Source organism: Aurantiacibacter flavus (genome assembly GCF_039710615.1).
Lineage (GTDB): Bacteria > Pseudomonadota > Alphaproteobacteria > Sphingomonadales > Sphingomonadaceae > Alteraurantiacibacter > Alteraurantiacibacter flavus.
Genome location: NZ_JBDLBR010000001.1, coordinates 284,673 through 397,511 on the forward strand (window position 1 = coordinate 284,673; position 112,839 = coordinate 397,511).

A 112,839-nucleotide genomic window follows, 5' to 3' on the forward strand; every position below is an offset into this window, starting at 1 on the left:
GCCACAAGAAATTCGCGATCTTGCCAAGGTGCGCATGGTTGCGGCCAACTTCGATAACATGGAGCCGCAGGCAGTTATCGACCAGCTTGGCCCGCTCGCCACGGCGGAAAGCCCGTGGTTCGGCAGTGCCGGTGAACTGGTGGCCTTTGCCTACCTCGCGCAGGACAAGCCCGATCAGGCGGGGCCGCTGCTCGTGGCGATCGCCAAGGACGAGAACGTGCCGGAAAGCCTGCGCTCGCGTACGCGGCAGCTCGCCGGCCTGCTCGGCAACGACGCAATCGACGATGTCGATGCGATGATGGAAGAACTCGGCGCGGCAGAACCGCAGCAGGCTGGAGGCGCGCAATGACCCGTAACGTCGGACTTTTGGCTGCTCCCGTGCTCGCGCTGGCGCTGGCCGGTTGCGGAATGTTCAGCGGCAAGGAAGATCCGCGCACTCCCACCCACGGTGAGCGTACCCCGATCCTCTCGCGCATTGCGACCACGATCGAGGCCGATCCGGCTCTTGCCTCCACCTCGGTGATCGTGCCGCCCGCGCGCGTCAACGACAGCTGGCCGCAGGCGGGCGGCAATGCCGCCAAGGTGCCCGGCCACGTCGCGCTGGCGGCGAACCCCGCTCGTGCGTGGACCGCCAGCATTGCCGGAAGCACCAAGACGCGCCGCCTCGCCGCTGCGCCGGTGGTGGCAGACGGAATGCTTTTCGCCGTCGATAGTTCGGCCGTGATCCACGCCTTCGATGCGCAGACCGGCGCGAAGCGTTGGGAACACCAGATTGTCGTTTCGGGCGACCTTGAAGATGCGACCTTCGGCGGCGGCGCAGCCTATGACAACGGCCGGATCTACGCCACCAACGGCGTTGGCGATGTCGTTGCGCTCAACGCGGCTGACGGCACCGAGATCTGGCGCGTGAAGCCCTCGGGCCCGCTGCGCGGCGCGCCGACCGTGGCGTTCAACTCCGTCTTCGTGATGACGCAGGACAACCAGATCTTTGCCCTCGCAAGTGCCGATGGTGCCGTGGAATGGCAGGATTCGGCGGCGACCGGGCAGGCAGGCGTGTTCGGAGTGGCGGCTCCGGCAGCTGGGCAGGGCACGGTCGTTGCGGGCTATTCGTCGGGCGAGCTGATCGCCTATCGTTATGAGAATGGCCGCAACCTGTGGTCCGACGCTCTGGCGCGCACCTCAATCTCGACGCAGGTCGGCACGCTGACCGACGTCGATGCCGATCCCATTATCGACGGGGGCAGGGTCTATGCGCTCGGGCAGGGCGGCCGCATGGCGGCCTACGAGCTGACCACTGGCCAGCGCATCTGGGAACTGACGCTGGCGGGGATTTCCACCCCTAGCGTGGTCGGCGAATGGGTCTTCACCCTGACCGACGATTCGCGCCTGTTTGCAATCCAGCGCAGTTCGGGCCGTATCCGCTGGATGAACCAGCTCGACCGCTGGCGCAAACCGAAGGACCGTGAAGGCCCGATCTTCTGGACCGGCCCGGTGCTTGCCAGCAACAAGCTATGGATTGCCAGCTCGCAGGGCGAAGTGCGCACGGTCGATGTAATGAGCGGCGAAGACACGCTGTTCACCGATTTGAAGGAAAGCGTGTCGCTGCCGCCGGTGGTGGCCAACCAGACGCTCTATATCCTCGACGACAGTGGCCGGATCACCGCCTTCCGCTAGGCCGGGATGGCGTGACCCGGGCGTATTTATTGGGCCGTTAACCCTCGTTCTCCTATGGCGGCGGCATGAGCACAGTCGCCAAGTCGCCCGCCCGTCGGCCTGTCAGTGATGTTTCCACCGGCGTCGGGCTGGTCGGCCTCTTCACGCTGACCGTTTGTATCCTGATTGCGCGGGCCTGGCCCACTATCGGGCCGATCGTGGGCATTGGCGCGGACCGCGGCCCTTTGTCGGGGCCCAACGCTGCGCTGCTGGCCATGGTGTTGACCGGCCTTGCCATGGCGACATGGTCGGTTGTGGTGGATAAGGTCCACCGTCGCCCCTCCACCGGCATCGACTGGGCCAACAAGCGCCCGCTCGAAGAGACCATCGACATCTCCGTCACCAAGCTGGCGGGCCTCTGGGCGACCTGGGCGGTGATCGGCTTCGTCTACTATCTCGGTCGCTGGTACTGGGAGGGGCAATACGTCTTTGCCATGGAGGTGATCGGCTTTGCCATCGTCCCGATGTTTGTGCTCTCGGTGCCCTATGTGCTGATGCTCGACCGGGTGATGGTCAATCCGCGTGACCATGCCTGGCACTTCGGCGCCATGCTGATTGGGCGCGAAAAGTTCGATATGCGCGAGGTGAAGAAGCACTGGCGCGCCTGGGCGATCAAGGGCTTCTTCTCGGCCTTCATGATCTCGATCCTGCCGTTCGGCTTTGCCCATGTGGTTGAGGCGAATATCGGTGAGGCCGTGCGCGATCCGGTTCGTCTGGGCCTGTTGATGTTCGAGTTTCTGTTCGTGGTCGATGTGCAGATCGGCACCGTGGGCTATTTGCTGACGATGCGCCCGCTCGATGCGCACATCCGTTCGGGCAATCCGTTTCTCGCAGGCTGGCTGGCGGCGCTGATGTGCTATCCGCCATTCGTCTACGGCCTGATGGGCGCTGGCGGGGCGATCCAGTATGAATACAACACGTCGGGCTGGGGCCATTGGCTCGCTGGGCATACGGCGCTGCTGTGGGTCTGGGCGTTCTGGCTGGCCTTCCTCACGGCGGTCTATGCCTGGGCGACGGTTGCTTTCGGCATTCGCTTTTCGAACCTCACCTATCGCGGCGTGCTCACCCATGGGCCTTATCGCTTCACGCGCCACCCGGCCTATCTTTCGAAGAATGCGTTCTGGTGGTGCTCGGTGATGCCGTTCCTGGTGACGAGCAATTCGTTGGTCGATGCGGTGCGCAACACCGTATTTCTCGGGCTGGTAAGCGGGATCTACTACTGGCGCGCGAAGACCGAAGAGGCGCATCTGCTGGGCGAAGATCCCAAGTATCGCGAATACCATGCATGGATGAGCGAACACGGCCTGATTACAGCGCCACTTACGCGGCTGCTCCGGCGGCTTAATCCCGCACGGCGTGTGGCCGAGTAAAGCCACAAAGCAATCCGCTCGCCCTGAGCTTGTCGAAGGGCTGCATTTACTTCGGGTCTCGGGCCAAGGTCCGAAACAAGGACAATCCTTCGACAAGCTCAGGATGAGCGGGTCTTTTGCGGAAACTAAGCGTTGCCCACCACAAAGCAGGCCAAGGCCAGCAGCAGCCCCGCAAACCGGTTCGAGCGAAAACGCACCAGCGGATTGGCCCCATCGCTCGGGTCCAGACTAAGCGCCTGCCAGCCCAGATGCGCCGCCACCGGCACCAGCGCGAGCAGGGCCACCCAGTCGGGCCGCAGCAGCCAGAAGGCAAGGCCCCACAGCGCCACCGCGCCAGCATAGAACCCGATCACTCCGGCCTTGACCCTGCTCCCCAAGGTCAGCGCGGAGCTTCGGATGCCGACCAGCGCATCGTCCTCGCGGTCTTGCAGGGCGTAGATCGTGTCGTAGCCGATGCACCACAGCATGGCCCCGGCGTAGAGTGCAGCCAGAACTTCCAGCCCGTCGCTGCGCAGCGCCACCCAGCCAGTTGGTGCGCCCCATGTGAACACCAGCCCCAGCCACGCCTGCGGCCAGCCGGTGATCCGCTTCATGAACGGATAGGCCGCCACCAATGCGAGGCTGCCCAGCGCCACCAGCTGCGCTTGCCAGCGCAGTTGCAGCAGCACCACCAGCCCGACCGCAGCCAGCACCAGCAACCAGACCCATGCCGCACGTTTGCTCACCCGGCCAGAGGCCACGGGGCGGCTTGCAGTGCGCGCTACCTGCCGATCAAGGTCGGCATCGACGATATCGTTGTAAACGCAACCCGCCCCGCGCATCGCGATCGCGCCGAGCAGCGTCCACAGCAGCAGCGGCCATTGCATCGACCATGGGGCGCCGGTGAGCAGCAGCCCCCAGGCGCAGGGCCAGTAGAGCAGCCACCATCCGATCGGGCGGTCAAACCTTGCCAGCAGCGCATAGTCGCGCGCGGCGGCGGGTAGCAGTGCGACGAGGCCGCGATGCTCGCTGTCGGGGGTGAGGGGATCGCCAGTCGCGGTGTCATCGGCCATGGCGCTGGCGCTACACCCTTCCTATAGGGTGAGACAATGGCCGATCAGCATTCCCCCAAAACCCCCGCCTGGCCGCCCAAAAGCGCGCCGCGCCTGTTCGTCACGCAAGAGCTGGGCGAGGGCGCGCAGGTGACCATCGAGGGGGCGCAGGCGCACTACCTCGGGCGGGTAATGCGTGTGAGCGTGGGCGACGCGGTGATCCTGTGTGACGATGTGACCGGCGAATGGGCCACGCGGGTCGAGTCTGCGGGCAAGCGCGAGGTTGTGCTTGTGGCCGAACAGATGCTGCGCCCGCGCGAACAGGTGCCCGATTTCTGGCTTTGCCCCGCGCTGCTCAAGAAAGACCGCTTCGACACAGTGCTCGAAAAGGCCAGCGAACTGGGCGCCGCGAAGGTGCAACCGGTAATCATGCGCCGCTGCGTTGCCGACAAGCTCAACCCCGAGCGTGCCCGCACGATCCTTGTCGAAGCCGCCGAGCAATGCGCGCGCACCGCGCTGCCCGAGCTTGCCGCGCCGGTGAAGCTCGATGCGCTGCTGCGCGATTGGCCCGCCGAGCGCACGCTGTTCTTCGCCGATGAAATGGGCGGCCCCCCCGCCGCTGAGGCCTTCCAAAAACACCAAGGCCCTGCTGCCTTGCTGATCGGGCCGGAGGGCGGATTTGACGAGGCCGAGCGCGCGGCGGTCCTTGCTCTGCCACAAACTCGCCCCATCTCGCTCGGGCCGCGCATCCTGCGGGGCGAGACTGCCGCGATCGCGGCCAGCGCCCTGTTCATGGGGCTTGCGGGGGATTGGACATAATGGGTCGGATCGAATTGAGCGCTGGCACGGCGCGACTTTTGCGCTAGGGGCCGGATCATGAGCACGCGAAAGGCCTCTGAAGGAGAAGAGCCGCGGATCGAAAGCCGCGCTCAGTTGATTGCGCCGATGCAGGCAGGCGAGAAGCCCGCCGCGCGCTGGCGGATCGGGACCGAGCACGAAAAGCTCGTTTATCGTCGCAGCGACAAGGCCGCGCCGAGCTATCACGAGCCGGGCGGTATCCGCGATATCCTCCTCGCGATGCAGGAATTCGGCTGGGAGCCGGTGATCGAGGAAGGCCCCGACGGCACCCCCGACGTGATCGCGATGTCGGGCTCCGACGGTACGATCAGCCTCGAACCGGCGGGCCAGCTTGAATTATCGGGTGCGCCGCTGGAAAGCCTGCACCAGACCTGCGCCGAAACCGGGCGCCATCTCGACCAGTGCCGCGCGGTGGGCGAGAAGTTCGGGGTCGGCTTCCTCGGCCTCGGCATGTGGCCCGACAAGACGCGGGACGAACTGCCGATCATGCCCAAGCAGCGCTACGAGATCATGAAGCGGCACATGCCGCGTGTGGGCAATCTCGGGCTCGACATGATGCTGCGGACCTGCACCATCCAGGTGAACCTCGACTATTCGAGCGAGGCCGACATGGCACAGAAGTTCCGCACGGGCCTCGCTTTGCAGCCGGTCGCCACGGCACTGTTCGCCAATTCGCCCTTCACCGAGGGCAAGCCCAACGGCTTCCTTTCCTACCGCAGCCACATCTGGACCGACACCGACCCCCAGCGCACCGGCATGCTGCCCTTCGTGTTCGACGAGGGCTTTGGCTACGAACGCTATGTCGACTACATGCTCGACGTGCCGATGTACTTCGTCTTCCGCGAAGGCCGCTATATCGATGCGGCGGGCCAGTCGTTCCGCGACTTCCTCAAGGGCGAGCTGCCCGCGCTGCCGGGCGAACTGCCGACCGAGTCCGACTGGGAAGACCACCTCAGCACGGCCTTCCCCGAAGTGCGCCTGAAGAGCTTTCTCGAAATGCGCGGTGCCGATGGCGGGCCGTGGAACCGCATCTGCGCGCTGCCCGCCCTTTGGGTCGGCCTGCTCTACGATCAGACTGCGCTTGATGCGGCGTGGGATCTGGTCAAGCACTGGACCATGGAAGAGCGCGAGTCGCTGCGTGACACGGTTCCGGCGCAAGGGCTTGCGGCCCCGGTGCCGGGCGGGCGCACACTGCGCGAGCTGTCACGCGAGGTGCTCGATATTGCCCACGCCGGGCTGGTCGCGCGTGGGCGCAGCAACTCGATGGGTGACAACGAAAGCGGCTTCCTCGATCCGCTGCGCGAGATCGTTGAGCGCGGCAAGGTTCCGGCCGAGGTGCTGCTGGAGAAGTTCGCGGGCGAATGGGGTGGCGACCTCAACCGGCTCTACGAAGCCAAGAGCTTCTGATAGCGACCACAAAAAAGGCGGTGGATAACCCGAATCAAAGCCGTGGATAATGCGAGTCGCTCAGTTGACTGAATCGCATTATCAGGCCGTCCCATTGTGGGATTCAGGCTCTGATTTTGAAGAAAAAACGTTCTTATTCAATTGGGTGTATGGTTACGAATCGGGTCTTGCTGTGAGTCGCGCTTGAAGTTAACTTTAGCTACGTAACGATTCGACAAGAGGTCTCGTAAGTGGCGACTGCAGCACAAGACGTAACACCGGCCTTGCGGCTGGATCGGCATGTCACCAAGAACGACATAATCTCGATCGGCCAACTGGCCGCCCGCACCGGTGTTGCCGTTTCCGCTTTGCGATTTTACGAGGACAAGGGCCTCATCCGTTCGATCCGCACCAATGGCAACCAGCGACGCTTCCTGCGCTCGGACATCCGCCGCGTCAGCTTCGTGCTGATTGCCCAGAAGCTGGGCCTCTCGCTTACCGAGATCGAGGAGCAACTCGCCGCTTTGCCACAGGGGCGCACTCCTTCGGTGCTCGACTGGCGGCAGCTCTCGCAGCGGATGCGCGCGGCTATCGATGAAAAGATCACGCTCCTCACCCGCACGCGAGCCAAGCTTGACGATTGCATCGGCTGTGGCTGCATGAGCCTCGACAAGTGCCAGCTCTACAACAAGGACGACCGCATGGGCATGACGGGCACCGGCCCGCGCATGGTGCTCGACTAGGTCTGCTCGCTTGAGCAAGCTCGACAAGGATGACTACAAGCACGCGGTCAAGCAAATGAGCCGCGAGCTGGTCGATCTCGCCCGCTGGGTGGCAGATAGCGGCGCACGGATCGTGGTGGTTTTTGAAGGTCGGGACAGCGCGGGCAAAGGCGGAGTGATTGCCGCCATTCGCCGTCATCTCAACCCGCGCCATGTCCGCACCGTGGCGCTGGGCAAGCCCACCGAGCGCGAGGCCGGGCAGTGGTATTTCCAGCGCTATGTCGAGCATCTGCCGACCAAGGGCGAAATCGTGCTGTTCGACCGCTCGTGGTACAACCGCGCGGGTGTCGAACAGGTGATGGGCTTTGCCGACAAGGGCGAGGTGGATGCCTTTCTCCATGCCACGCCGACCTTCGAGAAGCTGCTCACCGACGATGGCATCATCCTCATCAAATACTGGCTTACGACTGATCAGGCCAAGCAGGAGGAACGCTTTGCCGAGCGGCGCGACGATCCGCTCAAGGGCTGGAAGCTCTCGCCGATCGACGTCGCCAGCCGCGCGCAATACGACGCTTATACCGAGGCGCGTGAGGCCATGTTGCGCGCCACGCACACGCAGAATGCGCCCTGGACGCTGGTGGACTTCAACGACCAGAAACAGGGCCGCCTTACGCTAATCCGCAATCTGATCGACCGCATCCCCGAATCCAAGGTTCCGCGCCCGGTGATCGACCTGCCACCGCTCGAAGGGGAGCCAAGCGAGGAAAGCTACGCGGTGATCGACCCATTGCCCGATTGGGTGCCACCCGAAGCCAAGTAGTTCTGCGTAGATGTCTCCCAAGCAAGTTTCTCCTCTCATCGCCTATGCAGTGGCGCGCAATGTAGGAGGAAATGCAGGGTGATTAAGCATTTGCAGGCTGCACTTGTGGCCAGTTCGATGGTCGTGTCCTCGCCGGCCCTGGCGTCCGAATGGACCTATGAGGGCGAACACGGCGCCGAGCACTGGGGCGATCTGGACCCGGCCTTTGCCACCTGCGCGCGCGGCAAGATGCAGTCGCCAGTCGACCTTGGCGAGGCCAACACCATCGGGGCAGTGAGCGTGTCGGCCAGTTATCACGCTGCACCGCTTGCGATCCTCAACAATGGGCACACCGTTCAGGCAAACGTGCCGGGCGGTTCGACCATGCAGAGCGGCACCAAGACATTCCGCCTGATGCAGGTGCATTTCCATGCCCTGTCCGAACACACTCTGAACCGCCGCCATTTCCCGCTTGAGGCGCACTTCGTCCACGCCAGCGACACCGGAGAACTGGCCGTGCTTGGCGTGCTCTTTACCTGGGGCGCGGTCAATGCCGAGTTGCAGAAGCTGATCGACGCGGCTCCTCGTGCGGAGAGCGGGCCGGTCGAGCAGGCCGATGTGGTGTTCGACCCCGCAAAGCTGCTCCCGCAGGGCGAGCCCGGAATCTCCGTCTATCGCTATATGGGTTCGTTGACGACGCCGCCATGCACCGAAGGGGTGAACTGGCACGTAGCGGTGAAGCCGGTCGAGGCGAGCGAGGCGCAGATGGCGCAGTTGCGCGCGATCATGCACGACAATGCGCGCCCGGTGCAGCCGCTCAATGGCCGCCTGCTGGTAGCATCGCGTTAGGCTCTGGCCAAAGGGCGCGAAGCGGGGCTAGGGCGGGGCGATGATCCCGCTCGAACACCTCGATACCGCGCAAGTGCCCGGCGGCGCCGAACTGCGCCTGATGCGCCGTGGCGCCGATTTCATGATCCAGCTCGACCGCAACGAGCTGATGAACAGCCGCATGTCCGGCTCCGAGGAAGCGCTGGCGACCGTCACCGCCGAGCGGCTCAAGGGGCGTCCAAACCAGCAATGGCTGATCGGCGGCTACGGTATGGGCTTTACGCTGCGCGCGGCTTTGAAGGCCCTGGGCAAGGATGCGCGGGTGGCCGTCGCCGAGCTTGTGCCCGAGATTATCGCCTGGGCGAAAGGCCCGATGGCCGAGCTGACTGCTGGCTGTCTCGATGACCCGCGCGTGATGCTGCACATGGCCGACGTAGCCGAGGCCATAGCGGGCATTCGCCCGAACAGCTGCGACGCAATTCTGCTCGATGTCGACAATGGACCGGACGGGCTGGTGCGCGACGACAACGGTCGGCTTTATTCGCGCGAAGGCTTGCAGATCGCGAAGCGCGCGTTGAAGCCGGGCGGGGTGCTGGCGATCTGGTCCGCCGCGCCCGATCCGGCCTTCACCGCACGGCTGCGGCGGGCAAGGTTCGAAGTGGACGAACAGGTCGTGCGGGCAAGGAGCAACGGCAAGGGGCCGCGGCATGTGATCTGGTTTGCGACGAAGTAGGGACTTTAGTTTGCAGGTCGCACGGCATGCCAACCGTGGATCATAAAGGCTTGGAAGAATGGGATTGGCAGGGATAAGCCCGCTTCCTTCCACAAAGCCGAAGTATCTTGGGGTGACACCACGCCGAGCACCTCGCGCAGCATGGCCTCCAGTTTTGTCAGAGACTCTTCGGTCGCTCCCATTTGCCGTTGGACCTGTTTCCAGTCTTCCAGCATCGATGGGAACTCAGGAGCATCGAAATCGGCGCTGATTTCGGCACTGACAAAGGCGGCCTCGCGTTTAAGACGATCGTAGATTGCGCGGTAGAAGGCGGGGCGCGCCTTGCGCTCGATAAAGTGGGCGACCAGCAAGCTGAGCACGACATCGAACTCATCTTCGGCCACATCGTCCACATAACCGTGAACGAGCTTGCATCGCCCGATCACGCCAGCGCCTGCCAAACGAGCCTTAGCGACCTCGAGCATCTCAGTGGAGGGGTCTACGCCGACAAATTGCCAACCCGGCCTGAGCTGCGCGAGAGACAACACCTCGGCACCTATGCCCACACCCACGCACAAAATCCGTGCCTGTTCGGGCACTCGCGTCAGGGCGAGATGCATCAGGAAATGCAGGCAGTCGGATATTGGCCTTAGGCCGCTATTACGCTGGTCGTAGCCCTCGGCCATTTGCTGTGTGAAGAAGTTGGAAGGCAGCGAAGTAGTCTTTTTGGTCATTGTGATAATGTAACATCGATGATGCGGGAGGTCGATGATGATCTTCGCGGCCTTGTTGAAACCTCTATGGGGCTATTCCGCCGCCAACCGTTCCGCCTCGCCCAGATCGACGCTGACCAGTCGCGATACCCCGCGCTCCACCATGGTTACGCCGAACAGGCGGTGCATGCGGCTCATTGTTACCGCATTGTGAGTCACGATCAGGTAGCGGGTGGCGGTTTCTCTCGTCATCGAATCGAGCAGGTCGCAGAAGCGGTCGATGTTGGCGTCGTCCAATGGTGCATCGACCTCGTCGAGCACGCAGATCGGTGCTGGATTGGTTAGGAATAGCCCGAAAATAAGTGCCGTTGCGGTTAGGGCCTGCTCGCCGCCCGAAAGCAGGCTCAACGATTGGAGCCGCTTGCCCGGCGGCTGGGCATAGATTTCTAGTCCCGCCTCCAGCACATCATCCGAATCGATCAGCGCGAGGTGCGCTTTGCCGCCTTCGAACAGCCGGGTGAACAGCCGCTGGAAGTGCTCGTTGACCTCCTCGAATGCAGCGCGCAGGCGCTCGCGGCCCTCGCGGTTGAGGTTGCCGATCGAAGCGCGCAGGCGGTACACCGCTTCGGCCAGTTCAGCCTGCTCCTTGGCACTGGTGCCGTGTTCGGCCTCGATCCGCTCCAGTTCGTCAGCGGCGACGAGGTTGACCGGTCCGATCCGCTCGCGGCTTGCCACCAGCCTCTCCATCTCCTCGGTTTCCTGCGAGGCATTGCGGGCCGCCGCAGTGTCGAACCCGAACTTTCCGGGCAGCAGCGGCGGCGGGCACTGGAAGCGCTCGCCCGACTGGCGCGCCATTTCCTCGCGGCGGCTTTCCTCGTTTTCCGCCCGCGCGGCAGCCCCGGCGCGCTGTTCACGCGCGGCGGCGAGCGCTTCGGTCGCTTCGCGTAAGCGGGCGTCGGCGGCACGGGCCTGCTGGTCAGCGGCGACCACGGCTTCTTCGGCCTTGGCGAGCTCGGCACCGAGCCGCTCGCGCACCGCTTCACCGCTTTCGATCTCGCGCATCAGCCCTGCGGGCTTGGCCGCGACGATCGCGCGCTCCTCGGCGATTTCCTCGAACCGCGCTTCCATTCCGGCGAGCCGCTGCGCCGCATCGCCCGCGCGCACTTGCCAGCTCTTCATGTCCGCGCGCTGCGACGAGACCCGCTCGCGTCCCACGGCGAGCGCCTGATCGTGCGCGGCCAGCGCGGCCAGCGCGGCCTGCTGCGCGTCGCGTGCAGCCTCGTTCTTGGTTCGCGCGGTTTCGAGCGCCGCGCGGCCCTCTGCCGGATCGGGCAATTGGTTGAGCCGCTCCTCCGCCGATGCCACCTCGCTTTTGGCTTGCGCTGCGCGATCAGCCAGTTCGTCACTCGCTTCGGCCAATTCGGCGCGCCGGATGGCGAGCCGCTCGCGCCGCGCCTCGGCCTGATCCTGCGCGCGCAGGGCCGAGCGCTCGGCTTCGGCGGCCTCATTGACCGTGCGTTCCATCGCAACCAGTTCGCGCTGGAGCGCTGCGAGTGCCTGCTGCGTCTCGGCCTGCGCGGCTTCAGCACGTTCCGCCGCTTCGCGCAGCGAGGGGACTTTCGCATCGAGTTCGGTAAAGCGGTTGTCTGCTTCCAGCCGTGCGGCCTCGGCAGCCCCTTCGCCGCGCGCGACAAAGCCATCCCACCGGCGCAATGCCCCGTCGCGGGTGACCAGCCATTCGCCGGGGTTGAGGCTGCGCCCGTCGTCGCTCACGGCAAAGTGCACCAGCGCGAGCCGGGCGGCGAGCTGCTCGGGAACTTCGCCAAGGTGATGGACGATCGACTCGGCCACCGGGGTAGGGGGCGGGGAGCCACCCCAGAACCGGCCTTCGACCTTGCCCTCGGGTGCGCCGAGCGGGGCCTTGGCGTCGCGCCCCAGCACGGCGGCCAGCGCGCGTTCGTACCCCGGCTTTGCCGATACCCGATCCAGCGCGGCAGGCAGCCCCTTTCGGCCCGCCTGCTGCTTCGCGCGCGCCTCGCGGTCGCGCTTCAGCGCCTGCCATTCACGCTCCACGCCGGCCAGTTCGGCTCGCGCCGACGACAGCGCGGATGCCGCCTCATCGCGCGCTTTCGCCAGATCGTCCTTGCGCGCTTGTGCGGCAGTGAGCGCCTCGCGCCGCTGCTCTAGCGCCTTGCCTGCCTCCTCGGCGTGCGCCTTCGCTGCGGCCAGCTCTGCCTCCGGATCGCTCTCCCCGGCGAGCGCGGCGCGTTGCTGTTCTAGCCGCGCGACCTCTGCCTGCAACCGCTCGGTCCGCCCGCGCGCCTGCGCCAGTTCGGCCTCCGCCACGCGCCATTCGGCCTCGACCCCGGCGTTGTCGGCGGTCGCCTTGGCCAGCGCGAGTTCGGCGGCGCGCCCGGCGCTTTCGGTCCGCTCGACATCGCGTGCGAACGCAGGGCGGCGCTCTTCATCGGCCGCGAGCGCCTTCTCGCCCGCCGCCAGCTCGGCCTCGAGACGCTTCAATGCCTCGGCAGCGTCGCGCGTCATGCGGTCGGCGTCAAAGCGGTCTTCCTCCAGCCGCTGGTGCTGGCGGTCGAGATCCTTGAGCCGCTGCTCTGCGGCTTCGAGCTGGGTCGATAGCGCGGCCATGCGGTGCCCGTGGGCGCTGGCATCGTCGCGGCGGTCGGCCAATTCGTCGCGCAGTTCGACCAGCCTTTCGGCCAGTTCGCGCTGGTGCTTCTCCGCTTCGGCTGTCGCGGCCTGCGTCTCGCGCACTCGGTCGTCGGCGGCGCTTGCTTCTTTGCGAGCGGCCTCGGCAGCGGAAGCGGCATCGCGCCAGCGGGCATAGAGCAACCGCGCCTCGGCCACGCGGATCTGGTCGCTCAGCTCGCGATAGCGTTCGGCCTGACGGGCCTGTCGGCGTAGGCTGGCAATCTGGCTATCGAGCCCGGCCATGAGATCTGTCAGGCGTTCGAGGTTCTTCTCCGTTGCGCGAAGCTTGTTCTCGGCATCGCGCCGCCGCACGTGGAGGCCCGCGATCCCCGCCGCTTCCTCTAGCATCATGCGCCGTTCGGCTGGCTTGGCCGCGATTACCTGTGCGATCTTGCCTTGTGAGACGAGCGCGGGCGAATGCGCTCCGGTGGCGGCATCGGCGAAGACCAGCGCCACGTCTTTCGCGCGAACGTCGCGCCCGTTCACGCGGTAGGCGCTACCCGCGCCGCGCTCGATCCGGCGGGTGACGACCAGCTCCTCGCCCGCATCGTCACGGGCATCGAGCACCACTTCGGCAAAGTCGCGCGGCGGGCGCGCTTCGGTGCCGGCGAAGATAACGTCTTCCATCCCGCCCGAGCGCATGGATTTGGGCGAATTCTCGCCCATCACCCAGCGGATCGCTTCAAGCAGGTTGGATTTGCCGCAGCCGTTGGGGCCGACGACACCCGTCAGCCCCGGCTCTACGCGCAGTTCGGCAGGCTCGACGAAGCTCTTGAAACCGCTCAGCCTGAGCTTGCGGATTTCCATGCCCGCCGCGCCTGCGCCCCCGCGCTTACTGGTCGCGGGCGCCGGCGCGTTGCAGCGCAGGCTCCACGCTCACCCAGTTGCGGTCTTGCAGCTCCTGCCCGTTGAGGAAGAAGGTCGGGGTGGAATTGACGTTATCTTCGGTGGCGGCCGCCTGCGTGCTTTCGGCCAGCGCCTCGATCGCGGCGGAATCGGCCATGCAGGCCTGTGTCTGTTCGGTGCTGATCCCGCGCGCGGCGAAGAAATCGGTCACGCCGCTGGCCTGGGCCATGGCAACGTAGCGCTGCTCGTCAGGCAGGTTCATCGCCTGTTCGAGTGCGGCCTGGTTGTTCTGGAAGCCCGCCAGCACACCATCGAGATTTGCCCACACCTGATCGGCTAGCGGCACGGCAGCTTCCTTCGGCGCGCATTCGAGCATGCGCGTGAGCAGCAGGTCGGCAATGCCGTGGATCAGCACTGAGCGGAATTCGTAGCTGACGCGACCGCTTTCGATATATTTCTCGTGCAGCTGGGCCGAGCCGTCGACCGAGAAGGCGGCGCAGGCCGGGCAGGTGAGCGAACCATATTCGACCAGCTTGATCGGCGCTTCGGGGTTGCCGACCTGCCAGCCACCCTTGTCGGTGCGGGCAACGGTCTGGTTCCAGCTGGCACCATCGGGTGCCTCGACAGCCGCGACAGGCTCACCTTCGAGCGCGCTGGCATCGGTCGCCTCATCGCCGCAGGAGGCAAGCGCCAGGGCGAGGGGCAGCGCCAGCGCGGCGCGGAGAAATAGGCTCGGTTTGGTCATCGAATTGGGTTCCCGTTTCGGATGCAAGAAAGGAGGCTAATGCCCGAGGGCGGACTGTCAAACCGCTAGTCTGCGCAGATTAGCGCGGCAACGCGGTTTTTGCACAGGGTTGTCCACTGCTGGGCGTGGTTGTTACTCGGCAACGAGCTTGGGCTTGAGCGCCGCCCATGAATAGACGCCGTCAAGCAGCGTGCCGTTGACCGCGAAGCTGGGCGTGCCGGTGTATGGGTACTCGGTCTGATTTGCCACCGAATTGTTCACGATGGTCTCCGCGCGGGCCTCATTGATGAGGCAGGCGTCAAGCTCGCCCTTGGTGTAGCCGCGCGCTTCCATCAGCTCGTAAAAGCCAAGGTCGCTGGCAATCGCCTTCAGCCGCTCGCCGATGGTGGCGTTCTGCCAGCGCTCCTGCTGCTCAGGCGTGATCTCGCGGGCCTTGCCGAGCCATTCGCTCTGCGTGGCAAAGAAGGCCTCGTGATTGCCGAGGAATCGGTCGGTCGGTCCACAGGTCGTAAGCAGGGTGGCCGACAGATCGAGGATGTTGCGGATGGCCGAGCGCACTTCGACCGAGGTGCCCCCGTCGTCTATATAGTCGGCCTTCAGCTCGGCCTCGGACTGCTGTTCGAAATTCCGGCAGGCGGGGCAGCTATAGCTGACAAAGGTGATGAGCTTGACCGGTGCCTCGGGATTGCCGACCAGATAGCCGCGCTCGGTTGGGGTGACCTCGGCGGTCCAGTCCTGCGCTGCGGCGGGAGCGCTCGCCACCATGGCGCTCGCCACGATCATGGGCGCAATCAGAGCATGTTTCATCACTTTGTCTCGTCCTCTTCCGATCCGAAGCTGCGTGCCAGCGATTCGAGCACGGTGCGCAATTCAGGGTCGCCGATATCGCGCAGGCTGTCGCCCAATTCCATCGGAATCGGCTTGAGCGATGGCGGCCCTCCGCGCGCGGCCTGAGCAGAAGGCGGCTGAACCTTGCCTTGCCGCATCTTCACCCGCGCCACCGCACGATAACCAAAGAAGCGGTTCACCCGTTCGATGATTTCGGGGATCACATGCTGGATCAGCGGCGCATGGCCGGGTGCGACCACGAGGTTGAGCATCCCCTCGGCCTTTTCTCCGGGCGGGAACCGGATGCTCTCGGGCGCGCAGACCTTGGCGTGATGTTCGCCCACGATCTCGTGCCAGCGCGTCACCACCGAGCTTTGTACGAAGCCGAAACGGCGGAAGGCGGCGCGGCCGATCTGCGGCACGAGGTCCGAAACCTGGCGCGGCGGGCCGCCACGCGGGCGGTGATACGCGCGCGGGGGGTGCTTCTTGCCGCCCTTGCCAGGTGTTTTGCCCGAGATTTTGCCGGGTTTGGGAGGATCGTCGCGTTCCATGATTGCGCCGGTCATGCCATAGCATGGCCATGTGCGATAGGGCTGCCGACCTCCTTCTCGACTGGTATGACCGCCACGCCCGCGATCTGCCGTGGCGCGCGCGGCCCGGCGCGCCTTTGCCCGATCCCTATCACGTGTGGCTGTCCGAAGTGATGTTGCAGCAGACCACCGTTGCCGCCGTGATCCCCTATTTCGAGAAGTTCACCACACGCTGGCCAGATGTGGCCGCACTTGCCGCCGCGCCCGAGGACGAGGTGATGGCGGCCTGGGCCGGGCTGGGCTACTATTCGCGGGCGCGCAATCTGGTGAAGGCGGCGCGTGAAGTGTCGCGCGCGGGCGGTTTCCCCACCACCGAGGCCGAGCTGCTCAAGCTGCCGGGGCTGGGCGACTATACCGCCGCCGCCGTCGCCGCGATTGCCTTCGAGCGCCGCGCGCTGGTGGTCGACGCCAATGTCGAGCGGGTGATCGCCCGGCTGTTCGCGATCGAGGAACCTTTGCCCGGCGGGAAGAAAGCGATACGGGCGGCGCTCGATACGATTACGCCAGAGCGGCGCGCGGGCGACTTTGCGCAAGCCATGATGGACCTCGGCAGTTCGCTATGCCGGGCGCGCGAGGCGCAGTGTCTGCTGTGCCCGTGGCAGGCGATCTGCGCTGGGCGCGAGGCGGGCGATCCCACGCGACTGCCTGTGAAGGCGCCGAAGAAGGCCAAGCCAACGCGTACGGGCACGGCTTTCTGGGTTGAGCGCGACGAGGCGGTGTGGCTGGTCAAGCGTCCCGGCAAGGGGATGCTCGGCGGAATGCGCGCGCTGCCCGACGACGGCTGGTCGGCACGCGGAGATGGTTCGGGCGTGGCGCCTGTGGCAGGCGCCTGGCGAGCGGGCGGTATGGTGCGCCACAGCTTTACGCACTTCCATCTCGAACTGGGCCTCGCGGTCCATGCGGACACCGATCCCGCCCCTGACGGAGAAGGGGAATGGTGGCCGCTCGACCGCCTTGATGATGCAGGTTTGCCGACGCTGTTCGCGAAGGCGGCCGCTTTGGCGCTGGCCGAACGCTAGATCACGCCGCCGCCCAGCATCAGCCGGACGACCGCTACGCCGAAAATGATCAGGCAGAAGTTGCGCCCGCCATTGGTGCTCGACAGCGCACCGAAGGCGATGCCGACCACCACCAGCGGCAGAGCCACCCAGTTGCCCCAGCCGAGCAGCGGGATCTGGGAGGGAATGACGATGACCAGCGAAACGAGGCCGATCAGGATCGAAATCAGGTTGAACATGTGTCTTAGATAGCTAACACACTGCTATGGTGCAAGCCCTGCGGTCTTCGCGCTTGCCGCCTGCGTTGGCTCGGCTTACCCATCGCGCAGAACTCGCCTGTAAGAGGAGCCGTGCCATGGTCCGGGCAGCCGCAGAATTCGATATTTCCCGCCGTTCGCTGCTGCGTGGAGGTGCCATGCTGGGTGCAGGCGCGCTCGCTGGCGGCGTTCCCTTCACGCAGGCCGCCTTGGCGCAGGGCACCAGTGGGCAATGGCCGCGTGTGGCCCGGCTGGTGAGCGATTTCGTGGCCCGCGGCTGGTCTCCCAACGCGGTTGTAGCGCTCGGTTGGGGGCAGAACCCGCCGGAGTATCTGGGGCAGGGCGACACCACGTTCACCAGCGGTATCCGCGCCGATGCCGACAGTCTTTTCCGCATCTACTCGATGACCAAGCCGATCACCGGCATGGCCGCGATGATGCTGATCGAGGAAGGCCTGCTGTCGCTTGACCAGCCGGTGGCCGACATCCTGCCCGCCTTTGCGGAGATGAAGGTGCAGAAGGTTTACGACGGGCCGATCACCGAGGACAATCTCGAGCCCGCCGTGCGCCCGATCACCATTCGCCACCTGCTCACGCATACGGCGGGGCTCGGCTATTCGATTGTGCAGCAGGGGCCGCTCGCGCAGGCCTATGCCGAGAATGGGCTCAACCCGGCGCAGGTTTCGCGGCTGGAGGTGCCGGGCGGGCTCAACTCGCCGCCTGCGCCGAGCCTCGAAGTGTTTGCCGACCGGCTCGCCACGATGCCGCTAGTCTATCAGCCGGGCACGCACTGGTCCTATTCAGTGGCCCTCGACCTGATGGGCCGGGTGATCGAAGTCGCCAGCGGGCTAAGCTTCGATGCTTTCTTGCAGGAGCGCATCTTCGACCCTTGCGACATGTCGAGCACATGGTTCCGCGTGCCGGAAAGCGAAAAGGCGCGGCTGACCGCGAACTACTTCCTGCTGGATGGCCAGCCGCTGCCGATCGACCTGCCCGCCAATTCGGTCTATCTCGATCAACCGGCTTTCCCCTTCGGCGGGGCCGGGCTGGTATCTTCGCCACGCGATTATGATCGATTCCTGATGATGCTGGCGGGCTTCGGGCATATCGAGGGTCGCCGGGTGATGAGCGAGCCTGCCGTACGGCTCGGCACCAGCAACCTGTTTCCCGACACGCTGGCGCCCGACGGTGGCTTTACCAGCGGCGGTCGCACCTTCGGGTTCGGCGCTGGTGGGCTGGTCGGTATGGACGAGGCAGCGGGCCTGTTCGGCTGGTTCGGCGCGGCGGGCACGGCCGGGCTCGTCAATATGAAGACGGGATTGCGGCAGACGTTCATGACCCAGTACATGCCTGCCGACATGGAAATGCAGAACGCCTTCCCCCAGGCCGTGGCGGCGGATGCGGTGGCCATGGAGCGATGAGCCTCGCCTTTTGCGAGCATGGCCTGAACCGCGACGACCACGCCCGCGCCAATCCGGAGCGGCTTGCCGACCTACGCGCGTCGCCGCTGGCGCGCTTGCTGGCGATGGAAGGCTTGAGCCCCGTACTTGGCGCCGACAACGGGCTGACATGGGGGGAACTGGGTGAAGTTGCCGAAGTAGTCTTCCTTGGGCTTGATGGCGACGCGCCTCTGTTCGCCGCCGTGCCCGAGGCAGGCGACACCCGGCCTGCCTACCAGCAACGTCCAGCCTGGGATGCGCTGTCGCTGCTGCCTGCCAGGGATCTGGCCATTTACGGCGGCGCGCGCAGTCTGGTCGACTGGCACGCGCGGCACCGCTTCTGCGCCAATTGCGGCGCGCCGACGCAGATCGCCAAGGGCGGCTGGCAGCGCAATTGTACCTCTTGCTCCGCCCAGCACTTCCCGCGCACCGATCCGGTGGCGATCATGCTGGTGGAGCACGATGGCGACCTGCTGCTGGGGCGTGGGCTGAATTTTCCCGAGCGGCGCTATTCGGCGTTGGCGGGCTTTGTCGAGCCGGGCGAGGGCGTCGAACAAGCGGTGGCGCGTGAGGTGCTGGAAGAGGTTGGCGTTTCTGTTACCCAGGTAAGCTATGTCGCCAGTCAACCCTGGCCGTTCCCGAGCCAGTTGATGCTCGGCTGCCACGGCATGGCGCGCGGGCGCGAGCTCACGATCGACGAAACCGAGATCGCCGAAGCGCGCTGGTTTACCCGCGCCGAGGTGGCCACGGCGATGGACCGGGGCGTGCCCGACGAGGACAGGCCTTTCCTTCCCCCGCCGCCAACGGCTATTGCCCGGCACCTTCTTAACTGGTGGCTGGAGCGAGGCTGATGGCAGACGAGATCGAGGTGGATGTGTGGTCTGACGTTGTGTGCCCGTGGTGCGCCATCGGCACCGCGCAGTTTCTGAGCGCGGTGGAGAGCCTCAAGGGCGAGGTCGATGTGACGATCCGCTTTATGCCCTTCGAGCTAAACCCGGACATGGCCCCTGAAGGTCACAACCAGATAGATCTGCTCGCCAAGGCCTACAACAAGAGCCCGGCCGATGTGTTGCAAATGCGCCGCCACGTCGAACAGGCGGGGCAAGAGGCGGGCTTTCCCATGAGCTGGCAGGGCGATGGCGAAGAGCCGGTGCTGATGGTCTGGAACAGCCATGATGCACATAAGCTGCTGCGCTGGGCGCTGACCGTAGCCGAACCGGCCCGACAGGTGGCACTGAAGCAGGCGCTGTTCCGGGCCTATTTCCAGTTGCGCCAGAATATCTCTGATCGCGCGGTGCTGCTCGATATTGCTGAGGCGCAGGGTTTCGACCGGGCCGCTGCTGCCGAGGCGCTGGACGACCCGGCACTGTCAGAGGCGGTGCGGATGGAAGAGCAGCGTGCGGCGCAAAATCAGATCACCTCGGTTCCGACCATGGTGGTGGCGGGCAAGTATATCCTTCAAGGCGCAGCACCGCCCGAGCAATACCGCCAGGCGCTGGTAAAAATTGCCAGCATGGAGGCGATGGCCTGAGCAGCGCCGCTACAGGCGAGGTGTCGCTTAGCTCTCGTTGCGTTCCTGCTGGATTTCGTGACGGGTCTTCGGACCCTTCTTCGCATCTTCGCTCGGGTTGTCCTGCCCGGTGGCCGGCTCGCGGTTATCGGGATCGGTCGCGCGGGCCAGTTCGTCGCGCGTGCCCACACGGCGGTTGACCTCGCCGCCGCTGCGGCTGCCCTGCGAAGGCGTGTCGCCTTCCTGCATGGCGTCGATAAGGTCGTTGTCGGGGTGAAGCGATTGCCGCTTGGTCATGAACTTTCTCCTTTCCCTATCAATGGATGGGGGAGGGGAGATGTTCCGTAATCAAACCAGACCCAGCTTGCTCAATTCGCTGACCAGCTTGCCGGGTAACACATCACCTGTAACCTCGCCCTCGACAAGATCCTTCGGCGCATCCTCGTCAGCGAGATAGCGCCAGCCCTGATGCGCGCGCTTGGCCTTGGGATGGACCATGTGGAGCCGGTTTTCGAGCACGATGTCCCAATGCCCGTCGGGCCGCTCCTCGAAGCCGAGAATGGCCGCGCGGGCGACCATCGCATGGTCGTAAATCCAGAAGAGCGAGCCGCCCTGCATTTCCTCGTGCCGTTTGGGCAGATAGCGGGTGCGCAGGCGCCGCTCGGGGGATGAGCCGTCGAACCAGTCCTGCAACTCGCGCAGCGACGAGGCACGATAGGCGATTTTGGTCATGTGCAGCGGCATGGGGGGGAGATAGGCAATGGTTGGCGAGGATGCGAGAGGCTTGGTCCTTCGAGATGGGCATTCAGCCTCTGGCTTCACGCCCTCCTCAGTACGAACGGGTTTGCCAGGATAGTCCGTTCGTCCTGAGGAGCCGAAGCCGCAGGCAGAGGCGTCTCGAAGGACCAGCAGTCCCTCAGCCTGCCAGGCCCGCCGCCACGGCCAGCCCAAGGAAGGCGAAGAACCCCATCGAATCGGTGATCATCGTTACGAATACACTCGAGGCCACCGCCGGATCCTGATTAAGCCGTTCGAACATCACCGGCACCAGCACACCCGCCAGCCCCGCGGTGACGATGTTGATGATCACCGACGCGCAGATCACCGCGCCGAGTTGCGGCGTGAAGATCAGCGCGGTCGCGATCCCGATCAGCGCCGCCACGGTCGCACCGTTCAGTAACGCCACCCGCGTTTCGCGCCACAGGATACGCGCGGTGTTCGATTGGGTCAGCTGGTTGGTGGCAATGGCGCGCACGGTAACCGCCATCGTCTGCGTGCCCGCATTGCCGCCGATCGAGGCGACGATCGGCATCAGCACGGCCAGCGCCACCAGCCTCTCGATAGCAGCACCGAAAGCGGCGATGATAAGGCTGGCGATCAGCGCAGTGCCAAGGTTCGCGATCAGCCAGCGCACGCGCGCGGAATAGGCATCGCGGATCGGCTCGTTGATGTCGCCTTCGCCCGCACCGCTCATCAGAAGCGCGTCTTCGCCAGCCTCTTCCTGAATGATGTGGACCACGTCGTCGACCGTCATCTGGCCGACCAGTCGCCCGCCTTCATCCACCACCGCGGCGGAGATAAGCGCATACTTCTGGAACCTTAGCGCGACCTCTTCCTGGTCCATATCAACCGGGATCAGCGTCTGGTCGCGCTTCATCACATCGGTCAGCGGGATGTGGCGGGGGGTGCGCAAAATCCACGAGAGCTGGCAGGTGCCCAAAGGCCGCATCCGGTGATCGACCACGAACACTTCCCAGAACTCGGTCGGCAAGTCCTCGTTGTCGCGCATGTAGTCGATCAGGTCGCCAACCGTCAGGTGCTCGGGCACGGCGACCAGCTCGCGCTGCATCAGACGGCCTGCGGTCTCACCCTCGTAGGCCAGCGCGCTTTCGATAGCGGCGCGGCCTTCCGGGGCCATCTCGGCGAGAATGGCTTGCTGATCGGCGTCGTTGAGGTCTTCGATCAGCTGCACCGCATCGTCGGTGTCGAGCTGATCGGCGATATTGGCGACGGCGGCGGCGGTCAGTGCCTCGACCATGTCGTCGCGGACGTAGTCGTTGAGTTCGGCCACCACTTCGACCGTCATCAGGTCGGTAATGGCGCTGGCGAGCGCGCGGCGCTCTTCGGGCGCAAGCAGTTCGAGCAGGTCGGCGATGTCGGCCGGGTGCAGCGGCTCGACCAGTTCGTAGGCAGCGGATTCGTCCTCTGCCGCCAACGCGTCGCGAACATCGCGCACGAACTCGGGCTTCAGGCGGTTGTCCTCGTCGAACTGCTCGCCTTCTTCGCGCGCGGGCGCGGTGTCTTCGGGGTCGAGGAGTTCGGAATCGGCCATCGCGGCCGGTCTATTGCAGCGCAGCGCAAAAGCAAGCACGCCTTCGCGCTAATGCGGAGCGCTTGGGCAGACTCCGGGTGACATTGCGAGCAGCGACCCTATATCGGCGGCCAAGTTCCACGAGGAGATATCTGCATGTCCGAAGAAACGCTCACCTTCACGCTCGATTGCGGCGATGGCAAAGGCGGCGACGTCAAGATCAAGCTGCGCAGCGACCTTGCGCCCAACCACGTTGCCCGCATCACCGAGCTGGCCAAGGAAGGCTTCTACGATGGCGTGGTGTTCCACCGCGTGATCCCGAACTTCATGGCGCAGGGCGGCGATCCGACCGGCACCGGCATGTCGGGCTCCGACAAGCCCAACCTTGAGCAGGAATTCTCCGACGCTCCGCACAAGCGCGGCGTGTGCTCGATGGCGCGGACCAACGACCCGAATTCGGCCAACTCGCAGTTCTTTATCTGCAACGACGATGCCCGGTTCCTTGATCGCCAATACACTGTCTGGGGCGAAGTGATCGAAGGCATGGAGCATGTCGACGTGCTGCCTGTGGGCGAACCGCCGCGCGAGCCCGGAGTGATCGTGAAGGCGACCGTCGCCTGATCGGACCGCTACAAGCGGCATGACCAAAAAAGGGGCGCCTCGCGGGGCGCCCCTTTGTTTTTGTGCTGAGTGCCTTTCGCTCAGTCCGTTTCCGCATCAGGGGCAACATTGCGGCTCTCGATCAGCCACGTGTCGCCCTGCTTCACGACTTCGTCACGGCCCCAGCCTTGCGCCAGCATCTCAGGGCGCGGGCCGCCCGGCGAGCCGCGCGAAACCGTCTGCCAGTAGTAGTTTACCACCGCGCGGGTGGGGCTGACGAAGTCGATGGTCTGGTTGCTCATCACGTGGTGGAGTGGCGGCACGGCCTCGCCCTTGGCGGCGCGTTCGGCCCGTCCGGCCTCCATCGATGTCACCATCTCGTGTAGCGCCTCGCGGCCCGTGGTCTCGCCAAAGGCACCGTTCGGGGTGAACACCTCCACATAGGCGTCGGCATCCCAGGTATCGATCGCGCGGACATAGTTCCACATCAGCTCCTCGATCGCGCTGCGGTCAGCGAGCTGCTGCGCGGCGGCCTCGGGCGTGAGCGTGGCCGCTTGCGGGGGCGCGGTGGTGGGCAGGGTAGCCGGGTCCCAGTGCTCATCCGCCTTGCCGTCGACGAAACGCCAGGTGTCGAACCAGGTGGTGGTGTAGGTCTGCGAGGGATCGTCGGCATAGGGCACGATCCGGCGCGTGAGGATCGTCACATAGTCACCCTCGGCCTGCACCGCGACCACGCCGTTCGGATCTTCGGGCGAAAGAGCAGGGCACGGGTCGAGCGCCTGGCTCTTGGCCACTTCGGTGAAATAGTAAATTACATTATCCAGTCCCGATGCCGCGACCGGATTGTGCTGGATATAGGCATCGGTCAGCCATTCGCCCGCACGGCTCCACTCATTGCATTTGAGGAGGTTGCGCTGGATGTGCAGCGCGGCCTGCTTATTGCGGTGAAGCAGCGGATCGTCGCTGGTGAACAGGCTTTCGGGATCGGGGTGCGGCACCACCGGATCGGACAGCGCGCGCATTTGCGCCTGCGCGGCAAACGGCATGGCGGCAAGGCCCAGGGTTGCTGCCAGCAGCACGGTCTTCAGTTTCATGGTCTCTCCCCTTTTGAATGGTGAAGGCGATCCTGCCCGATTTCGTTACGTTTCGAAAGGGTGTTGCGACCGACTAAAGCCCGGCGCCGACGAGCCAGTCGTGAAACAGCCGGACCGGGCGCAGCGCCAGATCTGCCGGGCGGCATAGGAAACAGTAGGAATAGGGGCTGGGCACCTGAATGTCGTAAAGTTTGGCAAGCCGGGGATCGTTGTTCCGGGCAAGGTGATCGTCATGCATCACCGCGATGCCCAAGCCTTGTGCGGCGGCCTCAAGGATGAGCTGGCCCGAATCATAATGATCGACCGCCATCGGCTGCAGGTTCTCCATCCCGATGGCGGTCTTCCACGCATCGAAGCTGAGGTGCATGTCGGTGTGGACCAGGAAGGTCTGCTCGCTCAGCACTTTCTCGTCGGGGACAGGGCCGATCTGCTCCACCAGCTCGCGACTGGCAATGGCGTGGATCGTGTTCTGATCGAGCTTGACCGAATGGAACGACGGGTCCGGCTCGCTGACCAGGCCGATCACGGCGTCGAGCGTATCGCCCACGCGGCTGAGCTGGTTGGGGCTGGTGTCGATATCGAGGTGCAGGCGCGGGTGCAGGCGGCGCAGTTCGGGCAGACGCGGGAACAGCCGCTGGGTGCCGAACAGCGGCGTCACGCCCAGCCGCAGCCGCATAAGTTGCAGGTTTTCCGACTGCGCCTCCACCGCTGTTGCCAGCGCTTCGAGGTGAGGGGAGACTTTGTCGTAGAACTGGCGGCCCTCTTCGGTCAGCCGCATAGCCTGACCTTGGCGGCTGAACATCTTGCGCCCGGTGAAATCCTCCAGACTGGCGATGCGGCGTGAAAGCGCCGAGGGGCTCAGTCCAAGCTCGGTCGCCGCTGCACGTGCGGAGCCAAGCCGCACAGTCCGAACGAACGCCTCAAGGGCGCGCAATGGGGGAAGGCGACGCATAGGGCCTTTCTTAATCGCTCACTCTCTCCCAGGTCGACCCCATATCGCACCTGCAGCATTTTGCCTATAGTGTTGCGCAAAACTTGACAGTCGGAGTCTATTCGTCCGCGCTGTTCTCGGTTTCCGGACCCGGGGCGTGCAGTCGCAGGCGTGTTACATGGGTCTCGTCACCCTCTGTCACCTCTATGCGCCAGCCGGTGGGGTGTTCGAGTACGGTGCCCGGTTGCGGCACCTGTTCGGCCAGGATGAAGGCGAGGCCGCCAAGCGTATCCACAGATTCCTCGATTTCGGCGAGGCGCCGGTCGCCCACCAGTTCGGCCACGTCGTCCAGCTCGGCGCGGGCATCGCAATCCCACAGGCCGTCTTCCAGCCTCACCACCTGCTCGACCCGTTCGTCGTCGTGCTCGTCCTCGATCTCACCGATGATTTCCTCGACCAGGTCTTCGATGGTGATGATCCCATCGGTGCCCGAGAACTCGTCCAGCACGATGGCGAGATGGGTGCGCCGCGCGCGCATGTCGGCCAGCACGTCGAGCGCGCCGCGCGACTGCGGGACATAGAGCGGCTCGCGCATCATGCTTGTCCAGTCGGCAGGCGGGGGCGCGCCGCTGGCGAGATAGGAGAACACGTCCTTGATGTGCATCATGCCGATGACATCGTCGAGCTTCTCGCGGTAAACGGGCATCCGCGAGACGCCATGTTCGGCGAACTGCGCGACCATGTCGTTCCAGCTCGCTTCGGCGGGAACGGCGATGATCTCGGAGCGGGGGATGGCGACATCGTCGGCGTCGTGCTCGGAAAAGTGCAGCAGGTTCCTGAGCATGACCAGCTCGACCGCTGAAAGATCGCCTTTGCCGGCCACGTTCTCGCCACGGCCGTTCTCGTCCTCGTGATCGTCGATGGCCTCTTCGATCTGGGCCCTGAGGCTGGTGTCGGTGCCATTGTCGAACAGGGAGCGCAGCGCCCCCCACAGGCCGCCGCTGCTACTACTGTCCTCGTCTCCCGCAGGAGACTTTTCGCTTTGTCCGGGTTCGGGCATAGCCCTGTCGTTATGTCCCTGTGTCATTGATGATCGCCTGCATATGGGTCTGCAATGGCCAGTAGTGCAAGCGCCTTGACTTCAAGCGCCTCCATTTCCTCGGCATCGGCGTCGGATATTTCGTGATCGTGGCCTGCAAGATGGAGCAGGCCGTGGATAATCAGGTGCGCTGCGTGGTCTGCGAGCGCAATGCCCTTTTCCGCCGCCTCGCGCGCGCAGACGCCATGGGCGAGAGCCAGATCGCCCAGCATCTCGGGCGGGCCATCGGGGCTGAGATGGACGAGATCCTCGCGTTCGAGCATCGGGAACGATAGCACGTTGGTCGGCTTGTCGCGCTTGCGCCACTCCCGGTTGAGCTCGTGGACTTCCTCGTCCGAGGTGAAGATGAGGCTTGCGACAAGGCGCGGGTTGGCAAGTTCCGGCGCGACTTCGCAAGCCGCCTCGGCCGAGCGCTCGGCAAGCGCCTCCCATTGGCCCTCCGGCCAGCCTTCGGTGTCGATTTCGAGGTCCAAGTAATAAAACTCCGCTCGTCCTGAGCCTGTCGAAGGACTGCTATTTCGTCACGCCCGCCTAAGAGAAAGAACAACCCTTCGACAAACTTAGGATGAGCGTGGGTGGGGATTGGGCGGCAATCAGGCGTCAGGTCCCTCGTAGGCTTCGACAATCCGCCCCACAATCGGGTGTCTAACCACGTCGGCCGCGCCAAAGCGGATTACGCCAATCCCCTCGACACCTTCCAGCCGCTCGACTGCGTCGGCAAGGCCGCTCATGCGATCACCGCCGGGGATATCGACCTGGCGCGGGTCGCCACAGATCACCATCCGGCTGTTCTGGCCGAAGCGGGTGAGAAACATCTTCATCTGCTCGCGCGTGGTGTTCTGCGCCTCGTCGAGAATAACGAAGGCATCGGCCAGAGTGCGCCCGCGCATGAAGGCGATGGGCGCGATCTCGATTTCGCCGGAGGCGATCCTTCGCTCGACCTGTTCGGGAGGCATGCAGTCGAACAGTGCATCATACAGCGGGCGCAGATAGGGATCGACCTTGTCCTTCATGTCGCCGGGCAGGAAGCCGAGTTTCTCGCCCGCCTCAACAGCGGGGCGGCTCAGGATTAGCCGTTGCACAGAGCCCGTGATAAGTTGCGAAACCGCCTGCGCCACGGCGAGATAGGTCTTGCCGGTGCCTGCCGGGCCGAGCGCGAAGATGATGTCGCGGCTGGCGAGCTGGCGCATATAGTCGCCCTGCATCGCGCTGCGCGGGGTGATCGTCTTCTTGCGCGTGCGGATCATGATCGGCGGGGCCTTGGCATCGCCGGTGATAATGCCTTCGAGCGTGGGCTCGTTGCTCATCGCGATCAGCGCTTCGATGGCACCTGCGTCCATCTCTTCGCCTTGTAAAAGTTTCTCATGCATTTTCAAAAGGACGTCACGGGCTCTTGCCACTTCGTCTTCGGCCCCTTCGATCACCACACGGTCGCCTCTGGCGGCGATGAACACGCCCAGCCGGTTCTCGATATGAACGAGGTTGGCATCGAACTCGCCGAACAACATGCCGAGCGCGGCCTGTTCGTCGAAAATCACCTCGATGCGGGCGCGGCGCGACGCGTCGCGGCGGTCTTCGGGGTGGGCGATCGCGGCAGCGCGTCCGGCACTGGTGCCACGGTGAGCTTTGCGGGCCATCGAGTCCTTTCTTCTCTGGTTCTTATGAGAATAGGCAGAGTCCGGGCGCAGACAAGCGCGCCGCCTGTGGAAGGCGGTGGAAAGTCATGGAAATGCCTTGAGTGGTGCAGGTCAGCCGAAGGTTCTGTCCATCCGAGGCCGGTCGTGGTCCAGCAGCCAATCCCGGAAAAGATCGTAGCTGGATTGCAGGGTCGCCCGGGAGGTAGCCACCACATCCATACCCCGATCATCATAGGGAAAGACGATGATCTCGCGTTGCCAATCTATCAGGTAAGGCGACGCGGGGAGTGGGCTAACAAGCATTGAACAGTCGCCGCCAAGGGCTGAAAGTAGGCACGCGCTGACCGAGGGTGGTGGAGAGAGCGCAATCAGGCTCCTCTGAAACTCGCCGTCTATGCGAATCTCGCCCAGCACGCGTATCTGATCTGAACCGCAACCATAGATTCGGAGCAGATCTGGTTCGAATCCGTCAAGACTATTGGCAATGTCATCGCCATAGCTGGCAAATACCACCTACCACTCATCGTCAGCGGTCGGGAGATTGTCCAGAATTGTACGAGCGCGGCTGCACGCCTGCAAGATGCGTGTCGGCCAGTCGCCACCCTGCGCAAGTTCGAAACGGAGGGAATAGTCGAAATTGTTGAACAGCGCCTCTGGCAGGCAATTGCCAAAGGTGGCTTCCAGGCGGGCAAGAAAATCGCTCAAGCAGGGACTTTCGTCACCAATTGCCCCGCCAGTGAATTCGGCCCAGCCTGCACCAGCTCGACCTCGACCAGATCGCCCATCGCGCAGTCGCCTTCGAAGAAGACCGATTGCAGCCACGGCGACTTGCCGAGCCATTGGCCGGGGTGCTTGCCCTTGCGCTCGATCAGCACTGTGCAGGTCTTGCCGACGGAGGCCTCGTTGAAGGCAAGCTGGTGCCGATTAAGCGCAGCCTGCAAACGCTGGAGCCGCTCGTCCATCACTTGCGGGGCAATCTGGCCGTCCATGCTCGCGGCGGGGGTGCCGGGGCGGGGCGAATACTTGAAGCTGAAGGCAGCGGCGTATTTGACCTCGTCGACCAGTGCGAGCGTCTCTTCGAACTCGGCCTCGGTCTCGCCGGGGAAGCCGACGATGAAGTCGCCCGAGAGCGCAATATCGGGCCGCACCGCGCGGAACCGGTCGAGCAGCTTGAGATAGCTTTCCGCCGTGTGACTGCGGTTCATCGCTTTCAGCACCCGGTCCGAGCCGGACTGCACTGGCAGATGCAGGTAAGGCATGAGCTTTTCGACCTCGCCATGGGCGGCGATCAGGCCCTCGGTCATGTCGTTGGGGTGGCTGGTGGTGTAGCGAATGCGGTGCAGGTCGGGCAGCGCGGCCAGCGCGCGGATCAGCCCGTCGAGCCCGATGGCGCGGCCCTTGTCGTTCTCACCGCTCCACGCATTGACGTTCTGGCCGAGCAGCGTAAGCTCGCGCGCGCCCGCTTCGACCAGCTTCTCTGCCTCGCGCAGCAAGTCGCTGTACGGGCGGGAAATTTCCGCGCCGCGCGTATAGGGCACCACGCAATAGGTGCAGAACTTGTCGCAGCCTTCCTGCACCGTGAGGAAGGCCGTGGCGGCCACCTTGCGACGGGCGGGAAGGGCCGCGAACTTGGCGTCCTCGGGCATGTCGGTGTCGGTGCCGCGACGGCCCGCAGCGGCATCCTTCACCATATCGCCCAGCCGGTGATAGGCCTGCGGGCCGACTACCATGCCGACCGCCGGAGCGCGCGCCATGATCTCCTCGCCCTCGGCCTGCGCGACGCAGCCCGCGACCGCGATCATTGGTTTCTTGCCCGCCTCTTCGCCGGATTTCACGAGACGACCGATGTCCGAATAGACCTTCTCGGTGGCCTTCTCGCGGATGTGGCAGGTGTTGAGCACGACGAGGTCGGCGTCCTCGCCTTCGGGCGCGGGCGTGATGCCCTGCGCTTCGAGCAGTTCGCCCATGCGCTCGCCATCGTAGACGTTCATCTGGCAGCCGAAGCTTTTGACCCGGTAGGTCTTTGGTGTGGTGGTCGGTTTCATGAGAAGGCGGCCGATACAGGAAAAACGCTGGCGGTGAAAGTCAGGTCGGCGGGTCGTCGGGCGTCTCTTTTTTCTTGTAGCGTACCGGCGCCACATCGTGGGCAAAGTGGCGCGGTGGCTTGCCGAGCGCGCGGGCCAGCTCGGCCTCGATCATTTCGCGCGCCTTGGCCGCGATCAGCTTTCGTCCGCCCTTGCCATGGTCTTCGGGCGCGAAGGGTTCAAGGAAGTGCAGTTCCACCCGGAACGAGCCGGGGCGCGACAACAGGCGCAAGGCATTGTTCAGGCCCGATTCGTCCCCGATCCAGCCGATCTCTTCGCCCACCGCGGCGTAGTCTATAAAGACCGGCTGCACGAAGACCCCCGGCGGCGGCGGTTCGAGCATCTTGAGCATCGAGGTCTTGAACGGGAGGAGCGACTGGCCGTCGGTAGTGGTGCCCTCGGGAAAGATAGTCACCGACCAGTTGTCCATCAGCGCCTCGCGCACGGCGTTGATCTGGTCGGCCACATCCATCCGCGCCTCGCGCTGGACATAGACGGTGCGGTTCAGCCCCGCGAGCCAGCCCACCACCGGGGTCTTGTGTAACTCGGCCTTGGCGACAAAGGCAGTGCCGCTCGCGCCCGCCAGCGCGAGAATGTCGATCCACGAGACATGGTTGGCCAAGAACACCACGTCGCGCCGCAGCGCCGTGCCGCGCCGCTTCACCCGCGCGCCGCAAATTCGCGCCGCGAGATAGAGGAACAGCTTGGGAAAGGGCGAGCCATAGGCGGTGATCCGCCACAGATAATGCAACGGCACGCAGACCAGCAATGCCAGCAACAGCGCAAGCGCCCGCAGCCCGATGCGCGCCCAGCCTAGCGGCGAAATATGCGGCCTCGCGCCGGCGGCGATGGCGGCGCGATCGGGCTTCATGCGCGCGCCGTCGCTCAGGTCTTCTCGTCGCGGTCGATCCGCACGCCGTAAAGCTCCATGCGGTGATCGACGAGGCGATAGCCCAGCTTCTCGGCGATCTGCTTCTGCAGCGCTTCCAGCTCGGGATCGACGAATTCGACGACCTTGCCCGTCTCGACGTCGATCAGGTGATCGTGATGCGCCTCGGGCACGGGTTCATAGCGTGAGCGGCCATCGCCGAAGTCGTGCCGGTCGAGGATGCCCGCCTCTTCGAACAGGCGCACGGTGCGATAGACCGTGGCGATCGAAATCTTGGGATCGATGGCAGAGGCGCGCGCGTGCAGCGCCTCGACGTCGGGATGGTCCGAGCTTTCCGACAGCACCTTCGCGATAACGCGGCGCTGGTCGGTGATGCGAAGGCCGCGCTCGGCGCAGAGGGCTTCGAGATCGATGGTCTGGGGCACGAGGGCGACCTCTTTCAGTCAGGCAGAAATGCACACGCCCCGGACCATAGGGGGCCGGGGCGCGGTGCTCAAGTATGTGCCGGATTTTCTTCCAGCGACAGTCAAACGCGGCTCACGTTGTCGCTTTGCGACGGCCCCGGCGCTGGCCAGGCTTGCGACCAAGTCCGATCTTCTTGGCCAGTTCGCGGCGCGTCTCGGCGTAGTTCGGAGCAACCATCGGATAGTCCGCGGGCAGGTTCCAACGTTCGCGATACTCTTCCGGGGTCATGTTGTAGGCGGTTTTCAGGTGCCGCTTGAGCATCTTCATCTTCTTGCCGTCTTCCAGGCAGATCAGATAGTCGGGCTTGATCGAAGCGCGGATTGAAACGGCCGGTTCGGGCTTCGCTTCTTCGACAGTTTCATGACCAAGCTTGGCAAGTGCGCCATAGACGCTTTCGATCAGAACCGGAACATCGCTCACTTCGACCGAATTGTTGGCGACATGCGCCGTAACGATATCGGCGGCAAGTGTAATGAGCATTTCGCGGTTTTCGTTAGTATTTGTATCCATATATTCCTCAAATCTGCGACCGATGCTGTGCCTAATTATTTTACATTTCGGCAAAGGCAAGGGCTATGTCGCAACAAAAAGGAAATGGCAAGAGCGGCGGAATGTTCCCGCCCGTTTTAGAAAACGTTTACTTTAATGCCGAGCGTTATAGGCGTTTGGCGAAAGTTACCGCGTCGATCGGACCATCGGCGGCACCGCGATAATAGCCAGGACGACGTCCGATCTGTTCGAAACCGAACTCGCGATAAAGAAATTCGGCGGGATTGCCGTCACGCATTTCGAGAAACAGGTACGCCGATCCGCGCGCGCGCGCGTCAAGCATCGCCTGTACGAGTAAACGACGACCGACGCCTCTGCGGCGATGCTGCGGCGATACTGCGAGCAACAGCAGTTCTTCTTCATCCGCCGCGTGCCTTAACAAGGCAAAGCCGGCAGCATCGCCCGGTTCGCGCAAGGGACTGGCGGGCTCGGCCCCGACGACCACGCAATGGGTGTTTGGCAGCATCAGCGCATCGCCAACCTGCCGACGGTTCCACGCCTCGCCATAGGCCGGGTCGAAGGCCTGTTCCATCACGTGCATGATGGCGTCGAGCGATTCGTCTATCATGCTCTGGCCTGGGGCAAGCGAGCATCGGGCGCGCGACCATAAACTGGAGCGAGCTTCGGGGTGAGCTGAATTTCCGCAAGCAGACGTGCACAACGCGCATCAGGCAGGAGGTCGAGCGCACTGCGGCCATCGCCGAGTTGGTCGGCCAGAGCGCCCGCACGGTTGCCAGCGAGAGTAGCATGGCGGCAGGCGAGCGCAGCCTCTGCTGGCGAGAGGGAGCGCACATTGTCCTCAGCCTCGCCACCACCGGCGAAGTTCTGCAAGAACCACTCGCCATGGCCGCCATTCATGCACACGGTGACGGCCTTACCACGATGCTTCGCGCGCGCCATTGCTGCGATCAGCGTAAGCGTCGGATAGCCGAGCACCTCGGCACCCCAGGCCAGGCCCAGCGCGCGCGCGGCGGCAAGGCCGATGCGCACACCGGTAAAGCTGCCGGGACCAAGCGATACGACGATGCGCTGGGCTCGGCCCTTGTCGGGAAGCTGCGCGATCATTGGCACGAGACGCTCGGCATGCCCACGCCCGATCGCCTCGAAGCGGCCATCGACCAGTTCGCCATCATCAAACAGGGCGACCGAACAGGCCTCGGTCGCGCATTCTATAGCCAGAGTAGTCACCCGCTCTTCTTACGGATTACAGCAGGCGATTGAAGTCCTCGAATGAAGGGCGGGGCGCTCTAGGGAACACTTTTTCAGGATCGCCATAGCCTACCGAGCAGATGAAGTTGCTCTTCCAGGCGGGTTCGTCGGCAAAGAAGTCGGCATCGACGGCCTCGTTGTCGAACCCCGACATCGGCCCGCAGTCGAGACCCAGCGCGCGGGCGGCCATGATGAAATAGCCGCCCTGCAAAGTGCCGTTGCGGAAGGCTGAGGTCTTGCGCGCTGCGCGCTTTTCCTCGCCCGCGAAGGCAGCTTTTGGGTTGTCCATATGCGGGGCGAAGCGCGGCAGGTGCTCGTGAAATTCTTCGTCCATGGCGATGATCGCGCAGACCGGGGCCTGCTTGATCTTCTCGACGTTGCCTTCAAAAGCATGGCCGGCGAGCCTCGCCTTGGCTTCGTCCGATTTGCACCACACGATCCGGGCCGGGAGCTGGTTCATCGAGGTCGGCCCCATCTTCATGAGGTCCCAGATCGCAGCCAGCTGGCTGTCGGTCACCTCGCGGCCATCGAACCATTGATAGGTGCGCGCCTCGCGGAATAGCTGATCCAGCGCGGCATCAGGCAGCGGCTCGTGCATCAGGCGGCCCTCACTTCGGTCACTTCGGGCACGTAGTGCTTGAGCAGCCCCTCGATCCCGTGCTTGAGCGTGGCGGTCGAGCTGGGGCAGCCCGAGCAGGCACCCTGCATCTGGAGGTAGACGACCCCGCTGCGGAAGCCGCGATAGCGAATATCGCCGCCGTCGCCCGCCACGGCCGGGCGCACGCGGGTCTCGATCAGTTCCTTGATTTGCGCGACCACCTCTTCGGTGCCTTCATCGTCGCCCAGCATCTCGGCCTCGTCCTCGGCGGGTACGGAAAATCCGCTGGCATCGCCGCCGGTGAACAACGGGGCCTGGCTCACGAAGTGGTCGAGCAGCACGGCCACGACCTGCGGCTTCAGCGCCGACCAGTCGGCACCCGGAGCTGCGGTGACGGATACGAAGTCCGAGCCGAAGAACACGCCTGTCACATCGCCCGAATCGAACAGCGCAGCGGCCAGCGGCGAGGCTTCGGCATCTTCGGGGCTGGCGAAGTCGCGCGTTCCAGAGGGCATCACCGCGCGTCCGGGCAGGAACTTGAGCGTGGCGGGGTTGGGCGTGGTTTCGGTCTCGATGAACATGGGGCTGGATGTAGGAGCAGGGCAGGGCGACGACAAGGGATGGTACCGGGCTTGCTGCGGGGCGCCATGCGTGCGTTCACTGTCCCTTCATCGGATTGTCGTTTAGGACCCCGGCATGAGCTTACTTTCGCGCAGTGTCCGCGCTCTCGCCCCGTTCGCCTTACTTGCTCCGCTGCTCGCTCCGACGGCGGCGCAAGCTCAGGTTGCGGCCACCTGCACGATCCAGGCGATCCCCGGCGAGGACGCGCCCAAGTATGCGCGGCCCGACGATCCGTGGATTTTCCGCAGTACCGACATACCCGTCGACGACGAATGGCTGATGGGCGAACTGCCGAACGGCGTGCGCTATGCCGTGCGCGAAAACGGCGTGCCGCCCTGCCAGGCGAGCTTCCGCGTCGCCATCGATGCCGGTTCGCTGAACGAAGAGGACAGCGAACGCGGCTTTGCCCACCTGCTCGAACACATGACCTTCCGCCAGTCGCGCGACTTCGGGCCGGGCGAGGCTATCCCCTACTTCCAGCGTCTCGGCGCAAGCCTCGGGGCCGATACCAATGCCTCGACCGGCCCGACGCAGACGGTCTACAAGCTCGACCTGCCCAATGCCGACCGCGCCAAGCTTTCGGACAGCGTGCGGCTGTTTGCCGGCATGATCGAGGCACCCACGCTCAGCAGCGAGAATCTCGTCGCCGACTTGCCCATCGTGCTCGCCGAAATGCGCGATGGCGCGGGCGCAAACCGCCGCATCGGCGAGGCTACGCAGAACACGTTCTTTGCCGGACAGCGCCTGTCTCAGCGCAACCCGATCGGAACTCTCGAAACTTTGCAGGGCGCAACGCAGGAAAGTGTGCGCGCGTTTCATCAGCGCTGGTATCGCCCAGAAAACGCGGTGGTGGTGCTGGTGGCCGATGCCGATCCGCAAGTGCTCGCCGCGCTGATCGAGCGTGAGTTCAGCGACTGGAAGGTGCCCGGCAAGCCCGCACCAGCGCCCGACTTCGGCGATCCGGTCGCACCCGCCAATGCCCTGCCAGGGGCCGACGGCGTGCCGGTGGGTGAAGCTGCGGTGATCGTCGAGCCTGGGCAGGCCCGCGCGGTCAACTATGCGATCATGCGGCCCTGGGTGCAGGTGACCGACAACATCGAATACAATCGCGGCGTGCTGCTCAAGCAACTGGCGGCGGGCATCGTCAACCGGCGGCTGGAGAACCGCGCGCGGGCGGGCGGACACTTCCTCTATGCACAGGTCTCGCGGCAGAAGGTCGCGCGCTCGGTCGATGGCACCTATGTCTCGCTGGCCCCGCTCGATGAGGACTGGAAGGCCGCGCTCGCCGACGTGCGCAGCGTGATCGCTGACGCGCTGGCCGAACCGCCGAGCCAGGCGGAGATCGACCGCGTGGTCGCCGATTTCGACATTTCGTTCGTCAACGGCGTCGAGCAGGCGCGCATTCAGGCGGGCAGCCAGCTGGCCGATACGCTGGTGGGCGCGGTGGAGATTCGCGAGGCGGTCGCTTCGCCGCAGACCTTCCTTGATGTGTTCCGCTCGATGAAGGACCGCTTCACGCCCGACCGGTTGCTTGAGGCCACGCGCGGCCTGTTCGAAGGCGACGTGGTGCGCGCGGTCATGCTCACCCCGCAGGCGGGGGAGGCCACCGCCGAGCAGCTGCGCGAGGCGCTCGCCGCGCCGGTTGAGGCAAGCAGCGTGGCGCGCGACGACGGTTCGACCATCGACTTTGCCGACCTGCCCGCCATCGGCGAACCGGCCCCGCCGGTGCAGCGCGCCGAGCTTGGCGTGTTCGACACCGAGGCGCTGGCTTTTGAAAACGGCGTACGCGCAATGTTGTTCTCGCGCGACAACGAGCCGGGCCGGGTGACCGTGCGCGTGCGGTTTGGCGCGGGCTGGCGCGGCTTCAATGAGGATGAGGCGGCCTATGCCCAGCTTGGCCAGATGGCGCTGATCAATTCGGGCATCGGCCCGCTCGGCCAGAACGATCTCGACAAGCTGGCTTCGGGCCGCAAGCTCGGCTTCCAGTTCCGGATCGAGGATGGCACCTTCGTGTTCGAGGGGGCGACGCGGCAGGAAGACCTTGCCGACCAGCTCTATCTTTTCGCCGCCAAGCTCGCCATGCCGAGCTGGGACGAGGCGCCGCTGGCGCGCGCCAAGGCCAGCATGCGGCTCGCCTACGACAGCTATGCTGCCGATCCCTCGGGCGTGCTTAACCGCGATCTCGACTGGCTGCTGCGCAACCTCGACCCGCGCTTTGCCACGGCCGACGCGGACGAAATCGCGGCAGTGACGCCCGAGCAGTTCCGCGCCGTGTGGGAGCGCCTGCTCGCCCAAGGCCCGGTCGAGGTCGACGTGTTCGGCGATATCGACCGCGAGGCGACCGTCGCCGCGCTATCACGCACCTTCGGCGCCTTGGCACCGCGTCCGGCGCTGCCGGCCGAGGTAGCCAGCCGTCCGGTCAGCTTCCCCGAAGCCAATGCCGAGCCGCTGGTGCTCACCCACGACGGCGACGCCGATCAGGCGGCGGCGGTGATCGCATGGCCCACCGGCGGTGGCTCTGCGGGCCTGCCCGAGAGCCGCAAGCTCGACCTGCTCGGTCGGATCTACTCGATCCGCCTGCTCGACAACCTGCGCGAGCGGATGGGCGCGGCCTATTCGCCGATCGTCAACTCGACCTGGCCCAAGGACATGGACACCGGCGGCATGATCTTCGCGCTGGTGCAGATCGAGCCCTCGCAGGTCCCGGGCTTCTTCGAGGAGGCGCAGGCCATCGCCCGCGATCTTGCCACCAACGGCCCGACCGCCGACGAACTGGAGCGCGTGGTCGAGCCGGTGAAGCAATATATCAGCCGCGCGCAGACCGGGCACACCTTCTGGCTCAACCAGCTTGAAGGGGCGACCTTCGATCCGCAGCGGCTGTTGGCACTTAACACGCTGTGGAGCGACTATGCCGAGGCGACGCCCGAGGAAATTCAGGCGCTGGCGGAGCGGTATCTGGTCACCCATGGCGGGTTTAAGGTGACGGTCATGCCTGCCACCAGCGCCGCGCCTGCGGGCCGCTGAGGGCAGGCACGAACGAGCGGGCCGCTTACAGTCATCGTATATTTGCGGCGTCAGCGGCCCGTCGTATCGCATGTAACCTTTGCCACCGGGCTCTTGCGGGCCTATGGCAGAGGCTTCCTCGCACAATTTGTTTGAATTGTTAGCGCATGCCGGGCGCGAGGACGGCATTGGCAGGAAAGACACGTGGCACACAACTGGACCCCCGAGAGCTGGCGCGGTGACCGCTTCACAGCGAAGCATATCCCGCATTACGAGGATCAGGCGGCGCTGGCCGCTGCCGAGCAGACTCTGGCCGGATATCCCCCGCTCGTCTTTGCGGGCGAAGCGCGCGCGCTGAAGGCCGAGCTGGGCAAGGCGGCGGCGGGCGAAGCCTTCCTGCTGCAAGGCGGCGACTGTGCCGAGAGCTTTGCCGAATTCAGCCCGAACAACATTCGCGACACCTTCCGCGTGATCCTGCAGATGGCGGCGGTGCTGACCTTCGCCAGCAAGATGCCGGTGGTGAAGGTGGGCCGCATGGCCGGGCAGTTCGCCAAGCCGCGCAGCGCGCCGACCGAAACGCAGGGCGATGTGACCGCACCGAGCTACTTCGGCGACATCATCAACGGGATCGACTTCGGCGTGGAAAGCCGCGCCAACGATCCCGAGCGCATGATCCGCGCCTACAGCCAGTCGGCGGCGACGCTGAACCTGCTGCGCGCCTTCGCGGGCGGCGGCTATGCCAACCTGCGTCAGGTGCACCGCTGGACGCTCGACTTCATGGGCCGCAGCCCCTGGGCCGACCAGTACCAGTCGATTGCCGACCGCATCGGCGAAGCGCTCGACTTCATGGAAGCTTGCGGCATCGACACCGAGAACGAGCCCGCGCTCAAGGCGGCGAGCTTCTACACCAGCCACGAGGCACTGTTGCTCCCTTACGAGCAGGCGCTGACCCGGCAGGATTCGCTGACCGGCGAGTGGTTCGACTGTTCGGCGCACATGCTGTGGATCGGCGACCGCACCCGCTTCATCGATTCGGCGCATGTCGAATTCCTGCGCGGCGTGAACAATCCCATCGGCGTGAAGTGCGGGCCGAGCCTTGAGCCCGATGCGCTGCTGGCCATGCTCGACACGTTGAACCCAGGCCGTGAAGCCGGGCGCATCACGCTGATCAGCCGCTTCGGCCACGAGAAGGTGGAAGCAGGACTTCCCCCGCTGGTCCGCGCCGTCGCGCGCGAGGGCCATCCGGTGGTGTGGAGCTGCGACCCGATGCACGGCAATGTCGTGAAGTCCGATTCGGGCTACAAGACGCGTCCGTTCGAGCGCATCCTCTCCGAGGTGAAGGGCTTCTTTGCCGTCCACCGCGCTGAGGGCACGCACGCTGGCGGCATTCACGTCGAGATGACCGGGCAGGACGTCACCGAATGCACCGGCGGCGCCGTGGCGATCACCGACGAGGGCCTGGCTGATCGTTATCACACACACTGCGACCCGCGCCTCAACGCCGCGCAGTCGCTGGAGCTGGCCTTTACCTTGGCCGAAATGCTCAACCTCGAGCTGACCGAGCGCCAGCGCGACGCGGCCTGACATAGAGCCGTAAACATAGACACTTAGAAGGGCTGGCGAGGAAACTCGCCGGCCCTTTTTTGTTAACTTTTGCGGAACAAATGCGGCACTGGTGGTTTTCTCCCGGTGGAAACTTTCGGCCAGCCGGGCCGTGGGGGCCATCACAGCGACACCACGAGGAGAGGGTCTTGGCCGCAGCCACCCCCCGTCCCCTTTTTGCACCCGACAGCACGCTGGCAGAGCGTTATCGCGCCACCCGCGCGCTCACCGAAGCTGTGCTTGCCCCGCTGAGCGAGGCCGATGCCACGATCCAGTCGATGCCCGATGCCTCGCCCGCCAAGTGGCATGCTGCCCATGTCACATGGTTTTGGGAGACCTTCCTCCTGCGCGACCATCTGGCCGGTTATGAACTGTTCGACGCGTCCTGGCCGTTCCTGTTCAACTCCTATTACGAGGCCGAGGGCGAGCGTCTGCTGCGCAAGCGGCGCGGAATGCTGTCGCGCCCCACGCTGGCGCAGATCTGCGAATGGCGCGCCGATGTCGATGCGACGATGGAGGACCTGCTCGACCGGCCCGAATATGCGGACCTTATCGAGCTGGGTCTCGCGCACGAGCAGCAGCACATCGAACTGTTGCTGACCGACATCAAGCACGCGCTGTTCTCCAATCCGCTTGGACCGGCCATGTGGGGCCTTCGAGATGGAGGCAGCTCCGTTCGTTCTCTGGAAGAATCGAACCCGCAGGCTGAGAGCCCGTCTCGAAGGACCGATGACTGGCTCACCCATCCCGGCGGCATTGCCCGTGTCGGGCATCAGGAGGAGGGCTTCGCTTTCGACAACGAAGGGCCGGATCACCGAGTGATGCTCGAACCGTTCGCGCTGTCGCGGCGGTTGGTAACCAATGGCGAATGGCAGGCCTTTATCGACGATGGCGGTTACCGCACCGCCTCGCTGTGGCTGTCGGACGGCTGGGCCTGGGTGCAGCGCAAGGGCATTGCCGCGCCGCTTTACTGGCGCGATGATGAGCATTTCACACATAGCGGCTGGCAGCAGCGCAATCCCGACGCACCCGTTGCCCATATCTCTTATTATGAGGCCGACGCTTTTGCGAGCTGGGCAGGCGCGCGTCTGCCGACCGAGTTCGAATGGGAAGCTATCGCGCGCGGGCAGGACACCAGCGGCGGCAATCGCGGCACCTTTTCCGCCAGCGCGGGCAACCAGCTCGATGAGGCGGCGCCCCCGCTGCCGCAGGGGACAGGAGAGCTGTTCGGCGATGTCTGGCAGTTCACCCGTTCGGGCTATCTGCCCTATCCGCGCTTCCAGCCTGCCGAGGGCGCAGTGGGGGAGTACAACGGCAAATTCATGGCCGGCCAATGGGTGCTCAAGGGCGCGAGCTGCGCCACCGTGCGCGGCCACTCGCGCGCATCCTACCGCAATTTCTTCTACCCGCAGCAACGCTGGCAATTCACCGGCCTGCGCCTTGCCAAGGACGAATGGGCAAAGGACCAATAATGGCTACGCAGACCGATATAAGACTGGTCGATCTCGACGATCATGGCATCGACCGCGCTTTCCGTGCAGATGTGCTCGAAGGCTTGGGCTCCTCTCGCAAGGCGATACCGGCGCGCTGGTTCTATGATGACGAAGGCTCGCGCCTGTTCGAGGACATCACCCGCCTGCCCGAATACTATCCCACCCGCGCCGAGACCGAAATCCTGCGCGAGCGCGCGACCGACTTCGCAGGCCTGATCGGGCCGGGGCGCGCGGTGGTCGAGTTCGGTTCGGGTTCCTCGGTCAAGACTCCTCTGCTGCTCGATGCGATCGATCCGGGCGCCTATGTGCCCATCGACATTGCCGGGGATTTCCTGCGCGAATCCTCGGCGGCGCTGGCAGCGAAGTTTCCCGGACTGCCCGTCCACCCGGTGGAGGCCGATTTCACCTCCACGGTGAACCTCCCGCCTGACTTGCAGGGCATGGCCAAGCTTGGCTTCTTCCCCGGCTCGACCATCGGCAACATGGTCCCGCGCGCTGCGGTGGACCTGCTGCGCACGATGCGCCGGACGCTGGGCGGCGATGCGCTGCTGCTGATCGGTGTCGACCTTATCAAGGATATCGACGTGCTGACTGCGGCCTATGATGATGCCGCCGGTGTTACTGCCGCCTTCAACCGTAACCTGCTCAAACGCATCAATCGCGAGTTGGACGGTGACATTACCATCGCCGCTTTCGCCCACCGGGCGCGCTGGAACGATACCTATGCCCGGATCGAGATGCACCTCGAAGCGCGTGCCGAGATTGCGTTCACAGTCGCTGGCCGTTCGTTCACCATGCGGGCGGGCGAGACGATCCATACCGAGAACAGCCACAAGTTCGATCTGCGCAGCGCCAACACCCTCCTGCTGGCCGGACACTGGACCCCGGTGGAACGCTGGACCGACAGCGAGGATCGCTTTTCGTTGATCCTTGCCCGAGCCAGCGTGCCGCGCAAGGCGCCGTGATTGCGCAGACAAATCGCCCGACAGTCGTAATTCATTAAGTCGGCGCTATATCTGTATCCTATGGACTGGTCCGCCCTCTCCGAGCAGATCGCGCTGTCGGTGCGCGAGTTGCCTCGCTCCGGCCTGCTGATGGCGGCCGTGGGTGCGATGGTGCTGGGGATTGCCGGGTCGCTGGTGAGGCGGGGGCTGCCTGCCTTTGCACGTCTTTTGCGCACGATCAGCACGCTGACGCTGATGGGTGTGCTGGTGCTTGTCGTAGTGCAACTCTCGCGGCTCGATCCACGCTTCTCGATGGCAGTGCCGGAGATCGGTCTGCCCGAGCAGGTGGTGGAAGGTAATGAGACCCGGGTTCCGCTGGCACCGGACGGGCATTATTGGCTGCGCGCGCAGATCAACGGACACGAAGCGTCCTTTCTCGTCGATACAGGGGCAACGCTCACCGCAATCTCACAGGATACCGCTGAGCGGGCGGGACTCTCACCGCGCGATGGTGCCTTGCCGATCCGAATGCAGACCGCCAATGGCGCGGTTGCGGCGCATATTACCTCGATCGCCGAATTGCGCTTCGGTAATGTCGCGGCGCGCGGTCTCGATGCGATCATTGCGCCGGGGCTGGGCGAGACCAACGTGATCGGGATGAACCTGCTTTCGCGTCTGGCCTCGGTGCGAATTGAAGAGGGAGAACTGGTGTTGGTGCCCAACAATCCGCAGGTTCCGGTGGAATAGCGCGTTGACGTAGCGCTGTGTGCCGGTAACTCTCCCGAGAGAGAAAAGGGAGAGATCATGGCCAGCATAGCAGAGGGCGCTCGATTCGATGTCGCGGCCTTTATCGACAACCGTTCGGTCGGCGCGCGTGAAGTACTCGTCCTTGCCATCGTTTCCGCCCTGCTGCTGCTGGACGGGTTCGACATGTATTTTCTCGGCAAGATCCTGCCGCGTATCGCGGAGGGGCTGGGCGGAACCTCGGTCGACATGGCGCCGGTGGTCACCTTCCAGCAAATCGGCATGTTTGTTGGCGCGCTGATCATGCCGCCGCTGGCCGACCGGATCGGGCGCAAGCCGGTGCTGTTGCTGTGCCTGCTGGGCTTTGGTGGCCTTTCGCTAGGGGCTGCCTATTCCAACGGCTTTACCATGCTGACCTGGCTGCGTGGCATTTCCGGGGTGTTCTTTTCCGCTATGTTGCCAGTGGGCCTCGCGCTTCTGTCCGAGACTACGCCGAAACATCGGCGGGCGCTGTTCCTTTCGATTGCCCTGGTATGCTTCTCGGGTGGGAACATCATGAGCGGCGTGATGACGGCCTGGTGGCTCGACGAGCTCGGTTGGGAAGGCTTCTTCATCCTGGGCGGGGTATTGCCTCTGGCGGCAATGGCGCTGTTGCTGCTTGTGCCGGAAAGCCTCTCGTATCGGGTTAACCGCAATCCGACCGATCCTCGCATTGCGGCAATGATCCGGCGGATGGATTCGCAGGCCGAGGTGCCCGAGGGCGCGTATTTCTACATCGGCACGCAGAAGGAAGTGTCGCCACTGGGCCCGCTGGCCATGTTCGGCAAACGCTATTTGCCGCAGACGGTGCTGCTGTTCGCGATGTGCTTCTTCTCGATGGGCAATATCGCGCTTCTGGCGAACTATCTGCCGACCTTGCTCTATGAATACAAGGGTTTGGCGCTCGAGACCTTCGCCTTCTACATGATCATCGGCTACATCGGCGGTGCCTGCGGTACGCTGGTGATGGGCTGGCTGATGGACCGGGTGAATCCGTTCGTTCTGATCGCCAGCTACTTTATTGTCGACGCGGTGATGATCTTCAGCATCGGCCGCCTGGCGCCCGAGGTAGCGATTGTTTTTGTCACTGCGCTGGTGGTGTGGACCTTCTGCCAGACCGGCGGACAGACCGGGATCAACAACCTGGCGACGCTGGCCTATCCGCCGGAGATGCGATCTTCGGGGATCGGCTGGGCCGGGGCGATGGGGCGTGTCGGCGGGATCGTCTTCCCGTTCCTGGGCGGTCTGGCGCTGGCCGAGGCGCTGCCGCTGGATACGATCATGACGATCACCGCCGTGCCGGCGCTGATGATCGCGCTGCTGGTCTTCATCCTTGGGCGCGCCAACGGAGGCCAGATCGACGCGCGGGCGCGGGCCGCCTGACGGGCGACTAAAGCACCTGCACCAGCTCGATCTGGTGCCCTTGCGGCGAGGCCAGCATCGCGACCATCACCCCGCCAACATCGGTGGGTGGCATCAGCGTGCTGGCCCCTTCGTTGAGCGCATGGGCGTAGCTGGCTTCGATATCGGGGCAGACCAGCCCGAGTGGACCATGGCCGGGCCCGACGCTCACGTCGCCTGCGGGCTTGCTCTGGACCAGCATCAGCTGTGGTGCGCCGTCTTCGTCGGGGATGGCCATGATGTCCTCGGCGAATTCGGGCAGGTCGTAGCCGCCCACGCGTTCGAAGCCGAAAGCGCGCTGCCAGAAGGCGCGCGCCTCGGCGAGATCGGCGACATTGAGCTTGAAGAAGGCGAGGCGGGCTGTTGGTGTGGCCATGGTCGTTTGCTCCTGTGATCGGGCCGCAGGATTGCAAAGGCACAACGCCTTGGCAAACGCCGCGTACCTGACGATCACAGCGTTTCGAGAAAGGCCACGATTGCCTGGCGCTCTTCCGATGATAGCTCGCGCGCCTTGAGCAAGGGGTCTGCTGGCTGTGGCGGCGTGGCCTCAGTGGTGGTGCTCTGCCTGGTCCGATCCCGCCCGCCACCGTGGGCATAGAGATTGACCAGCCCGCGCAGGCTGGGGAAAAGCCCGTTGTGCATATAGGGGCCGGTGCGGCTCAGGCCGCGCAGCTCCTCGTCCGACAGCACCTCGATGCCGCGGCTAAACACGCGGTCGGACTTGCTTGTTGGCAGCACGATAGCACACTGGAACGTGGCGAGCGCGATCGCCACATCGTCCATCGTGATCCGGTCCTTGCCATAGGTGCTGGCGAAGGCCACGCGGTAAGCGGGGATGGCGTTGAGCCGTTCCTCGATCACGCTTGCCTCGGCGGCCATCTCGACCGGGTTGGCGATGGGCATATGCGCCTGTTCCTCCAGCGATCCGGCGCGGCCATCCCAGAACAGCTCTTCCATATAGGCGGCGGTGAACGGACTCGGCGCGTTGCGGTTGCCGGTCTGGCGGTCGTGTCCGAACGAGACCGGCAAGCCATCACCCCAGCCAAGCCACCGGTTGTGGCAGCTTTCGCAGGCGATCTGGCCTGAGGCCGAGAGGCGTGGATCCTTGAACAGCCGCTCGGCAAGAGCGACCCGTTCGGCGGCGATCCCCTGGGGCCGCGCCGGACGTTCGAGCGGGCCGAACTCTGTGAACTGAGCGGCCTCTTCCAGCTCTGGTGCTGGCCAGGTTGCGGGAGGGCCAGCGTAGGCCTCGCGCAGCCAGCCGTTGTTGTTTGTCTCGTCGTCGCCTGCACCCACAGCGCCGAGAAACACAGCGGCGGCTGCGAGCAGGATGGTGGGGGGCGGCTTTCATGGCGACGCCTCAGTAGCTGAACTTCAGACCGAACCAGACCTGACGGCCATATTGCCAGGGGTAGGTGGTGCTGACGTGCTCCTTCGATGCAATACGGTTGAGCACGTTAGTCACACGCATATCGGCAGTGACCGTGCCATAGCTGGTACGCACCAGATCAAGCTCGGCATTGAGGTTCAGGTCGAAGTTGTCGCGATAGCTTACGTCGGCGAACAGATCGTAGCTCTTGCCGTCGATGGTATCGCTGGTCGTCGTGTCCTCGATGCGCGTGAAGCCGTTGCGATAGCGGAGATTGACGTTGGTCCGCATCCGCCCTTCATACCACTGGGCGGTCCAGGTGGCATTTAGGATCAGCGGCGAGGCCCTCATTGCGGTTGAACTGCACCGTTGGCAGGATATTGAGCAACTGGTTCACGTCACCCGAAGCAGGGATGCGGGCCTCGATTTCCTCGCGTTCGATGGTCGAGGTGCCGCTGTCGTTGCCGGTGCCGATCCCATAGGCATCGTCAACGCGTTCGCCCTCGGGCACGGCCTCGGGCAGCATTTCGACATCCTACGCCGCAGCCACGGAGGGGAAGGCCAGCGCGCAGTTCAGCGCCAGCAGGGAACTATCGGTGATACGCATGGTGGACCCTCACTCGCATTGTCATTGGTGTTGGCAGTGCCGCTGCCGTCACATAAATAACAATGCAAGGCGCTCGCATTGCGTTCGAGACCAGGTGGAGCGTGCCAGTCGGTGCTCAGCACATCGTGAAAGGGGCGTGCATTGTCTACGAGATCGGGATGGTGGCCTTCCTCGGCGACGGCGACGCCTTGCGCGCCCACGCCTGCGGAGCGAACCACGGGTACAGCGGGAGTCGAAGCTTCCCCGGAAGCCGTGGCTTCCTGCGCCAATTGAGCGGCTGGCCCCGGTAAGCGAAGTGTCGGCCTTGGCCGGGGTTGGGTCGTGATGGGTAACAGCATCTCTTCAGCTGCCGGTGCAGGGTGGCTTTGTGGTTCTGGCCGGGGCAGTGTTGGCGATGTGGGTGCGGCAGGCTCGGGATTGGCCACGGAGAACGTTGTGAGCGCCTCTGGCCTTTCGCCTGACACGCCATCCTTGCCATGGATCGCCAGCAACGAGGCGAGCAGCGTTGCGCTCAGCCCGATGGCAAGAAGCACGCCCCCTCTGCTCGGCAGGCCCCGGAGCGCCCTCATAGCGTTTCGTAGGAGGCGCTTTGGCATGAGGGGAACAATGCTCCGGCTCCCATTCATGGTCCGGGACGCGCATCGGTATTCCAGTCTGCGCAAACATGACCCACGCCTGTCAGGTGATCTGAGTATAAAATACTATTGCGATTAATGTTCAAAAAGATCCGAGCGCGGGACAATTGCCTCCCGGATGACGAGCGGCTCGCTTGCGCTTAGCTGCTCACAACCAGATAGACGATCATAACCAGCCCCGTACCGATCAGCGCGAGGTTGAGCCATCGCCAGCGCCCGGTGCCCTGCCACATCCCGACAAAGGCTGCCCTCGGGCGTAGCGCAACGCTGCGCTCGCGCGTTATGCGCAGCGAATAGATCGCCGCGCCTGACACGGCGAGGGCTGTCATCAGCAGGCCGAAGGTGAACCAGATCGCCTTGGTCCAGTAGCCTCCGAAAGTGCCGAAATGCAGCGGGTCGGCCATCTCGCTGATGCGTTGATGAAGCGACAGGTCACGCCCGTCGGTGATCAGCTTGACCCGATTATCCCGCACGTCCACCCAGACGGCGTTGGCGCGGGGGCGGACCAGCATTGCCTCGTTCTGTCCCTGTAATTGCAGCAATGGGGTATCGGCATCGGGCAGCATCGCTGCCTCGACGCGCAGGCACGGTTGGGCGGAAAGGCCAGCGGCAAAAGCCGCGGTGAGACCGGTCTCGGCTAGCGGCGCGCCCGCCGTACCATCCTCGAACTGTGTCTGCGGCGGTGCATCGAGCCCGAGGCTCTCGGTCAGATACCAGAGCCCGGTGACCGAAATCAGCGCCACGAACCACAGCGACCAGACCCCCGCCAGCCGGTGAAAGTCGCCCCACCAGGTCCGGGCATCGCGGCGGCGCAGCGGCTTGGCAAAGCCGCGCCACCAGCGCTTGTAGACTACGAAGCTCGACACCAGGCTCACCAGCAAGAGGATCGCCAGCGAGGAGACGATGGGCACGCCGATCTTCGTTGGCAGGTTGAGATGACGGTGTAGGTTGCGCAACACGCGCGCGGCACCCGCCCAAGGCCCGGTGCCCTGAATGGCGCCGGTGGAGGGGTGGGCATAGAGAAACCCCGGATGCCCATCATCGAACTCGACCGTTACCCTTGCGGCAAAGGCTGCGGCGGGCGGAGCCTCGATGATCGATACCGCGCTGACGCCGGGATGGGCGGCGGCGTTCTCGGCGATCTGCGACCAGGCCACCGGCCCCTCTACGCTTGATGGGGTGACCCGGAAGGCAGGCTGGGCGAGCCAGTCGATTTCCTGGCTCACCACCGCCAGCGTCCCAGTGAACAGGACGAAGGCCATGAACAAGCTGAGTTTCAGACCCACCCACTGGTGCACCTGCCACCAAAGGCGTGCGGCCTTGGGCGCGGGTTTCGCGCGTATGCGAGGCTCGCCCGCACTGGCCCGCGCCGTTGCCATCAGAACGCGTAACCCACCTCGAGGAACACCGAGCGCGGCTCGCCGGGGAAGTGGCCGGTGCGGTCGATGAAGCCCGAAGCGGCATAGGTGGTGTCGAACAGGTTATCGACCCGCAGCATGGCGCGGTAAGGTCCGGTCTCGTAAATCAGCGAGGCGTCAAAGATCATATAAGGATCGACCCGCTGGCCGCTGATGCTCACGCGGTCGGAGACGTAGTCGCCGCCGAGCGCGGCGGCCAGGCCGAGCGCTGGGAACTGGTAACGGGTCCAGAAGCCGAGCGTGTGTTCCGGCGCATTGGCAAAGCGGTCGCCAATGTTGTTGCTGAATCCGCCGCCGCCGTTGTCTCCGGTGATCCGCGTGTCGTTGTAGGCGTAGGCAAGCGTCATCACCCAGTCGGGTGTGATGTCGGTCGCGAGATCGAATTCGATTCCCTTGCTGGTAATCTCGCCGATCGCGAGCAGGTCGTCCACTCCGTCATTGCCCACATCTCCCTGCGGGTCGGCCTGCAGGATATTGGTGCGCCGGATCCGATAGGCCGACAGCGAAGACTGAATGCGCCCGCCGAACAACGCCGTCTTCACCCCGCCTTCGAAGATGTCACCGGTGGTGGGTGCGAAGGGGCCGCCAGCAAGCGGGGTCTGATCCGAGGCGTCCTGCGGCTCGAAGCTGGTGGCATACTGGCCGAACAGGCTCACCTCATCGGTCACGCGATAGACCGCACCTGTGCGATAGGTGGTCTCGCTGTCTTCGTAGACGGTGCCATCGGCATCGTCGCGGAAACTGTCGCGGCGGATACCTCCCACCAGGATCAGGTCTCCGATGGTGAGTTCGTTGAGCAGGTAGAATCCAGTGCGCCGCGAATCGGTGAGGGTGATCCTGTAGGCTCCCTGATCGTAGGTCGCCGGATCGGACTGGCCGTAGACCGGATTGAACAGACTTAGCGGGCTGGGCAGGCCAGGGGTTACCTCATCACGTCCGCGCAGCGATCGGCCCTGGAAGTACTCGTCGCCCGTGAAATGGTCGAAGCCCACCAGCACGCGGTTGTCGATCAAGGGCGAGAAGGTGTGCGACCACACCGCGTTGCCACCAAAGGACCACGATTCCTCGCTGCGCCGCTGATCGCGGAATTCGCGGATGGTGGCGTCGATCACCCCGTCGCCATCGGAATCGAACAGACCGCGCGGCTCGTGGTAGTTCTGCACCTCGGTCGCCTTGTTGTAGCGTGCCGTCGCATCGAAAGTGAGGCCGGCGACCGGCTCGGCCTCGATCCGCGCCTGCACCACGTCGGATTCGAGGTTGAGAAAGTCGGACGGTTCGTTGTGATTCCATTCGCGGTCGGTGAGGAATTCGCCGTCGTCGTCCACCGGCACCCCTCGCAGGCGATTGGCGTCCAGTTCCTGATCGTAGTGTGTAGCCTGAAGGATCAGCCTCACCGGGCCAGGATCATAAGCCACGCCACCGTCGGCAATCAGCGTGCGCGACCCGGCGTTATAGCGGAAGGTGCCGCGATCTTCGTAAAACACGCCGCCACGAGCGGCGAAGTCGCCACCGAGCGGCGCATTGATTTCGGCCGAACCACCATAACGATCCTCGTTGCCGACAATCGCGCGGACGTTCCCGCTGAAACCTGACATATCGGGGCGCTTGGTCACATAGTTGAACAGGCCACCCGGCGCACCGGGGCCGTAGAGCATCCCGGTCGGGCCCTTGAGAAATTCGACGCGCTCGACGTTGAACAGCTGTGGCACGGCAAAGCCTGCGTAGGGATCACCACGCAAGCCATCGTAGAAGATTTCCTCTTGGCGGAAGCCGCGCGCCGTAACCCCGGCATAGCTGAAGAAGCTCACGCCAGATATGTTGCGATAGAGGTCCTGAGCATCGCGCGCGCCCTGATCCTCGATCAACTCGCGGGTGATGGAGGTGACCGAAAGTGTGGATTCAAGCGGATCGGTGGGCAGCTTGCCGCTTGTGGTTTCCTCGACCCGATAGAGCTGCTGAGCGCGGCCGGTGACGATGATGGTGTCGCCTTTTGCCGATTCGGCTTCACCTTGCTGTTGTGCGAGTGCGGGTGTGGCGGTGAGTGCGGATGCGAGCAACAGAACGCGCGCAAATGAGTGGTGAGGACGATTCAACGAAAAAGCTCCCTGTCTTGATGAGGGGGCTCTGCCACTATTGCGACGCATACGCAATTACAGATGAACTCGCGGAGATTCGAATTGTTGGATGAAGGGGTGTGTTTCAGACGCTGGAACTGATTCTGTTGGGGTTGCGCTCGTCCAGGTTCGTCATGCCGAACGATGTGTCCTGTCCCCCGTGGCTGCGCAGCAAGTTCATTCTGGCATGACTAAAGAGGGTTCGCGACGGGGCCAGGATGGCCTTGTGGAATGTCCATCAAGGCCCGTTCTGCTTCCATACGGTCATTTCGCCACGGCAAGGCGCCTTCATAACTGCCATCGACCACCTGACCAGACGTGACCGAATTGGTTATGGCTCTGGCAGTCTTGGCAAGAGTCTTTTCTGGACCTCGCTCGAATATCTCCACCTTTTCCACCTCACCGCCAAGACCATCTATTTGCTATTTGGCCTTCGTCGGGCACCTGACTTAGCAAATGAAGGAGACCGGAGCCGACACCCGCGCCAACCGTATCGGCACTGTCCTTCGCGAAGTCGGCTGGGGAGTGCTCGAAGGTTCTTTGATCTCCCGTGAAGACATCATCGCGCCCGGCCGCATCTTCGCTGGGGCGAGCGCGAAATTGCGCTCTCCGCCGATTGTGTCCTGACTTGCTAGGGGCACCACATAGCGGTGGTCGAGGCTGAACGCGCCGGGCTTGCCCGCACGGCTTGGGTCGGACAGGCGAAAGACCATGTCCGCCGTCTTGAAACCCGCTTGGCCCGCTCGACCAAGGGGCTCGGCTGGTATGGCATAGACATGAACACCGGGAGGAAGGTGATCACGACCTTCCTTTCCCCTCACCAGGTGAACTGTGGCATCGCTGCTTCCCGCAAGGCAATGACTGTCGCGAGCGGTTCGGTACGGTGCCGTTCGAGACCAGCGGCTGCAAGTGGCAGCCGCGCTATCACCAGCACAACGCCATCGCCGCCGTGCTCGAAGCGGTTGCCAAGGGCGATAAGCGCAGCTTGTATGGTTTCAAGGGTGAGGGGCCTCTCAGGCGGCCAGCAATTCGTCTGCCGGTCCGAAGAATTCATAGTGGATTCGGCTCGCCGCTACACCAGCCTGCGAGAGCGTTGCAACCGCGTGACGCAGAAAGGCGCGGGGGCCGCAGATGTAGTAGTCGGCCTCGGCAATGGGCGTGTTGGCCACCAGCCATTCGTCAGTGATGATTCCAGCGATGTCATAGTCGCGGCCTGCCACTTCGTCGCCCAGCGGCTGCTGATGAAAGTCGGTGACGCTGACCGAACCGGCGCTCGCCGCCAGTGTCCGGACATGATCGCACATGGCGTGGGTGGTGCGGTCATGCGTGCCGTGGACATAGTGGATTGGCGTGGTGCCTCCCTTCGCCACGAGCGCCTCGAGCATCGCGACCATTGGCGTTAGCCCCACTCCGCCTGACAGCAGCACCACCGGCCGCTCGCTCGCATCATCAAGGAAAAACTCGCCTGCAGGAGCTGCAACCTTGAGCCTGGTGCCAACGCCGGCAGTATCGTGCAGCCAACCCGAGGCCAAACCTTGCGGTTCGCGCTTGACCGAGATGCGATAGCTCTCGCCATTGGGCGCGGCCGAAATCGAATAGTTGCGCTTCACTGGCGCATGGCCGGGAATATCGAACGAGAAGGTCAGATACTGGCCCGGCTTGTGCGCCATTACGGGGAGCCCATCGGCGGGACGTAGGGTGAACGAGGTTATGACCGCGCTTTCCGGCACGACTTCAACCACTTCGAACTCGCGCCAGCCGCTCCAGCCGCCTTCGGCGGTGCGCTGGTCGGTGTAAAGCCGATCTTCACGCGCGATCAGAATATTGGCGAGGAACCAGTAAGCTTCGCCCCAGGCCGCGAGAATATCGTCGGTCGCCGCATCGCCCAGCACCGCCTTGATCGCGCCGAGCAGTGCGTCGGCGACATAAGGGTAGTGCTCTGGCAGGATCTGCAAACCGACATGCTTTTGCGCAATCCGCTCTACCGCGGGGGCGAGTGCGGCGAGGTTCTCGATATTGCTCGCATAGGCCAGAATGGCCCCGGTCAACGCGCGCGGCTGCGATCCTGCGTCGCCGTGGTGCGACTGGTTGAACAGGGCGGCGATATCGGGATTCTGGAACAGGCGCGCATACATTTCGTGCACGATGGCGAGGCCATGGGCTTCGAGGGCGGGAACCGTGGCCTTGACGAGCGCGATCGTCTGCGCGCTGAGGGGCTGCGACATGGAATTCTCCTGCGAGAAAAACTGGTTTGGGAAGGGGGGCGGTGATCAGAAACCCGGCGGAGGCTGATCCCAGAAATCGACCTGCATTTTCATCGCCCCCACGGGCGTGACGAAATGCGGTTGTTGCGGCTCGATCAGTCCCGGCTGGGCGGGGGTAAGGATCACCTCGCTGGTCGGATCGAGGTAGGTGAGCCGGAGCTCTCCCTCGATCACCTGGATCACTCCCCAAACGCCCGCCTTGGTATCGTGGCGGGCGCGCAGGGCAGCAGGTAGGCTATCCTGATCGAACACAGGGGTGGAGCGATATGGGCCTGGTTCTGACATGGTCAGGCTGCCAGCCGGATATCGTCGGCGTGTTCGGGATAGGGGGCGACGCTCAAGGGTGAAGCCTCGCCTGCCAGTTCGTCGGCAAAGCCGTGGTTGACGTCGCGGTGATGCGCCTCGTCGGCGCGGACCACCAGCACCACGTCGCGCAAGGTGGCCGTATCGGGCAGCTTCCAGTAGCGGCGGGCGATCATGGGGGCGGGCACATCGGGGCTGCGACCTTCATCGATTTCCTTGAGGTAGAGGGTGTAGCTGATCACCGCTTCCTCCTCGAAATAGCCGACCACGCGGTGCGCGGTGCGTGCGCTCACCAGATAGAGGCCGAAGAAGGCGAGATAGAACACCCATTGCACCAGCAGGATCACCAGCCGCTCGAACAGGGATGGCTGGGCGATCTCGATGAAGGTCATCAAGTGCATCCGTTCGTTCTCCGCCTCTTCCATCAAGGTGCGGATCCAGCCGTTGTCACCCTTCATCCGGCGCAGGCACCTGAGGTGGGTGAGGGTGGCCCCGACCATTCCGGGCACGGCGGCGACGGTTTCTAGCACGATGGCACGATGGCCATAGCGCTTGGCGAAGAAGGTATCTGCGCAGAAGCGCAAGACCTTGGTGAAGCCGAGCGCGACCCGGTCACGCATATCGCGCGGGGCGTGATGGACTGTGAGGTCGACCAGCGGAATATCGGTCATGGCAGAAAGCTCCTTTTCAAGCATGGTCCGTCGCGGTTGCTGTCGGGCGGGCGGGCCGGGGGGAAGGTTTGGGGGCTGGCCGGGCATCCAGCCGGAAGAACATCGCGAGCTTGAGGCTTTCGGCGATACGCGTGGCCTTGGCCTGTAGGGCAGCTGCGTCGTCAGGAGCCATGAGTTCGTTCGTGGTGTCAGCCCACAGGGCGAGCCATCGCTCGAACAGGGCAGGGGTGATGCGCTCGCGGTGCTTCATGTGCGCTGGCACGGGCTGGCCCTTGTAGCGCCCGCTGGTGAGCATGATCGAGGACCAGAAAGCGGTCAGCTTCTCGAGATGCTCGGGCCAATCGCTAATGGCGTCGTTGAAGATCGGACCGAGTTCGGCGTCGGCACGGATACGGGCGTAAAACGCGTCAACCAGACGGGCGAGGCCGGGTTCATCGATGTTGAGAGCTGGCATGGCTGCGACTCCAAATCATGTATTATGGATGCATCTATACGGGCATGAAGAAACATGCAATAAGAATACATGATTATTTTCGCGGAGTTTCGATGCGACTGACGCGCTACACCGATTATGCCATGCGGGTGCTGCTATTCCTCGGGCGTCAGCCTGGCGAACTGGCCTCGATTGCAGCCATCGCGCGCGCCTATGGGATTTCGCAGAATCACCTGATGAAGGTGGTCAACGATCTCGTGAACGCAGGCTATCTGGAAAGCGTGCGCGGCCGCAACGGCGGTATTCGCCTTGCTCGCCCACCGCAGCAAATCAACGTGGGCGCGCTAGTTCGCCATACTGAGGACGATTTCGATCTGGTCGGCTGCGGCGCCTGTGTAATCGCTCCGGCCTGCGGTCTCACCAGCGTGCTCGACGAGGCGCTGCTTGCATTCCTCAAGGTGCTCGATGGCTACTCACTGGCCGATGTGCTGGCGCGCAAGGGCGATTTCTCGCACTTACTGGCGCCTGTGGACGCTGTGCAGCAAACTCGGCGCTAAGGCTTCACTCGCGATTCTATTGCCACAGATCGATTGGTTTCCCCCTGTGTGACTGTTGCCGAGCTTTGAGCTGTGCTTGGAAGCGGCCCGGCACCGACCGCCTCGCCGATCAGTAGCAACGCAGGACCATCGCCCAGAGCGGTGCGGGCAGCGATGGTGAGCAGGTCCAGTCGGGTGCGGAACAGCCGTTCGGTAGGGAGGCTTGCGTTTTCTACCATCGCCACTGGAGTGTCTCCAGCGAGACCGGCGGCCATCAACCCGCTCGACACCGCCGCCGCAGCCTGCTTGCCCATGTAAACCGCGATGCTGGCCTGCGGATCGGCCAGTGCCTTCCAATCGAGGTCTGGCGAAGCCCCCTTGCGCAGGTGGGCGGTGACGAAGGTGACCCGCCGCGCCAGCCCGCGCAGCGTGAGTGAGGTGCCCAGGCTTGCTACCGCAGCACTGGCCGCCGTTACGCCGGGGCAAATATGCACCGGCACTCCCGCAGCGCGGCAGGCCACCAATTCTTCTTGCGAGCGCCCGAAAATGGAAGGATCGCCGCCCTTGAGCCGCACAACCCGCTCGCCCGCAAGTGCAGCTTCGACCAGCAGGGCATCAATGGTGCGTTGATCCTTGCTGTGCCGACCCGCGCGTTTGCCCACGCTCACGAGACGTGTTCCCGGCGGAACCAGATCCAGCACGCCGGGTCCAACCAACGCATCGTAGAAAACTACACTGGCGCTACAGATCAGCTTTTCCGCCTTGCGGGTGAGCAGATCAGGATCACCGGGGCCTGCGCCCACCAGCCACACTTCGCCTTGAGCAATCATTCGGCTGCCTCCTTCATGGCATCGAGGTCCGCTTCGAGAAGCCGCGCGATCTGCGGGCGGCAGGAGCCGCAATTGGTGCCCGCGCAGGTGGCCGCCCCCACGGCGGCAACGGTATTCGCCCCGGCGCAGATGGCGGCGCGCACGGCGGTCTCCCCGACATCGTGACACACGCAGACGAGCGGTCCCGCATCGGGCTGCGAGCCAGCGGAGCGGCCCGCCAGCAGCTCGGGCAGCGAGGCCTCGCCGGTGGCGAACTGGCGCACCACCCATTCGCGCGCGGGCAACCGGCCCCTACGCGTCACATAGGCCAGCGCGAGCAGGCTTCCGGCGGCATCGCTCACCGCCAGCCGTTGCATCCCGCGCGCGGGATCGGCCACTTCGCTGACCGTTCCGGCGGGCAGCAAGGCGGCAAGGTCAGCCGCGCCCATGCCCTCGATCTCGGTCAGCCAGCCGCCGACAATGCGCGAGCGGACCCAATAGGCGGCCTGCGGCTGAACGGGCTGGCGCGAGAGCACGAAGGCGCGCCAGTCGCTTGCGACGGGGGCGAGGGCGGCGGGCACGTTCTTGAAAGCAGGCTGGCCGGAGTGCGGATCGGTGTCGGCCACAACCAGCGCGCCGGTGCGCCCCGATGCGGCCATGGCATCGGTCCAGTGCATCGGCACAAACACTTGGCCTTCAGCCTGGCCATCGCTGATAGCGACGCGGTAGGTTGCCGTGCCTGCCGCGGTCGTCACCTGCCCCAGGCCGCCATCGACCAGCCCGGCCTTTTCAGCATCGCCGGGAGAGACTTCGAGCAGCGGCTCGCGCCGGTGCGCCGACAGGCGAGGGGAGAGCCCGGTGCGGGTCATCGTGTGCCATTGGTCGCGATAACGCCCGGTGTTGAGGCTCAGACCATTTCTCGCCAGCCCGGGCGGGCTGATCGGCACCAGCCGCGCCTTGCCCGAGGGCGTGGGGAAGTGCTCGCGCAAAGGGTGCACGCCGCCCCAGCGGAACGGCTCCAGCGCATCGTATTGCGCGTCGGTGATATCCGCCTTGTCGGTCAGATCGAGCACCTTGCCTCGTGCGGCGGCCAGCGAGGTCATCGCCGCATATTCGCGGAACACCGCAGCGGGGCTGGTATAGGCAAAGGCGGACCCGTGCCCCAGCCTTGCGGCCACATCGGCCATGATGCGCCAGTCGGCACGTGCCTCGCCGGGGGCGGGAAAGATCGGGCGCTGGCGGCTCACCGTGCGCTCCGAATTGGTGACGGTGCCGTCCTTCTCACCCCAGGCCAGCGCGGGCAGGCGAACATTGGCGAAGCGCGCGGTGTCGGTATCGGCGATGACATCGGAAACCACCACATTGGGGCAGCGCGCCAGCGCCTCGCGCACGAAGGCGGCATCGGGCATCGAGACAGCCGGATTGGTGGCCATTACCCAGAGGAACTTGATCCGCCCCTCGTGCACCGCGCGGAACATCTCGACTGCTTTCAGGCCGGGCCCCCCACACAAGTTGGGAGCTTGCCAGAAAGCGGAGACCGCCGCGCGTTCCTCGTCCGCAAAGCCGAGATGGCAGGCGAGCATATTGGCCAGCCCGCCCACTTCACGACCGCCCATCGCATTGGGTTGCCCGGTCATCGAGAACGGTCCGGCTCCGGGCAGGCCGATGCGGCCGGTGGCCAGATGCAGGTTGATGATCGCGTTGCCCTTGTCGGTCCCGCTGGCCGACTGGTTGACCCCCATGCTGAACAGCGTGACCATGCGCGGGCTGGCAGCCACGAGATCGGCGAGCCTGCTAAATATGGCCGGCTCGATCCCGTGCGCAGCGGCATCGAGGCCCGCAAGATAGGCTTCGGGCACCTCGCAATGATCGGCCAGATAGGCTTCATCGACCGCCCCGCGTGCGGCCATTTCGGCTAGCAGAGCTGTGAACAAGGCAACATCGCCATCCGGTTTGATCGGAACGTGCAGATCGGCCCGCTCGGCGGTTTCGGTGCGGCGGGGGTCGATCACCACCAGCTTGCAGCCATTGCGCTCGCGTGCGGCTTCGATACGTTGCCAGATCACCGGGTGGCACCAGGCGGTGTTGCTGCCAACCAGCACGATCAGCTCGGCCTCGTCGAGATCGTCATAGGTGCATGGCACCAGGTCTTCGCCAAAGGCCCGGTTGTGCGCGGCGACAGCGCTGGCCATGCACAGGCGGCTGTTGGTGTCGATGTTGCCGCTGCCGATGAAGCCCTTCATCAGCTTGTTGGCGAGGTAGTAGTCCTCGGTGAGAAGCTGGCCCGACACGTAAAAGGCCACGCTGTCCGGCCCGTGCTCGGCAATGCAATTGGCCATCCGCGCGGAGACATCGTCCAGCGCGATATCCCAGATCACACGGGTTTCGCCGATCATGGGATAGATTAGGCGGCCTTCGAGCCCTGTCGTCTCGCCAAGGTGAGTGCCCTTGGAGCACAGCTTGCCGCGGTTGGCCGGGTGGTCCGGATCGCCCGCAATGGCGACCTCGCGCCCTTCGGCGCGCCGGGCAAGCACCCCGCAACCGACCCCGCAATAGGGGCAGGTGGTGCGCACCTGTTTCAAGCCGCGACCCCGCTTTGCGCTACTGGTCCGACCACCGCCTCGCGCAGCAGGAACATGCGCCCTGCGTCCACCTTCATGGGTATGGTCGGTGTGCAACCCTTGTCATCGCCCTGTGCCTCGCCGGTGCGCAGCGATATGCGCCAATTGTGCAAGGGACACGACACGGTGTCCCCATGCACGATCCCTTCGCTCAGCGGTCCGGCCTTGTGCGGACACTTGTTGACGAGCGCATAGAATTCGCCGCGCATGGTATGGAACACCGCGATTTCCTCTCCTCCCGCCACCGGCAGGGTGCGCGCGCTGCCGGGCTGAATCTGGGTGGTCGGGCCGATATCGAGCCACTTGCCGGTAAGCATCAGGCGTTCTCCAGTTGCAGGGGGCGAACTTGCGCAAGGTGCGCGTGCAGGTCGCTCCGTTCGCCAGCCACGCGGGCGGCCCATGGGTCGTCCTGCGAGAATTTCTGCGAATAGCGGAAGCGGCGCGCGAGCTTGCCGACCGCCTCGGGATCGTCGAGCAATTGCGCGCGCACCCAGTCCACGCCCTTGCGCTCGACCCAGGGGGCGGTGCGTTCGAGATAGTGCGCATCCTCGCGGTAAAGCTGGATGAAGGCGGCGCACATTTCCATCGCCTCCTCTTCGGTGGCGACCTTGGTGAGCAGATCGGTGGCGCGCACGTGGATGCCGCCATTGCCACCAATGTGCAGCTCGTAGCCCGAATCCACGCAGACCACGCCGAAGTCCTTGATTGTCGCCTCGGCACAGTTGCGCGGGCAGCCCGAGACGGCGATCTTGAACTTGTGCGGCATCCAGCTGCCCCAGGTCATCCGCTCGATCTTCACGCCGAGCCCGGTTGAATCCTGCGTTCCGAAGCGGCACCATTCCGAGCCGACGCAGGTCTTCACCGTGCGCAGCGACTTGCCATAGGCATGGCCCGATACCATCCCGGCGGCATTGAGATCGGCCCAGACAGCGGGCAGGTCCTCTTTCTTGATGCCGAAGATGTCGAGCCGCTGGCCGCCTGTAACCTTGACCATCGGTGCGTCGTATTTCTCCACCACGTCGGCAATCGCGCGCAGTTCGCGCGGGTTGGTGAGGCCGCCCCACATGCGCGGCACCACCGAATAGGTGCCGTCCTTCTGGATATTGGCGTGGAGCCGCTCGTTGACGAAACGGCTCTTCTGGTCGTCCTCGTATTCGCCGGGCCAGGCGCACAGCAGATAGTAGTTGAGGGCAGGGCGGCAGCTGGAACAGCCTTCGGGCGTGGTCCAGTGCAACTCCTGCATCACCTGCGGCATGGCGCGCAGGCCTTTCTCCACGATATTGCGGCGCACGTCGTCGTGGGTAAAGCTGGTGCACTTGCACATGGGCTTGGGGCCGCTTTCCACCTCAGCGCCCAGCGTGACCGCCAGCAGCCCTTCGACCAGCCCGGTGCAGCTGCCGCAGCTGGCCGAAGCCTTGCAGGTGCTGCGCACGGCATCGAGGCTGTGCGCCCCAGCGTTTATGCAGCCGACGACCTGGCCCTTGGATACGCCGTTGCAGCCGCAGATCTCTGCGTCGTCCGGAAGGGCGGCAACGGCGGCATTAGGGTCCGCAAGGGCGCCCCCGCCCTGGGCAAAGGCTTGCCCGAAAATCAGCGCTTCGCGGATGGGGGAGACATCCTCACCCTTCTTCAGAAGATCGAAATACCACGAGCCATCGGCGGTATCGCCATAGAGCACCGCGCCAACCACCTTGTTGTCGCGCAGCACCACCCGCTTGTAGACCCCGCGCGCCGCATCGCGCAGCACGATGTCCTCGGCCCCTTCGCCGCCGGAGAAGTCTCCGGCGGAAAACAGATCGATGCCCGAAACCTTGAGTTTGGTCGATGTGACCGAGCCTTCATAGCCCTGCGGCGCATCGGTAAGATAGGCTGCGAGGCTCCGGCACATATCCCACAGCGGCGCGACAAGGCCGTAGCACGCGCCGCGATGCTGCACGCATTCGCCCACCGCCAGCACGGCTGGATCGCTGGTTACCATGTGATCGTCGACCATAATCCCGCGCTCGACCGCCAGCCCGGCGGATTTGGCGAGCGCGGTGGCGGGGCGGATGCCCACGGCCATCACCACGATATCGGCCTTGATCCGGGTGCCATCTTCAAGCTCCACGCCGGCCACGCGGCCATCGGCTTCAAGAATGGCCTTGGTGTTGGCGCCGGTGAGAATGGTCTGTCCGCGCCGCTCCAGCTCCTGTCGCAGTAGCCAGCCCGCGGCTTCGTCGAGCTGACGCTCCATCAGAGTGGGCATCAGGTGGACCACGCTCACACTCATGCCGCGCAAGGAAAGACCGTGAGCCGCCTCCAGCCCGAGCAGGCCGCCGCCGATGACCACGGCATGACCACCGCCTTCCGCCGCAGCGACCATCTTGTCGACATCGTCGAGATCGCGGAACGTCACCACGCCGGGCAGGTCGTGCCCGGGGACGGGGATGATGAAGGGGTCCGAGCCAGTGGCCAGCAGGAGCCTGTCGTAAGGCTCCACCCGCCCGGATGCCGAGGTGACGGTGCGGGCGGCGGTGTCGATCGCGGTGACAGGATCGCCGCTAACCAGTGTGATGGCATTATCGGCATACCATTCGGGGCCGTTGATCACGATCTCGTCGAAGGTCTTTTCGCCCGCCAGCACGGGGGAGAGCATGATCCGGTTGTAGTTCACGCGCGGCTCTGCGCCGAAGATGGTGATGGCATAGCGCTCGGGGTCGCGGGCGAGCACTTCCTCCACCGCGCGGCACCCGGCCATTCCGTTACCGATCACGACCAGCCGCTCTTTCAAAGCGCCCGCCGCTGCGAAGCCTGTATTCGCATTCACTGTCTTACCGCTCCTTCCCGCCTGTTGGCGGATCGAATGCGCACGCGAAAAAGCCGCCTGATCGTGCCCTGCGAAGGGAACAATCGGCGGCTTCGTTGCCACGCTGATGAAAATGCGGGGATCGCTTTGCACTGGCCCAACGCTGGACCTGCGATTCCCGTCTTGAGCTAAGAGAGTACCCCAGCTTTATGCTGGCGGGCAAGCGATTATTGCAACGCAACATCTCTTGCCCGGCCAGCCTGTGCGATCAGAAGCCCCATTCGGCCTGCAACCACACCTTCTGCACATCGTTGCCGAACTGGTCGGCGTTGTAATCGGCGAACTTGGCGAGCAGGTTCACCGCCCCGAGCCGGAAACCGAGCGAGGCATCCCACTCGCTGCCATAGTCGAGATTGCCAAAGGCGCTGTCGAACTGGTGATAGGCCACCTGCGCGCTCACGGCGCCGAGGGCAGGCAGGGTGACGCTTTTCTTCAGCGACACCTGATAGTCGACCACGCCATTGGCCGGGGTGGTCAGGAACAGGTCGGCCCAGCCCTGAAAGGCGTGGGCGGTGGCGAGCGGGGTCTGGAATGCCGCGCGCCCGCCATCGCTCCCCAGCTCCTCGTAGCTGGCCAGCAAGGTGAAGCCGGCCACGGTGCCGCTTGCCTCTGCGAGGATATAGTCGGCCTGATAGTCGACCGGGTTGATGCCGGTGTCGGTCTGGCTGGCATAGGACCCTGTGAGCTTTGCGGAAACGCCGGGGCCGAACGTGTGGTTGTAACTGGCAATAAGGCCGTATGTCTCGCTCGCCATGGCCGCGCGGCTGTCATAGTCGATGACATAGGCGAAGGCTGTGGCATCGAGGCTGGTGGTGTCGATCCCGGCGTTGAGCAGGATCAGATCGCCGTCGAAAAACTCGTTCGGGCTATCCACCCCGAATATCGTGCGTTGTGAGATCGCATAGGTGGCATCGGCGGAAAAGACGCCGCTCTTAAACTGTCCGCGCACGGCATCGAAGGTCTGCTCGTTCTGCCGCCAGCCGACGCTGCCGACGAAGCGCTGATTGCCCAGATTGATCCGCTGACGGCCCACGGTGAGCCCGTTTCCATCCTTCAGGTAGGAGACTTGCAAGCGGTTCAGTTCGAGGTTCTCAGGATCGGCCACGACCGGGTAGGGCTCCACCCCGTTGAAGGCGAGCGTATCGTTATAGCGATCCGACAGCGCCGCCGTGCCCTCTCCCTCGACCAGCGCCTTGAAATCGCCAAGGGCAAGCTCTGCGCCCAGCCGTGCGCGGAAAGTCAGCGCCTCGGCATCGTCGGGCAGGTTGGCCTGATCGACCACTTCGTAACGCAGCCGCGTGGAGAGCTGGAGATCGAGCGTAGCATCCTCGCCGAGCGGGATCGGGTCGCCCACCTTGGCGAAGGCGGGGGCAGCGATCAGCGTTAGGCTGGTAGCGGCAAACAGCTTGGCAATCAGAGGACGGGTAACAAACATGGGGTTCTCCTCCCGAAATTCAGGATCAGGCGAACCCCGTTGCCCGCCACCTGCCGGACCGTGCCGGCGCACCTTGTGCTTTCAGCCAGCAGCGCGTGGCCCCCTTGCCACGCGCCGCTTCTCTTCCCTCGTTCGTCCGGTTGCTCAGGCCGCCTTGGCGCCCGGTCCGTGATCGTATTCGGCGAGGAAGTGCAGCACCTCCTGCCGGTAGTGGTAGAACTTCGGATCATCGAGCAGCGCCTTGCGATCACGCGGGCGCGGCAGATCGACCTTCAGGATTTTGCCGATGGTGGCGTTCGGACCGTTGGTCATCATCACCACCCGGTCGGCGAGCAGGATCGCTTCGTCGACATCGTGCGTGACCATGATCGCGGTCACCTCGGTGCGGTTCCAGGTATCGACCAGCACGTCCTGCAAGTCCCAGCGGGTCAGGCTGTCGAGCATTCCGAATGGTTCGTCGAGCAACAGCAGCCGCGGACTCAAGGCAAAGGCGCGCGCGATGCCGACCCTCTGGCGCATCCCGTTGGACATCTCGGCGGCCATCTTTTCCTTGGCATCGCCAAGGCCGACCCGGTCGAGATAGTAGTCGACGATATCGCGGCGCTCGCCCTTGCCGGCATGGGGATAGACCCGCTCAACCCCAAGCGCGACGTTCTGCCGCGCGGTCAGCCAGGGCATCAGGCTGGGCGCCTGGAACACCACCGCCTTGTCGGGCCCGGCGGCGCTGATCTCGCGATTATCCAGCACAATGCCGCCGCCGCTGATATCGTTGAGTCCAGCCGCCATGGTCAGCACGGTGCTCTTGCCGCAGCCCGAATGCCCGATGAGCGAGATGAATTCGCCCCGGTTCATGATCAGGTTGAAGTTGTCGACCACCTTGAGCGGCCCCTTCGGCGTGGGGTAGATCTTGTCGAGCTTGTAGAATTCCAGATAGCGCTTTTCGACCGCGCTTTGCGCCGCATCGCGATAGGCCTGCGGCGGCTCTTCGGCGCTTGGCTTGACGAGGTCGAGCGGGATCACGTTGGGCAGCGCGACGGCGCTTTCGCCCACGGTGCCGCTTTCGGCATTGAGCTGGCCGAGATAGGAGACGATCTCACGCCGCAGCGCCTGAAAGGCCGGATCGTCGTTCACTGCTTCGCGGTCACGCGGACGCGGCACATCGACGGTCCAGATGTGGCCGATGCGGGCAGAGGGGGCCGGGGTGAGCACGGCCACCCGGTCCGCCAACAGCAGCGCCTCGTCGGCATCGTTGGTGACCAGCACGATGGTGCGCCCCTCTTCCTTGCGGATACGCTCGATTTCGTCCTGCAACTTGGCGCGGGTCAGCGCATCGAGCGCCGAGAGTGGTTCGTCGAGCAGGAGGATTTCGGGCTCCATGGCGAGAGCACGGGCCACGGCCACGCGCTGGCGCATGCCGCCCGAAAGCTGCGCGGGTTTGCGGTCCATGGCATGGCCCAATCCGACCAGTTCGACCTTCTGCTTCACCAGCGCGGCGCGCTCGGCGGCGCTGCGGTCCTTGTGCACCGCGTCCACCGCAAGGGCCACGTTTTGCGCAACGGTCAGCCAGGGAAACAGGCTGTAGGACTGAAACACGACGCCGCGATCCTTGCCGGTGCCGCTGATCGGCGTGCCGTGTTGCAGGATCTGCCCGCCCTCGGGCTCGATCAGCCCGGCGATAGTATTGATAAGCGTGGTCTTGCCCGCGCCGGAGAAGCCGAGGATGGCGATGAACTCGCCTTCCGCCACCTCCAGATCGATGCCGCCGAGAACGTTGGTGACGCTGCCGGTCTTGCCGGCATAGGACTTCGTGACGCCGCTGAGCGAGAGGATTGCGTTGTTCATGATCACACCCCCCTGTTCCGCGAGACGAGGGCTTCGAGCGCCATCATCAGCCGGTCGAGGCCAAAGCCGATGAAGCCGATCACCACCACCGCAAACATGATCCGCGCCAGCGACTGGCTGGAGCCGTTCTGGAACTCGTCCCACACGAACTTGCCGAGGCCGGGGTTCTGGCTGAGCATTTCCGCCGCGATCAGCACCATCCAGCCCACGCCCAGCGAAAGCCGCATGCCGGTGAAGATGTAGGGCAAGCTGGAGGGCAGCACGAGCTTGGTGAGCTTGGCAAACCAGCCGAGCTTGAGCACGCGGCCCACGTTAAGCAGATCCTTGTCGATGCTGGCCGTGCCCACCGCGGTGTTGATCAGGGTCGGCCACAGCGAGCAGAGCATTACCACCAGCGCCGAAATGATGAAGCTCTTGGCCAGCATCGGGTCGGCGCTCGTCACCACGGCGCTGATTACCATGGTCACGATCGGAAGCCAGGCCAGCGGGCTGACCGGCTTCATGATCTGCACGAGCGGATTGATCGCCGCGTTCACCACGGGTGAAAGACCGCAAACCAGCCCGATGGGCACGGCCGCCAGTGTCGCCAGCAAGAACCCGAGCGCCACGGTCTTGAGGCTGGTGACAATCTGGTCGAGGAAGGTGGGTGGGCCGGAATAGGTAAAGTCCGTGACCCCGGCGGCATTGCCTGCCGCTACGGCCGCAGCATTGCGCGTCTCCTGATCGGCGTAGAACTGCGCTTCCAGTTCGTTTGCCGCCTGCCACTCGTCGAACAGCGCCACGCCTTGCTCGGCCACGGCGATCGGGCCGGGCAGGGCGCCGAGCGAGGTCTGCACCGTGGGCGCTAGCGCCGCCCACAGCGCGAGAAAGATCGCAATACCCGCCAGTGGTGCGAGCAGGTTGCGGCTCCATTCCCCAACCTTGGCGATCAGCGGATTGGTGCGCGGCTCGCGCGGGTCCGAAGCGGGATGGGCGGGCTCAGCTGCGCTGGCAGCCGGTGCAGTGCTGGCTTCCGGCTGGTCTGCGGCATTGGGGGCAAAGGCAGTGGCCATTTCGGGAGTTTCCTTCTTGATCTGCTGGCTTGGCGCGGTGCTCACGTGCCGCTCACGCCCGAGGCGGTGACTTGCTGGCCTTCCTTCAGGCCAATCGAGAAGCTGGCGATGTAGGCATTGGGCTTGCGCCCGTCGTAGGTGAGGCCATCGATGAATTCGGCGGTCGGCTCGCGGAAGCCATCGGTCTGCGGCACGGCGTCTGCCGGGATCGCCTGCGCAGCCACCAGCTTGTTGGCGGCGGCTAGGTAGAGGTCGGGGCGGTAGACCTTCTTGGCCGTGTCGACATACCAGCTATCGGGGTGATCTTCGGCAATCTGGCCCCAGCGGCGCATCTGGGTGAGATACCAGATGGCGTCCGAATAATAGGGATAGCCGGCGAAGTCGTTGAAGAAGATGTTGAAGCCGGGCGCGGGTCGGGTATCGCCGGGCTCGAAGGTGAACTGGCCGGTCATGCTGGCGGCCAGCACTGCGGGATCGGCGCCGACATAGTTAGGACGGCTGAGAATCTCGACCGCCTCTTCGCGGTTCGCCCCGTTATCGGCATCGAGCCACTGCTGCGCCTTGATGATCGCACGGATCAGGGCCGCCGTGGTCGCCGGGTAGCTGGCGGCGAAATCCTCGCGCAGGCCGAGCACCTTTTCCGGGTTGTTGTGCCAGATCTGGTCGTCGGTCACGACCGGCACGCCAATGCCGCGCGCCACGGCCTGCTGGTTCCAGGGCTCGCCCACGCAATAGCCATCGATCGTACCCGCTTCCATCGTGGCGGGCATCTGCGGCGGCGGGGTGACCGACAGATTGACGTCCGCCCCCATAGTGCCGCCCACGTCGCCCGGTGTATAGAAACCAGGATTGATGCCGCCTGCCGCCAGCCAGTAGCGCAGCTCGTAATTGTGGGTGGAGACGGGGAAGACCATGCCCATGTTGAAGGGCTTGCCCTGCGCCTGGAAGCTATCCACCACCGGCTTCAGCGCGGCGGCGGAAATCGGATGCCTGGGCTTGCCGCCTTCCATTGGCAGGTCATCCTTGATCATATCCCACACCCGGTTCGAAAGGGTGATGGCATTGCCGTTGAGATCGAGGCTGAGCGGTGCGATTAGCTCGGCCTTGGTGCCATAGCCGAGCGTGGCGGCCAGCGGTTGGCCGGCGAGCATGTGTGCGGCATCGAGCTGCCCGCCGATCACCCCGTCGAGCAGCACCTTCCAGTTGGCCTGCGGTTCCAGCGCAACATTGAGCCCTTCCTCGACGAAGTATCCCTTTTCCAGCGCGATCGCGAGCGGGGCCATATCGGTCAGCTTGATGAAGCCGAGCTTGAGGTTGGGCTTTTCCGGCGGGCCATCGGCGTTGGCGGGCGCCGCGACCGCGCCTTCTTCGCTGCTGCCGCAACCGGTCAGCATCATCGCGGCAGCAAAGCCTGCCAGGGTGCCCATGGCGGTGCGACGGTTCAATTGCCCCTTGGTGATGTCGGTCATGCACTTCGTCTCCAGCCGGACGCGCAACGCAAAAAAGCCGCCACGATTTGACCCCACAGCAGGACCAGATCGGGCGGCGACGTTGCCACGCAATGTTTCGAGTGATCGAGGCCTTCAGTGCGTGCCCAGCCTTGGGCAGCGGCGCTTCGTTCGCTTTCAGGGATAAGCGATTCGGACCTCGTTCGTAAAGCGTATTTTGCAGTGCAGCGAAAAAATCTGCTCAATCCAGCGCGGCGAGATAGCCCGGAATGTCCACCGGATCGAAGGTGCGGCCGTCGAAAAAACGGTTTTCCGACAATGTGATGGAGCCTTGCTGCGCGCCCACTTGCGTGAGCTGGCTTACGCTGCCTTCGACCTTGGAATTGGCACCGGGCAAGTCGTCGCCGGTATCCTTTAGGGCATTGCGGTAAACGTCCGGGCGGAAGACGGCTGCGGCCTGGCGCGATGCTTCTTCTGAATATTCGAGCTGATCCCAGCGCACCATTTGCGAATATAGCCACGCCGCCTGGCTGACCCAGGGGAAGTTGGCCGCCTCGCTGTGTTGGAACATGAAATCATGGAAGGGCACGGGTTCGCCTCCGTGCACGAGCACCGGTCGATCGGATATTGCGCGCAGGATCAGCCGCTCGTCACCGCCGACATAGTGAGGCCTGGCAAGGATCGTTGCATTGGTCTCCCAGTTGGCGGGATCGACGAAGTGGCGCCCTGCGCGGCGCATGGCGCGGATCAGGGCTTCGGTCTCCTCGCGCCGTTCCTCCAGCCGGTCGGCCCGCATGGCGAGCACCTTTTCCACCCCGCGCCGCCAGACCTGCGCTGTCGCCAGCACGATGGTGCCTACGTCGCGCTCCACACACAAGCTGTTCCACGGCTCGCCCACGCAGGCGCCGTCGATCTCGCCACCGGCCATGGCATCGGCCACAAACGGCGGCGCCACGGTGACTATCTCGACCTCCTCATCCGGCCGGATACCGCAGGCCGCGAGCCAATAGCGCAGCTTGTAATTGTGGCTGGAATAGCGATGGACGACCCCAAGCCGCAGCCGCTTGCCCGCCGCCAACGCAGCCTGCACCTCGACTTGCATCGCTTTGCCCACAGCCTGCGGATCGCCAAAGGTGCCGGGCTCGCAGACGCGTGCAGCCAGATCCTTGCGCAATGTAATGCCATTTCCGTTGAGCCCAAGCACGAAGGGAGCGGCCATCGCGCGCGCCGGGCGGCCGACCCCCAGCGTGGTGGCTATAGCCAGCGGCGCCAGCATGTGAGCCGCATCCGAATGGCCATAGAGCAGCCGGTCAAGCACGGTGGCCCAGCTGACATCGCGCAGGAACGTGAGGTTGAGCCCTTCTTCCTCGGCAAAGCCGTGTTCGTGAGCGAGTATCGGCAGGCAGGCATCGACCAGCGGCAGGAAACCGATGACAAGATCGCGCGTGGACATGGTTCAGCTTCCTCCCAGGAGGTCGTGCGCGGTGACGACGGCTTCTGCAATATCGATGATGCGGCGGCTCGAGCTCATCGCCTTGCGGCGCAACTCGGCATAGGCTTCGGGCTCTGTGATCCGTTTGGAGTCCATCAGGATGCGCTTGGCCCGGTCGATAGTCTCGCGCTCGGCCAGCTTGCCCTTGGCCTCGGCGAGGTCGGCCTGGAGCCGGGCAAAGGCGTTGAAGCGCTTGACCGCCAAATCGAGCAAGGGCCGGATACGCCCGGCGGCAAGACCATCGACCACATAAGCAGAAACGCCTGCATCGATGGAGGCGGCGATGGCATCGTCGTCGCTCTCGTCCACGAACATGGCGATGGGCCGGGCGAGTGCCCGGCTGACAGCGAAGTATTCCTCCAGCACATCGCGCGACGGGTTGCCGAGGTCTATGAGCACGATGTCAGGCGCGATCTGCTCGATCTGGGCGAGCAATCCCTCGCGCCCGGAAATCACGTGAATATCGCCTTCGATGCCGGCCAGCCCTTCCTCGATAATCGAGGCGCGTGCGCGGTTTTCGTCGATGATGGCGATCTTCATGCGCGCCATATTGCACCGCACCATGAATTGCTCAAGCGTGTTGGCAGGGTGAAGGGCTTTGTCAGTGCGCTGTGCCAACTGTTGCGACCGCCGGAAGTTGCTCGGCAGCGCAGATCATTGCCTTTGTCGCTTGTGATTCACTGGCGCCATCACTCGATGGCGGTGTGCTCACGGGCATAGTGGATAACGCTACGAAGGATGGCGCGGGCGGTGCACTTGGCGCATACTACGGAACCAAGTCCGCCGCTGGACCGATTGTCGGCTCCACATATGAGCTGGGCGGCACCTCCTACGATAGTGTTCATATCGTCATGGCGCTGGCTCCTTCGGGAGAGGGCTCGCCTGTCATTAGACAAGGCCCGCGCACGTTGGGCTTTCTTTGAGTGATGCCGCATTGGTGACGCAACCAGAGTGCTTCCATCTGGTCTCGCGCTCAGTCGTCGCAAACAGTCGGAACTCCGACTAATCTCGTTTTAGGCAGTGCGGCTCCGAACTTGCTTCACCCTCGAATCGCATCGGGTGCTTTGCGAAACGCCCTCCTCCATGCTCTTTTTCTTCAATCCGCTGCTATCACTGTAGAGTACGACACGGTTTCGTCCCCCGTCTTTTGCAACGTAGAGAGCCTGATCGGCATCTCGGACGAAGTTTGCCCGGTGAAGGTCGGCAGGCCGTCCAATACGGGCTCCGAAGCTGGCTGTGACCTTGATTTTGTCTCCTGAGCCGTCAAGGAGTTCCATACCTGCAATCTCTTCGCGCAAACGTTCCGATATACCGATGGCATTAGCGCTCTCACACCCCATCAAAGTGGCGATGAATTCTTCGCCGCCATACCGCCCGGAAAAGCCCTTCTTCCGGTCGATCGCGGCCTTCAGCAAACCGCCGATCTTTGCCAGGCATTCATCGCCAATCTGATGACCATAGGTGTCATTGAAGGCCTTGAAGTGATCGACATCAATCAGAAGAACAGCCAGAGGTTCGCCTGACGCCGCGGCAGCCTCGAACGCTGCTACAAATCTCTTCTCAAAGCCACGCCGATTAAGAAGGCCTGTCAGCGGATCGAGTTGAGAGAGGTCTTCGAGTTCCTTGTTCGCTGCGAGTAGCTCGATCTGGGCCTGACGGCTCTTGAGAGAGAGAATGAAGTTTTCGTCTCTTTGACGGTCGCTTCGCCGCTTGATCAAGAGGGGGAATATACTGCCCAATAAGATGAAGAACAGTAGGTTGAAAGTGCGAATGCTCGCGATGTCGGCAAAGGCTAAGGGTGCCGCGATAGCCACAAATCCTGCGCCTGCTAGCCAGCAAGTCGGACCAAGGCGGGGAGGAAATAGCACGATCGAAACCGTGAGAACCAAGCATGCCGCCAGGAGATATCTTTCGTAGAAATCGCCCCCTGCCTCCACTCCGATCAGTGACACTGCGCCAGCAAAGGCAACAGTCGGGCCGATAGCTCCAACCAATCGAAGGAGTCTGTGTTTTGAGCCGAGGAGCCAAAAACCTATAATGTATATCGGCAGAACTACGCCGAGCCGCAGTGCAACACCAAAAGGAAAGGCGCTCGTCTGTGCGTCCAGCGCAAGACAGGCGAGGCATATAGCCAGACCATGAGCGTGCAGGAACTTTAGTTCATGCGTTATTCGTGGGGTGTTCAACTCCAACCACAGTCTTTGCAATTCATGGGGCCAGCTGCGGTAAGGCGCATCATCTTCGAGCGCCTTAACTTGCTCCAATCCAGCTTGCAGATCAGTGGTATGGGCGATCGCCATCTGCTAAATCTATGCAAAATAGCTTAATAAATGGTTCAATTGGAGTGGGCTCTTCGAGCCTTCACCCTCATCCGATCGAACCAGCACCGATGGTTCCTCGGGGCGATGTGCATCGCATAATAACGAGCGACGAGGCAAATGGCGGTCCAGAAGTAACTGTATCGTGCCCCGCCCGGCTGCTTTGTCCGTGCAGCTGCATAAATGGGGGATTGCAGGATCGCTACGGTGCCTTCGGTCTTCACCTGATGCCCACGAGATGCTCGATCACCGCATCGAGTAACTGCTCGCGTTCGCGCGCCGTCATCCCGAGGAGCTCGCGCCGGGCATAGCGAACCTCGCGCGATTGGCTGGCGCGATTGGCTGACGGGGCGATCACCTAGGCCAATCTGGTTGACCGCGGCGACCGTCGCAACGCGCTCGGCAAAGCCGATCCACGCCTCGTGGTCGTTCTGGCCCGTGTTCAGCACGCCGGAGCCGCCGATCTTGCGGAACATGCGTCGGTCGCGAATTCTGCTTCGCTTGCGGCTATTGCCGCCGCCGGCGTCGTCTTCCTCTGGCGAGGCCCGTACCAAAACTTCGCCGACTGCCTCACCTGCTCTTTCTGGATCGCCCGCAGAAAAGGGGGGCTTACCGTTGGAAGCAGTGGGTCAGGCAATAGAATGCAGAAAGTCGATCTGCGATCTGACAGAGCAAAAAGGGTAAGTCTGCTCACTTACTTCCATCGCGATAAGAGGCCGTTTGAGAATGGGTTGATGCGGCGGCTCTGGCGTGACGGGAAAGGTGAAAATAGCGGTTGCATAGATATCTCAGTTGACGCACCAGATGAAAAGGGCGGTAAGCTGTTGTTGAATAAAAGCGTAATGCTGTGGGTTTAGTGGTGATTGGGCGGAGTACTATGAGCCTTACAGTCGGCGATTTGTTAGCTAAAGTTCCAGAAGGGCAATCACGGAATTTTGTTGTCGAATCCGAAGGTGAAGTCGAGTACCACTTTCTGGAAGTTGCGTATAACTGGGAATATGGAGGCGGCATTTCGTGGAACAACCGCCCGTCGTTAATGGAGAAGCCTCGGCTGAGTTTTCGCGGGGTTCCAGGGATTGGGCTCGAAAATCTTGTCGAGCCAGACCTGACTTATGACGGCCCCGCGGCTGAATTGGTTGACTTTCACAACAGCGGTTCTGCGGCTTTCATCATCTCGGATCGCCTCCTGGACGTGTTCGAATTCGTCGATCCGGGTTCGATAGAGATAAGGAAAGTGACGATTCAAGCAAAGGATGGGCGGGTGCCATTCAGCATGGTCATGCCGCTCCGCGTGCTTGAAGCAATCGATGCTGGTCGTTGCGAGGTCAACATCGTTGCTAAGCAGTTGGGGCCTCAATGGATTCGCCGGATTAGCTTTCCCAAGGGGGTGGTAATCCGGAAGGATATCGACGCAGCGATACACAACTTTGCTGAGCTCGATATGTCGTTATGGCTGTGGTCGAGGGAGCTTTTTGAAAAGGCTAAATCCGCGGGTGTAAAAGGCGTTGTCTTGCGAACGCCTGGCGTTGCGGCGTCCCGGCAGATCGACCAGATTTGATTAAAAAGACGTTTAAGAGTCCGTTTGAGAATGGTCATGGATGGACAATTCTTCGGAGCATGAGGCTTCCGAGAGCGACATGGATCATGGCCTCCGAGACATCGACCCGCTGCTCGTAATCGCGAACGAGCCGTTTCCAGCGCGTTATCCAACCGAAGGTGCGCTCCACGACCCACCGCCTTGGCAGCACCTTGAGGCCCGGCTCCTTGTCAGAGCGGCGGATGATCTCGAGGACGAAGTCCTGACAGGTCGCGGCGTCCATTAGGCTCAGGACTCGTTGATCACAGCCAGAAGAGCACGGTGGCTGCGAGAGCGAGGGCGGAGAAGAAGGCGGTTGGGCAGCGGTCGTAGCGAGTTGCCACACGGCGCCAGTCTTTGAGGCGTCCGAACATGATCTCGATGCGGTTTCGGCGTTTGTATCGGCGCTTGTCGTATTTGACGGGAAAAGAACGGGATTTCCGGCCCGGAATGCAAGGCGTTATGCCCTTTTGCTCGAGCGCATCCCTGAACCATTCGGCGCCATCTGCTCGTCTGTCAGCCAATACAGGTCGCTCATGCTCAGTCTCCTCGCGGAGCCTGGAGCCGAAGGCGTGCAGAGCACAATCACGTCGCCCTCAGCCAATCAATGGATCCTGAGCCTAGGCAGCAAGGCTTTGCAGAAACTGCAGTGATTGCCTCATAGCTTCTAGCCGAGGCTTGGTGAAAGGCGGCTCCTGCTCCACGAAGTAGTGACCTACGCCTGCGGCCTCTGCTGCGAGCAGCACACTGGCCCAGTCGATGATACCCTGGCCCACTTCTATGGGATTGGGAGCGAGATAGTAGCTTGGTGTGAAGCCCTCTGCCACGTCTTTCACGTGGAGCGAGATTACCCGATCACGCAGCTTGTTCAGTTCTTCGAGCGGGTCAAGTCCGGCCTGCGTGACCCATCCCACATCGAGTTGCACCTTTACTAGGTCAGCATCGGTTTCGCTCATCAGTACGTCCCAGCCCGTGCTTTCACCGACCGGCGCGAATTCGAGGTTGTGGTTGTGGTAGCCCAGTACCAAGCCGCGTTCCTTCACTGCCGCACCCTGAAGGTTTAACATTTCGGCCATGGCCTGCCAGTGCTCGACACCAACCGACGAGAAGGCGCGGTTCATGGCTTCGCCAAAGCCTTCGCCTTCGCGCATGGCAAAGCCTTCCGGCACAACGGGAACGGGAATTACGATCTCGCGAACACCCAGTTCCTCTGCTGCGTCGATGACCGGTGTGGGATCGTCGCCAAGCACGAAAGTTGCGCCCGGCGTTAGGGGAACCGCATGCACGTGCAGGCTTGCGATCGGCATGCCGGCAGCGTCCGCCAGCGCACGGACTTCTGTGGCGCTGCGATCATAGAGGTTGGGCAACTCGACTTCGCCGAAACCCAGTTCTTTAAGTATGGCGAAGGTTTCCCCCAGGTCTTCGCCGGCTTCGGGGCCCAGCGCGTAGGTCTGCAAGCCGATCGGCTTGCCAATGCGTTTGAAGAAGGGAGTAGCCACAGGTTCTGTCGCACCTGCGCAGCCGCTCAGAAATGCGCTCGCTCCCACTGCACCCATGGTGCCGAGCAGTGTTCTGCGATCCATCCTCAACCGATCCAAGATGCCTCTCCTTTCGCCTAATTGTTAGCGCTGTCAATTTTGGTGTGTTATACGCTAGACGTCGTTGCGGGAAGTATCAAAGCGCAACAAAACAATGAAAATGTGGAGGGGAGTTCAATGCTTGACATGACTGCGATCGATCGCAGGGCACTGATTGTGCGTGCATTGGCGCTTGTCGGAGCGGGCGCGGCCGCAAGTGCCTGGCAGACGCTTGAGGCTGCGGCACCGGCAGTGGCGGCGAGCGGAGAAGCGCTTTCCTCTACCGAGCGCACAACCTTGGCAGCAGCAGTTGGACGGATCATCCCTGAGACCGACACACCCGGCGCAATTCAGGTCGGTGTGCCGGAACGGTTCGAGGGCATGCTTGAGACCTGGGCCTCTACAGAAACCAGAGCCGATTTTCGCCGCGTGCTGGCAGACATTGATGGTTTGTCCGGTGATGGCCGCCATTTCGCGGCCCTGCCTGAGCGAGAGCAGCATGATTTGCTGGCGGCACACGACGCCCGGGCGATGCAGCCCGACATTGACCCAGCCTATAGGCGTTTCAAGGACCTTGTGGTCACGCTCTATTTCATGTCGCAGAAGGCGCTCTCTTCGGAGCTCCCCTACACACATGTTCCAGGCCGGTGGGAGCCTTCCGTCCCCGTCACATCAGACACGCGCGCACAGGCGCAACTGAGCTATTTCTTCTAATTCGGGGTGGCAGAGACAATGTTTGACGTAATCGTCATCGGCTCGGGCATGAGCGGCGGGATCGCCGCCAAGGAATTGACCGAGCGCGGCCTGAAAACGCTGGTGCTGGAACGCGGAAATGAGGTGGTCCACCGCCGCGACTATAACGACTTCGTGCAGCCATGGGACTTTCCCAATGCCGGCCAGATCAACGAAGAGGAAAAGGCCCGCGACTACGCCGTGCAGCGTGAATGTTATGCGGTGAACAGCCTTACCAAGGACTTCTTCGTCAAGGATTCTGATCACCCTTATACCACGCCGGAAGGGAAGGATTTCAGCTGGATCCGCGGCTACCACACCGGCGGTCGTTCAATCATGTGGGGGCGTCAGACCTACCGCCTGTCTCCCATGGATTTCGAAGCCAATGCCCGCGACGGTCACGGCGTGGACTGGCCGATCCGCTATGAAGACCTTGCGCCATGGTATTCGCATATCGAGGACTTCATCGGCGTGTCCGGCTCTATCGAGGGGCTGGAGCAGTTGCCCGATGGTGAGTTCTTGCCACCATGGGCGCTGAACGATGCCGAGCTGATGTTTAAGGCCGCGGTGGAAAGCACCTTTGGCGACGGGCGTAAGGTGATCCCGGCGCGCGTTGCGCACCTTACCGAAGCGCGCGAAAAGGATCGCGCGTTGGGCCGCACGCAATGCCAGGCGCGGACCATTTGCGAGCGAGGTTGCAGCTTCGGCGCGATGCATTCCAGCCTCACCACATCGCTGCCTGCTGCACAGGCGACAGGCAACCTCACCATCGTTCATGATGCCATCGTGGACTCAATAGAATACGACCCGGTGACGGACCGGGTTACTGGCGTGAAAGTTATCGACCGCAACACCAAAGCGCGCACGACCTATGAGGCGAAGGTGATCTTCAGCTGCGCTTCCACCATTGGAACGGCGTCAATCCTGCTCAACTCCATGTCAGAAGTCTTCCCCACGGGGTTGGCCAATTCGTCCGACCAGGTGGGCCGGAACATCATGGATCACCTCTATTCGCTGAACACCGTCGGTCTGCTCCCCCATGCCCCGGATACCTATTACTTTGGGCGGCGTCCGGGGGGGCTTTATATTCCCCGCTTCCGGAATCTCCCGGGGCAGGAAAGCGAGGAGTTTATTCGCGGCTATGGCTACCAAGGGCAGGCGAGACGCGGGGGCGGCATCGAGGAGGCAACCGGACAGATCGGCATCGGGGCAGAGCTGAAAGGCAAGCCCGCTCAGATTGGCCCATGGAGCATAAGTCTTGTCGGGTTTGGCGAAGTGCTACCGCGCGAAAGCAACCGGGTTACGCTGAGTCCGAACGAGAGCGACCAATGGGGAATTCCGCTGCCGCATATCGACTGTGAATTCGGTGACAACGAGTACAACATGATCGACCGCATCATGGACGATGCCAAGGCTATGATCGAGGCAGCGGGCGGCGTGGTTACATATCAGGACCGCGTGCCGGGTAAGTTCGGGCTGGGTATCCACGAAATGGGCACGGCCCGCATGGGCCGTAATCCGGGCACTTCGGTGCTGAACAAGTGGAACCAGGCGCACGATGTACCCAACCTGTTCATCACCGATGGCTCAGCCATGACATCGAGCGGGTGCCAGAACCCGTCACTGACTTATATGGCACTCAGCGCGCGGGCAGCCAATACGGCGGCTGGCATGCTGGCCGAAGGCGTGTTGTAGGCGTCGGCAAAAAGAGTGGAGAACGCCGTGACACGCAGGTTGAGAATGGCAATGATCGGTGGCGGACCTGGTGCGTTCATTGGGCCCGTGCATCGCCTTGCCGCCGAGCTGGATCGCGAAATCGAACTGGTGGCGGGGGTTTTTTCCTCCGACGCCAGGCGCAGCAAGGCGGCAGCAGATGTCTACCTTATCGACCCTGAGCGCGCTTACGGTTCGCTGGACGAGATGTTTACTGCGGAAAAGGCGCGGGGCGACGGCATCGACTTCGTTTCAATCGTCACCCCCAATCACAACCATCTGCTATCGGCCAAGGCCGCTTTGGCGGCGGGACTTCCGGTCATTTGCGACAAACCCGTGACTGCCAGCCTTTCCGAGGCGCGTGAACTTGCTGGCGTGCTTGCTGACACTGGGCTGACTTTCTGCCTGACGCACACATACACCGGATATCCGCTGGTGCGCGAGATGAAGGCGCGTATCGCGGCGGGCGAACTGGGCGAAATTCGCAAGGTGGTCGTCGAATATCCGCAAGGCTGGCTGTCGCACCCCGCCGAGGGGAAGCAGGCTGAATGGCGGGTGGACCCCTCGCGCGCCGGGGCTGGGGGCTGCATCGGCGATATCGGCACGCACGCCTTTAGCCTTGCCGAATTTGCCACCGGGTTGAAGATCACACGCCTGCTGGCAGATCTCGGCGCGGTGGTGCCGGGGCGCAAGCTGGACGATGACGTGTCGGTGCTGCTGCGGTTCGAGAACGGTGCGCGCGGCGTGCTGCTGGCCAGCCAGATCGAATTGGGCGAACTGAACGGCCTGCGCATCCGCGTCTATGGCGACAAGGCAGGCATCCGCTGGCGGCAGGAATATCCCAATCAGCTCGAACTGCTGCACGGCGATGGGCGGCAGGAAATTATCAATGCGGGCACGGATGTCCTGGGACCATGGGCCGCCAGCCGTTCGCGCACGCCGGGCGGACATCCCGAAGGCTATCTGGAAGCCTTCGCCAACATTTATCGCGATTTCGCGGCCCTGCTGCGCGGTGACCATGCGCCGCTGCTTCCCGGTATCGAGGACGGTCTGCGCGGCATGGCCTTCATCGAAACCGCAGTGAGTGCCAGCGCGCAAAAGGCTGGCTGGGTCGACTTGGAGGTTTGACAGACATGAAGACGATCAAGGGACCCGCCATTTTCCTCGCCCAATTTGCCGGCGACGAGGCACCGTTCAACTCGCTCGATTCCATCTGCCAATGGGTCGCCGGGTTCGGCTACAAAGGCGTGCAGATTCCCAGCTGGGACGGGCGGCTGTTTGATCTCGATAAGGCTGCCGAGAGTCAGGACTACTGTGACGAAGTGAGAGGTACAGTTGCTGCGCATGGCATCGAGATCACCGAGCTTTCCACGCACCTGCAAGGCCAGTTGGTGGCGGTTCATCCGGCCTATGATGTGATGTTCGATGGCTTTGCTGCGGAGCATGTGCGCGGCAATCCCACGGCGCGGCAGGCATGGGCGACCGAGCAAGTGAAGAAGGCTGCCACTGCGAGCCGCCGCCTCGGCCTCGATCGCCATGCAACCTTTTCGGGCGCACTGGCATGGCCCTACGTCTACCCTTGGCCGCAGCGTCCAGCAGGGATGGTGGAAGATGCCTTTGACGAGCTAGCTCGCCGCTGGCGCCCAATCCTCGATCATTTTGAAGAGGAAGGCGTCGATGCCGCCTACGAAATCCATCCGGGCGAAGACCTGCATGATGGCGTGAGCTTCGAGATGTTTCTGGAACGGTTGGATAACCACCCCCGCGCCAACATCCTCTATGATCCCAGTCATTTCGTGCTGCAGGCGCTCGATTATCTCGACTACATCGACATCTACAAGGAACGTATCAAGTGCTTCCACGTGAAGGATGCCGAGTTTAATCCGACGGGGCGGCAGGGCGTCTATGGCGGCTACCAGAATTGGGTGGACCGGGCTGGGCGGTTCCGCTCGCTGGGCGACGGGCAAGTCGATTTCCGCGCGATCTTCTCCAAGATGGCGGCCAACGATTTCGATGGTTGGGCGGTTCTGGAATGGGAATGCTGCCTGAAACATCCGGAACAGGGAGCTGCCGAAGGCGCACCTTTTATCAGCGATCACATAATCCGCGTGACCGAGCGCGCCTTTGATGACTTTGCCGCGGGAGGGGCCGACCGGGAGCTGAATCGGCGGATCATGGGCATCGACTAATCCTGGTCAAGAAAACCCACATACGAAAACGGGACGCAGTTGCGTCCCGTTTTTTTGAAGCGATGGCAGGGCGATCAGGCGCGGTTGCGGCGGCTGCGCTCGAACGCCCATAGGGCACCGAAGATCACGAACAGGATCACCGGCACCACGGCAATCGCTTTAAAGCTTTGTTCCGCAGCATATGCCAAAGCCTCGTGCAGTTCGGGACCACCCTGTTGCAGTGCGGCGAAGGCTGCCTCCCCACCGGCGGCTTCCAGCTTGGCGCGATCATAGATCGCTCCGATCTGCGGCAGTACGAAGTACATCGCCAGCGCCCCGGCAAAGCCGACAAGGCCGATGCCCCATGCGCCGGTTTCCGGATAGCGGCGGTTGGCCGCGGCGAGCATGGTCGGCCACATGAAGCACACGCCGAAGGCCCATGCCGTGGCTGCGACCAGCGCCGTTGCGGGCGAGTTGGCGATGCTGAGCAGGTAAAGGCCGATGGCGGCGGGAATGGTGCACATCAGCAACATTCCGATATCGGAGAAGCGGCGTTCTAGCGGGCCGGCAAAGTGGCGCATCACAAACATGATCGCCGAGACATAGACGAGCACGAGGATACCCGGCATGCCTACGGTTTCGGTCAGCGCCACGTCGACCCAGCTGCCAGGAGCAAGCTCCGCAGAAGTTGTGAGGAACATGATCGCGGGAAAGATCCAGAAGCCCGGACGCCTGAACGGAGCGAGCATCATTTCGCCGAAGGACACCCCCTGCGCGGTGCTTTCCGTAACCGGGAATTCCTGCGTCAGAGCCCACGCCCCGCAGACCACGGCCGGCACCATGATCATGCCGACCATGAACTGCCAGCTGACGGCGTCGGTTTCATAGAGGAAGACCGAGGATAGGCCGCCCACGATAATCCCGGCAGGCCACCAGGCGTGCAGGATGTTGAGGCGTCCGGTCTTGTCTTCCGGGTAGATCGCGGCGGTCACGGGGTTCACGGTTGCTTCCATCGTGCCCCAGGCAAGGCCGCAACCGACCATGCCGAGGTTGAGGATAAGGTAAGTGGTTGCACCGTCACCGCTGCCAAGGGCGGGGGAGAGGATGATTAGCAGCGGGCCGACGATGAAGCAGAGCGAGGAGAAGATGACGGTCTTTTTCGCCCCCAGCACGTCCAGCAGCGGGCTGATTACCAGCAGGCTGAGCGCGAAGCCGAGGAAGGCATAGCCCAGCGATGCGGCAATCATCTCACCTGAAGAAAGCGGCATGTAGGGGTCTAGCAGCGCTTCCTTGATCGCGCCGGAAACGCCGGTGCGGATAGAGAAGCTGAGCGCTGCGGTGAACAGCAGCAGCACACAAATCCAGAAAATTGCGCGGGCATTGGCCGGCACGGTTGATTGTTGGTCCACTGAATTGTCCTCCACTGCCCATGGGCTCGGCTTGTCTTCCCGATCCCCGGGGGAAACCTGTTGAAGTGCCGCTTGTGCCGCGTAACCGTAATTTGCGGAACTGGCGTCCAGAGGGCTTGGTGGGAGCTTCAATGCCACGCCTGCTCCATAACCTGGATTGCTCACTTGCCGCGTGTCAGGAAGGTATCCTGGCTTGCAAGTGCTGCCATCTACAAAGGCCCGCCCCTTTTTGGGGGGCGGGCCAGTGAGGAGCTACCTAGAACTCAATGCCGGCGCGGACACCGAAGGTCCGAGGGTCGGCGAATGCTGCCGTTCCGTCGAAACCTGCGTTGCCGTAGCCAGCGCTCGTCAGGACGATTTCATCTTCGATGTTGTCGATGAAAGCAGCCAGGTGCCATGAGCCGCTCGGAGCATTGTAGCGGATCGAAGCGTCAGTCCTGGTATAGCTCGGCTGGCGATAGTCGATGAGGTTGCCGATATCGGTCAGCGCGTAGCTTGAGCTGAAACGCGTACCTGCATCGAACACCAGGCTACCGCCATTGCCTAGTTCGAGGGCGTAGTTGATGCCCAGGTTACCAGTCCATTCGGGGCTGCGCGCCAGAGGGCGGCCAGAGAAGTCCAGCGTGATCGTGTCGGAGCCCGCAACGCGGCTCGGTGAATAGTTGCTATAGCGTGCATCGAGGTAATTGATTCCGAACCGGAGCAGCAGGCCATCAGCAGCGTCCAAGGTGCCTTCAATTTCGATACCGTCGATCTTGGCGCCTGCTGCGTTGGTAGTCAGTTGGCAGTTGCCGCAGCCGCCGAAGTCGCCAATCTGCGACAGCTGCAGGCCGCTGTAATCATAATGGAAGCCGGTCACGTTTAGCTGCAGCGCGTCGAAGCGGAACTTGGCACCTGCTTCATATGCGGTAATCGTTTCCGGCTGATAGAATAGCTCGTCTTCAGTATAGACGCACTGCGGCGGTGCATTCGGGCCGGTGAGGCAGCCGTCGTTGAAGCCACCTGCCTTGTAGCCGCTGGAAACCGAGGCAAAGAGCAGACCAACGGGGCTGTCGTAATCGATGCCGAAACGCCAGGTTACCTTGTCAAAGGTGCGGGCAGCATCATTGACTTGCAACACCACGCGGTTGCCTGGAATCATCGCTGCCGGATCGGTGTCGAACACGGTCGCGCCGACGCGCGACTTTTCATCGTTAGAATAGCGCACGCCAGCGGTGAAGCGCAGGTCAGGCATTACCTCATAGGTGGCCTGGCCGAACGCCGACTGGTTGATCGCGATGGTCGGGTCCTGCGGGAAGCCGAACTGGGTCGCAATAGGCGGGAAGCCAAGCGACTGCGGGTCAAGGATGAAGAAGGCGATGCCGGACTTTTCCTTGAAGTAGTAGGCGCCAACCTGAGCGGAAAGTGGACCTTCCCCACCGAAGGCAAGGCGTGCCTCGTGCGAAGTCTGCCAGTAATCGCCCGCAAAAGTGGCGCGGTTCATGCCACCGATGATTGTCGAACGGGTGTCACGGGTGCTCTCCCGGTAAGAACCTAGATAGGTGAAGGTCGCCGGACCGAAATTCCAGTTCAGCTCGGCGGAGAGCCCAAGCTCGGTGTTGTGATTATAAGGATCCCACTGCTGCACAGTGCTAGTCTTCCGCTGTTCGTCGGAATCGCTGTCAACATAGACAGGCTTGTTGGGTAGCGTGGCGTTGCCAGCTGGATCGACAGGAGCTGCACCGGTGAAAAAATTGCTGGTCGGCACGGTATTGATGCGCGATCCTTTCAGGTCGGCGTAGTCGCCGATGACCAGCAGGCTTAACTCCGAGGTCGGTTCCCACAGAGCAGACAGTCGGCCTGCCACGTTTTCCTTGTAAGGATCGTAATCGAAACCGTCGCCAGAGAAGTTGCGAACATAGCTGTCGCGACGATCGATGTTGCCCGCCATGCGGAAAGCCAAGGTTTCGCTTGCCGGCACGTTGATGACGGCGGTGGCGAACACGTCGTTGTAGTTGCCGTATTCAAAGTTGAGCGAACCGCCCAACTCAAAGCGCGGGCGGGCGGTGATCAGGTTCACCACACCGGCGGTAGAGTTGCGGCCGTAGAGTGTTCCTTGTGGACCGCGCAGTACTTCGACACGTTCGATGTCGAAAAAGCTGACTTCCTGCGCCTGCGGACGGGCTATGTACACACCGTTTACGTTGAATGCCGCCGAGGGGTCACCTTTTTCGGTGCCGTCGGTCGAGGTTACGCCGCGGATGGTGATCTGCAGGCCATTGCCGCGCACGATGGAGAGGTTGGGAACCAGCTCGTCCAGTTGGGTGGGGTTGGTAATGCCGGCGTTGGCCAAGCCATCGCCGCTCACGGCCGTCAGCGCGATCGGGGTTCGCGATGCCAGTGATTCAATCCGATTTGCAGTCACCACGATGTCGCGGTCGTTGATTTCGGGCTGCTCGTCGGTATTTCCCTGCGCAATCGCAGCCGAAGACTGGAAGGCGAGCACAGCCGCTGCACTCGCCAAAAAGGCGTATTTCATAAATCCCTCCCGTAGCTCCGGCATTCTTTGACTTGCGCCGGTTCTTAAACTGGTCACAGCTTGAGGGTTATAGTCAGCGCTGTCAAGACAGCGCTGACAAAAGGGTGCTGAAGGGACTTTGCGAAGCGTGCTACTCATCCTAGAGTGGCGAGCATGCCACATGTAAACCAAGCCCGCGCGACCATGGCCGACGTTGCCCGCCTAGCTAACGTGTCCGAAAAAAGCGTTTCGCGGGTCGTCAATCAGGAATCCCATGTTTCGGCAAAGCTCAGGGAAAAGGTTGAGGCTGCGATCGCCGAGTTGGGCTATGTGCCAGACCTTGCCGCCCGTTCTCTGGCTGGCTCGCGTTCCTTCACGGTGAGTCTGCTCTTCGATACGCGTGGTCCTAACTACGCGATCAAGTTGATTGAGGGCGCCTATGAGGCCTGCAAGCGACACGGGTATCATCTGCGGATCGAGAACCTCGATTCGTTCGCGGGCGAAGATGGGTGGCTGGATCGGCTTGGCGAAATCCTAAGCCACAGTCGGCTGGATGGTTTGATTGTGACGCCGCCTTTCTCGGACAGCGCCGTTATTATGGATTACTTGGAAGACAGGCAGATTCGTTTTGCCCGGATTGCCCCATTCAAGGAGCGCGGTCGCGGATCATGCGTGTTCATGGACGATGCCGCCGCTGCTGCCCAGGTTGCCGATTTTCTGGTGGCCAATGGGCATCGCAAGATTGGGCTGGTTAACGGCGCGCTGAAGCACGGAGCGGCTATCGCCCGTCGAGAAGGCTTCCTGAATCGGATTGCGCAGATCGCCCCGGAAGCTGAAATCTCGGAAGCAGATGGAGACTTCCTGTTTGAAAGCGGAATTCGGGCCGGAAGGGCATTGCTGGATACGAGCAATGCGCCGACCGCAATATTCGCTGCCAACGATGATTCAGCTGCCGGGGTGATGACTGCATGTGCCCAGCTTGGCATTCGTGTGCCGGATGATGTTTCTATTTGCGGGTTCGACGATAGCTGGTCGGCCACGGCTGTATGGCCCTATCTAACAACGATTTACCAGCCAATTTCGGAGCTTGCGCATGAAGCCACAGAGCTCCTGATTGCAGGGAATGGCGCTGCTGTGATGAATGACCAGGTCCTGCTTGCCCACCGTTTGATCGAACGAGCTTCGGTGAAAAACTTGGCGCGATAAAATCTCGGCCACGGCCCGGGCGATATGAGGAGAGCAAATGTGTTGAAACAGGCGATCGGAGTTCTTGGGGTGATTGCGGCGGGATTTGCGGCCCCCGTTGCGGCGCAAGTTGTCTCGCTGGATGTTGGGCAGGTTGAAGGTGAAACCGTTAACGGCATCTCCTCGTGGAAAGGCATTCCCTTCGCGCAACCCCCAGTGGGCGACCTGCGCTGGCGTGCGCCGCAGCCTGTGGTGGCATGGAAGGGCGTTCGCCAGGCCACAGACTATGCCAATGACTGCATGCAGATACCCTTCGCTGCCGATGCCGCCCCACTCGGTACGCCTCCGGCGGAAGATTGCCTGTATCTCAATGTGTGGCGCCCGGAAGGCACCACAGCGGAAGATCGCCTTCCGGTGATGTTCTGGATTTATGGCGGTGGCTTCGTGAACGGCGGTTCTTCACCTGACGTCTATGACGGATCGGAACTGGCGCGGCAGGGCGTGGTGCTGGTTAGCTTCAACTATCGTCTTGGTCGCTTTGGCTTCTTCGCTCATCCGTCTTTGACCGAGGCGAACGAGGACAACGGCCTGCTCGGTAACTATGGCTACATGGACCAGATTGCCGCGCTGCGCTGGGTGCAACGTAACGTTGCGGCGTTTGGTGGCGATCCCAACAATGTCACCATCTTTGGCGAAAGCGCTGGCGGCGGCTCGGTTAATATGATGATGAGCAGCCCCATGGCGCGCGGCCTGTTCGACAAAGCCATCGTGATGTCAGGCGGCGGTCGTTCGGGACTGCGCTCCACCACGCCGGTGCATTCCAACGATGGACCCGATGGGGAAGAAGCCGGCCTCGGCTTTGCCGAATGGGCAGGCGTCGAGGGAGAAGGCGCAGAGGCTCTGATCGCGCTTCGAGCACTTCCTGCAGACGTGCTGACCACTGGTGTTGGTCTCGGGCAAGAAAGCGTTGCTCCGTACTCCGGCCCTCTGCTGGATGGTATGGTGGTGCTCGATCCCATCGACCAGGTCTATGCCCAGGGCAACGCTGCTCCGGTGCCCTTCATGGCAGGCGCAAACACGGCTGATATTGGCTTCGGCCCACCTGCCCAAAGCGACATCTTCGCGGAGCATTTCGGCGCGCTGGCCGATCAGGCGCGCGAGGCTTACAGCGACATTGTAGACCTGCCTCCAGCCATGCAGCAGTCCGCCATCTACGGTGACGAGATGATGATCGAACCGGCGCGCTACATGGTGCAATCGATGACCCGAGCGGGCCAGCCTGCCTGGCATTACCGCGCCGGCTACGTGCCTCAGGTGATGCGTAAAGAATGGCCGGGCCTGCCGCACGCGACCGAAATCCCGTTCTTCTTCCGCACCATCGATGCGCGCTATCCGGGACAGACCACGCCGCAGGACCATGCCGTCTCGGCAGCGATGAGCGCCGCCTTTGTTAATTTCGCCAAGACCGGCGATCCCAACGGTCCGGGTGCCCCTGAATGGCCGGTGTATGACGACGCGCTCCGACCGGTGATGTTGTTCGGCATGGATGGCAATCATGGCGGTGAGGACCCATGGCGCGCTCGACTCGACGTTGCTGAAGCTTTGGCCCAACGGCAGGGTAAGTAACCCTGCTAGTGAGTTTGCTGCCCACCCATATTCAAAGTGTGTGCAGCGGCTCGGCAAGCCGCCGATCAATGAATACAAATAGATAGTCTGATTTTCGGAAAACTGACTTGCCATGGGGATTGCCAAGGTTGGGGCAATGTAGGGCTGCAAGAACTCGGCCGTGTGGGTGGCCCTCCGTTGGCGAGGGGTTTTCGAAGCTCTGCAGTTTGCTGGTTGAGGCGGCCATGTGTTCGGCCTTTCGATGCGGCATTGTTGGGCGCTGCTGGCCATGATGCCTATCGCGCGAACCGGGTCCCGACCTAAAGCACGCGCTCGAAGCGCCACGGCCCAAAATGGTTTTTCCCGATCCGGCGGTTTCAACCGGCTTGGTACATCAACTCCTTTTTGCCCTTTCCAACTTCGTCGACGCGGTTACCCGCGCCTAAACGCTTACGCCGCCATCGGCAGCGGTTCGCGATGGCGTTCACCCCTGGTCATCAGCGCCCACACCATCCGCGCGTTCTTGTTCGCCAGCGCCACCGCGGCAACTTTGGCGGGACGGCGGGCGAGAGGCTGAACCAGCCAAGGGCGCTTCGTGCCGTGCCGCTCGGCATAGCGGATCACCGCCATAGCGCCGACGACGAGCATCTGTCTGAGGTAGCGGTTGCCGGCGCGGGTAATGCTGCCGAGCCGTTCCTTGCCTCCCGATGAGTTCTGCTTGGGCACGAGCCCGATCCAGGCAGCGAGATCGCGACCGGTTTTGACCACAGTGGGATCGGCGACCGATGCGACGAACGCGCTCGCGAGAAGCGGCCCCACGCCGGGGATCTCCATCAGTCGGCGACCGAGCTCAGTCCGCCGTGCACTGGCCAGCACGCGCCGGTCGTTCTCGAGGATCTGCCGCTTCACGACATCGAGCTGCGCTGCCAGCATCTGCAGGCAAAGGCGTTCATCCTCCGGGATGCGATCGTCATCGGCATCCGCGACGACCTCGAGCAGCCGGTCTGCGCCGAGCCGACCGACAGGAGCGACCACGCCGAACTCAGAGATATGCGCGCGGATTGCGTTCGAGATCTGCGTGCGTTGGCGGTTCAGCATCAGCCTAACCCGGTGCAACATCATCCAGCTCTGCTGCTCCGGGCTCTTGACCGCGACGAAGCGCATCGTCGGCCGGGTCACTGCTTCGCAGATCGCCTCGGCATCGGCCGCGTCGTTCTTCCCGCGCTTGACGTAGGGCTTCACATACTATGCCGGCATCAGCTTCACGTCGTGGCCGAGCACAGTCAGCTCGCGCGCCCAGTAATGCGAATTGTTGCATGCCTCGATGCCGACGAGACACGGTGGCAGCTTCGCGAAGAATGGCAGCATCCTTGCTCGCGTCAGTCGGCGGCGGATCAGAACCTCGCCATCCGCTCTGACGTGAGCCTCTGATTTTCCTCCAAGTTGGATTAGAGTCCGGCCCTGATGGAAGGACGGACGAGATGAAGCGAGCGAGGTTTTCAGAAGAGCAGATCATTGGTGTGCTGAAGGAAGCGGAGGCGGGTGCGAAGACCGCCGATCTGGCCCGTCGGCACGGTGTATCTGAAGCGACGATCTACAACTGGAAGTCGAAGTATGGCGGTATGGAGGTTTCCGATGTCCGCCGGCTGACCCGAAGGGCGGCGAAGCCAACGAACTTCTGGCAAGAAAGTTCTGACGCCCGCCGCGAAGCGGGAATGGCCGGGTGCGCCTCGCGAGGATCGACGCGCCGGAAATGCGCACACCGGAAGGTCCATTTGCGCGGTGCTCCGTCGACGAAGAACAGCTCCTGGCGCAGGTCGAGCTTGCGGATGAAGAAATCTCCCAGCACCTCGCCGGTGCCCGCGACGAGCACATAGGCATCGCCCTTGTCGGCCATGTCACGGATGGTGGCGAGCGAGGAATAGGAACCGATGTTCTCGCCCGGCCAGAGCGCGCCGGTGAGCTCGATCGTTTCCGCGCCGGGGCCGATGAACTGGGCAGCGGGGCGCGCGGCGAACCGCTCGGACTGGGCGTGGCGCCATTCGCACGCGTGCTGAAGCGCGGTGAAGGGCAGGGTGCCAATTTCGAAGGCGAACATGTCCAGCGCCATAAGCATGGTCAGAAATCCCGGAACGAGGAGCGGCGGGCGGCGGCGGCGCGGCGCTCCAGCTCGGTGGCGACGGCTTGGGCGATGTCCTGCGGGCTTTGCCCGGTGGCCGCGTGGATCGTGATCGGTGCGTTCACGGTGACAGGGCCGCCTCCCGTTCCGCCACTGCCGCCCGCCATGGCGAGCGAGGCGCTGGCGAGGCTTGCCCCTGCCACCCCGCGCGCCATTGATCGCGCCGCGCGCACCGGCGCGCCGCTGGTGCCATCGATGCCGCGCGCCAGCCCTTCGTTTAGATAGCCGCCCATGCCAATCATCAGACGCGAGGGGCTCCTGATGCCGAAGTAATCCTTGAAGGCTTTGACGCCGAGGCGCGCTACGTTGAGCAGGCGCTCGGCCAGTGCCAGCGGGTTGATGGCGCTCAGCAGGCCGGTCATCATCATTGCGCCGATGTTTTTCAGCCAGTCGGGCAGGCCCGAGATCTTCTCTTTGACCCAGGATACCCCGGTCTGGAACGCGGCCGAAATCGTGTCCCAATGCTTGTAGATCATGTAGCCCGCGAAGGCGACGGCGGCGACAATTGCCGCAATGATCAGCACAATCGGGTTGGCCAGCATCATCGCCCCGGCGCGCAAGAAGCCCTTGCCCAGGAACAGGGCCGCGGTCCGCATCATCCCGAAAGTGCGCACCAGCATCGGCCCATTGGTCCCGACCAGACGGAAGATGGTGGAGAACGGGCCAAGCGCGAGCCCCAACATCACCTTCAGCGCCCCGAGACCGGTCACCAGGCCCGCCGCCGCTGTCCAGGACATCAGCAGGCCCTTGGCGAGGCCGGGATGCTCTCCCGCCCATTCGCGCACGCTATTCGCTAACCAGACGATCTTTTCGGACGCGGCCGAGATCGTCGGCAGCAGCATTGTTCCCAAGGTGACATTCACGGCCTTGAGCGCGTTGACGGCAAGCCCGGTCGCGCCTTCGGTGGTGGCGATGCGGGTAAGGTATTCCTTCTGCATCGAGCCTGCGTATTGCGCCTCGTCGCCCACCAGCGCGAAGTTCTTTTCCAGCTGTTCGAGGTTGGTGAGCAGGGGCGCGATCGCGGCCACGCTCTCCGATCCGAACAGCTGGGTGAGGGTGGCCGCGCGCTGAGCCTCGGGGAGCTTTTGCAGCCGCCCCAGCAAATCGGTGATCGCGCCGCCGGCATCGTTCTGCATCGCCTCGGCGACGCCCTCCGCATCGAGCCCCAGCGCGGCAAAGGCCTTTTGCTGGGCCTTGGTTGCCGCGGTGCCCTTGGTCATCGCCAGCATCATGTTCTTGATGCCGGTCGCCGAGACTTCCTCCTCGACGCCAACCGCATTCATCACCTGGCCGATGGCGGCAATCTGCGGTGCGGCAAGGCCCGCCACATCGCCGAGCGCACCGATGCGGGTGGTGATCCCCGCAATTGCGCCCACGTTGCCGCCGTAGGTGTTGGTCAGTGCGTTGATCTGGTCGGCGAGCGAACGGACATCGTCCTGGCCCATGCCGAAGGCGGTGCGCCACTTGGCCATCATCGCGCCGGCATCTTCGGCCGTGCTGTCGAAGGCGATCCCCATCTGGGCTGCATCGTCGGCGAAGGTGAGCAGTTCCTTGCGGGCGACACCGGCGCGCCCGGCAGCGGCGACAATCTGGGCAAGGCCTTCGCTCGACATCGGGATCTTCGTCGAAAGGTCGAGGATGTCCTCGCTCATCTGCTTGAACTGCTGCGGCGTTTCGAAATTCACGACCTTGCGCACATCGGCCATGGCGCTTTCGAAGGTCATCGCCTGCTTCGCCGCCAGCACGGCGGGCGCGGCCATCGCGACGCCGGTCATGATATTGCCAGTGCCCGAATTGCGCAGATCCTCGCCGCGCTGGCGCATGGCATCGGCGCGCGCGTTGATTTCCAGCAGCCGGGTCTGCCGCTCCATGCGGTCGTTGGTGCGTTCGATCTGGCGTGCCAGATCACGCTCGCGGTTCATCAGCGCCGTGACATTGCCGGTCGCACGCGAGGTCTCTGCCCGCACGTCGCGCAATTCCTTCTCGAGCTGGCGCGCCTCGCGCTTCATCGCTGCCAGCTTTTCGCTGCCGCTCTGGCCCAAGCCGACGATGTTCTTCAGCGAGCCTGACAGCCGATCCGAACTGGCGAAGGAGACGAGGAGGCGGAGATTCTGGCTGCTCATCGGTCCTTCGCCTTGTTCATCTGGGTCCAGCGATCCACGGCCAGCGCATGCCAGTGGATCAGGTCGTCAATTTCCAGCGCCAGCAGCTCGCCCAGCGGCCAGTGGAATACCGCCGCAATGTCGGCGATCAGGCTCGCAACATCTTCTTCATCTGGGTCCGATCCGCTGGCGTCAGAAAAAAATCGATGATCGCTCCCGAGCACGCGGCCAGATCCTCAGGTTCGAGCGCATCGGCTTCGGGCTGGGTGATCGGCGGCATTGCGATGCGCGGCAGCAGGTCGAGCGTGGCCGTGGCGCGCGCGTTCATCAGCTCCTGAATGGAAAGCCCGCGCAGCTCGCCCGCCTTGGGCTTGCGCAGCACGATTTCGGTGATCTTCGTTTCGCCGCGCACAATCGGTTCGGCCAGCGTGATTGGATCGGAGAGCTTGGCCTTCGGTGCGGCGGCCTGCGCGGCTTCAGGAGCGGACGTGTCGGTCATCGATGTTCCTTCGAGATTGAGCGGATCGGTTCTCCGCCCCGGCGCGTCCGCTCGATGCACGCCGGGGCGAAGCTGGAATGCGTGGAGATCAGATGCCGAGCGCCGCGCGCTGGGCGGCAAGGCGATCGATGCCGTTCACGATGAAGACGAGGTTCATCTCGTCCTTCTCGATCAGCACCCGGCCATCGACGATCAGCTTGTAGTAGCTGCAGATCGTCTTGATGGTCTGCTCGGTGTCATCGCCGGGCTTGCCGGTGCCGGGATCGATCTCCTGATGGCGGCCACGAACCACGATCTCGACCGACTTGTATTGGCCGCTCGCATCGTCCTGGTAGGCACCGATCCAGCGCAGCAGCAGGGCGTCATGGGTGGTGGCGCCAAACTGGCCGAAGATCTGCTCGATCAGGCCGCCCGCCTTCCATTCGAACTCGATAGTCTCGCCGCCCATGTCGATCTGGACCTCGGCATCCATGCCGCCGCCGCGATAGCCTTCGAACTTGCGTGCCAGCTTCGGGATCGAAACCTCGGGGCAAAGGCCGAGATAGCTCACGCCATCGTTGGAAAGGGTCATGTTCTTGAGCTTGGAAGGCAGGGCCATCGGGACTTACTCCAAAGTGAGGGAAGGGCGCGGGCGGCCCGGTCAGGCGGCGAGCAGCTGGGCGTAGAAGCTGTCGGTGATCCGCTGGTTGAGCGTGATCGCCTCGGCGGGTGCGCAGGGCGTGAAGCTGTAATCGAACACCAGCTTGCCCGCGGCGATGTCAGCGGCCGGGTTGTCGCTGTCGCGGAAGATCGCCTCGGCCCCGATGATCCGGCCCTGCGCCACCAGCGCGCGGAACTTGGCGTTGATGGTTTCGAGGATATCGCGGATCAGGCCCTTGGTGATCGGCTTGTCGATTGCCCAGACCAGCCCTTCCGCGATCGTGTCCTGCAGCACCTGCGCGGTGCGCACTGCGGTCTCGAAGGCGAACAGCGGTTCGTCGCTGCAGGTGCGGTTGCCCCAGAAGCGAAAACCGTCGAGCCGGGCGAGGGTGGTGACCTCGGCATCGTTGAGGATCCCGGCATCGGTGGTCTCGCTGGCAAGGATCGAGAAGCTGATGCCGCGATCGATGCCTGTCACACCGCCGATGGCCACATTGCTGAGCGACTTGTGCCAGCCCGCCTCGCTATCGATCTTGGCGCGCAGGCCCATGGCGCGGGCCACCGAGCTGCCAGCGAAGTCGCTGAACTCGGGCCAGATCAGCATCAGCTCGCGCGCGGCGAAGTTCTGGCGATAGGCAGTAGCTTCGACGACAGTATCGCCGATGGCGGTGGCATAGGCGAAGGCGCGCAGCTCCTCGGCCAGGGTGGCGAGTTCGGTGGTGACGGCCTGGCTGTGATAGCCGGGCACGCCGATGATGCGCGGGCGCAAGCCCACCAGCGATTCCGCATCGAGCAGTGCCTGCAGCCCGGTGCGCGTGCCATCGGCGGTGACGGTGCCGATCACGTTGGCCTCGGTCGCGTCTGCGTCCGCGCCTTCCTCCACCCGCACCACGATCACCGGCGGGCTTGCCTGATCGGCAATGGCCGTGAGTACGTTTGCCAGCGTGCCATCGGTTCCTGCCTTACCGATCGCGCTGCTCACATCGGTGAGCAGCACCGGTGTATCGAGTGGGAACACTGCCGCGTCGGCATCGCTGGCGATGGCGACCAGGCCGATCACCGAGGTGGCGACATCGGCGATCGGGCGCGCGCCCGCGCTGATCTCGTTGACCGTGATTCCATGATAGTAGGGCATGCCTTGGGCCTTTCTGGTGAAGTCGGGAATTAGAGCGGGATCGAAAGCTGCAGCCGCTGATTGGCTGGAACGTCGGTGCGCCGCCCGGTTAGCGAAGCGGTGATCCGGCCTGCGCCATCTACGGCGAGTGCCACCTTCTCGAGCTGCAGGCGCGGCTCCCACCGGCGCAGCGCCCCGGCGATGGCAGCGATGAACAGCAGGCGCGTGGCAGCGTTGAGCGGGGCGTCGACCAGCTCGAACAGGCGCGAGCCATAGTCGCGCAGCATCAGGCGGGTGCCGATCGGGGTGGTGAGGATGTCGGCGATCGATTGGGCGATATGGGCCTCGCCGGTCAGCGCGGCGCCAGTCTGTCTGCTCATGCCGGTCATTGCGGCTTCCCGCTCAGCGCCGAGCCAGCGGCGACGCCGCTGTGCTTGTGATCCTTCAGGCTGATGCCAGTGCTGATCACATCAGTTTCTGCGGTCAGCTTGCCGGTCAGGCTCGCATCGCCATCAATCGAGACATCGCCTGTGATCGCGACGTTGCCCTTGATCGCCACGTCACCCGGCGCGGTGATTGCGATGCCGTCTTCGGTGAGCGTGATCACCAGCCCGGCCGCGCCGTGGATCTGGTGCGAGGCATCGCTTGCGGGGGCCGGGGCGGCCGAGGAATAGAGCCCGCGCACGATCACGCCTGCGGCGATGTCGGCCTCGGGGCACAGCAATAGCACCTGCTCGCCAGCGGAGGGTGGAGACCAGGAGCGGAAAGCGCCAGCCCATTCGAGCCAGGGCAGGGGCGGGGAAGTCAGGTCACCGGCGCGGAAGACAGCCGTTGCCGAAGCAAGATCGATGCTATCGATCGTGCCCAGGCGGATCAGGTCGCCGATGCGGCCATGGATGTCGCTTTCTTCCATGGCCACAGCATCGCGCTACCGAGGCAGGGCAGCCACGGCGGGCGCTTGTAGTGTGGGCCATAACAAACGGCGGCGGTGGCCGCGGGGCCAAGCTCTTGAACTTCCGCTGATAGCGGCTTTGCGCCCCAATCCCGGTCATTGAAGCGTGGCCCACGATTGCCTTAAAGCGGACCTCGGATCAGCAGGTTCAAGGTGGCCAAGATTTCGGACGATCCTGAACCGCAGTTTGCCGGAGCACGGATCGGGATAGCAGACCTTCCAAACTGTGAAACGACGTCTCTACCTCGCGTCAGCATCCTGATCGTTCGGGCGCGTCCTCCCATTCGATAGGGCAAGGCGCTCATTTCAAATAGAGCCGCCTAACCGTAAGCCTCAAAACGCACCATCCCGATCGCCATAACTACGCTACGCAGGTAGCGGCGCGGCGGACGCCACTGAATCCCGTTCGACCAGATAGGTATTGACCAATCTTGTGACCGGTTCCTTTGGCAGCCCCTCAATCAACATCCTTACCGCTTTGGAAGCCATCTCCGCGATCGGTTGGTGGATAGTCGTCAGATGGGGCCATATCGTCATCGCGATGATCCCGTCATCAAAGCCGCACACCGAGAGATCCTCCGGCACTCGGTAACCCATCTGCTGCGCAGCGTTCATCACGCCCGCCGCCATGTCGTCATTAGCGGCAAAGACCGCCTGAGGCGGCTCGCAGCCCTTCAGCAAGCGCTTCCCCGCCATCATTCCACTGTAGAAGGTGAAGTCGCCCCAATCCTCGCGAACCGTGGCGTTAGGGGCGAGCGACTGGATTGCCTTGAGAAAGCCGTCGCGCCGATAGACCGCTTGGCCATGCGCGACGGGCCCGTTGACCAGCGCTATCCTCTTGTGTCCCAGCCGGTGGAACAGGCGAGCGACCTCGCCCGCAGCTTCGAAATCGTCAGTCTCAACCGCGCTTGTTCGGCCGGGCTCCAGAACAGGCGCGATCCTTACGTAGGCCTTCTGCTCGCGCTCAAGGAAATCCAGCAGGCGTGAATCGTCGCACAGCGGGGGTGATAGCACGAAACCGTCGCAACGGCCCTTTTGCAGGATGCCGGAGAGCTGCCGGATGAGCCCTTCATCCGAACAATCCGAATGCATTTCGTAGAGTCGCAGGTGATAGCCTGCATCGCTGCAGGCTTCGTACGCTCCGGATTGAATCTTCATATTGTAGTTGGACGAGGGATTGTCGAACAAGATAGCGATGGTGAAGGACCGCACCCCGGCCAGCGACCGCGCCGCCACATCGGGCACGTAACCCAACGCGTTAACGGCTTCTGTCACTTTCGCACGCAGCTCTTCGGAGACCCCCGCCTCGCCATTCACGACCCTTGAAACGCTCTTGAGGGAGACACCGGCGCGCTTGGCAACGACCTCCATCGTGACACGGGAACCCACACCCTCACGCATGCAACACACCTCGCCAAAATCGATGCCCTTCGGCCGGAGCAGAGGCGGGTCTATCGCCCGATAGATTAGGAGAAGTCAACGAACGCGTACGCAGGTTGCGCGCGCCCCGGGGCCGCCGACATCTCGCGCCAACGGTCTTCTGGCAACTAGCCGAGAACCGCGATCACGGCATAGAAGAGCGCAGGGAGCATCAAGGCCAAGGCTACCGGTGCGCCAGTAAGCGGCGGAATCATCGCGCCGCTCAATAAAGCGCGTTGAGCCTTCCGACGGATTCCTCGCCCAAGTTCACGTAGCGGCCGCTAAAGCAAGCCACTCCAGACTATCCCCAGCTCTTCAAGGCGCCGTCGGTATCAGTTATCCACTTCACTTCCGATCCGCAAAAAGCGGGCGGCGTTGTTGTAGAGGATATCCCGCTTCTGCTGCGGAGATAGGTATTCCGCGTTCTGAATGATACTGATCGAGTGGGCCATCAATCCCGGCCAAGCGACCTGGTCCGTTCCGAACATGACCCGGTCGCCGAAACCAGCATCCACGATCCGTTCGATGTAGCGGTTCACCTCCTCGATCGGATAGCTCCAGATGAGGCCGGCAATGTCGACATGGACATAGGCATTCGCCTGCAACAGGGCGAGCAGATTGTCGATCATGGGGTAGCCCGCATGCATTATCTGCACCCGCAGGTTCGGATGACGTGCGAGCAGATCCTCCAGCAGCAGCGGATCACCCAGGGATGCGCGGAAGGTCGGCATGAGCACATTGGCCCGACCTGACCCGCCGGTGCCCATATGAATGGCAACGGGGATGTCGAGCCGTTCGGCCAGCGCGAAGTACTCATCCACACTAGGATCGCTTGGCGAAAGGCCCTGATATTGCAAGCCGATCTCGCCCATCACCTTGAAGCCGCCATCGGTGAACAAATCTTCCAGCCGGCGCAGTTCGGCCGCCTTGTCGGTGTCGGGCTCCGAGGTGAAGGTGGTGCCCGCGATCATGCGATCCGGAGCGGCCTGCTGGTAGGCACGCACGCTTTCAGGATCGCCGAACACCACGGCCGTGACGTTGAGCCGTTCCATTTCGGCCACCAGCGTGGATAGATATTCTCCAGGTGGTGCCGGATAGAGCCGCGGCGAGCAATCTTCCTGCGACCATCCGAAGAAGCCGCCTGGGGCATCCCTCGGGTCGAGCGCGAGAAATTGCTGCGGGTTGGGGCAGATCGGATCGCCCAACGAACTGCTCTCGAGAGTCGCATGGAAGTGCACGTCGATGATCGGCGGCGGTGCTTCAGGGCGCGACTCCTCCTGCGCGGCCAGTGGCGCAGCCATGCAGGCGGCAGCGGCAAGGGCCGCACAGGGGTACTTCATCAGCGCTCTCCTCGTTGCGCAACCATCAGAACGTAGCCGACAGGCGAACGCCGTACTGGCGCGGTGGCGCGTAATCCGCCGTGCCGATGCTCGAATCGCCCGTCTGCGCATTGGAATTGGATACGGTTTTCACCGCCTCATCCTCCAGGTTGCGCACATAGACCTGCAATCGCCACGCCTCCGGTGCGACATATGTCAACGACAGGTCGGTCTTGGTGAAGGAATCCTGATAATTGCTGGCAAAGCCGTGGAACTCCAGATCCTTGCCACTCTCGAAGCGGGTCTGCACCTGCGCCTCGATCGCGGCGCCATTGCTCAGGTCGAAGCTGTGGGTGTAGCCAGTGGTGAACGACCATTCCGGCGTCCGGGCGAGCGCGCAGCCGCTGAAGTCGGCCCGGCGTGGCGCGGGCTGGCTGTAATCGGCGGTGTAGCAGCGCTGCACGTTGGCATTGCCCGGATTGTTGACGAACGGATCGCCCTGCTCGAGCACGAAATCGTCGTAGCGGGCGTGCAGCCATGATCCTACGAAGCTGAAACCGCCATTCTCCACCACGCGAAGATGCGTTTCCAGTTCCACGCCGTAAATGGTGGCGGTGCCAGCGTTGCGAGTGACCTGCGCCGCTTCCCCGGCAATAGTCTCAACGGCGGATACCTGCAGGTCGGAGTAATCGTTGTAGAAGGCCGACAGGTTGAAGACGAGGTCGCCGTCCAGGAATGTGTTCTTCGATCCGATCTCGTACGCGACGATCTCTTCGGGGTCATACGTGTTGGGCGCTGGCCCGTCGAAATAGCCACCCGCCTTGTAGGCTGTCGCCACCTGGGCATAGACCAGCGAGTCCGGGCCGATGTCGTATTCCAGGCCGACCTTCCAGTCGGTCGATGTCCAGTCCGCATCGGCGCGGTTGACCGCAGTCTGTCTTATGACCTCGCCCTCCGGCGTGGTGAAGAATGTGCCACCCCGGTTCGACTTTTCGTCTTCGGTGTAGCGCAGACCCGCCGTCAACCGCAGCGCGTCGGTCAATTCGTAGGTCGCCTGACCGAAGAGCGCAAAGCTGTTGGCCTTGATAGGGTTCTGGACGAAGGTCAGGAACGTACCGTTTGCGAGACCGATATTGACGTCATCGATGTTCTTCTCATCGAACAGGTAGGCTCCCACGACCCAGTCCAGCCTGGCCAGGTCGCCAGCCAGGCGCAATTCGTGCGACGAACTCTTCTGCCGGTTGTTGATGTAGTTCGGGCGGTTGTTGCCGGGCGTCAAATTCTCCGACGTGATGTCGAGCTGCAGTTCGCGGTAGCCGCCAAGATAGGTCAGCGTGGCGAAATCGAAATCGTAATTCAGCTCCAGGCTGCCACCAAAGATGCGATTGTTGCGCGAAACGTTGAGCTTGGCGGTGGATTCGTAGGGATCTCCCGTAGGCAGCGGATAGGCGTTGAGCGCAGTGCCCGCGCCGCCGAGATGGGTGAAGTCACCGCGCGCGGTGATGCGCAGCCGCTCGGTCGGTTCGAACAACACCTGCAGCCGGGCAGACACGTCATCCTGATCGTTGCGGTCGTTCCCGGTGACCCCCGGTGCCTCGGCGGTACGCAAATAGCCATCATGGCGCACGGTCTGGAACGCGGCGCGCACGGCGATCGTGTCGCTAACCGGCGCGTTCACCATGCCCGACGTGACCAGCGTGTTGTAATTGCCATATTCCACCGCAGCCGCGCCCTCGAAGGTGAAACGCGGCTGGTTGGTGATGATGTTGATGGCGCCGGCCGTTGCGTTGCGGCCATAAAGCGTACCCTGGGGGCCGCGCACCACCTCGACCCGCGCGAGATCGTAGAATTGCGCGTTCAGCGAATTGGCGCGGGCGAGATAGACGCCATCAATATGTACGGCCACTGCAGCATCGCCATTGGCATTGGTGTTGGTGCTGCCGATGCCGCGCATGAACACCTGCGGCGTGCCGCCATTATTGGTGATCGACAGGCTGGGCGCCAGATCGGACAGGTTGGTAATGTCGCGAACGCCTTCCTCTTCCAGCGCGTCGCCACCAAGCGCGGTGATCGCCAGCGGAACGTCCTGCACGACCTCGGCACGGCGCTGCGCCGTCACGATGATGGCGTCTCCTGCGTCGCCTTCGGGCGCTGAAGAATCAGGCGCTGCCTGCTGGGCGAGTGCTCCGTTGGGCGCTACCAACGCTCCCAGCGCGCAACCCATCGCCAAAACCAAAGATCTACGCATTATTTGCTTCCCGTTTCTGTCATCTGCCTTGCGAATTGCCGCAAGCTTCGAGTTAAATCGCGGGCCCGTTAGCGAGCGCGGAAGTGCTTGTCTAGACAGCGCTGTCTTAAGGAAGCGAGATTATCGCGAAGTGAGGTATTCTGGCACAGGCGCGTTCATGTTCAGACGCAATCGTGCGTTCGGTGAGCGCATCCTGCTAGCCGACCTTGACGCTCACGGGACGGGCGAGCCGACGCTCCTTATCCTCGCCAGAGAGCGTAAGGGAGCCACCGCTTTCGGTGAAAGCGTTGTTCAGTTGGCATTGACGCCCATGAACAAGTAAGCACGTGGCCGTGCTTAATGGCAGCGCTGCCGGCCTCACCAACAGCTTGAATCGCGCCGCCTCCGTAACTGGGGTGAGCGCTTGCAGGGCAGCTCACTGACGCTGATAATAATTGTAACAATGGCAAGCGGACGTACATTATCACGACCAAGCGGATCACCTCGGGTCATGCAGCGGCTGCGAGCAAGCCGGCAACATGTACTCGATGCTCGGCACGGCCAAGACCATGAACCCGCAGGACCGGCTGACCGCCGTTTCGGGTCCATCGGAAGCGGGCACCCGATCAACGGGATCGAGCAAAAGCGGAACGATCGCTATCGGCCCAGCTTTAGTCCCTCAGATTCGGCCGCCGTATTCCCCTCAGGTGGCTCGGCGAAGAGCCCGAGGGCGATTTTGTGCTCGACGCCGCGCGCTACGTCATCGACCCTCGCCGCAGTCGCCGTCTTGTCGTAAGCGCCCTTTTCGGTGAGGCAGGCATTGACCGGGCGCCGATCTCATCGAGCAGCTCGCCGATCCGGTCGCTCGCGGCCCGGATGGCATCGATCTGCTCTAACCTAATTCTCAACGCCCAGCACACTCGCGCACGACGCCTATGGGAAGTGGAGCGGTGAGGAGTTCAACAAGGGCCGGGCCAAGGACCAGCGCGCGAAGATCGATATCTCGCACGGCGCGCTGAGAGCTGGCGCGCTCGGCGATGATGGCATCTGGCGCCAGATCGTCACGAACTACGATGCCGAAGCGGGCGGTTGCGACCTGTTCGACATCGAGGAGCTGCAGCGCGAATATTCGGTCGAGCGGTTCGAGAACCTGTTCCTGTGCGACTTCATCGACGACAGCCAGTCGAGCTTCCCGCTCTCGCTGGTGAAGCCCTGCATGATCGATGCGTGGGAGGTGTGGAAGGACTTCCACCCCTATGCCCTGCGCCCGTTCGGCGATGGCGAGGTGTGGATCGGCTACGATCCACCCGCAGCTCACCAAGAGCCAGCGCCAGCTCACCTATGTCGCGCGTCGCAGCGCTGAAACCGGCCACGGCGATCTCGCCTGGGCGCTGCTGCACGCGCTGTTTTGTGAACCGATGGACGACACCGATGGCAGCGGCGTCCGCAAATCCAGCGTGGAGGTTAACCGATGACGGACTTGAGCCAGGATGCGAGGGAGGGGGCTTCGAAGCCGTGGGTGACCGCCTTCGCGCTGGACGATGTCGCCTCGGTAATGGATCGGCGCGAGCTGCTTGGATACGTGGAGTGCTGGTGGAACGGGCGCTGGTACGAACCGCCGGTCAATCCGCGCCAGCTGTCGCAGCTGCTTCAGGCGAGCGCGCACCACGGCAGTGCCATTGCCACCGCTTGCTTCGACAGCGGCACGATGAAGTCGAACGCCGGGTTCGCCTTGCGCTCGGCCAGAAGCTTCATCTTCGCGGCGGGGATGCGCCAGAGCGGGTTCTCGCCGTCGAGATCCTCGAACTCTGTCTTCTCGGCCAGGCGAAGGACACCCGGCCGCACGGCTGTCAGCGCCAAGAGGCGAGAGGCCAGCTTGGTAGTCGCCAGCGCTCGCGAGCCAGTGCGGGCATCGATCGCCGCGATCACCCCACGCGCTTCCTAGATCGAAAGGACCGCTGAGCGACGCCCGCCACCTGCGGGTGACAGGGCCTTGCGTATGATCGCTGCCGGGTCGGTTTCGGCCAGACCGGAGGCAATCGCCCAGACAAGGACTTCCGAGACATGGCCGCGCACTTCGTGCGCCATGGTGTTCGCCCCGCGCGCCTCGATCCGCCGGATGGCTTCGAGCACCATCGGCGGCGTGATGTCCTTGATCGGCAGCGATCCGAACTGCGGGAAGATGTTAGCCTCGAGTCGCGACAGTATGTGTTTGGCATAGCGAGGCGTGAGCTTCGCCTTTTTGCCGGCATGCCAGCTGCAGGCGATCTCTTTGAAGCTCTCGCCGATCCGCGCCTTGCGCTTGGCTTCGCGCTTCACCGCTCCCGGATCCGTGCCGGCGTTCATCTGCATTCGCGCGGCGTCGCGCGCTTCGCGTGCCGCCTTCATCGAGAGTAAGGGATAGGGGCCAAGCGTCAGTTTCTTTTCGCGGCCGCCCACGCGATATTTCCACCGCCAAATCTTGGAGCCCGACGGCGTCACGGCTAGTTAGAGGCCGAGTCCATCGAATAGTCGACGCTCTTTGACGTCTGGCTTCGCAGTTTGACAGGCTCGCTCGGTCAGACAGTTTGCAGTCACAAAAGGCCCCCAGGAAGGCCCCCGCGACGAGTGCGCTTTCCTGTTGCGCAATGTGGCCTTGCGAGACGAATCCTAGGGATTTCTGCGCTTTTGAGAAAGGGGGGCGGGGCTTCGCGAGACTGCGTGAAACCGGATTTGGCTGGGGCGGCAGGATTCGAACCTGCGAATGGCGGCACCAAAAGCCGCTGCCTTACCACTTGGCGACGCCCCAGCAGCGCTCGCGGAAGGGGTGCCATATAGCGGCCCCTTCCGCGCACGCAAGTCACAGGTCAGACGTCGGCGCGTTTGCGTACCGGTTCGAACAGGCTGCGATCTTCCACCTTGTCGAAATCCGCTGCCGAATGGCGCTCGGGCATCGCCTGCGTGTTGACCAGTCGCCCGCGGATCACACCGGGGCGTGCGTCGATCGCCTTCACCCAACGGCCGACGTTTTCGAACTCGTGCAGCTGGAGGAACTTGTCCGCCCCGTTATAGGCGCCGTGGTAGAGGTTGCCGAGCCAGGTGTAGGCGGCGATATCGGCAATCGAGTATTCGGAACCGGCGAGATATTCGGTCTCGCCCAGCTGGTTGTCGGCCACCGAGAAGAGGCGCTTGGTTTCCATCGCATAGCGGTCGATTGGATATTTGTAGCGCTCGGGCGCATAGACGTAGAAGTGGCCGAAACCGCCGCCGATGAAGGGCGCGCTGCCCATCTGCCACATCAGCCAGTTGAAAACCTCGGTCCGCCCACGGCCCGCAGCGGGCAGCAGGAAGTCATACTTCTCGGCCAGGTGGACGAGGATCGAGCCGCTCTCGAACACGCGCACCGGTTCCACGCCCGTGCGATCCACCAGGGCGGGGATCTTCGAATTGGGGTTGATGTCGACAAAGCCCGAACCGAACTGGTCGCCCTCGAAAATCTTGATCATCCAGGCGTCGTATTCGGCTTCTGGATGGCCCGCTTCGAGCAGCTCCTCGAACATGATCGTGGCCTTCACCCCGTTGGGCGTGCCGAGCGAATAGAGTTGGAACGGATGTTTGCCGACCGGCAGCTCCTTTTCCTCGCGCGCGCCGGCGGTGGGGCGGTTGATGCCTGAAAACTTGCCGCCGTTTTCGGCGTCGGTGGTCCATACTTCGGGCGGGGTATAGGTATCGGACATCGGCTGGTCTCCCACAGGGTCAGGTATTGTCCGGGTAGATGGTCTGCCGCTGCGTCTGCTGCAAGCAAAGCATTTCTTGGCGCAGCTGCGGGTTGGGCTTTCAGCGGCGGGAACCGGCGAGCCAGCAAGAGGGTTTGAGCCTTTATCATGGCCACCAAGCCTTCCCGCCTCATCCATGTCGATGACACTATGCCCGGCATCACGCGCCGCCGTGCGGGCCGGGGCTGGGCCTATTACGACCCCCTTGGCGCGCTGATCGCCGACCGGACAGAGCGCGGACGGCTCAACGCCATTGCCTTGCCGCCAGCCTATAACTCGGCGTGGTTCTGCCCTATGCCCAACGGCCATCTGCTCGCAACCGGCATGGATGCGCGCGGACGCAAGCAATATCGCTATCACCCCGACTTTCGCAGCTGGCGCGAGGCCGAGAAGTTCGGTGCCTGCCACGCGTTCGGCCTTGCATTGCCGAAACTGCGCAAGCGGGTTGAGGAAGATCTCACGCAGCGGGGCTTTGGCCGCGAGCGCGCGATTGCCAGCGTGGTGCGGCTGCTTGATCTTGGCGCATTACGGATCGGCAATGCGGCCTATGCCCGCACCAACAAGAGCTTCGGCGCGACCACGCTCGAACGCCGCCATGCCGAGGTGCGCGGGGCCCGGATCAAGCTCGCCTTTCGCGGCAAGTCGGGCAAGGATCGCGAGGTGGTCTTGAGTGACCGCGCGCTGGCGATCTTCGTGCGCCGCTTGCACGATCTGCCAGGCCAGCGGCTGTTCCAGTGGCGCGATCCCGATGGCACCTGCCATGAGGTGACTTCGGCCTGCGTGAACGCCTATCTGCGCGAGACCATGGGGGAGGGCTTCACCGCCAAGCACTTCCGTACCTTCCATGCGAGCGTGAAAGGTTTGGCGCTGCTTGCCCATGCCAAGGAGGTGCTGCCGATCAAGGCCGTGATTGGCGAAGTGGCCGAGCATCTCGGCAACACGCCAGCCGTCACCCGCAAGAGCTATATCCATCCCGCCGTGATCGACCTTGTCGAGCGGCAGGAGGAATGGCGCGCAACGCTGGAGATGCCGCGCACCACGCGCTGGCTGACGCGTGAGGAACGGGCGCTGATCGCTCTGCTCGAGGGTGCCCCGGCGGCGGAGGAATTGCTCGCGCGGGCGGCCTGACCCCTCACTGACCCTTGCCGCACAGGGCCACATGCGGCATTGCAATCGTAACGGGAGTTACGATGACCAGAGAGACAGACATTATCGTTGTTGGCGGCGGCTCTGCGGGCCTGCCGCTGGCGGTGCGACTGGCCGAAGCGGGCAAACGCGTCACGCTGATCGAGGCGGGCAGCGGCAAGTTCGATGTGCGCTCGAAGGTGCCGGCGCTGATGAGCGGGATCGTCCACACGCCGAACTTCGACTGGATGTACAAGGCCGAACCCGACCCGAGCGTGGGCGGCAGGCCCGATGTCTGGCCGGCGGGCAAGCGGCTCGGCGGCGGCAGCGCGATCAACGGGATGATGTTCATCCGCGGCGCGGCCTGGGATTACGACCATTGGGCCGAACTGGGCGCCAAGGGCTGGGACTATGAGAGTGTTCTGCCGTTCTTCAAGCGGCTCGAAGATAACGAGCGCGGCAAGGACCCATGGCGCGGCACTGGCGGCCCGATCAGTGTATCGGAGGTGCGCTCGCGCTATCCGGTCACCGACAGATGGATCGCGGCGGTCGAGGAGGCGGGCTATCCGCGGTCGAGCGACCTGAACGGCGAACAGAGCGAAGGCGTCGACTATATCCAGCTATCGCAGCGCAACGGCTTGCGCTCGCCGACCACGGGTTATCTGAAGAACCGGCCCAGGACGCTCGATGTCCGCACCGAGGCGCAGGTGCTGCGCGTGAACTTCACCGGCAAGCGCGCCACCGGCGTGACGATCCGCTGCATGGGCGAAGAGCAAGTGCTCGAAGCGCGCGAGGGCGTGGTGCTTTCGGCAGGCGCGCTCAACACGCCGCGCCTGCTGATGCTGTCGGGCGTGGGGCCGGGCGCGCATCTCGCTGACCATGGCATCGACGTGATCGCCGACCGACCGGGGGTAGGGCAGAACCTGCAGGAACACCCTGCGGTTCACCTCGTCAACGAGGTTTCCGCCCATACGCTGAACAACGATGCGCGCGGTGTTGGCGGGGCGAAATCTGTGCTCGGGTTCCTTGCAAAGCGCAGCGGTGCGCTCACCACCGGGATCGGCCATGCGCAAGCCTTCGTGAAAACGCGCGAAGAGCTGTCCGCGCCGAACATCCAGCTCGCCTTCTCGGCCTTTGCCTTCGACATCACGCCCGACGGTAACCTCGCCTTGCGCGAGGGCAGTGCGGTCACCACGCTGGTGGGCCTGATGCGTCCGGCTTCGCGTGGGAGCATTACGCTCGCCGCCAACGACGCCGATGCGCCGCCAGTGATCACGCACCAGCTGCTCGGCAATGATGACGACCGTGCGCAGCTGGTCGAGGGGCTGGAAGTCGCGCGCAAGGTGATGGATCAGGCTGCCATCGCGGGGCTCGTCACCAGCGAAGTGAGGCCGGGGCCGGACTTTGCCGATGCGGCGGGCCTGTCGGCCTATCTCGGCCTTGCGACGATCCCGATGTATCACCCGGTCGGCACCGCGAAGATGGGCGCCGTGGACGATCCGCAGGCCGTGGTCGGGCCGGATTGCTCGGTGATCGGGGTCGAGGGGCTGTTCGTGGCCGATGCCTCGATCATGCCGACAATCCCGCAGGGCAACACCAATGCCACCTCGATCATGATCGGTGAACGCGCCAGCGACCTGATCCTGCGCGCGCTCGCCTAGGGCGGGAAAAGCCCTTCCCCTCGGGGAAGGGTTGGGATGGGGGGCCCACGCCAGCCAGCGTCGAGCCCCCACCCCCAGCCCCTCCCCAAGGGGAGGGGAGCAAGGTGGATCAGGATAATGTCATCAGAGTCCAGGTCACCGCACGGCCCCACGGGCGACGCGAAAAAGTCATCGAGTGCAATAAAGGTGTCATCATAGTCGGCTTGAGCAACGGCCATGCGATGCGGGCGAATCGTCCCGTGCCAATTGGATCTGTTCTATGCGCTTTTGTCTCTGCCTCTTTGCTGCCGTTCTTGCCGCCGCTCCCACTGCCGCCTTTGCCGGCGAGCTGTCGGGCAGCGTGATCGACGCGCGCGGCCTGCCGGTGGCAGGCGTGGCGGTGTCGCTTGGCGATAGTGAGCGCACGACGCAGACCGATTCTGAGGGCCGCTATGCCTTCGCTGATGTCGCGGCGGGCGAGGCGAGCATTGCCGTTCGTAAGGCAAATGGCGACGTGCAGCGCGCCTTTGCCGATGTCGCTGCCGAGGGTGTGACCCGGCGCGACGTGTTCCTCGTTTCGGCTGGCGCTCTGTCGGCCATCCTCGCTCCGGTTCAGCCCCAAGCCGATGTCGACCTTGGCGAAACGCTGCGTCTGGCCGATCAGATGGTCGATGCGGTGCGCGGCGAGCGGGCCGACTGGCGCTGGAACGACCGCGAAGCCTGAGCCTTTCCCGCACGCCGTGAGCGCGATGGACTCGCGCCGCCAAGCGTCCTAGGCAGGCAACAAGTTTCAATTGTTGCCACATGGATGCCTGCCTTATGCGTCGTCTCGCCAAGTCGTTCCTGCCGCTCACCTTAGCTCTCGCCGCCTGTTCCTCCGGGGGGGAGCCGGTCGACGCTGGTGGGTACTCGATGCTGGCGAGCCGCGATTCGATCGCCACGGTCGAGATGGACGTCGATACCTCCTACCTGACCGAGGAGGAGCGGCAGGTCGTCAACAAGCTCATCGAAGCGAGCGCGTTGATGAGCGAAATCTATCTGCGCCAGCGTGGGGCTGACCTGCCTGCTTTACGCGCCGAGATCGAAGCTTCAGGCGACGCAGATACGCTCGAGATGTTTGACCGCAATTTCGGCCCGTGGGACTCGGTGGCGGACAACAAACCCTTCTATGGCGATGCCGAGTGGCCCGAAGGAGCGGGCTTCTATCCCGCAGACCTCACCCGCGAGGAGTTCGACGCCTATCTGGAAGCGCACCCCGACCAGAAGGACGAACTGCTCAGTCCTTACACAGTGGTGAAGCGCGAGGGTGATGGCTTTATCGCCGTTCCCTATTCGGTCGAATATGCCGAGTGGCTGAAGCCCGCCGCCCAACTGCTGCGCGAGGCGGCCGCGATCACCACCAATCCCAGCTTGAAGAAGTTCCTCAGCCTTCGCGCCGACAGCTTTGAATCGGATGACTATTTCGAAAGCGAAATGGCCTGGATGGACCTTGAGGACACCCCCATCGAAGTCGCCATCGGGCCTTACGAGGTCTACACCGACCGGCTCTACGGCACCAAGACCGCGTTCGAAAGCTTCGTGACTTTGCGCAATCCAGAAGAGAGCGCCGCGCTACGCCGCTATGTCGGCTATCTGCGCGATATGGAGGGCAACCTCCCGATTGCCGACGAGTACAAGAACTTCACCCGCGGGTTCGAAAGCCCGATCTCCGTCGCCGATCAGGTGCAGGGCGGGGGCGACAACGTGCCCGGCGTGCAGACCATCGCCTTCAACCTCCCCAACGACGAGCGCGTGCGCGAGGCCAAGGGTGCGAAGAAGGTGATCCTTGCCAATGTGCTCGGCGCAAAGTTCGACCGGATTCTCGATCCCATCGCCGATGTGGTGCTGTCGGGCGAGCAGGCCGCGCTCGTCAGCCGCAAGTACATGACGCTGTTCACGCTGTTCCACGAGCTGAGCCACTCGCTCGGACCGGGCTCGATCACGGTCGATGGCCGCGAGACCACTGTCAACGCCGAGCTGAAAGAGCAGTATTCGGCGCTGGAGGAAAGCAAGGCCGACGTCATGGGCATGTACAACCTGCTGTACATGATGGAGCTTGGCGAGCTGCCCGAGGCGGAGAAGGAGGAGCTTCTCGCGACCTACTTCGCCGGGCTGTTCCGTTCGATGCGGTTCGGCATCGAAGAGGCCCACGGCAAGGGCGCGGCGGCGCAATATGGCTACCTGCTTGAGCAAGGCGCCTTCGCCTGGGACGAGGACGCAGGCCACTATACCATCGACATGCCGAAGCTCGAAACCGGGCTGCGCGACCTGTTGGCCGAAGAGCTGATGCTTCAGGCCAAGGGCGATTACGAGGGCACCAAGGCCTTCTTCGCCAAATATGCCCACCTCGACGAACACGCCGAACGCGTGATCGCGGGGATGGACGAGATCCCGGTCGATATCCGCCCGATTTACCCGCGCTCGATCTGAGCGGGATGACGTAGCATCGACTCGCAAAGCCCTTCCCCTTGAGGAAGGGTTGGGATGAGGGTTCCGCGCCAGCCATCCCCCAGCCCCTCCCCAGGGGGAGGGGAGCAAGGTAGATCAGGCGCGGGAGAGCTGTTCCTGACGGCGCGCGATCAGCGGGTCGTTGAGGAAGGTGCCGGTCGGGAACAGCGCGAAAACGAAGGTGCGCAGCCACTCGGCAATGGTGAACCCCTTGCCGGGCAGGCACACCGCCATGGCCGCAAGATAGGCGAGCCAGGCCACACCATGCGCCATGCCGAAAGGCCGGATCAGCGCATCGTAGCCGAGCCCGTATTTCAGTGGCATGGCGACAAGGAACAGCAGGATCGTGGTGATCCCTTCGATGAACGCAACCATGCGGAAGGCTTGCAGCATCTTCATGGCAGTCAATCCAGCTTCATGACCCAGCCGTGCGGATCGGGGGCCTGGCCGCGCTGGATATCGACCAGCCGCTGCTTGAGCCGTCCGGTCAGCTGGCCGGGCCCGCCGGTGCCGATGGTGAAGTTGTGTTCGCGCCCGGCCACGGTGCCGACGGGGGTGACGACGGCAGCGGTGCCGCAGGCGAAGGTCTCGACGAGATGGCCCGAGGCCGCATCGGCCTGCCACTGGTCGATCGAATAGCGTTCCTCACGCACGGCCAGCCCCTCTTCGCGGGCGAGCGTGATCAGGCTGTCGCGGGTGATGCCGGGAAGGATCGTGCCCGATAGCGGCGGAGTGATCATCGAGCCGTCGTCGAACACGAAAAACAGGTTCATGCCGCCCAGTTCCTCGATCCACTTGTGCTCGGCGGCGTCGAGGAACACGGTCTGGTCGTGGTGGAGTGCGAAGGCCTCCTTGGTGGGGACGAGGCTGGCGGCATAGTTGCCGCCGCACTTGGCCGCGCCCGTTCCGCCCGGCGCGGCGCGGGTATAGTCCGACACCCAGACGGAGACCGCCGGAGCGCCCGACTTGAAATAGTTGCCCGCCGGCGAGCAGATCACGAGGAACTTGTAGTTCTTGGCCGGACGCACGCCGAGGAAGTGCTCGGTGGCAAACATGAAAGGCCGGATATAGAGCGAGCCGCCGTCGACCGGAGGGAACCAGTCCTTGTCGGCCTCGACCGCGAGGCGCACGGCCTCCACGAAGGTTTCTTCGGGCAGCTCGGGCATGGCGAGCCGGTGCGCCGAGGCGTTGAACCGGCGCGCGTTCTCTTCAGGGCGGAACAGCGCCATGCTGCCGTCGTCGAGGCGATAGGCCTTGAGGCCCTCGAAGATCTCTTGCGCATAGTGCAGCACGCTTGAGGCCGGGTGCAGCGGGATCGCCTCCAGCGGGCCGACCTTGGCGTTGTGCCAGCCGTGAACCTCGTCCCAGTCGATCGAGACCATGTGATCGGTAAACACCGTGCCGAACCCCGGCTCGGCGATGCGCGCTTCGCGCAGATCGGCGGGCGTGGGGGCCGGGTGGGCCAGGGTCTCGAAGGCAATCGGGTTTTCGGCGAGGGTCGCCATGCTATGTGGTCCTTGCTGTGGAAGGGTTGCTAATGACAGAAAATTACGTCGATGCAAGGCAAGAGGAAATTTTCCGTCAAAATCGCTTATGTCAGCGCATTGTCTAGCCTGTTGTCGGAGGAATTTGAAGGGTGCTGTGGGTTGCGGGTTTTGCTGCCCAAAATGAGAAGGGCTGCTTCGACCTCAGCCGAAACAGCCCTTCGCATGGTCAGCGGCCGGAAGTGCCGCCTACAAAGCCTCTACCGTGGTGTTTAAACCCGATAGTGCCCTGTGCGGAAACTCGCCGACCTCCCTGCTGAACCATGAGACATCGGATCACCTCCTTTCGCGCTATTAAGCCAACACCCAAAACCGTTTCACCGGGGGCGAAGACCGCGATAACCGCTGGCCTTGAGTCCTTTGTGAATCGTGCTGCAACGCAAGACAAGCCTTGAATTTATCTTTTTCACAGTCAGAATAATGCGCCTGTCCAAAGGCCGCTTATTTGACGGTTTTGTGATAGTGGCTGGTCTGTCCGTAGCCAGCTTGCGTCTGGATAGATCCGCGCTCCCGAATAGACAGTGCTGCGACGGCCCAAAGGGCCGCAAGGGCGACCGCCGGCCGCAGTCCGCCAGGGCGGAGGTAACAGCGCCGAGGACGCAGCCCCGTACGGGGGCTGCGTATAAACTACCGCCGACACTCTTCCACCACCCGCGTGACCTCGGGCCAGGCGGGCAGGTAGTATGCGGGGCCACCGCTCACCAGCGCGGCGAAGCGGCCCTTCGAAAAGGCCATCGCGTCAAGCAGCGGATCGCGCGCCGAGACTACGTAGCGGGCATAGCTCGGACCGCCCGGCAGGCTTGCCGGTTCGAGCGTGCGATCCATGCTCTCGGTGCGGAGCAGCAGCGCTCCGCCGCTCGCCCTCGGCACGTGGAGCAGCACCTGCCCCGTCGCCTTCACGCATTCCAGCCCGAACAGCGGATTGGCCGGATCACTGCCGAACTGCGCCAAAGCGCCGGTCGAAATCAGCCGGAATGACCAGTCGCCCGGTGTCTGCGGCGCGTCCATCCAGTTGTCGTAGGCCGGGGTGACAGCCTGCGTCGGCGCAGCGGTGGGCTGCGGCTGCGGCGCGGGAGCCGGAGGTGGGGGCGGAGCCGGGGCAGGCGCTGCTACCGGCTCTGGCGTGCTGGTGGTGCAGCCGCCAAGGCTGAGGCCGAGAGCCGCAAGCGCGGCCAGCCCCGCGCCGCCCAGTGCAAGGCGGCGGGCGGTCTTGCCAGCAAGGGAGCGGGTCGGTCTTTCGGTCATGCAGCGCTTCTCCGGACGCAGGATTATTATCGTCCGCGCGCAGCTTGGCTCTTGGCAAGCGCGCGCGGTGCCTCCTATCGCTGCCCGCATGGCCGAGCGCAAGACATCTCGCATGAGGATCGATCAGTTGCTGGTGGAGCGGGGGCTGGCCGAAAGCCGCACCCGCGCCGCCGCGCTGGTCATGGCCGGGCTGGTGTTCCGGGTGGACGACAAGGGCGGCGATAGCCGGATCGACAAGCCAGGCCAGCAAGTGCCCGTCGACACCGCGATCAGCGTGAAGGGCAAGGATCACCCGTGGGTGGGGCGCGGGGGAATCAAGCTCGACCACGCGATCAAGCATTTCGGGCTCGACCCGAGCGGCGCGGTGGCGATGGACATCGGATCCTCGACAGGCGGCTTTACGCAGGTGCTGCTGCATCACGGGGCCGAGCATGTGTTCGCGGTCGATGTCGGCACCAACCAGCTCGACTGGAAGCTGCGGCAGGACGCGCGCATCACCCTGCTCGAACAGACCAACGCGCGCGAGCTGACCGCTGCGCAGATCGATCGGCCGTGCAGCTGGGTGGTCTGCGATGCGAGCTTTATCGGCCTTGCCAAGGTGCTGGAGGTGCCTTTGGCGCTGGCGGCGCCGCAATGTCGGCTGGTGGCGCTCATCAAGCCGCAGTTCGAGGTCGCGCGCAGCGAGGTCGGCAAAGGCGGGATCGTGCGCGATGCGGCACTGCACGATCGGGTCTGCCGCGAGGTCTGCGACTGGCTCGAAGGCACCGGCTGGACGATCGAAGGCCTCGCGCCGAGCCCGATCACCGGCACCGAGGGCAATGTCGAATTTCTCGTCAATGCGTACCGGGATGGCACGAAAGGCTCCGATTCCGACTAAACTGGCTCAAACGGCGGGTTGCGGGCGGCTGATACACGCGGCACAACCCTACACGGACTATCCGTCCGAATCGCAAACGGGGGAACGATGAATCGTCTTGCCAGCCCGGCACAGTTGCGCGCCAGTCTCATGCGCTGGTCACTGTTTCTTGTCCCAGCGGTTTTGCTGCTGGGATTCATGTCGGGCCAGTTGGCGGGAAGCGGCGATGGAAACCCGTGGTTCACGCAGCTCACCAAGCCCGGCATCTATCCGCCACCGGCCGCTTTCGGCATCGTCTGGTCGATCCTTTATGCGCTGATGGGGCTGGCCGCTGCCGGTGTGTGCTCCGCCTTCGGATCGCGCTTCCGGAACGGGGCGATCATCGCCTTCGTGGTGCAGCTGTGCCTCAACCTGCTGTGGTCGCCGATGTTCTTCCTGTGGCACAATATTGCCGGGGCGCTGGTGGTGATCGTGCTGCTCGATGTGGCCGTGGTGGTGACGATCTACCTGTTCCTCAAGGTGCGGCGCTGGGCGGGGCTGCTGCTCTTGCCCTATCTGGCGTGGATCCTGTTTGCCACGGTGCTGAACCTCCAGTTCCTGCAGCTGAACCCCAACGCGGGAGAGCTCGACCAGGGCAGCGCGGTGCAGCGGATCGAAATGTAGCCACGCAGCATCTTGCGAAAAGCGCGCGCAGCGATCATTTAGTGGCCATGCAGAGTCAGAACCCGATCATCGCCGACTTCGTCAAACTCGCCAATTCCGCTGCGGGCACGCTCGCGGGGATGAGCCGCGAGGCGCGTGACAATGCGCGCGAAAAGATGAAGGAATCGCTCGGTGGGCTCGATTTCGTCAGCCGCGAGGAGTTCGACGCGGTGAAGGACATGGCTGCAAAGGCACGCGAAGAAAACGAGGCGCTGGCTGCGCGGATCGCGGCGCTTGAGGCTAAGCTTTTGTAGTCGTTGGGGAAGTTATCAGGCTGCGCCATGCGGCCTCTTCTAGGTTGCAGAGTCAGTCTCTTTATCTCTCGGCGGCTAGAAAAATTAGTTCATCACTTATCTTTGTCCTTTCCTTTCAGCCATATCACTCACCGGCATTTTCCCCGATCAAAACTAGCCGTACTGCCGGGGCAGCTGAATATTGCCCCTCACAGATGAAAGAGCTAAAATTCGCATCAAGCCCTTCTTCGGCCCAGTCTGGGTCCGAATAGGATACCCCAGCCAGCGCTACTGAAAGGCACTCCCCCCTCGGGGGCATTATGGTGGTCGTCAGTTCCAGCGCATTGCCAAGCAAGTCGTGCAGCCCCCAAGGATTAGGCTCACCTTGCCCGACCTTGAAGGCAACGAGATACGGATCCACATAGCGCGCCTCACGCTGGCCAGGCCAAGGAAGCCTAACAACGCGATCGTCGATAGTGTTGGCCAACATTTCATGACCAGCGCCGGGGTCATTGCCCCACGGGTATCGCCAATCTGACCGACCTGCCGACGCGAACCAGCGCCATTCCTGCTTGGTCGGGATAACCGCCGGAACTCCGATACGGTCGCTCAGCCAGTCAAGGTAACAATGCACGTCGACAGGGTCGAGGATCGTGATCGGCCAATCAATCCGAAACCACTCGAGATGGGGATTGATCTCGTCAGGCCTACTGCGGAAAAATGGTGGCCGACTGGGGTTCTGGACTGTGCAAGCCCCATCATCGACTGCGGCAAGATACTCGTTCCAGGTCAACTCGTATTTCGCCACGGCTACGATTGCCCGAAGACTGTCCGGCGGCGCAGGCACGGCGACGAATTCAGGGCACCCTTCACATGCTGGAGCCGCAACGGCAGCAGGCGTCTCTCGCGCTTCCGAACCACTGTCTTTTGCAGCCGCCGAGCCAAAAACAACCGACATTATGCCGCTCGCGACAGCAAAGCAGCGAATCATCCCGTTTTGAATCGAACCTGAAACTGACATGAGTGAGCGCTCGTGTAGCATGCGGCTATTTCTACTGCACATCAATCTTCGACCTGCGAGCTTGTGATGCGGTCAAGCCTAGCGCGCGCCGGGTCAATTCAGCATTTTTCGGGGAGTTTTCCGATGAGTTGAACGAGGCACCCACGTACTTACGGACAAGTGTTTCGCGTACCAGCACGCCGCCACCCGCTCAGGCTGAGCCTGTCGAAGCCCACGGGCCCGCCTCTTGCGCGTAGGGAGCGCAGGACTAACACCACCCGCCATGAAACTGCGCGCCTCCGCTATCCTCGTTGCCGCCCGTGCCCATGGTGAGACTGCCGTGATTGCGCGGCTGCTGACCGAGGAGCACGGCCTTGTCGCGGCCTATGTCGCGGGCGGGCGTGGGCGGCAGTTGCGGCCCGTCGTGCTGCCGGGAAACCTCGTCGCGGCCGAGATTTCTGCGCGGTCGGAAAGCCAGCTGCCTTTTGCCCGGCTCGAACTGCTTGCCAGCCGGGGGCCGTGGCTGGCGGAGCCGCTGGCCGCTGCCGCCATTGCCTGGGCCACCGCGCTCACCGCCTGCGCCTTGCCCGAGCGCCATCCGTACCCTTCGCTCCATGCCGCGCTGGAGGCCCTGCTTGACGCCATCTGCCATGCCCCCTCGGCGCGCGGCTGGGCTTCGGCGCTCGTCGGCTACGAAGCCTTGCTAATGCGCGAGCTGGGCTATGGCGGGCGGGTCGCGCGGCCCGAGGGCGACATGGGCGCGGTGCTGGCGGCGATGGACGCGCTCGGCGAACCGATCGGGCACTACCTGCTTGCGGGCACGCGCGGCGATGTTATGGCCGCGCGCTCACGCCTCAGAGACTTGCTGGAAAGAATACAATGATGATCGCTTGCTTGCCCGGTGACGGTATTGGCCCCGAAATCATGGCCCAGGCGCTGCGCGTTCTGGCCGCGCTCGACCTCGGCATCGAGACCGCCATCGCCGATGTCGGCGGCACGGCCTACAAGAAGCACGGCCACCCGCTCCCGCCCGAAACGCTCGACCTTGCGCGCACCAGCGATGCGGTGCTGTTCGGCGCGGTGGGCGATCCCGATTGCGACAACCTCGAACGCCACCTGCGGCCCGAGCAGGCGATCCTCGGCCTGCGTTCCGCGCTCGGCCTGTTTGCCAACCTGCGCCCGGCCACGATGTTCAAGGGCCTTGAACACATGAGCGCGCTCAAGCCCGAAGTGGCCTCCGCCATCGACCTGCTGATCGTGCGCGAGCTGAACGGCGACGTTTACTTCGGCGAGAAGGCCCAGCGCGTGCTCGAAGACGGGCGGCGTCAGGGCTTCGACTTCATGTCCTATGCCGAGGATGAGGTGCGCCGCATCGCCCATGTCGCCTTCCGCGCCGCGCAGGGTCGGAAAGGCCGCCTGTGCAGTGTCGACAAGGCCAATGTGCTCGAAACCAGCCAGCTCTGGCGCGACGTGGTGATCGAGGTCGCCGCCGAATATCCCGATGTCGAACTGAGCCACATGTACGTCGACAACGCCGCGATGCAGCTGGTGCGCAACCCCGGCCAGTTCGACGTCATCGTGACCGGCAACCTGTTCGGCGATATCCTGTCCGATCAGGCGAGCATGTGCGTCGGTTCGATTGGCCTGCTGGCAAGCGCTGCGCTTGGCGAGCGGCAGACCGGGAAGGGCACCTTCGGCCTGTACGAGCCGATTCACGGCAGCGCGCCCGATATCGCTGGGCAAGGCAAGGCCAATCCGATG

General features: G+C 63.5%; 109 protein-coding genes, 1 tRNA gene and 5 pseudogenes (2 of these 115 running past the window's edge). 43 read left to right on the forward strand and 72 right to left on the reverse strand.

What is annotated here, in order from left to right; genetic code table 11:
• The 3 genes from ABDJ38_RS01245 to ABDJ38_RS01255 all read left to right on the forward strand — a co-directional run.
• Window positions 1–349, forward strand: partial view of a tetratricopeptide repeat protein gene (locus ABDJ38_RS01245; RefSeq protein ID WP_346783258.1) — the 3' portion only. It extends 428 nt beyond the left edge of the window; the window shows 349 of its 777 coding nt (coding positions 429–777); its start codon lies off the left edge, out of view; it ends in the stop codon at window positions 347–349.
• On the forward strand, window positions 346–1,674 hold the full coding sequence (locus ABDJ38_RS01250) for an outer membrane protein assembly factor BamB family protein (protein ID WP_346783259.1): 1,329 nt from the start codon (window positions 346–348) through the stop codon (window positions 1,672–1,674). The genes ABDJ38_RS01245 and ABDJ38_RS01250 overlap by 4 nt, the downstream gene beginning before the upstream one ends.
• A 65-nt stretch (window positions 1,675–1,739) precedes the next feature.
• Window positions 1,740–3,083 (forward strand): methyltransferase family protein, encoded by a 1,344-nt coding sequence (locus ABDJ38_RS01255; protein WP_346783260.1) that lies wholly within the window; start codon window positions 1,740–1,742, stop codon window positions 3,081–3,083.
• 125 nt (window positions 3,084–3,208) lie between these two features.
• On the opposite strand, the gene ubiA is transcribed toward ABDJ38_RS01255, so the two are convergent.
• Window positions 3,209–4,135 (reverse strand): 4-hydroxybenzoate octaprenyltransferase, encoded by a 927-nt coding sequence (ubiA, locus tag ABDJ38_RS01260; RefSeq protein WP_346783261.1) that lies wholly within the window; start codon window positions 4,133–4,135, stop codon window positions 3,209–3,211.
• A gap of 36 nt (window positions 4,136–4,171) precedes the next feature.
• Here ubiA and ABDJ38_RS01265 point away from each other — a divergent pair, with 36 nt between their 5' ends.
• The 6 genes from ABDJ38_RS01265 to ABDJ38_RS01290 all read left to right on the forward strand — a co-directional run bounded on the left by ABDJ38_RS01265 (window position 4,172) and on the right by ABDJ38_RS01290 (window position 9,440).
• A complete protein-coding gene (locus ABDJ38_RS01265) occupies window positions 4,172–4,933 on the forward strand; it encodes a 16S rRNA (uracil(1498)-N(3))-methyltransferase (protein WP_346783262.1) in 762 nt (253 codons plus the stop codon).
• Between the two features lie 57 nt (window positions 4,934–4,990).
• Window positions 4,991–6,379 carry a glutamate--cysteine ligase gene (locus ABDJ38_RS01270; protein ID WP_346783263.1) on the forward strand — a complete coding sequence of 463 codons (1,389 nt, stop codon included), beginning with the start codon at window positions 4,991–4,993 and terminating at the stop codon, window positions 6,377–6,379.
• 230 nt (window positions 6,380–6,609) lie between these two features.
• Complete coding sequence (gene soxR, locus ABDJ38_RS01275) at window positions 6,610–7,101, forward strand: redox-sensitive transcriptional activator SoxR (RefSeq protein WP_346783264.1); 492 nt, start codon at window positions 6,610–6,612, stop codon at window positions 7,099–7,101.
• Between the two features lie 10 nt (window positions 7,102–7,111).
• Window positions 7,112–7,900: a polyphosphate kinase 2 gene (gene ppk2 / locus ABDJ38_RS01280; protein ID WP_346783265.1), complete on the forward strand. Its 789-nt coding sequence runs from the start codon at window positions 7,112–7,114 to the stop codon at window positions 7,898–7,900.
• Window positions 7,901–7,978: 78 nt separating this feature from the next.
• Entirely contained in the window at window positions 7,979–8,728 is a 750-nt protein-coding gene (locus ABDJ38_RS01285) for a carbonic anhydrase (protein WP_346783266.1), read from the forward strand.
• 40 nt (window positions 8,729–8,768) lie between these two features.
• The gene (locus ABDJ38_RS01290; protein WP_346783267.1) at window positions 8,769–9,440 is read left to right on the forward strand and encodes a spermidine synthase; all 672 of its coding nucleotides are present in this window, start codon (window positions 8,769–8,771) and stop codon (window positions 9,438–9,440) included.
• Window positions 9,441–9,445: 5 nt separating this feature from the next.
• Here the strand turns inward: ABDJ38_RS01290 and ABDJ38_RS01295 are convergent, their stop codons facing one another.
• The 5 genes from ABDJ38_RS01295 to ABDJ38_RS01315 form a co-directional block, all read right to left on the reverse strand.
• Complete coding sequence (locus ABDJ38_RS01295; protein WP_346783268.1) at window positions 9,446–10,153, reverse strand: class I SAM-dependent methyltransferase; 708 nt, start codon at window positions 10,151–10,153, stop codon at window positions 9,446–9,448.
• A gap of 72 nt (window positions 10,154–10,225) precedes the next feature.
• A complete protein-coding gene (locus ABDJ38_RS01300) occupies window positions 10,226–13,648 on the reverse strand; it encodes a chromosome segregation SMC family protein (protein ID WP_346783269.1) in 3,423 nt (1,140 codons plus the stop codon).
• A gap of 25 nt (window positions 13,649–13,673) precedes the next feature.
• Window positions 13,674–14,432 (reverse strand): thioredoxin domain-containing protein, encoded by a 759-nt coding sequence (locus ABDJ38_RS01305; protein ID WP_346783270.1) that lies wholly within the window; start codon window positions 14,430–14,432, stop codon window positions 13,674–13,676.
• Between the two features lie 132 nt (window positions 14,433–14,564).
• Window positions 14,565–15,239 (reverse strand): thioredoxin domain-containing protein, encoded by a 675-nt coding sequence (locus ABDJ38_RS01310; protein ID WP_346783271.1) that lies wholly within the window; start codon window positions 15,237–15,239, stop codon window positions 14,565–14,567.
• Window positions 15,239–15,826, reverse strand: a complete 588-nt coding sequence (locus tag ABDJ38_RS01315; RefSeq protein WP_346783272.1) for a DUF721 domain-containing protein — start codon at window positions 15,824–15,826, stop codon at window positions 15,239–15,241. The genes ABDJ38_RS01310 and ABDJ38_RS01315 overlap by 1 nt, the downstream gene beginning before the upstream one ends.
• Before the next feature lie 14 nt (window positions 15,827–15,840).
• On the opposite strand from ABDJ38_RS01315, the gene ABDJ38_RS01320 reads away from it, so the two are divergent.
• A complete protein-coding gene (locus tag ABDJ38_RS01320) occupies window positions 15,841–16,869 on the forward strand; it encodes an A/G-specific adenine glycosylase (RefSeq protein WP_346783903.1) in 1,029 nt (342 codons plus the stop codon).
• Here ABDJ38_RS01320 and ABDJ38_RS01325 read toward each other — a convergent pair.
• Window positions 16,866–17,087 (reverse strand): hypothetical protein, encoded by a 222-nt coding sequence (locus tag ABDJ38_RS01325; RefSeq protein ID WP_346783273.1) that lies wholly within the window; start codon window positions 17,085–17,087, stop codon window positions 16,866–16,868. The genes ABDJ38_RS01320 and ABDJ38_RS01325 overlap by 4 nt on opposite strands.
• A 116-nt stretch (window positions 17,088–17,203) precedes the next feature.
• On the opposite strand from ABDJ38_RS01325, the gene ABDJ38_RS01330 reads away from it, so the two are divergent.
• The 3 genes from ABDJ38_RS01330 to ABDJ38_RS01340 are packed head-to-tail and all read left to right on the forward strand — an operon-like array spanning window position 17,204 to window position 20,075.
• Window positions 17,204–18,526: a serine hydrolase domain-containing protein gene (locus ABDJ38_RS01330; RefSeq protein WP_346783274.1), complete on the forward strand. Its 1,323-nt coding sequence runs from the start codon at window positions 17,204–17,206 to the stop codon at window positions 18,524–18,526.
• A complete protein-coding gene (gene nudC / locus ABDJ38_RS01335; RefSeq protein ID WP_346783275.1) occupies window positions 18,523–19,395 on the forward strand; it encodes an NAD(+) diphosphatase in 873 nt (290 codons plus the stop codon). Before ABDJ38_RS01330 ends, nudC begins: the two co-directional genes overlap by 4 nt.
• Window positions 19,395–20,075, forward strand: a complete 681-nt coding sequence (locus tag ABDJ38_RS01340) for a DsbA family oxidoreductase (RefSeq protein WP_346783277.1) — start codon at window positions 19,395–19,397, stop codon at window positions 20,073–20,075. Before nudC ends, ABDJ38_RS01340 begins: the two co-directional genes overlap by 1 nt.
• A gap of 27 nt (window positions 20,076–20,102) precedes the next feature.
• Here the strand turns inward: ABDJ38_RS01340 and ABDJ38_RS01345 are convergent, their stop codons facing one another.
• The 3 genes from ABDJ38_RS01345 to mgtE form a co-directional block, all read right to left on the reverse strand.
• Window positions 20,103–20,351 (reverse strand): hypothetical protein, encoded by a 249-nt coding sequence (locus ABDJ38_RS01345; protein WP_346783278.1) that lies wholly within the window; start codon window positions 20,349–20,351, stop codon window positions 20,103–20,105.
• A gap of 51 nt (window positions 20,352–20,402) precedes the next feature.
• Entirely contained in the window at window positions 20,403–20,798 is a 396-nt protein-coding gene (locus tag ABDJ38_RS01350; protein ID WP_346783279.1) for a DUF1489 family protein, read from the reverse strand.
• Window positions 20,799–20,970: 172 nt separating this feature from the next.
• Window positions 20,971–22,386 (reverse strand): magnesium transporter, encoded by a 1,416-nt coding sequence (gene mgtE, locus ABDJ38_RS01355; protein WP_346783280.1) that lies wholly within the window; start codon window positions 22,384–22,386, stop codon window positions 20,971–20,973.
• A 135-nt stretch (window positions 22,387–22,521) separates the two neighbouring features.
• Here mgtE and ABDJ38_RS01360 point away from each other — a divergent pair, with 135 nt between their 5' ends.
• Entirely contained in the window at window positions 22,522–22,986 is a 465-nt protein-coding gene (locus ABDJ38_RS01360; protein WP_346783281.1) for a peptidylprolyl isomerase, read from the forward strand.
• A gap of 80 nt (window positions 22,987–23,066) precedes the next feature.
• On the opposite strand, the gene ABDJ38_RS01365 is transcribed toward ABDJ38_RS01360, so the two are convergent.
• From ABDJ38_RS01365 to ABDJ38_RS01435, 15 genes are all read right to left on the reverse strand, one after another.
• Window positions 23,067–24,059: a nuclear transport factor 2 family protein gene (locus ABDJ38_RS01365; RefSeq protein WP_346783282.1), complete on the reverse strand. Its 993-nt coding sequence runs from the start codon at window positions 24,057–24,059 to the stop codon at window positions 23,067–23,069.
• A 73-nt stretch (window positions 24,060–24,132) separates the two neighbouring features.
• Window positions 24,133–25,011 (reverse strand): LysR substrate-binding domain-containing protein, encoded by an 879-nt coding sequence (locus ABDJ38_RS01370; protein WP_346783283.1) that lies wholly within the window; start codon window positions 25,009–25,011, stop codon window positions 24,133–24,135.
• Between the two features lie 97 nt (window positions 25,012–25,108).
• On the reverse strand, window positions 25,109–26,050 hold the full coding sequence (locus ABDJ38_RS01375) for a CBS domain-containing protein (protein WP_346783904.1): 942 nt from the start codon (window positions 26,048–26,050) through the stop codon (window positions 25,109–25,111).
• A gap of 23 nt (window positions 26,051–26,073) precedes the next feature.
• Window positions 26,074–26,562, reverse strand: a complete 489-nt coding sequence (ybeY, locus tag ABDJ38_RS01380) for an rRNA maturation RNase YbeY (protein WP_346783284.1) — start codon at window positions 26,560–26,562, stop codon at window positions 26,074–26,076.
• A 120-nt stretch (window positions 26,563–26,682) separates the two neighbouring features.
• Window positions 26,683–27,726, reverse strand: coding sequence for a PhoH family protein (locus ABDJ38_RS01385; RefSeq protein ID WP_346783285.1), 1,044 nt, complete (start codon window positions 27,724–27,726; stop codon window positions 26,683–26,685).
• 111 nt (window positions 27,727–27,837) lie between these two features.
• Entirely contained in the window at window positions 27,838–28,239 is a 402-nt protein-coding gene (locus tag ABDJ38_RS01390) for a DUF3885 domain-containing protein (RefSeq protein WP_346783286.1), read from the reverse strand.
• Entirely contained in the window at window positions 28,240–28,431 is a 192-nt protein-coding gene (locus ABDJ38_RS01395; RefSeq protein ID WP_346783287.1) for a DUF3885 domain-containing protein, read from the reverse strand.
• A complete protein-coding gene (gene miaB / locus ABDJ38_RS01400) occupies window positions 28,428–29,786 on the reverse strand; it encodes a tRNA (N6-isopentenyl adenosine(37)-C2)-methylthiotransferase MiaB (RefSeq protein WP_346783905.1) in 1,359 nt (452 codons plus the stop codon). Before miaB ends, ABDJ38_RS01395 begins: the two co-directional genes overlap by 4 nt.
• Before the next feature lie 25 nt (window positions 29,787–29,811).
• On the reverse strand, window positions 29,812–30,681 hold the full coding sequence (locus ABDJ38_RS01405) for a lysophospholipid acyltransferase family protein (RefSeq protein ID WP_346783288.1): 870 nt from the start codon (window positions 30,679–30,681) through the stop codon (window positions 29,812–29,814).
• A gap of 14 nt (window positions 30,682–30,695) precedes the next feature.
• Window positions 30,696–31,124, reverse strand: a complete 429-nt coding sequence (locus tag ABDJ38_RS01410; protein ID WP_346783289.1) for a Fur family transcriptional regulator — start codon at window positions 31,122–31,124, stop codon at window positions 30,696–30,698.
• Window positions 31,125–31,236: 112 nt separating this feature from the next.
• Window positions 31,237–31,674, reverse strand: coding sequence for a Ros/MucR family transcriptional regulator (locus tag ABDJ38_RS01415; RefSeq protein WP_346783290.1), 438 nt, complete (start codon window positions 31,672–31,674; stop codon window positions 31,237–31,239).
• 145 nt (window positions 31,675–31,819) lie between these two features.
• Window positions 31,820–32,281, reverse strand: a complete 462-nt coding sequence (locus ABDJ38_RS01420; RefSeq protein ID WP_346783291.1) for a GNAT family N-acetyltransferase — start codon at window positions 32,279–32,281, stop codon at window positions 31,820–31,822.
• Window positions 32,278–32,901, reverse strand: coding sequence for a tRNA (adenosine(37)-N6)-threonylcarbamoyltransferase complex dimerization subunit type 1 TsaB (gene tsaB, locus ABDJ38_RS01425; protein WP_346783292.1), 624 nt, complete (start codon window positions 32,899–32,901; stop codon window positions 32,278–32,280). Before tsaB ends, ABDJ38_RS01420 begins: the two co-directional genes overlap by 4 nt.
• 16 nt (window positions 32,902–32,917) lie before the next feature.
• Entirely contained in the window at window positions 32,918–33,520 is a 603-nt protein-coding gene (locus ABDJ38_RS01430; protein ID WP_346783293.1) for a malonic semialdehyde reductase, read from the reverse strand.
• The gene (locus ABDJ38_RS01435) at window positions 33,520–34,101 is read right to left on the reverse strand and encodes a NifU family protein (protein WP_346783295.1); all 582 of its coding nucleotides are present in this window, start codon (window positions 34,099–34,101) and stop codon (window positions 33,520–33,522) included. The genes ABDJ38_RS01430 and ABDJ38_RS01435 overlap by 1 nt, the downstream gene beginning before the upstream one ends.
• Window positions 34,102–34,216: 115 nt before the next feature.
• On the opposite strand from ABDJ38_RS01435, the gene ABDJ38_RS01440 reads away from it, so the two are divergent.
• From ABDJ38_RS01440 to ABDJ38_RS01465, 6 genes are all read left to right on the forward strand, one after another.
• Complete coding sequence (locus tag ABDJ38_RS01440; RefSeq protein WP_346783296.1) at window positions 34,217–37,165, forward strand: M16 family metallopeptidase; 2,949 nt, start codon at window positions 34,217–34,219, stop codon at window positions 37,163–37,165.
• A 183-nt stretch (window positions 37,166–37,348) separates the two neighbouring features.
• Window positions 37,349–38,728 carry a class II 3-deoxy-7-phosphoheptulonate synthase gene (locus tag ABDJ38_RS01445; protein WP_346783297.1) on the forward strand — a complete coding sequence of 460 codons (1,380 nt, stop codon included), beginning with the start codon at window positions 37,349–37,351 and terminating at the stop codon, window positions 38,726–38,728.
• A 167-nt stretch (window positions 38,729–38,895) separates the two neighbouring features.
• The gene (egtB, locus tag ABDJ38_RS01450) at window positions 38,896–40,218 is read left to right on the forward strand and encodes an ergothioneine biosynthesis protein EgtB (protein ID WP_346783298.1); all 1,323 of its coding nucleotides are present in this window, start codon (window positions 38,896–38,898) and stop codon (window positions 40,216–40,218) included.
• Window positions 40,218–41,204, forward strand: coding sequence for an L-histidine N(alpha)-methyltransferase (egtD, locus tag ABDJ38_RS01455; RefSeq protein ID WP_346783299.1), 987 nt, complete (start codon window positions 40,218–40,220; stop codon window positions 41,202–41,204). Before egtB ends, egtD begins: the two co-directional genes overlap by 1 nt.
• Window positions 41,205–41,264: 60 nt before the next feature.
• Window positions 41,265–41,930, forward strand: coding sequence for a retropepsin-like aspartic protease family protein (locus tag ABDJ38_RS01460; RefSeq protein ID WP_346783300.1), 666 nt, complete (start codon window positions 41,265–41,267; stop codon window positions 41,928–41,930).
• Window positions 41,931–41,987: 57 nt separating this feature from the next.
• Complete coding sequence (locus tag ABDJ38_RS01465) at window positions 41,988–43,349, forward strand: MFS transporter (RefSeq protein WP_346783301.1); 1,362 nt, start codon at window positions 41,988–41,990, stop codon at window positions 43,347–43,349.
• A 7-nt stretch (window positions 43,350–43,356) separates the two neighbouring features.
• On the opposite strand, the gene ABDJ38_RS01470 is transcribed toward ABDJ38_RS01465, so the two are convergent.
• From ABDJ38_RS01470 to ABDJ38_RS01495, 6 genes are all read right to left on the reverse strand, one after another.
• The gene (locus ABDJ38_RS01470; RefSeq protein ID WP_346783302.1) at window positions 43,357–43,743 is read right to left on the reverse strand and encodes a VOC family protein; all 387 of its coding nucleotides are present in this window, start codon (window positions 43,741–43,743) and stop codon (window positions 43,357–43,359) included.
• Window positions 43,744–43,817: 74 nt separating this feature from the next.
• A complete protein-coding gene (locus ABDJ38_RS01475) occupies window positions 43,818–44,678 on the reverse strand; it encodes a cytochrome-c peroxidase (RefSeq protein ID WP_346783303.1) in 861 nt (286 codons plus the stop codon).
• A 49-nt stretch (window positions 44,679–44,727) separates the two neighbouring features.
• Window positions 44,728–45,027 (reverse strand): hypothetical protein, encoded by a 300-nt coding sequence (locus ABDJ38_RS01480; protein WP_346783304.1) that lies wholly within the window; start codon window positions 45,025–45,027, stop codon window positions 44,728–44,730.
• A 7-nt stretch (window positions 45,028–45,034) separates the two neighbouring features.
• Window positions 45,035–45,262 (reverse strand): hypothetical protein, encoded by a 228-nt coding sequence (locus tag ABDJ38_RS01485; protein ID WP_346783305.1) that lies wholly within the window; start codon window positions 45,260–45,262, stop codon window positions 45,035–45,037.
• Window positions 45,263–46,118: 856 nt separating this feature from the next.
• Window positions 46,119–47,276: a PepSY-associated TM helix domain-containing protein gene (locus ABDJ38_RS01490; RefSeq protein ID WP_346783906.1), complete on the reverse strand. Its 1,158-nt coding sequence runs from the start codon at window positions 47,274–47,276 to the stop codon at window positions 46,119–46,121.
• A gap of 80 nt (window positions 47,277–47,356) precedes the next feature.
• Window positions 47,357–49,453, reverse strand: coding sequence for a TonB-dependent siderophore receptor (locus tag ABDJ38_RS01495; RefSeq protein ID WP_346783306.1), 2,097 nt, complete (start codon window positions 49,451–49,453; stop codon window positions 47,357–47,359).
• Between the two features lie 513 nt (window positions 49,454–49,966).
• Here ABDJ38_RS01495 and ABDJ38_RS16915 point away from each other — a divergent pair.
• Window positions 49,967–50,498: pseudogene (locus ABDJ38_RS16915) on the forward strand (type I restriction endonuclease subunit R); the annotation flags it as partial.
• A 25-nt stretch (window positions 50,499–50,523) separates the two neighbouring features.
• Here the strand turns inward: ABDJ38_RS16915 and hmpA are convergent.
• Genes hmpA through ABDJ38_RS01515 form a run of 4 tightly spaced genes read right to left on the reverse strand, consistent with a single transcriptional unit; the run spans window position 50,524 to window position 53,202 of the window.
• Window positions 50,524–51,735 (reverse strand): NO-inducible flavohemoprotein, encoded by a 1,212-nt coding sequence (gene hmpA / locus ABDJ38_RS01500; protein ID WP_346783307.1) that lies wholly within the window; start codon window positions 51,733–51,735, stop codon window positions 50,524–50,526.
• A gap of 45 nt (window positions 51,736–51,780) precedes the next feature.
• A complete protein-coding gene (locus tag ABDJ38_RS01505) occupies window positions 51,781–52,059 on the reverse strand; it encodes a TehB family protein (protein WP_346783308.1) in 279 nt (92 codons plus the stop codon).
• 2 nt (window positions 52,060–52,061) lie between these two features.
• On the reverse strand, window positions 52,062–52,748 hold the full coding sequence (locus ABDJ38_RS01510; protein WP_346783309.1) for an alternative oxidase: 687 nt from the start codon (window positions 52,746–52,748) through the stop codon (window positions 52,062–52,064).
• Between the two features lie 16 nt (window positions 52,749–52,764).
• On the reverse strand, window positions 52,765–53,202 hold the full coding sequence (locus ABDJ38_RS01515) for a group III truncated hemoglobin (protein WP_346783310.1): 438 nt from the start codon (window positions 53,200–53,202) through the stop codon (window positions 52,765–52,767).
• Between the two features lie 92 nt (window positions 53,203–53,294).
• On the opposite strand from ABDJ38_RS01515, the gene ABDJ38_RS01520 reads away from it, so the two are divergent.
• Window positions 53,295–53,738, forward strand: coding sequence for an RrF2 family transcriptional regulator (locus ABDJ38_RS01520; RefSeq protein ID WP_346783311.1), 444 nt, complete (start codon window positions 53,295–53,297; stop codon window positions 53,736–53,738).
• Here ABDJ38_RS01520 and cobA read toward each other — a convergent pair.
• The 10 genes from cobA to ABDJ38_RS01570 form a co-directional block, all read right to left on the reverse strand.
• Window positions 53,735–54,547: a uroporphyrinogen-III C-methyltransferase gene (gene cobA / locus ABDJ38_RS01525; protein ID WP_346783312.1), complete on the reverse strand. Its 813-nt coding sequence runs from the start codon at window positions 54,545–54,547 to the stop codon at window positions 53,735–53,737. The genes ABDJ38_RS01520 and cobA overlap by 4 nt on opposite strands.
• Window positions 54,544–57,108, reverse strand: a complete 2,565-nt coding sequence (locus ABDJ38_RS01530) for a nitrate reductase (RefSeq protein WP_346783313.1) — start codon at window positions 57,106–57,108, stop codon at window positions 54,544–54,546. Before ABDJ38_RS01530 ends, cobA begins: the two co-directional genes overlap by 4 nt.
• Complete coding sequence (nirD, locus tag ABDJ38_RS01535) at window positions 57,105–57,464, reverse strand: nitrite reductase small subunit NirD (RefSeq protein WP_346783314.1); 360 nt, start codon at window positions 57,462–57,464, stop codon at window positions 57,105–57,107. Before nirD ends, ABDJ38_RS01530 begins: the two co-directional genes overlap by 4 nt.
• Window positions 57,464–59,953, reverse strand: coding sequence for a nitrite reductase large subunit NirB (gene nirB, locus ABDJ38_RS01540; RefSeq protein ID WP_346783315.1), 2,490 nt, complete (start codon window positions 59,951–59,953; stop codon window positions 57,464–57,466). Before nirB ends, nirD begins: the two co-directional genes overlap by 1 nt.
• 247 nt (window positions 59,954–60,200) lie before the next feature.
• Window positions 60,201–61,427: an alginate export family protein gene (locus ABDJ38_RS01545; RefSeq protein ID WP_346783318.1), complete on the reverse strand. Its 1,227-nt coding sequence runs from the start codon at window positions 61,425–61,427 to the stop codon at window positions 60,201–60,203.
• A gap of 144 nt (window positions 61,428–61,571) precedes the next feature.
• Window positions 61,572–63,269 carry an ABC transporter ATP-binding protein gene (locus ABDJ38_RS01550; protein WP_346783319.1) on the reverse strand — a complete coding sequence of 566 codons (1,698 nt, stop codon included), beginning with the start codon at window positions 63,267–63,269 and terminating at the stop codon, window positions 61,572–61,574.
• Window positions 63,270–63,271: 2 nt separating this feature from the next.
• On the reverse strand, window positions 63,272–64,366 hold the full coding sequence (locus ABDJ38_RS01555; protein WP_346783320.1) for an ABC transporter permease: 1,095 nt from the start codon (window positions 64,364–64,366) through the stop codon (window positions 63,272–63,274).
• Window positions 64,363–65,790 (reverse strand): CmpA/NrtA family ABC transporter substrate-binding protein, encoded by a 1,428-nt coding sequence (locus ABDJ38_RS01560; protein WP_346783321.1) that lies wholly within the window; start codon window positions 65,788–65,790, stop codon window positions 64,363–64,365. The genes ABDJ38_RS01555 and ABDJ38_RS01560 overlap by 4 nt, the downstream gene beginning before the upstream one ends.
• A gap of 220 nt (window positions 65,791–66,010) precedes the next feature.
• The gene (locus tag ABDJ38_RS01565) at window positions 66,011–67,222 is read right to left on the reverse strand and encodes an ABC transporter substrate-binding protein (RefSeq protein WP_346783322.1); all 1,212 of its coding nucleotides are present in this window, start codon (window positions 67,220–67,222) and stop codon (window positions 66,011–66,013) included.
• A 3-nt stretch (window positions 67,223–67,225) separates the two neighbouring features.
• Window positions 67,226–67,801 carry an ANTAR domain-containing response regulator gene (locus ABDJ38_RS01570; RefSeq protein ID WP_346783323.1) on the reverse strand — a complete coding sequence of 192 codons (576 nt, stop codon included), beginning with the start codon at window positions 67,799–67,801 and terminating at the stop codon, window positions 67,226–67,228.
• A gap of 179 nt (window positions 67,802–67,980) precedes the next feature.
• Here ABDJ38_RS01570 and ABDJ38_RS01575 point away from each other — a divergent pair, with 179 nt between their 5' ends.
• Window positions 67,981–68,184, forward strand: a complete 204-nt coding sequence (locus ABDJ38_RS01575) for a hypothetical protein (RefSeq protein WP_346783324.1) — start codon at window positions 67,981–67,983, stop codon at window positions 68,182–68,184.
• A 90-nt stretch (window positions 68,185–68,274) separates the two neighbouring features.
• On the opposite strand, the gene ABDJ38_RS01580 is transcribed toward ABDJ38_RS01575, so the two are convergent.
• Window positions 68,275–69,561, reverse strand: a complete 1,287-nt coding sequence (locus ABDJ38_RS01580) for a GGDEF domain-containing protein (protein WP_346783325.1) — start codon at window positions 69,559–69,561, stop codon at window positions 68,275–68,277.
• 238 nt (window positions 69,562–69,799) lie between these two features.
• The gene (locus tag ABDJ38_RS01585) at window positions 69,800–69,937 is read right to left on the reverse strand and encodes a hypothetical protein (RefSeq protein ID WP_346783326.1); all 138 of its coding nucleotides are present in this window, start codon (window positions 69,935–69,937) and stop codon (window positions 69,800–69,802) included.
• Between the two features lie 64 nt (window positions 69,938–70,001).
• On the opposite strand from ABDJ38_RS01585, the gene ABDJ38_RS01590 reads away from it, so the two are divergent.
• Window positions 70,002–70,436, forward strand: coding sequence for a hypothetical protein (locus ABDJ38_RS01590; RefSeq protein ID WP_346783327.1), 435 nt, complete (start codon window positions 70,002–70,004; stop codon window positions 70,434–70,436).
• A gap of 20 nt (window positions 70,437–70,456) precedes the next feature.
• The gene (locus ABDJ38_RS01595) at window positions 70,457–71,137 is read left to right on the forward strand and encodes an imm11 family protein (protein ID WP_346783328.1); all 681 of its coding nucleotides are present in this window, start codon (window positions 70,457–70,459) and stop codon (window positions 71,135–71,137) included.
• A 34-nt stretch (window positions 71,138–71,171) separates the two neighbouring features.
• Here the strand turns inward: ABDJ38_RS01595 and ABDJ38_RS01600 are convergent.
• The 3 genes and pseudogenes from ABDJ38_RS01600 to ABDJ38_RS01610 form a co-directional block, all read right to left on the reverse strand.
• Window positions 71,172–71,408 (reverse strand): annotated as a pseudogene (locus tag ABDJ38_RS01600) (transposase); the annotation flags it as partial.
• Window positions 71,409–71,418: 10 nt separating this feature from the next.
• Window positions 71,419–71,733, reverse strand: a complete 315-nt coding sequence (locus ABDJ38_RS01605; protein WP_429771078.1) for a transposase — start codon at window positions 71,731–71,733, stop codon at window positions 71,419–71,421.
• Between the two features lie 42 nt (window positions 71,734–71,775).
• Entirely contained in the window at window positions 71,776–72,738 is a 963-nt protein-coding gene (locus ABDJ38_RS01610) for a sugar phosphate isomerase/epimerase family protein (protein ID WP_346783329.1), read from the reverse strand.
• 132 nt (window positions 72,739–72,870) lie between these two features.
• Between ABDJ38_RS01610 and ABDJ38_RS01615 the strand changes: the two genes are divergently transcribed.
• From ABDJ38_RS01615 to ABDJ38_RS01630, 4 genes are read left to right on the forward strand one after another with little or no spacing between them, the layout of a single operon-like run.
• Window positions 72,871–73,446, forward strand: a complete 576-nt coding sequence (locus ABDJ38_RS01615) for a gluconate 2-dehydrogenase subunit 3 family protein (protein ID WP_346783331.1) — start codon at window positions 72,871–72,873, stop codon at window positions 73,444–73,446.
• An 18-nt stretch (window positions 73,447–73,464) separates the two neighbouring features.
• On the forward strand, window positions 73,465–75,159 hold the full coding sequence (locus ABDJ38_RS01620) for a GMC oxidoreductase (RefSeq protein ID WP_346783332.1): 1,695 nt from the start codon (window positions 73,465–73,467) through the stop codon (window positions 75,157–75,159).
• Between the two features lie 45 nt (window positions 75,160–75,204).
• On the forward strand, window positions 75,205–76,305 hold the full coding sequence (locus tag ABDJ38_RS01625; protein WP_346783333.1) for a Gfo/Idh/MocA family protein: 1,101 nt from the start codon (window positions 75,205–75,207) through the stop codon (window positions 76,303–76,305).
• A 5-nt stretch (window positions 76,306–76,310) separates the two neighbouring features.
• The gene (locus tag ABDJ38_RS01630; protein WP_346783334.1) at window positions 76,311–77,366 is read left to right on the forward strand and encodes a sugar phosphate isomerase/epimerase family protein; all 1,056 of its coding nucleotides are present in this window, start codon (window positions 76,311–76,313) and stop codon (window positions 77,364–77,366) included.
• 74 nt (window positions 77,367–77,440) lie between these two features.
• On the opposite strand, the gene ABDJ38_RS01635 is transcribed toward ABDJ38_RS01630, so the two are convergent.
• Window positions 77,441–78,754 (reverse strand): MFS transporter, encoded by a 1,314-nt coding sequence (locus ABDJ38_RS01635; protein ID WP_346783335.1) that lies wholly within the window; start codon window positions 78,752–78,754, stop codon window positions 77,441–77,443.
• Between the two features lie 256 nt (window positions 78,755–79,010).
• Entirely contained in the window at window positions 79,011–81,272 is a 2,262-nt protein-coding gene (locus tag ABDJ38_RS01640) for a TonB-dependent receptor (protein ID WP_346783336.1), read from the reverse strand.
• Between the two features lie 183 nt (window positions 81,273–81,455).
• On the opposite strand from ABDJ38_RS01640, the gene ABDJ38_RS01645 reads away from it, so the two are divergent.
• Together ABDJ38_RS01645 and ABDJ38_RS01650 are read left to right on the forward strand one after the other, a co-directional pair.
• On the forward strand, window positions 81,456–82,457 hold the full coding sequence (locus tag ABDJ38_RS01645) for a LacI family DNA-binding transcriptional regulator (RefSeq protein WP_346783337.1): 1,002 nt from the start codon (window positions 81,456–81,458) through the stop codon (window positions 82,455–82,457).
• A 42-nt stretch (window positions 82,458–82,499) separates the two neighbouring features.
• Window positions 82,500–84,062 (forward strand): carboxylesterase/lipase family protein, encoded by a 1,563-nt coding sequence (locus tag ABDJ38_RS01650; protein ID WP_346783338.1) that lies wholly within the window; start codon window positions 82,500–82,502, stop codon window positions 84,060–84,062.
• A gap of 429 nt (window positions 84,063–84,491) precedes the next feature.
• On the opposite strand, the pseudogene ABDJ38_RS01655 reads toward ABDJ38_RS01650, so the two are convergent.
• Window positions 84,492–85,490: pseudogene (locus tag ABDJ38_RS01655) on the reverse strand (IS110 family RNA-guided transposase).
• Between the two features lie 32 nt (window positions 85,491–85,522).
• Here ABDJ38_RS01655 and ABDJ38_RS01660 point away from each other — a divergent pair.
• Window positions 85,523–85,690: pseudogene (locus ABDJ38_RS01660) on the forward strand (transposase); the annotation flags it as partial.
• Here the strand turns inward: ABDJ38_RS01660 and ABDJ38_RS01665 are convergent.
• From ABDJ38_RS01665 to ABDJ38_RS01715, 11 genes are all read right to left on the reverse strand, one after another.
• Window positions 85,636–86,157: a phage tail protein gene (locus tag ABDJ38_RS01665; protein ID WP_346783339.1), complete on the reverse strand. Its 522-nt coding sequence runs from the start codon at window positions 86,155–86,157 to the stop codon at window positions 85,636–85,638. The pseudogene ABDJ38_RS01660 and the gene ABDJ38_RS01665 sit on opposite strands and share 55 nt — an antisense overlap.
• A 2-nt stretch (window positions 86,158–86,159) precedes the next feature.
• Window positions 86,160–88,343, reverse strand: a complete 2,184-nt coding sequence (locus tag ABDJ38_RS01670; protein ID WP_346783340.1) for a phage tail tape measure protein — start codon at window positions 88,341–88,343, stop codon at window positions 86,160–86,162.
• Window positions 88,340–88,546 carry a GpE family phage tail protein gene (locus ABDJ38_RS01675; RefSeq protein ID WP_346783341.1) on the reverse strand — a complete coding sequence of 69 codons (207 nt, stop codon included), beginning with the start codon at window positions 88,544–88,546 and terminating at the stop codon, window positions 88,340–88,342. The genes ABDJ38_RS01670 and ABDJ38_RS01675 overlap by 4 nt, the downstream gene beginning before the upstream one ends.
• Window positions 88,471–88,821 carry a phage tail assembly protein gene (locus tag ABDJ38_RS01680; protein ID WP_346783342.1) on the reverse strand — a complete coding sequence of 117 codons (351 nt, stop codon included), beginning with the start codon at window positions 88,819–88,821 and terminating at the stop codon, window positions 88,471–88,473. Before ABDJ38_RS01680 ends, ABDJ38_RS01675 begins: the two co-directional genes overlap by 76 nt.
• An 88-nt stretch (window positions 88,822–88,909) precedes the next feature.
• Window positions 88,910–89,419 (reverse strand): phage major tail tube protein, encoded by a 510-nt coding sequence (locus ABDJ38_RS01685; protein WP_346783343.1) that lies wholly within the window; start codon window positions 89,417–89,419, stop codon window positions 88,910–88,912.
• A gap of 42 nt (window positions 89,420–89,461) precedes the next feature.
• Window positions 89,462–90,595, reverse strand: coding sequence for a phage tail sheath subtilisin-like domain-containing protein (locus ABDJ38_RS01690; protein WP_346783344.1), 1,134 nt, complete (start codon window positions 90,593–90,595; stop codon window positions 89,462–89,464).
• A 29-nt stretch (window positions 90,596–90,624) separates the two neighbouring features.
• Entirely contained in the window at window positions 90,625–90,954 is a 330-nt protein-coding gene (locus ABDJ38_RS01695; protein WP_346783345.1) for a GPW/gp25 family protein, read from the reverse strand.
• Window positions 90,955–90,959: 5 nt separating this feature from the next.
• Window positions 90,960–91,487, reverse strand: a complete 528-nt coding sequence (locus ABDJ38_RS01700; RefSeq protein WP_346783346.1) for a phage baseplate assembly protein V — start codon at window positions 91,485–91,487, stop codon at window positions 90,960–90,962.
• 405 nt (window positions 91,488–91,892) lie between these two features.
• Entirely contained in the window at window positions 91,893–92,927 is a 1,035-nt protein-coding gene (locus ABDJ38_RS01705) for a LacI family DNA-binding transcriptional regulator (protein ID WP_346783348.1), read from the reverse strand.
• Between the two features lie 350 nt (window positions 92,928–93,277).
• Entirely contained in the window at window positions 93,278–94,246 is a 969-nt protein-coding gene (locus ABDJ38_RS01710) for an amidohydrolase family protein (protein WP_346783349.1), read from the reverse strand.
• Window positions 94,247–94,310: 64 nt separating this feature from the next.
• A complete protein-coding gene (locus ABDJ38_RS01715; RefSeq protein WP_346783350.1) occupies window positions 94,311–96,512 on the reverse strand; it encodes a TonB-dependent receptor in 2,202 nt (733 codons plus the stop codon).
• Between the two features lie 940 nt (window positions 96,513–97,452).
• Here ABDJ38_RS01715 and ABDJ38_RS01720 point away from each other — a divergent pair.
• A pseudogene (locus ABDJ38_RS01720) lies at window positions 97,453–97,854 on the forward strand (terminase large subunit domain-containing protein); the annotation flags it as partial.
• Window positions 97,748–97,966: a hypothetical protein gene (locus ABDJ38_RS01725; RefSeq protein WP_346783351.1), complete on the forward strand. Its 219-nt coding sequence runs from the start codon at window positions 97,748–97,750 to the stop codon at window positions 97,964–97,966. The pseudogene ABDJ38_RS01720 and the gene ABDJ38_RS01725, both read left to right, overlap by 107 nt.
• Window positions 97,967–98,141: 175 nt before the next feature.
• On the opposite strand, the gene ABDJ38_RS01730 is transcribed toward ABDJ38_RS01725, so the two are convergent.
• The 4 genes from ABDJ38_RS01730 to yghU form a co-directional block, all read right to left on the reverse strand.
• Window positions 98,142–98,420 carry a hypothetical protein gene (locus ABDJ38_RS01730; protein WP_346783352.1) on the reverse strand — a complete coding sequence of 93 codons (279 nt, stop codon included), beginning with the start codon at window positions 98,418–98,420 and terminating at the stop codon, window positions 98,142–98,144.
• Window positions 98,421–98,432: 12 nt separating this feature from the next.
• Window positions 98,433–98,972, reverse strand: a complete 540-nt coding sequence (locus ABDJ38_RS01735) for a tyrosine-type recombinase/integrase (protein WP_346783353.1) — start codon at window positions 98,970–98,972, stop codon at window positions 98,433–98,435.
• Between the two features lie 232 nt (window positions 98,973–99,204).
• Window positions 99,205–99,279 (reverse strand) — tRNA-Gln (locus ABDJ38_RS01740).
• Between the two features lie 58 nt (window positions 99,280–99,337).
• Window positions 99,338–100,207 (reverse strand): glutathione-dependent disulfide-bond oxidoreductase, encoded by an 870-nt coding sequence (yghU, locus tag ABDJ38_RS01745; protein WP_346783354.1) that lies wholly within the window; start codon window positions 100,205–100,207, stop codon window positions 99,338–99,340.
• A 147-nt stretch (window positions 100,208–100,354) separates the two neighbouring features.
• Here yghU and ABDJ38_RS01750 point away from each other — a divergent pair, with 147 nt between their 5' ends.
• The 4 genes from ABDJ38_RS01750 (at window position 100,355) to ABDJ38_RS01765 (ending at window position 105,480) form a co-directional block, all read left to right on the forward strand.
• Entirely contained in the window at window positions 100,355–101,374 is a 1,020-nt protein-coding gene (locus tag ABDJ38_RS01750) for a DNA topoisomerase IB (RefSeq protein ID WP_346783355.1), read from the forward strand.
• 62 nt (window positions 101,375–101,436) lie between these two features.
• Window positions 101,437–103,032, forward strand: a complete 1,596-nt coding sequence (locus ABDJ38_RS01755; RefSeq protein ID WP_346783356.1) for a GMC family oxidoreductase — start codon at window positions 101,437–101,439, stop codon at window positions 103,030–103,032.
• A 259-nt stretch (window positions 103,033–103,291) separates the two neighbouring features.
• Window positions 103,292–103,735 (forward strand): carboxypeptidase-like regulatory domain-containing protein, encoded by a 444-nt coding sequence (locus ABDJ38_RS01760; protein ID WP_346783357.1) that lies wholly within the window; start codon window positions 103,292–103,294, stop codon window positions 103,733–103,735.
• Between the two features lie 95 nt (window positions 103,736–103,830).
• Window positions 103,831–105,480 (forward strand): dipeptidyl-peptidase 3 family protein, encoded by a 1,650-nt coding sequence (locus ABDJ38_RS01765; protein ID WP_346783358.1) that lies wholly within the window; start codon window positions 103,831–103,833, stop codon window positions 105,478–105,480.
• Between the two features lie 114 nt (window positions 105,481–105,594).
• On the opposite strand, the gene ABDJ38_RS01770 is transcribed toward ABDJ38_RS01765, so the two are convergent.
• The 3 genes from ABDJ38_RS01770 to ABDJ38_RS01780 form a co-directional block, all read right to left on the reverse strand.
• Entirely contained in the window at window positions 105,595–105,897 is a 303-nt protein-coding gene (locus ABDJ38_RS01770) for a DUF3817 domain-containing protein (protein ID WP_346783359.1), read from the reverse strand.
• Between the two features lie 5 nt (window positions 105,898–105,902).
• Complete coding sequence (locus ABDJ38_RS01775; protein ID WP_346783360.1) at window positions 105,903–107,003, reverse strand: branched-chain amino acid aminotransferase; 1,101 nt, start codon at window positions 107,001–107,003, stop codon at window positions 105,903–105,905.
• Between the two features lie 666 nt (window positions 107,004–107,669).
• Window positions 107,670–108,287, reverse strand: a complete 618-nt coding sequence (locus tag ABDJ38_RS01780; protein ID WP_346783361.1) for a hypothetical protein — start codon at window positions 108,285–108,287, stop codon at window positions 107,670–107,672.
• Window positions 108,288–108,399: 112 nt separating this feature from the next.
• On the opposite strand from ABDJ38_RS01780, the gene ABDJ38_RS01785 reads away from it, so the two are divergent.
• From ABDJ38_RS01785 to ABDJ38_RS01795, 3 genes are all read left to right on the forward strand, one after another.
• Window positions 108,400–109,164, forward strand: coding sequence for a TlyA family RNA methyltransferase (locus tag ABDJ38_RS01785; RefSeq protein ID WP_346783362.1), 765 nt, complete (start codon window positions 108,400–108,402; stop codon window positions 109,162–109,164).
• A gap of 87 nt (window positions 109,165–109,251) precedes the next feature.
• The gene (locus ABDJ38_RS01790) at window positions 109,252–109,806 is read left to right on the forward strand and encodes a TspO/MBR family protein (RefSeq protein ID WP_346783363.1); all 555 of its coding nucleotides are present in this window, start codon (window positions 109,252–109,254) and stop codon (window positions 109,804–109,806) included.
• A gap of 47 nt (window positions 109,807–109,853) precedes the next feature.
• Window positions 109,854–110,099, forward strand: a complete 246-nt coding sequence (locus ABDJ38_RS01795; RefSeq protein WP_346783907.1) for an accessory factor UbiK family protein — start codon at window positions 109,854–109,856, stop codon at window positions 110,097–110,099.
• 124 nt (window positions 110,100–110,223) lie between these two features.
• On the opposite strand, the gene ABDJ38_RS01800 is transcribed toward ABDJ38_RS01795, so the two are convergent.
• A complete protein-coding gene (locus ABDJ38_RS01800) occupies window positions 110,224–111,120 on the reverse strand; it encodes a formylglycine-generating enzyme family protein (RefSeq protein ID WP_346783364.1) in 897 nt (298 codons plus the stop codon).
• 241 nt (window positions 111,121–111,361) lie between these two features.
• Between ABDJ38_RS01800 and recO the strand changes: the two genes are divergently transcribed.
• Both recO and leuB read left to right on the forward strand, forming a co-directional pair.
• A complete protein-coding gene (gene recO / locus ABDJ38_RS01805) occupies window positions 111,362–111,961 on the forward strand; it encodes a DNA repair protein RecO (RefSeq protein ID WP_346783365.1) in 600 nt (199 codons plus the stop codon).
• Window positions 111,958–112,839, forward strand: the 5' portion of a protein-coding gene (leuB, locus tag ABDJ38_RS01810) for a 3-isopropylmalate dehydrogenase (protein ID WP_346783366.1). Its footprint extends 174 nt past the window's final position; the window shows 882 of its 1,056 coding nt (coding positions 1–882); the start codon lies at window positions 111,958–111,960; its stop codon lies off the right edge, out of view. Before recO ends, leuB begins: the two co-directional genes overlap by 4 nt.

Coding starts and splice junctions, on each gene's coding strand:
- ABDJ38_RS01270 (WP_346783263.1), top strand. CDS start 4,991: ATGAGCACGCGAAAGGCCTCTGAAGGAGAAGAGCCGCGGATCGAAAGC.
- ABDJ38_RS01515 (WP_346783310.1), bottom strand. CDS start 53,202: ATGCCAGCTCTCAACATCGATGAACCCGGCCTCGCCCGTCTGGTTGAC.
- ABDJ38_RS01340 (WP_346783277.1), top strand. CDS start 19,395: ATGGCAGACGAGATCGAGGTGGATGTGTGGTCTGACGTTGTGTGCCCG.
- ABDJ38_RS01625 (WP_346783333.1), top strand. CDS start 75,205: ATGGCAATGATCGGTGGCGGACCTGGTGCGTTCATTGGGCCCGTGCAT.
- ABDJ38_RS01440 (WP_346783296.1), top strand. CDS start 34,217: ATGAGCTTACTTTCGCGCAGTGTCCGCGCTCTCGCCCCGTTCGCCTTA.
- ABDJ38_RS01705 (WP_346783348.1), bottom strand. CDS start 92,927: ATGCGTGAGGGTGTGGGTTCCCGTGTCACGATGGAGGTCGTTGCCAAG.
- ABDJ38_RS01780 (WP_346783361.1), bottom strand. CDS start 108,287: ATGACCGAAAGACCGACCCGCTCCCTTGCTGGCAAGACCGCCCGCCGC.
- ABDJ38_RS01630 (WP_346783334.1), top strand. CDS start 76,311: ATGAAGACGATCAAGGGACCCGCCATTTTCCTCGCCCAATTTGCCGGC.
- yghU (WP_346783354.1), bottom strand. CDS start 100,207: ATGTCCGATACCTATACCCCGCCCGAAGTATGGACCACCGACGCCGAA.
- ABDJ38_RS01465 (WP_346783301.1), top strand. CDS start 41,988: ATGGCCAGCATAGCAGAGGGCGCTCGATTCGATGTCGCGGCCTTTATC.
- ABDJ38_RS01665 (WP_346783339.1), bottom strand. CDS start 86,157: ATGCTTATGGCGCTGGACATGTTCGCCTTCGAAATTGGCACCCTGCCC.
- ABDJ38_RS01615 (WP_346783331.1), top strand. CDS start 72,871: ATGCTTGACATGACTGCGATCGATCGCAGGGCACTGATTGTGCGTGCA.
- ABDJ38_RS01690 (WP_346783344.1), bottom strand. CDS start 90,595: ATGCCCTACTATCATGGAATCACGGTCAACGAGATCAGCGCGGGCGCG.
- ABDJ38_RS01505 (WP_346783308.1), bottom strand. CDS start 52,059: ATGTCAGAACCAGGCCCATATCGCTCCACCCCTGTGTTCGATCAGGAT.
- ABDJ38_RS01700 (WP_346783346.1), bottom strand. CDS start 91,487: ATGGAAGAAAGCGACATCCATGGCCGCATCGGCGACCTGATCCGCCTG.
- ABDJ38_RS01430 (WP_346783293.1), bottom strand. CDS start 33,520: ATGCACGAGCCGCTGCCTGATGCCGCGCTGGATCAGCTATTCCGCGAG.
- ABDJ38_RS01315 (WP_346783272.1), bottom strand. CDS start 15,826: ATGACCGGCGCAATCATGGAACGCGACGATCCTCCCAAACCCGGCAAA.
- nudC (WP_346783275.1), top strand. CDS start 18,523: ATGAGCCTCGCCTTTTGCGAGCATGGCCTGAACCGCGACGACCACGCC.
- ABDJ38_RS01565 (WP_346783322.1), bottom strand. CDS start 67,222: ATGTCCACGCGCGATCTTGTCATCGGTTTCCTGCCGCTGGTCGATGCC.
- ABDJ38_RS01370 (WP_346783283.1), bottom strand. CDS start 25,011: ATGCGTCGCCTTCCCCCATTGCGCGCCCTTGAGGCGTTCGTTCGGACT.
- ABDJ38_RS01300 (WP_346783269.1), bottom strand. CDS start 13,648: ATGGAAATCCGCAAGCTCAGGCTGAGCGGTTTCAAGAGCTTCGTCGAG.
- ABDJ38_RS01435 (WP_346783295.1), bottom strand. CDS start 34,101: ATGTTCATCGAGACCGAAACCACGCCCAACCCCGCCACGCTCAAGTTC.
- ABDJ38_RS01545 (WP_346783318.1), bottom strand. CDS start 61,427: ATGTTTGTTACCCGTCCTCTGATTGCCAAGCTGTTTGCCGCTACCAGC.
- ABDJ38_RS01790 (WP_346783363.1), top strand. CDS start 109,252: ATGAATCGTCTTGCCAGCCCGGCACAGTTGCGCGCCAGTCTCATGCGC.
- ABDJ38_RS01320 (WP_346783903.1), top strand. CDS start 15,841: ATGTGCGATAGGGCTGCCGACCTCCTTCTCGACTGGTATGACCGCCAC.
- ABDJ38_RS01295 (WP_346783268.1), bottom strand. CDS start 10,153: ATGACCAAAAAGACTACTTCGCTGCCTTCCAACTTCTTCACACAGCAA.
- ABDJ38_RS01470 (WP_346783302.1), bottom strand. CDS start 43,743: ATGGCCACACCAACAGCCCGCCTCGCCTTCTTCAAGCTCAATGTCGCC.
- ubiA (WP_346783261.1), bottom strand. CDS start 4,135: ATGGCCGATGACACCGCGACTGGCGATCCCCTCACCCCCGACAGCGAG.
- ABDJ38_RS01460 (WP_346783300.1), top strand. CDS start 41,265: ATGGACTGGTCCGCCCTCTCCGAGCAGATCGCGCTGTCGGTGCGCGAG.
- ABDJ38_RS01765 (WP_346783358.1), top strand. CDS start 103,831: ATGCGTCGTCTCGCCAAGTCGTTCCTGCCGCTCACCTTAGCTCTCGCC.
- recO (WP_346783365.1), top strand. CDS start 111,362: ATGAAACTGCGCGCCTCCGCTATCCTCGTTGCCGCCCGTGCCCATGGT.
- ABDJ38_RS01520 (WP_346783311.1), top strand. CDS start 53,295: ATGCGACTGACGCGCTACACCGATTATGCCATGCGGGTGCTGCTATTC.
- ABDJ38_RS01570 (WP_346783323.1), bottom strand. CDS start 67,801: ATGAAGATCGCCATCATCGACGAAAACCGCGCACGCGCCTCGATTATC.
- nirD (WP_346783314.1), bottom strand. CDS start 57,464: ATGCTTACCGGCAAGTGGCTCGATATCGGCCCGACCACCCAGATTCAG.
- ABDJ38_RS01755 (WP_346783356.1), top strand. CDS start 101,437: ATGACCAGAGAGACAGACATTATCGTTGTTGGCGGCGGCTCTGCGGGC.
- ABDJ38_RS01560 (WP_346783321.1), bottom strand. CDS start 65,790: ATGACCGACATCACCAAGGGGCAATTGAACCGTCGCACCGCCATGGGC.
- ABDJ38_RS01680 (WP_346783342.1), bottom strand. CDS start 88,821: ATGACCGACACGTCCGCTCCTGAAGCCGCGCAGGCCGCCGCACCGAAG.
- ABDJ38_RS01550 (WP_346783319.1), bottom strand. CDS start 63,269: ATGAACAACGCAATCCTCTCGCTCAGCGGCGTCACGAAGTCCTATGCC.
- cobA (WP_346783312.1), bottom strand. CDS start 54,547: ATGATTGCTCAAGGCGAAGTGTGGCTGGTGGGCGCAGGCCCCGGTGAT.
- hmpA (WP_346783307.1), bottom strand. CDS start 51,735: ATGTCGCAGCCCCTCAGCGCGCAGACGATCGCGCTCGTCAAGGCCACG.
- ABDJ38_RS01785 (WP_346783362.1), top strand. CDS start 108,400: ATGAGGATCGATCAGTTGCTGGTGGAGCGGGGGCTGGCCGAAAGCCGC.
- ABDJ38_RS01670 (WP_346783340.1), bottom strand. CDS start 88,343: ATGAGCAGCCAGAATCTCCGCCTCCTCGTCTCCTTCGCCAGTTCGGAT.
- ABDJ38_RS01365 (WP_346783282.1), bottom strand. CDS start 24,059: ATGAAACTGAAGACCGTGCTGCTGGCAGCAACCCTGGGCCTTGCCGCC.
- mgtE (WP_346783280.1), bottom strand. CDS start 22,386: ATGGCCGATTCCGAACTCCTCGACCCCGAAGACACCGCGCCCGCGCGC.
- ABDJ38_RS01385 (WP_346783285.1), bottom strand. CDS start 27,726: ATGGCCCGCAAAGCTCACCGTGGCACCAGTGCCGGACGCGCTGCCGCG.
- ABDJ38_RS01345 (WP_346783278.1), bottom strand. CDS start 20,351: ATGACCAAGCGGCAATCGCTTCACCCCGACAACGACCTTATCGACGCC.
- ABDJ38_RS01750 (WP_346783355.1), top strand. CDS start 100,355: ATGGCCACCAAGCCTTCCCGCCTCATCCATGTCGATGACACTATGCCC.
- ABDJ38_RS01710 (WP_346783349.1), bottom strand. CDS start 94,246: ATGGCTGCGCCACTGGCCGCGCAGGAGGAGTCGCGCCCTGAAGCACCG.
- ABDJ38_RS01265 (WP_346783262.1), top strand. CDS start 4,172: ATGGCCGATCAGCATTCCCCCAAAACCCCCGCCTGGCCGCCCAAAAGC.
- egtD (WP_346783299.1), top strand. CDS start 40,218: ATGGCTACGCAGACCGATATAAGACTGGTCGATCTCGACGATCATGGC.
- ABDJ38_RS01250 (WP_346783259.1), top strand. CDS start 346: ATGACCCGTAACGTCGGACTTTTGGCTGCTCCCGTGCTCGCGCTGGCG.
- ABDJ38_RS01760 (WP_346783357.1), top strand. CDS start 103,292: ATGCGCTTTTGTCTCTGCCTCTTTGCTGCCGTTCTTGCCGCCGCTCCC.
- ABDJ38_RS01640 (WP_346783336.1), bottom strand. CDS start 81,272: ATGAAATACGCCTTTTTGGCGAGTGCAGCGGCTGTGCTCGCCTTCCAG.
- ABDJ38_RS01485 (WP_346783305.1), bottom strand. CDS start 45,262: ATGCTGCCCGAGGCCGTGCCCGAGGGCGAACGCGTTGACGATGCCTAT.
- ABDJ38_RS01415 (WP_346783290.1), bottom strand. CDS start 31,674: ATGGATACAAATACTAACGAAAACCGCGAAATGCTCATTACACTTGCC.
- ABDJ38_RS01775 (WP_346783360.1), bottom strand. CDS start 107,003: ATGGCGACCCTCGCCGAAAACCCGATTGCCTTCGAGACCCTGGCCCAC.
- ABDJ38_RS01645 (WP_346783337.1), top strand. CDS start 81,456: ATGGCCGACGTTGCCCGCCTAGCTAACGTGTCCGAAAAAAGCGTTTCG.
- ABDJ38_RS01305 (WP_346783270.1), bottom strand. CDS start 14,432: ATGACCAAACCGAGCCTATTTCTCCGCGCCGCGCTGGCGCTGCCCCTC.
- ABDJ38_RS01770 (WP_346783359.1), bottom strand. CDS start 105,897: ATGAAGATGCTGCAAGCCTTCCGCATGGTTGCGTTCATCGAAGGGATC.
- ABDJ38_RS01255 (WP_346783260.1), top strand. CDS start 1,740: ATGAGCACAGTCGCCAAGTCGCCCGCCCGTCGGCCTGTCAGTGATGTT.
- ABDJ38_RS01375 (WP_346783904.1), bottom strand. CDS start 26,050: ATGCCCGAACCCGGACAAAGCGAAAAGTCTCCTGCGGGAGACGAGGAC.
- ABDJ38_RS01325 (WP_346783273.1), bottom strand. CDS start 17,087: ATGTTCAACCTGATTTCGATCCTGATCGGCCTCGTTTCGCTGGTCATC.
- ABDJ38_RS01290 (WP_346783267.1), top strand. CDS start 8,769: ATGATCCCGCTCGAACACCTCGATACCGCGCAAGTGCCCGGCGGCGCC.
- ABDJ38_RS01510 (WP_346783309.1), bottom strand. CDS start 52,748: ATGACCGATATTCCGCTGGTCGACCTCACAGTCCATCACGCCCCGCGC.
- ABDJ38_RS01685 (WP_346783343.1), bottom strand. CDS start 89,419: ATGGCCCTGCCTTCCAAGCTCAAGAACATGACCCTTTCCAACGATGGC.
- ABDJ38_RS01795 (WP_346783907.1), top strand. CDS start 109,854: ATGCAGAGTCAGAACCCGATCATCGCCGACTTCGTCAAACTCGCCAAT.
- ABDJ38_RS01800 (WP_346783364.1), bottom strand. CDS start 111,120: ATGCTACACGAGCGCTCACTCATGTCAGTTTCAGGTTCGATTCAAAAC.
- ABDJ38_RS01330 (WP_346783274.1), top strand. CDS start 17,204: ATGGTCCGGGCAGCCGCAGAATTCGATATTTCCCGCCGTTCGCTGCTG.
- ABDJ38_RS01480 (WP_346783304.1), bottom strand. CDS start 45,027: ATGCGGACCAACGTCAATCTCCGCTATCGCAACGGCTTCACGCGCATC.
- ABDJ38_RS01715 (WP_346783350.1), bottom strand. CDS start 96,512: ATGCGTAGATCTTTGGTTTTGGCGATGGGTTGCGCGCTGGGAGCGTTG.
- ABDJ38_RS01360 (WP_346783281.1), top strand. CDS start 22,522: ATGTCCGAAGAAACGCTCACCTTCACGCTCGATTGCGGCGATGGCAAA.
- ABDJ38_RS01695 (WP_346783345.1), bottom strand. CDS start 90,954: ATGAGCAGACAGACTGGCGCCGCGCTGACCGGCGAGGCCCATATCGCC.
- ABDJ38_RS01620 (WP_346783332.1), top strand. CDS start 73,465: ATGTTTGACGTAATCGTCATCGGCTCGGGCATGAGCGGCGGGATCGCC.
- ABDJ38_RS01725 (WP_346783351.1), top strand. CDS start 97,748: ATGCCCTGCGCCCGTTCGGCGATGGCGAGGTGTGGATCGGCTACGATC.
- ABDJ38_RS01405 (WP_346783288.1), bottom strand. CDS start 30,681: ATGAAGCCCGATCGCGCCGCCATCGCCGCCGGCGCGAGGCCGCATATT.
- ABDJ38_RS01595 (WP_346783328.1), top strand. CDS start 70,457: ATGAGCCTTACAGTCGGCGATTTGTTAGCTAAAGTTCCAGAAGGGCAA.
- ABDJ38_RS01580 (WP_346783325.1), bottom strand. CDS start 69,561: ATGGCGATCGCCCATACCACTGATCTGCAAGCTGGATTGGAGCAAGTT.
- ABDJ38_RS01350 (WP_346783279.1), bottom strand. CDS start 20,798: ATGCCGCTGCACATGACCAAAATCGCCTATCGTGCCTCGTCGCTGCGC.
- ABDJ38_RS01420 (WP_346783291.1), bottom strand. CDS start 32,281: ATGATAGACGAATCGCTCGACGCCATCATGCACGTGATGGAACAGGCC.
- ABDJ38_RS01310 (WP_346783271.1), bottom strand. CDS start 15,239: ATGAAACATGCTCTGATTGCGCCCATGATCGTGGCGAGCGCCATGGTG.
- ABDJ38_RS01610 (WP_346783329.1), bottom strand. CDS start 72,738: ATGGATCGCAGAACACTGCTCGGCACCATGGGTGCAGTGGGAGCGAGC.